Origin of the sequence: Pseudomonas sp. SWRI50, assembly GCF_014269095.1 — a bacterium.
Taxonomy (GTDB): Bacteria; Pseudomonadota; Gammaproteobacteria; order Pseudomonadales; family Pseudomonadaceae; genus Aquipseudomonas; species Aquipseudomonas kermanshahensis.
Genome location: NZ_JABWRW010000007.1, coordinates 112,237 through 225,165 on the forward strand (window position 1 = coordinate 112,237; position 112,929 = coordinate 225,165).

Consider the following 112,929-nt stretch of genomic DNA (forward strand, 5'->3'; position numbering starts at 1 on the left):
GGCCATGGAAGTACTGCTCCACCCGCAAGCGGCTCTTCGCCGCCGGGCGACCGCCGGGGTTGCACGAGGTGGAAATCAGCGGCCCGACCAGCGCGCACAGCTCACGCACCTGCGGGTGGTCACTGACCCGCAGCGCCACCGTGTCGTGCTGGCCGGTCACCCACTCCGGCAACAGGTCCTGGTGCGGCACCAGCCAGGTGTTCGGGCCTGGCCAGGTGCTGCCCATGCGGTCAATCCAGTCCTCGGGAAAATCTTCGAACAAAAAGTCGAACTGGCGGATATTGTCGGCGATCAGGATCAAGCCTTTATCCACAGGCCGCGACTTGAGCGCCAGCAGGCGATACACCGCGTCCTCGTTCCACGGGTCACAGCCCAGGCCCCAGACCGCTTCCGTCGGGTAGGCGATAACCGCGCCCGCCCGGATCTCACGTGCGGCTTGTTGCACACGAAAACTGCTCACCATTGCTGTCTCTCCGCCTATATACCTTGCTTGTGAGCAGTGTACTTAGCCAACGCGGGCAAACCAACGCCCGGCTTCATTGCTGACCCGCCCTTCAAGCTCCAGTTCGGTGAGCTGCGCCATCACCTGAGCCAACGTCAGTTCGCTGCAGTGGGCCAGGCTCTCGGTAGTCTGTGGCGCGGCATGCAGCAAGGTGAGCAGGGGGTGATCACGCTGTTCAACAATGGCCGGGGGCAAGTTCTGCCAGCCCTGCAGGCTTTCCAGAATCTGTTCCACGCTCTCCACCAGCAGGGCACCGTCGCGAATCAGTTGGTGGCAGCCTTTGGCACCTGGGTGGTGGATGGAGCCTGGGATGGCATACACCTCGCGGCCCTGCTCAGCCGCCAGGCGCGCCGTGATCAACGAGCCACTGGCCAAGCTCGCCTCCACAACCAATACGCCCAGCGACAAGCCACTGATGATGCGATTACGCCGCGGAAAATTGCCCGGCAGCGGGCCGGCATCCAGCGGGTACTCGGAAACCAGCGCACTGCCGCTGTCGATCATCGCCTGGGCAAGCTCGCGATGGCGCTGTGGATAAAGTTTTTGCAGCCCCGTCCCGAGTACCCCAATTGTGCCGCCCCCGGCCTGCAACGCTGCCCGATGAGCGGCACCATCGATACCCAGTGCCAGGCCGCTGGTAATGGTGAAACCCGTCTGCGCCAAGTAGCGAGAAAATGCCCGGGCAGTGTCGAGCGCGGGCGGTGAAGCACGCCTGCTGCCCACAATTGCCAACTGTGGCCTTTCCAGTAATGCGGGGTCGCCAGCGACGAAAAGCAACGGCGGCGGGTCGTCGGTTTCGGCCAGCAGAGCAGGGTAGCCAGGGCAGTCCCACATCAGTAAATGCTGGCCCGGGCGCTCTAACCAGGCCATTGCAGCCAGTGCACCGTCACGCACTTCGGCGCTTCTTCGGGCTTCGATGCTGGCTTGCGGAATGCCCAGTGCGCGCCAGGCTGCGGCCGGCGCACTCAGCGCCGAAGACGCGCTGCCAAAAGCTTTCAGCAGGCTGTGAAAGCGGCGTAACCCTGTGTCCGGCAAGCGGTGCAGGCGCAACCTCGCCTCCAGTTCGGCAGGCGCGCAAGGCGACGAATGGTGGGTCAACATGAGGATCATCCTTGATCGAAACGGGGCCATCGACGTGGCACAACCTGTGGATAACTGTGTTGATAACGCTTTGACAACCTGTCCATCAAATGGGTGATAAGCCGTCCGTTTAAACCCTAGCCGAGCTTTGCCAGGTGCCGAATGCCCCGATTACCTTTATTATGTGTGCTCAGTTTTCAACCGAACGCACAGTGACTGCCCGACCTTATGGCCATCTTGAACATTCTCGAATTCCCGGACCCGCGCCTGCGCACCCTCGCCAAACCGGTGACGGTGTTCGACGACGCCCTGAGCCAGCTGATCGACGACATGTTTGAAACCATGTATGAAGCGCCTGGCATCGGCCTGGCGGCGACCCAGGTCAACGTCCACAAGCAGGTGGTGGTGATGGACCTGAGCGAAGACCGCAGCGAGCCGCGGGTCTTCATCAACCCCGTCGTCGAAGAACAGACCCACGACATGGGCCAGTACCAGGAAGGTTGCCTGTCGGTGCCTGGCTTCTACGAAAACGTCGACCGCCCCCTGCGGGTGCGCGTCAAAGCCCAGGACCGCGACGGCAAGCCGTTCGAGCTCGAGGCCGAAGGCCTGCTGGCCGTGTGCGTGCAGCACGAGTTCGATCACCTCAACGGCAAGCTGTTCGTCGACTACCTGTCCACGCTCAAACGCGACCGGATCAAGAAGAAGCTGGAAAAGCAGCACCGCCAGCAAGCCTGATCCCCACCTTCCAGAAGGCTTGCTCCGGCAAGCCTTTTTCTTTTTTGCAGCGAGAACTCCATGCGCATCGTCTTCGCAGGCACTCCAGAGTTTGCCGCCGAACACCTCAAGGCACTGCTCGACAGCCCCTATGAGATCGTGGCCGTCTACACCCAGCCGGACCGCCCAGCCGGGCGTGGCCAGAAGCTCATGCCGAGCGCGGTCAAAGCACTGGCCGTGGCCCACGACATCCCGGTGCTGCAGCCGCCAACCCTGCGCAATGCCGATGCCCAGGCGGAACTCGCCGCGCTCAAGCCCGACCTGATGGTGGTGGTCGCCTACGGCCTTATCCTGCCCCAGGCCGTGCTGGATATTCCGCGCCTTGGTTGCATCAACAGCCACGCCTCCTTGCTGCCACGCTGGCGCGGTGCAGCGCCGATCCAGCGCGCCGTGGAAGCCGGCGATGCTGAGAGCGGCGTGACCGTGATGCGCATGGAAGCGGGCCTGGACACCGGCCCGATGCTGCTCAAGGTGGTCACCCCGATCAGCGCTGAAGACACCGGCGGCACCCTGCATGACCGCCTCGCCGAAATGGGCCCGCCTGCGGTGATTCAGGCCATTGCTGGCCTTGCCGACGGCTCGCTGCAGGGTGAAGCCCAGGATGACGCCCTGGCCACCTATGCCCACAAGCTGAACAAAGACGAAGCACGCATCGACTGGAGCCGCCCGGCCGTGGAGCTGGAGCGCCTGGTGCGTGCCTTCAACCCGTGGCCGGTGTGCCACAGCACCCTGGACGGCGAAAGCGTGAAGGTGCTCGCTGCCACGTTGTCCACAGGCAACGGCGCCCCTGGCGAGATCCTGTCTGCCAGCAAGGACGGCCTGGTAGTCGCCTGCGGTGACCAGGCACTGAGCCTGACCCGTCTGCAACTGCCCGGCGGCAAGGCACTGAACTTCAGCGACTTGTTCAACAGCCGCCGCGAGAAATTCGCCAACGGCAAGGTGCTCGGCCAATGAACCCACGCCTGGCCGCCGCCCGTGCCTTGGCCGCTGTGCTCAGCGGCAAGGCTTCGCTGAACAGCTCATTGCCGGCACAACTGGACAAGGTCGACGAACGCGACCGGGGCCTGACCCAAGACCTGGCCTTCGGTACCGCCCGCTGGCAGCCGCGCCTCGACCTGCTCGCGGCGCAGTTGCTGCAGAAGCCGTTCAAAGCGGCCGATGCCGATGTGCAGGCCTTGATGCTGGTCGGCCTGTACCAGCTGTTCTACACGCGCATTCCGGCGCACGCCGCCATCGGCGAAACCGTGGGTTGCGCCGACAAGCTGAAAAAGCCGTGGGCCAAAGGCCTGCTCAACGCTGTGCTGCGCCGCGCGCAGCGTGAAGGCGAAGCGCTGCTCGCTGGCATGGAGCGCGACCCGGTGGTGCGCACTGCCCACCCGCGCTGGCTGCAGAAATCGCTGAAGGCCTTCTGGCCCGAGCAATGGGAAGCCATCTGCGCCGCCAACAACGCCCACCCGCCGATGATTTTGCGGGTCAACCGCCGCCACCACAGCCGCGATGCCTACCTGGCCTTGCTGGCTGAGGCCGGCGTGGGCGCCAGCGCCTGCCAGTACAGCCGTGACGGCATCGTGCTGAATGAGCCCTGCGATGTGCGCAGCCTGCCTGGCTTTGCCGAAGGCTGGGTGAGCGTGCAGGACGAAGCCGCGCAGCTGTCCGCCGACCTGCTCGAACTGGCCCCCGGCCAACGCGTGCTCGACGCCTGCTGTGCCCCGGGCGGCAAGACTTGCCACTTGCTCGAAGCCGAAGCTGGCCTGGCGCAGGTGGTGGCCATCGACCTGGAAGCCAAGCGCCTGACCCGCGTGCGCGAGAACCTCGATCGCCTGCAACTGGACGCCGAGCTGATCGCCTGCGATGCCCGCGACACCGCCAGCTGGTGGGACGGCAAAACGTTCCAGCGCATCCTGCTCGACGCCCCGTGCTCGGCCACCGGTGTAATCCGCCGCCACCCGGACATCAAACTGACCCGTCAGGCCGACGACATTCCGGCCCTGGCCATGTTGCAGGGCGAGCTGCTCGATGCCCTGTGGCCAACCCTGGAAGTGGGCGGCATGCTGCTTTACGCCACCTGCTCGAGCTTGCCGACCGAGAACACCGAGGTGATCGACGCCTTCCTCGCCCGCACCCCGGGCGCCCGTGAGTTGGACCTGGCCACCGAGGCCGGCCTGCGCCAGCCACATGGCCGCCAGTTGCTGGCCCAGGAAGGCGGCCACGACGGGTTCTACTATGCCAAGCTGATCAAGATCGCCGCGTCACGCGGATAAGCACAACGGTTAGGGAGTAGCGGATGAAGATCATCATCCTCGGCGCGGGGCAGGTGGGCGGTACGCTGGCAGAACACCTGGCCAGCGAGGCCAACGACATTACCGTGGTCGACACCGACGGCGAGCGCCTGCGCGACCTCGGCGACCGCCTGGACATCCGCACGGTGCAAGGCCGCGGCTCGCTGCCGACGGTGCTGCGCCAGGCCGGTGCCGACGACGCCGACATGCTGGTGGCGGTGACCAACAGCGACGAGACCAACATGGTGGCCTGCCAGGTCGCCTACTCGTTGTTCCACACCCCGACCAAGATCGCCCGGGTACGGGAGTCGGCCTACCTCACCCGCGAAGAGCTGTTCCACAACGACCACATCCCGGTCGATGTGCTGATCAGCCCCGAGCAGGTGGTGACCAACTACATCAAGCGCCTGATCGAGCACCCAGGTTCACTGCAGGTAATCGACTTCGCCGAAGGCAAGGCGCAACTGGTGGCGGTCAAGGCGTACTACGGCGGCCCGCTGGTGGGCCAGCAGTTGCGCCAGATCCGTGCGCACATGCCCAACGTCGACACCCGTGTGGCGGCGATCTTCCGCCGTGACCGGCCGATCACCCCACGCGGCGACACCGTGATCGAGGCCGATGACGAAGTGTTCTTCATCGCTGCGAAAAAAGACATCCGCGCCGTGATGGGCGAGCTGCGACGCATCGACGAGACCAACAAGCGCGTGGTCATCGCCGGTGGCGGGCAGATTGGCGAGCGCTTGGCCGAGGCCATCGAAAGTCGCTATCAGGTGAAGATCATCGAGATGAACCCGGCCCGCTGCCGCCACCTCTCCGACACCCTGGAAAGCACCGTGGTGCTGCAGGGCAGTGCGTCGGACAAAGACCTGATGCTCGAAGAGAACATCGCCGACGCCGACATCTTCCTGGCCCTGACCAACGACGACGAGGCCAACATCATGTCGTCGCTGCTGGCCAAGCGCCTGGGTGCGCGCAAGGTGATGACCATCATCAACAACCCGGCCTATGTGGACCTGGTGCAGGGCGGTGAGATCGACATCGCCATCAGCCCACAGTTGGCCACCATTGGTACCTTGCTGGCCCACGTGCGGCGTGGCGATATCGTCAGCGTGCACTCCCTGCGCCGCGGCGCGGCCGAGGCCATCGAAGCCGTGGCGCATGGCGATTCGAAGTCGAGCAAAGTGGTCGGCAAGGCCATCGAAGACATCGCCCTGCCGCCAGGCACCACCATTGGCGCGATCATTCGTGACGAAGAGGTGATGATTGCCCACGACGACACAGTGATCGAATCGGGTGACCATGTGATTCTGTTCGTTGTGGATAAAAAGCACATTCGGGATGTGGAGAAGCTGTTCCACGTCGGCTTGAGTTTCTTCTAGGAGAAGAGGGCATGCGCGAATCGCTGGAAAAGATGCTGGCCAAGGGTGTGGATAACCCGCTGTTGAGGTTCGGCCTTGGCAAGGCCTGGCTGGACGAGGGCAATGGCGCTGAGGCGGCGGTGCACCTGGCGCGTTGCGTGGAACAGGACCCGAAGTATTCGGCAGCGTGGAAGTTGCTGGGTAAGGCGTATCAGTTGCAGGGGGATTTGGCGGCGGCGCGCAAGGCCTGGGAGGACGGGATCGTGGCGGCGCAGGCCCATGGGGATAAGCAGGCCGAGAAAGAGATGACTATATTTCTCAAGAAGTTGAATAAAGTCTGAGATTGCCGGGGCTGCTTTGCAGCCCATTCGCGGGGCAAGCCCGCTCCCACAAGTCCTGCGCAACCTGAGTGTCACCCTGTACTTGTGGGAGCGGGCTTGCCCCGCGAATGGGCTGGCCATCTCCCACAAGTCCTGCACAACCTGAGGGTCACTCTGTACCTTGTGGGAGCGGGCTTGCCCCGCGAATGGGCTGGCCATCTCCCACAAGTCCTGCGCAGCCTGGGTCACTCTATACCTTGTGGGAGCGGGCTTGCCCCGCGAATGGGCTGGCCATCTCCCACAAGTCCTGCACAACCTGAGGGTCACTCTGTACCTTGTGGGAGCGGGCTTGCCCCGCGAATGGGGCGCAAAGCGCCCCCAACTATCTCAATACCAACGCGGCTCACCCGCCGGGCGCTTCTTGAAGCGCTTCATGCTCCACATGTACTGGCTCGGATACTCACGCACATACCGCTCGACCACCTTGCTCATGGCCGCCGCCGACTCGGTCACATCCGTGCTGTACATCGCCTCCGGCGCCGCTTCCAGAATCACCCGGAACCCAGACCCATCCGGCAGCCGCAACGCATGCAGGAACACACCCACCGCCTTGCCACCGGCCAGCATGTTCGGCACGAACTTGCTGGTCAGCGCCTGGGTGCCCAGGAACGGCACGAACACACCCGCCGACTCAGCAGGTTCCGGGTCCGCCGGAATGCCCACCTGGCCCCCGCGGCGCACTTCCTTGATCACGCTGAGGATGCCTTCCTTGGTCGAAGGCGCCACGCGGTTACCCATCTGCACTCGCTGTTCACGCAACAAATCATCCACAGCTTTGAGCTTCGGCGGGCGGTAGAAGATGATCGGTTTGCACTGGTTGCAATAGAAGTGGTTCAACACTTCCCAGTTACCCAGGTGGCTGGTGATGCCCACCACGCCCTTGCCCGAGGCCAGGGCCTGCTCCAGCACTTCCAGGCCGTGCACTTCCTTGACCAGTTCCAGCGAACGCTGCGGTGGCCAGATCCAGGCACAAGCGCTTTCGACAAAGGATTTGCCGATGTCTCTCAGCGCACGGCCGACCAGTTGCTCACGTTCGGCCGGGTCCATCTCCGGGAAACACTTGGCGAGGTTGATACGCACCACGTTGCGCGACCCGTTCGGGACCTTCCACATCAGCCAGCCGATACCGGCGCCGACGCGCTGCACAGCGCCCCAGGGCAACTTGGCGAACAGTCGAAGCACCCCGACCATCAGGGCGCCCTTGAACTTTTCCACAGGCGAATTCCTTATTTCAGCAAGGCGCGCATTGTACCCCGTCAGCGCGCCAAGGCGGCGTAGCGATCACAATCGGTGGTGTGGTCCATGACCATACCGGTGGCCTGCATGAAGGCATAACAGATGGTTGGGCCGACAAACGTGAAGCCGGCTTTTTGCAGGGCCTTGCTCATTGCCTTCGCTTCATCGGTAACGGCAGGCATTTCGCTTCGGTCCTTGAAATGGTTGACTTTGGGCGTGCCGCCCACAAACGACCAGAGCCACTCGGCTGGGTTATCCACAGCCAGCCAGGCCTGGGCGTTGCGCCGGGCCGCCTTGAGCTTGAGGCGGTTGCGGATGATGCCGGCGTCGAGCATCAGTGCTTCGATGCGTTCATCGCTCATCTGCGCCAACTTCACCGGGTCGAAGCCATGCATCACCTCGCGATAACGCTCGCGTTTACGTAAAACCGTGATCCATGACAGCCCCGCCTGGAACCCTTCGAGCAAAAGCATCTCGAACAGCAACGCCGGATCACGCTGCGGTGTTCCCCATTCCTGGTCGTGGTAGGCCTGGTACAACGGATCGTCGGTACACCAAAAGCAGCGTGGCATAAGGCTCCAATGAGTAGAGGGCGAGGCGAATCAGGTTATACTCCCGCTCTTTACATCCGCATCCCCAGATACAGGTGAATTTCGTGAGCCAGCCTACGCCAGCCGTGCGTACCTTCCAAGACCTGATCCTCGCCCTGCAGAACTACTGGGCAGCTCAAGGTTGTGTGGTGCTTCAGCCCTACGATATGGAAGTAGGCGCCGGCACTTTCCATACCGCCACGTTCCTGCGCGCCGTCGGCCCAGAGACCTGGAACGCCGCCTACGTGCAGCCTAGCCGTCGCCCTGCCGACGGGCGGTATGGCGAAAACCCAAACCGCCTGCAGCACTACTACCAGTTCCAGGTGGTGCTCAAGCCGAACCCGGCCAACTTCCAGGAGCTGTACCTCGGCTCGCTTAAAGCCATTGGCCTGGATCCGCTGGTCCACGATATCCGTTTCGTCGAAGACAACTGGGAATCGCCAACCCTCGGCGCCTGGGGCCTGGGCTGGGAAATCTGGCTCAACGGCATGGAGGTGACCCAGTTCACCTACTTCCAGCAAGTGGGCGGCATCGAGTGCTACCCGGTCACCGGTGAAATCACCTACGGCCTCGAACGCCTGGCCATGTACATCCAGGGTGTCGACTCGGTCTACGACCTGGTATGGGCCGATGGCCCGTTCGGCAAGGTTACCTACGGCGACGTGTTCCACCAGAACGAAGTCGAGCAGTCGACCTACAACTTCGAACACGCCAACGTCGAAAAACTGTTCGAACTGTTCGACTTCTACGAAAGCGAAGCCAACCGCCTGATCAAGCTGGAGCTGCCGCTGCCGACCTACGAAATGGTCCTGAAGGCTTCGCACACCTTCAACCTGCTTGACGCCCGCCGCGCCATCTCGGTGACCGAGCGCCAGCGTTACATCCTGCGCGTACGTACCCTGGCCCGGGACGTGGCGCAAAGCTATCTGCAAGCCCGCGCACGCCTGGGCTTCCCGATGGCCACCCCTGAATTGCGTGACGAAGTGTTGGCTAAGCTGGAGGCTGCACAATGAGTGCTCAAGATTTCCTGGTAGAACTGGGCACCGAAGAGCTGCCACCCAAGGCCCTCGCCAGCCTGGGCGACGCCTTCCTGGCCGGTATCGAGAAAGGCCTGCAGGCCGCTGGCCTGAACTACGCCAGCAAATCGGTATACGCCGCGCCGCGCCGCCTGGCCGTACTGATCCGCCAGCTTGACGTGCAGCAGCCTGACCGCAGCATCAACATCGACGGCCCGCCCCTGCAGGCTGCTTTCAAAGACGGCGAGCCGACCCAAGCGGCCCTGGGCTTTGCCAAGAAGTGCGGTGTAGAGCTGTCGGAAATCGACCAGAGCGGCGCCAAGCTGCGTTTCTCCCAGCACATCCCGGGCAAGGCCACTACCAGCCTGCTGCCGACCATCGTCGAAGACTCGCTCAACGACCTGCCGATCCCCAAGCGCATGCGCTGGGGCGCCAGCCGCGAAGAGTTCGTGCGCCCAACCCAGTGGCTGGTGATGCTGCTTGGCGACCAGGTCGTCGACTGCACCATCCTCGCCCAGCAGGCCGGCCGTGAGTCCCGTGGCCACCGCTTCCACCACCCGGAAAACGTGGTTATCACCACCCCGGCCAACTACGTCGAAGACCTGCGCAAAGCCTACGTGCTGGCCGACTTCGCCGAGCGCCGCGAGCTGATTGCCAAGCGCACCGCCGAACTGGCCCTGCAGCAGGAAGGCAGCGCCATCGTGCCGCCGGCGCTGCTGGACGAAGTGACCGCGCTGGTCGAGTGGCCAGTGCCGCTGGTGTGCTCGTTCGAGGAGCGTTTCCTCGACGTGCCGCAAGAAGCCCTGATCACCACCATGCAGGACAACCAGAAGTACTTCTGCCTGCTGGACAGCGAAGGCAAGCTGCTGCCGCGCTTCATCACCGTGGCCAACGTCGAAAGCCGTGACCCGAAGCAGATCATCGAAGGCAACGAAAAGGTCGTGCGCCCACGCCTGACCGATGCCGAGTTCTTCTTCAAGCAAGACAAGAAGCAGCCGCTGGAAACCTTCAACGAGCGCCTCAAGAACGTGGTGTTCCAGGCTCAACTGGGCACCGTGTACGACAAGGCCGAGCGTGTTTCCAAGCTGGCCGCGTTCATTGCCCCGCTGATTGGCGGCGACGCCCAGCGCGCCGCGCGTGCCGGCCTGCTGTCCAAGTGCGACCTGGCCACCGAGATGGTCGGCGAGTTCCCTGAGATGCAGGGCGTTGCCGGTTACTACTACGCGCTCAACGATGGCGAGCCGCAAGACGTCGCCATGGCGCTGAACGAGCAGTACATGCCGCGCGGTGCTGGCGCCGAGCTGCCAGAGACCGTCACCGGTGCTGCCGTGGCGATCGCTGACAAGCTCGACACCCTGGTCGGTATCTTCGGCATCGGCATGCTGCCAACCGGCAGCAAAGACCCGTACGCACTGCGCCGCGCCGCGCTGGGCGTGCTGCGCATCCTGATCGAGAAGCAGCTGGACCTGGACCTGACCGGTGCGGCCGAGTTCGCGGTCAAGCAGTTCGGTGCCAAGGTCAAGGCTGCCGGCCTGGCTGAGCAAGTGCTGGAGTTCATCTTCGATCGCCTGCGTGCACGCTACGAAGACGAAGGCATCGACGTGGCCACCTACCTGTCGGTACGCGCCCTGAAGCCGGGTTCTGCCCTGGACTTCGACCAGCGTGTGCAGGCCGTGCAGGCGTTCCGCAAACTGCCGGAAGCCGAAGCCCTGGCCGCGGTGAACAAGCGCGTATCGAACCTGCTGAGCAAGGCCGAAGGCGCCATCGCCGAACAGGTCGAGCCGAAGTACTTCGACAACGCCAACGAGTTCTCCCTGTACTCGGCCATTCAGCAGGCCGACCAGGCCGTGCAACCGATGGCCGCTGCGCGCCAGTACAGCGAGTCGCTGGCCCGCCTGGCAGCCCTGCGTGACCCGGTCGACGCCTTCTTCGAGGCGGTGATGGTCAACGCCGAGGACGCCAAGGTCCGCGCCAACCGTTATGCCCTGCTCAGCCGCCTGCGCGGTCTGTTCCTGGGTGTGGCCGACATCTCGCTGCTGGGGTAAGCCTTGAAACTGCTGATTCTCGATCGAGACGGGGTGATCAACTATGACTCCGACGCTTACATCAAGTCGCTGGAGGAGTGGATCCCCATCCCCGGCTCGGTCGAGGCCATCGCGCAGTTGAGCAAAGCGGGCTGGACGGTGGCCGTGGCCACTAACCAGTCCGGCATTGCCCGCGGCTATTACCCGGTGCAAACCCTCGAGGCCATGCACGCGCGCCTGCGTGCGTTGGTGGCCGAGCAGGGCGGCGAAGTGGGCCATATCGTCTATTGCCCACATGGCCCGGATGAAGGCTGCGATTGCCGCAAGCCCAAGCCGGGCATGCTGCGGGCGATAGCCGAGCACTACCAGGCCGACCTTGGCGGCGTGTGGTTTGTCGGCGACAGCCAAGGTGACCTTCAGGCCGCCCTGGCCGTCGGTGCACAACCCGTGTTGGTGAAAACCGGCAAGGGCGAGCGGACCCTGGAAAAAGGTGTCCCTGAAACTACACTGATTTTCGACGATCTGGCAGCTATCGCCAGAGAACTAATTTAAACAGTGCGCCTTAGGGCGCATTTTCTCAGGCGGGCACGCCCCGCAACGGTACATGCCACTATGTCGATCCTGCAGGCGATCAGAATCTTTCTTTTTTACCTGCTGCTGGGCACCAGCTCGTTGCTGTGGTGCTCCCTGAGCTTTTTTGTCGCGCCCTTCTTGTCGTTCCCCAAGCGATACACGTTCATCAACGTGTACTGGTGCCGTTGCGCGTTATTTTTGACCCGCACCATCCTTGGCATCGATTACAAGATCACCGGCGCCGAGAATGTGCCGAATGAGCCGTGTGTGATCCTGTCCAACCATCAGAGCACCTGGGAGACCTTCTTCCTTTCCCAGTACTTCTCGCCGCTCAGCCAAGTGCTCAAGCGCGAGCTGCTGTACGTGCCGTTCTTCGGCTGGGCCATGGCGATGCTGCGGCCCATCGCGATCAACCGCGACAACCCCAAAGAAGCCCTGCGTCAGGTCGCCAGCCAAGGTGATGAACTGCTCAAGCAGGGTGTGTGGGTGCTGATCTTCCCAGAGGGCACCCGCGTGCCGTTTGGCACCGTCGGCAAGTTCTCCCGTGGCGGTACCGCGCTGGCGGTCAATGCCGGCCTGCCGGTGCTGCCCATTGCGCACAACGCGGGCAAGTTCTGGCCCAAGGCTGGCTGGGGCAAGCGTGCCGGCACCATCGAGGTGGTGATCGGTGAGCCGATGTACGCCAACGGCACCGGCCCTCGTGCAATTGCCGAGCTCAATGACCGCGCCGCCGCCTGGAACGAGGCCACGCAAAGGGCCCTGGGTTCGCTGCCACCCGCGGCTGAAAAGCCACAGGAGCAGACTGCTTGAGTTTCTGTGGATAACTTGTGAGCAGTTTTTCTGCGATCTGTTCTATGTATGCAGTAAGTGATTGAATTAGCTGTTTATTTCTTCACATGACAGATTTGCGAAAAACGTGCATAAGTTTTTTCGCGGCATAAAAAAACCGGCTTTTAAAGCCGGTTTTTTTATGGGTGAACCTGAGCCGCGTCAGACCTTGTCGATGTCCACGTCCTTGGTTTCTTTCAGGCAGAAAATCCCCACCACCAGGCTGATGCCGGTCACCAGCACCGGGTACCACAGCCCGTAGAAGATATCCCCGGTATACACCACCAGCGCGAACGACACCGTCGGCAGGAAGCCACCGAACCAGCCGTTGCCGATGTGGTAGGGCAGGGACATCGAGGTATAGCGGATACGGGTCGGGAACAGCTCGACCATCACCGCCGCCAGTGGGCCATAGGTCATGGTCGCAATCAGGATCATCGCCACGATCAGCACCACCACCATCACCTGGTTGACCTGCCCCGGATCAGCCTTGGCTGGGTACCCCGCCTGCTCGATCGCCGAGCGCATGGCGGTCTCGTCGAAACCATTGATGGTCTTGTCGCCAATGTTGACCACCACCTCGCTGCCAGCCACGCTCACCGAGCTGTACGGCAGGCCCTGCTTGACCAGGAACGTCTTGACCTTGTCGCATGGGCTGTCGAAGCGCGCCTTGCCAACCGGGTCGAACTGGAAGGTGCAGCCCTGCGGGTCGGCGGTCACGACGATCGGTGCCTGGCGGCTGGCGGCATCGATCTGCGGGTTGGCGTAATGGCTGAGCGCCTTGAACAGCGGGAAGTACAGCACCGTGGCCAGCAGCAGGCCGAGCATCAGAATCGGCTTACGCCCGATACGATCCGACAGCCAACCGAAGAACACGAAGAACGGCGCGCCGATCACCACACTGATGATCAGCAGCGTGTTGGCCTGGGCGGGGTCCATCTTGAGCATCTGGGTCATGAAGAACAGCACGTAGAACTGCGCGGTGTAGAAGGTCACCGCCTGGCCAGCATTGATGCTGAACAGGGCAGTGAGCACCACCTTGAGGTTCGGCCAGGAGGTGAACGACTCGCGGATCGGCGATTTGCTGATCTTGCCCTGGGCCTTCATTTTCACGAAGGCAGGCGACTCATGCATGCTCATGCGAATCCAGGTGGAAATCGCCAGCAGGAAAATCGACAGCAGGAACGGCAGGCGCCAGCCCCAGGTTTCGAACTGGTCACCACTGATGTAACGGCTGCCCAGTACGACCAGCAACGACAGCAGCAGGCCCAGGGTGGCGGTGGATTGAATGAAACCGGTATGGAAGCCGCGTTTACCCGGCGGGGCATGCTCGGCCACGTAGGTGGCCGCGCCACCGTACTCGCCCCCAAGCGCCAGGCCCTGCAGCATGCGCAGGATTACCAGGATGATCGGTGCCGCAATACCAATGCTGGCATAGGTGGGCAGCAGGCCGACGGCAAAGGTCGACAGGCCCATCAGCACGATGGTCACCAGGAAGGTGTACTTGCGCCCGATCATGTCGCCCAGCCGGCCAAACACCAGCGCACCGAAGGGGCGAACCAGGAAGCCGGCGGCGAAGGCCATCAAGGCAAAGATGAAGGCCGTGGTGTCGTTGACCCCAGCAAAGAACTGCTTGCTGATGACCGCCGCCAGCGCGCCATAGAGAAAAAAGTCATACCACTCGAAAACCGTCCCGAGGGATGACGCGAAAATGATCTTTCTTTCTTCACGACGGCTGGCGCTGCTGGCCGTCGCACCCTGCTCTTGGATGTAATCCGACATCGTTGCTGTCCTCGGCCCACAGGCCACAGTGATTATTCTTTTTGTTCCACTGTCGGCAGCCTCCGACCGCAAGCTGCCGGTGTTGCACGCACCCGGGTCAGGGCGTCGGTATTGCGTCTTCGTTTAGGTAGGTCTGGGTCGCAGCTCCTTTGAGGATAAGTTGCGCCGCCTTTTCGGCGATCATCAGCGTGGGTGAACAGGTATTGCCGGAGGTGATCTGCGGCATGATCGAGGCATCCGCCACCCGCAAGCCGGGGATGCCATGCACCCGCAGCTGGTTATCCACAACATCCTCTGGGCCACTGCCCATGCGGCAGGTGCCCACGGGATGGAAGATGGTGGTGCCAATCTTGCCAGCGGCCTCAAACAACTCGTCTTCGCTTTGCAGGGCCGGGCCCGGCAGGTATTCCTGGGGGGCGAAGGCCGCGAGGGCAGGGGCCTGGACGATGCGCCGCGTCATGCGGATGGCGTCTGCGGCGACCCGCAAGTCCTGTGGGTCACTGAGGTAGTTAGGGTCGATCAGTGGCGCGCTGTGCATATCAGCGGCGCGGATGTCGATGCGCCCGCGGCTGAGCGGGCGCAGGTTGCACACCGAAGCGGTGAAGGCCGGGAAGCGGTGCAATGGCTCGCCGAACCGCTCCAGCGACAAGGGCTGCACGTGGTACTGCAAGTTGGCCGTGGCCTGTTCGGGGCTGGAGCGCACAAACGCACCCAGCTGGCTAGGCGCCATGGCCAGCGGGCCGCTGCGGTCATAGAGATAACGCAGGCCCATGCCCATCTTGCCCCACAGGCTGTTGGCCATCTGGTTCAGGGTACGGGTGTTGCGGATCTGGTAGATCAGGCGCAATTGCAGGTGGTCCTGCAGGTTGCCGCCGACACCGGGCATGTCATGCCGCACGCCAATGCCCAAGTCTTCGAGCAGCTTGCGCGGGCCGATGCCAGACCGTTGCAGGATCCCCGGCGAGCCGACGGCGCCGGCGCACAGAATGATCTCGCGACGGGCAGCGAACTCGTGCCAGGCACCTTGCCAGCGGGCTTTTACCGCACGGGCACGGGTGTTGTTGAGCAGTACCTGATCGACCTCTACACCGGTCAGCACCGTCAGGTTGGACCGGCTGAGCACGGGCCGAAGAAACGCCTTTGACGCGTTCCAGCGCACGCCACTGCGCTGGTTGACCTGAAAGTATCCACAGCCCTGGTTGTCACCGGTGTTGAAGTCGTCGACCTTGGCGATGCCACTTTGCTCGGCCGCCTCGCGGAACGCATCGAGGATCGGCCAGCTGTAACGCTGACGCTCGACCCGCCATTCGCCGGCAGCGCCATGGTGCTCGCTGTTACCGGCAAAGTGGTTTTCACTGGCCTTGAACAGTGGCAGTACGTCCTTCCAGGCCCAGCCTGGGTTGCCTTGCTCGGCCCAGTGGTCATAGTCAGCCGCCTGGCCGCGCATGTAGATCATGCCGTTGATCGATGAACAACCGCCCAGCACCTTGCCCCGTGGATAACCCAGGCTGCGACCACCCAGGCCGCTTTGTGCTTCGGTCTTGAAGCACCAGTCAGTGCGGGGGTTGCCGATGCAATAGAGGTAGCCGACGGGGATGTGGATCCAGGGGTAGTTGTCACGGCCACCCGCTTCCAGCAGCAGCACGCGGCAGGAAGGGTCGGCGGACAATCGATTGGCCAGCAGGCACCCGGCTGAACCGGCGCCCACGACCACGTAGTCGAAGACAGAATCGGCTGATGGCATGTGCAACCTCGCGCCTGATTATTGTTCTTGTCCCGAACCATCTTATTGATTAATTTCGCTGTGGAAACACGAGATTTCGCGCAGCCGCTGTGCGTTTTAGCACAGTGACATGTCTGCTTTGGCCATCGCCGGCCAGAGTGAACAGCCCAAAAGGATCAGCATGTTCGACTGGAACGATCTGCGGTTTTTCCTCGAGTTGCAGCGCAGCGGCCGTTTGCTCACTGCCGCCAAACGCCTCAATACCACCCACAGCACCGTCGCCCGGCATATCGAGAGCATCGAGAAAAGCCTGGGCACGCCACTGTTCGTGCAGCACGCCCAAGGTTACGACCTGACCCCGTCCGGGCAGGCCCTGCTCAAGCACGCCGAAGCCATGGAAAACGTCGCCTTGCTGGCGCAGGAAGAAATCACCCAAGCCATCACCCCGCTGGGCAAGATCCGCCTGGGGGTGACCGAAGGCATTGGCATCATGTTCTTCACCCCGCGCATGAACGCGCTGTTCGAGCGCTACCCAGGCCTTGAGGTGGAACTGGTGGCGGTGCCGCGCTTCGTCAGCATCCTCAACCGCGAGGCGGAAATCAGCATCCACCTGGAGCGGCCCAACGCCGACCTGCTGATCACCCGCAAGCTCACCGACTACCGCCTGGCGCTCTACGCCAGCCAAGCGTACCTCGACCGCGCACCGCCGCTGCGCAACCGCGAAGACTTGGCTCGGCACAGCTGGATCGGCTACGTCGATGACCTGCTGTTCAGCCAGGAGCTGCTGTTTCTCAACAGTTTCTGCCGCGCGCCCAACGTAGCATTTCGCAGCACCAGCGTGATCGCCCAGCAACACGCGGCGCGCGCGGGCCTTGGCATTGCCGTGCTGCCCAACTTCATGGCGCGCCATGACCCGACGCTGGTCCGGGTGCTGCCCAGCGAAACCATCCAGCGCAGCTATTGGATCTGCACCCGTCGCGAGCTGCACAAATCGGTGCGCCTGCGGGTAGTGTGGGACTACCTGCTGGCGCTGTGTGCCGCCGAACAGGGCGAGCTGCTAGCCCAGTAGCGCCTTGCCGGCCAACAGCAGGGCGGCCGCCCAACCGGCCACGGCAAACATCTGCTGCAAGCGCGGCCCGGCGAGTTTGGCTGCCAATGGCCGCGCCAGCAGCAAACCGACCACCGCACCGAGCGCAAACGGTGCGCCGACCTGCCAGTGCATCACCCCCGCCAGGCTGGCGCTGACCACGCTCCCCGTGGACACCAGTGCAATCACCGCCAGCGAGGTCGAGACAATGCTGGCCATGCGCAAATTGGTGTAGCGGTTCAAGGCGGGGATGATCACAAACCCACCGCCCACGCCCAGCAACCCGGACAGCAACCCCGACAGCGCGCCGGTAAAGGCCAGGGCGCGTGCGCAGGGCAACGTCCAGCGTAAACGGCCCTGCAGCGGGTTGAGCACGCAGGGTTCGATGTAGCGGTGAGCATCGTTGGCTTCACCGCGCAGCTCCCTGGCCGCCTTGCGCCAAATGCGCAGGCAGGCGTAGACCAGCACGCCGGCGAATACCAATGCCAGCGGCGTGTTGGGCACACGGTGCGCCAGCATGAGGCCCAAGGGCGCGACCGCGATGCCGATCAGGGCGATGAACAACGCCGCTCGGTAGCGCACCAACCCCTGACGCAAACCCAGCACTGCCCCCACGGCGGCAGCAAGGCCCACCGCCAACAGGCCGACTGGCGCCGCCTCGGCCATCGACAGGCCAAGGCCAAACACCAGCAATGGCACCGCAAGAATACCGCCCCCCGCACCGGTCAAGGCCAGCACGGCACCGATGCCCGCCCCCAAGCCTGCGCCCAACAGTTGGTGTTCGATCACTGTTTGGCCTCAGCTACCAATGGCTGCGGCCGCGCCAACCATTCACGCCCCTTGAGCATGCCTTTCCAGTACAACGGCGGCAGTACCCGCGCCTTGAGCAACCAGGCCAGGCGCGTCGGCCGTCGGCCATCGAGTAGCCAACGGGGGAAGCTCGGCGCCACTTTGCCGCCGTAGGTGAACTCGGCCAGCACGATCTTGCCGCGCTCGACAGTCAGCGGGCACGAACCATAGCCGTCGTACATGGCAAGGGTAGGGAGCCTGCCCAACGCCACCAGCACGTTATTGGCCACTACCGGCGCCTGCTTGCGCGCTGCCGCAGCAGTCTTGGCATTACTGGTGTTGGCCACGTCGCCCAGGGCATGGATAGTGGTGAACTTTCGATGGCGCAAGGTCTGCGGGTCGACGTCGACCCAGCCCGCGCTGTCTGCTAACGGGCTCTCGCGAATGAAGTCTGGCGCCACCTGCGGCGGCACCACGTGCAGCATGTCGAAGGCCTCGACTCGGGTTTCAGTGCTGCCGTCGGCCAAGGTACGCACGAACGTCGCGCGCTTGCCGGGGCCATCGACCGCCACCAGGCGATGGGCGTAGTTAAGGTCCACGGCGTACTTGTCGATGTAAGCCATCAGTGCGGGCACGTAGTCGGCCACGCCAAACAGCACGGCCCCGGCGTTGAAGTAACTGGCTTTCACATCCCCCAAGTGCCCGTGGCGCAGCCAGTGGTCGCAAGACAGGTACAGCGCCTTCTGCGGCGCACCAGCGCACTTGATCGGCATCGGCGGTTGGGTGAACAAGGCGCGGCCCTGCTTGAGCTGCTGCACCAGTTGCCAGGTGTACGAGGCCAGGTCGTAGCGGTAGTTGGAGGTCACGCCGTTACGGCCCAGTGTCTCGCTCAGGCCGTCGATGGCCTGCCAATCGAGTTTCAGGCCTGGGCAAACCACCAACTGTTCATAGCTGATAGCGCGGCCATCCTCGAGTACGACCAACTGGCCCAAGGGGTCGAAGCCCTGCACGCGCGCCTTGATCCAATGCACGCCACGGGGAAGGGTCGAGGCCATGGTGCGCGCCGTGTCTGGCGCCTTGAACACACCGGCGCCGACCAGGGTCCAGCCGGGCTGGTAGTAATGCACGTCGGCGGGGTCGATCAGGGCGATATCCAGTGACGGATCACGGCTGATCAGGCTGGACGCGGTGGCGATACCGGCAGCGCCGGCACCGACGATCACCACTTTGTGGTGGTCGGTATTGAGCGTGTTGGCAGGGTGGAGCAAGGCAGGCATGGCGGTATTTCCTGGAAATCTCGTTATGGGTAAAAGCGGTTAAAGCATGTTCAAAGGAATCTTCAGGTAGCTCACGCCATTGGCCTCGGGCTCAGGGAAGTGGCCGCTGCGCATGTTGACCTGCACCGATGGCAGGATCAGCACGGGCATGTCGAGGGTCTTGTCGCGGGCTTCGCGCATGGCCACGAAGCTGTCTTCGTCGATGCCGTGGTGAATGTGGACGTTGCTGCCTCGTTGCTCGGCCACGGTCGTGACGTATTGCATGTCGCGCCCGCCCGGCAAGTAGTCGTGGCACATGAACAACCGGGTCTGGTCGGGGAAGGCCAGCAGGCGGCGGATCGAGCGATACAGGGTGCGGGCATCGGCGCCGGGGAAGTCGCAACGGGCCGTGCCATAGTCGGGCATGAACAGCGTGTCACCGACGAACACCGCCGTTTCACCGCCATCGACCACCACATAGCTCATGCAGGCGGGGGTGTGCCCCGGCGTGTGCAAAGCACGGGCATGCAGGTTGCCGATACGGAAACCTTCCTCATCCTCCAGCAGGACATCGAACTGGCTGCCATCCCGGGCAAAGCCGGGTTCGGCATTGAACAGCGCGCCAAACACTTTCTGCACCTGGGTGATCTGCGCACCGATGGCGGTGTGGCCGCCGAGCTTGTCCTTCAGATAGGCCGCGGCCGACAGGTGGTCTGCATGCACATGGGTTTCCAGTATCCACTGCACCTCGGCATCGAGCGCCTTTACCCGGGTGATCAACCGGTCTGCCGAGGCGGTGCAGGTGCGCCCCGACTTGGGGTCGTAATCCAAAACGCTGTCGATCAACGCGCATTTGCGCGTCTCGCCGTCCATGAGCAAGTAGCTGATGGTCGAGGTCGCCTCGTCGAAGAAGGCTTCCACGTGAAGGTTGTTACCGATGATCATCAAGTTCTCCAAAGTTTCCTACGCCCCTATAGAGGCGTAGGCAGTGACCGGAGGTTTATCAAGATGCATGCCAGGGTTTTTCACAGGCCTTGGCCAATGAATACGGGCCAGGCTGGCGCTTGCCTGGCAACATGGCAGCCACGTTGGCAGTCGACTGTCAGCCAATGGCAGTGTTTGGCAGTCCTTGCTACCCTCCGCCGGGTTATCACATCGGTGCCGTCATGCCTGAGCCTCATCACATCATCCTAGCGTTGGTTTCCTACCTCGAACACGATGCCCTGCCCACCATCGTGCTGGACACGGACTACAACATCCTCGCAGCCAACGCGGCCTACCGCCGCCAGTTCGGCCGAGACCAGCAGGCGCCGCTGGGTGAAAAATGCCACAAGGTCTCGCACCACTATGCCGTGCCGTGCGACCAGGCCGGCGAGCATTGCCCCATGCGCAAGGCATGGGACAGCAAGGTGCCGGAACGTGTGCTGCACATTCATCACACGCCACGCGGCCCTGAGCATGTGGACGTCGAGCTGCGGCCAATCCTGGATGAGCAGGGCAGGGTGGTGGCCTTTGTCGAGCGGCTCACCACCATCACGCTCGCCGCAGCGCAACCTCAGCAGCAGGGCTTGGTAGGGCGGGCGCCAGCGTTCAAGGCAGCATTGGCCAGCCTGCAGCGCGCGGCGCCCGCGCAAATCCCGGTGTTGCTCCAGGGCGAATCGGGTACCGGCAAAGAGCTGTTCGCCCGCGCCCTGCACATGGGCAGCCCGCGCGCAAACGGGCCGTTGGTCGTGGTCGACTGCACCGGCTTGACCGAGTCGCTGTTCGAGAGCGAGCTGTTCGGCTACGAGAAAGGGGCGTTCACCGGCGCCAACCAACGCAAGATCGGCCTGGCCGAAGCCGCACATGGCGGCACGTTGTTCCTCGACGAAATCGGCGAAGTGCCGATGGCCATGCAGGTCAAGCTGCTGCGCCTGATCGAGTCCGGCAGCTTCCGCCCGGTGGGCAGCCTGCGGACCGTGCACTCGGATTTCCGTTTGGTCTCGGCCACGCACAAGCCGCTCAAGAAAATGGTCGCCGAAGGTACGTTCCGTGAGGATCTGTATTACCGCATCAGTGGCTTTCCTATACGGCTGCCTGCCCTGCGTGAGCGCGTGGAGGACCTGCCATTGCTGGTCGAGAGCCTGCTTCAGCGTATGGCTGGGCAGCCCGCGCCCAGGTTGGCCGATGCCGCATTGAAGCACCTCGGGCTGCATCCGTTCCCGGGCAATATCCGCGAGTTGCGTAACATCCTTGAACGGGCACGGCTGTTTGCCGATGACGGGCTGATTCGTCCCGAGCACCTGCCTGACGACATCGGCCCACCGATTGCACCCGGCGTGACCAGGGGCCGAGGCCATAGCGACCTGAGTGAGCTGGCGCAGGCGCTGGAGCAGTTTCAGGGCCCACGCAGTGAGCTGGCGCGCCACTTGGGCATGAGTGAGCGCACCCTCTATCGACGCCTGAAGGCACTGGGCCTGGGCACGTAGGCAGTCTAGGCCTTGCCCACCTTTACCTGACCTTTACCTCGAGCCAAGGAGTAGCTTGGCAAAACCGCTGTCTGATCCGTTAACCGCACCAGGCGAACCGAACTTGCGCTGGGCATTAACATGCAGAGGATCAGCAACACATGAAGAAAACCCTGACCGTGCTGTGCGCCGCGCTGATGTTCAGCGCGCCGCTGGCCAGCTTTGCTCAACCGGGCCCACCCCCGGGGCATGACAACGGCCCCTCCCATCAGGGCAACACACCGCATGGCAACGGCCAGCACGGCAAACAGCCGCAGGGTCGGCCGGGTAACGGCCATGCGCCAGCCCCTTACCAAAACCCGAACTTCCGTCCACAGCCGGGTATGCCGATACCTCATCAGCAATGGCAACGCGGGCATGCCGTTGACCCCCATTACCGCGGCGATCGCTACTGGGTAACCGACTGGCGTGCACGTCACCTCTATGCGCCACCGCGTGACCACCGTTGGTTGGCTGTGAATGGCGACTATGTGCTGGTGGCGATTGCCAGTGGGGTGATCGTGAACATTCTCAGCGGCTACTGACCCGCCGTATCGCACGCATGAAAAAGCCCGCTTTCGCGGGCTTTTTTTGTCGTTCAACCTACACCTGATCAGAAGTCCAGGTTCGATACCGACAGCGCGTTGCTTTCGATGAACTCGCGGCGAGGTTCCACTGCGTCGCCCATCAAGGTGTTGAAGATCTGATCGGCAGCGATCGCGTCTTCGATGGTGACCTTGAGCATGCGGCGCACGGTTGGGTCCATGGTGGTTTCCCACAGCTGGTCCGGGTTCATCTCACCCAGCCCTTTGTATCGCTGGATGGTGTGGCGCTTGGTGCTTTCGTTCATCAGCCAGTCCAGGCCTTCCTTGAACTCGACGATTGCCTTGCGGCGCTCGCCACGCTGCACATAAGCACCTTCGCCCAGCAGGCTTGCCAGCTTGGAACCGATGTTGACCACGGTACGGTAGTCGTTGCTGCCGAAGAAATCGCGGTTGAAGGTGATGTAGCTGGCCAGGCCGTGCGAGGTGATTTCCACTTCCGGCAGCCAGACATTGCGCTCCTTGTCTTCGCGCAGGCTGGCTTGATACGCCAGGCCCGACTTCTGGGTGCTGCTCAGACGCTCCTGGAACTTGGCCAGCCAGGCCTGCATCACAGCGTGGTCGCCCAGTTGCTCCAGGGTAACTTCCGGCAGGTAGATGAAGTGCTCGGTCAGCTCCTGTGGGTACAGGCGCGACAAACGCTTGAGGGTCTTCATCACGCCACGGAACTCGTTCACCAGGCTTTCCAGCTGAACGCCGGAAACCGCTGGCGCCGACTCGTCCAGGTGCAGGCTGGCATCTTCCAGGGCCGATTGGGTCATGTATTCTTCCATGGCCTCGTCGTCCTTGATGTACTGCTCCTGCTTGCCTTTCTTCACCTTGTACAACGGTGGCTGGGCAATGTAGATGTAGCCACGCTCGACCAGCTCCGGCAGCTGACGGAAGAAGAAGGTCAGCAGCAGGGTACGGATGTGCGAACCGTCAACGTCAGCATCGGTCATGATGATGATGTTGTGATAACGCAGTTTGTCGATGTTGTACTCTTCGCGACCGATACCACAGCCCAGTGCGGTGATCAGCGTACCGACCTCCTGGGACGAGATCATCTTGTCGAAGCGAGCCTTCTCGACGTTGAGGATCTTACCCTTCAACGGCAGGATCGCCTGAGTGCGACGGTTACGACCTTGCTTGGCCGAACCACCGGCGGAGTCACCCTCCACCAGGTACAGTTCGGAAAGGGCAGGGTCCTTCTCCTGGCAGTCGGCCAACTTGCCTGGCAAGCCCGCGATGTCCAGTGCACCTTTGCGGCGAGTCATTTCACGCGCCTTGCGCGCGGCTTCGCGGGCACGGGCGGCGTCGATCATCTTGCCGACAACAGCTTTGGCTTCGTTCGGGTTCTCGAGCAGGAAGTCCGAGAAGTACTTGTTCATCTCCTGTTCCACGGCGGTTTTCACCTCCGAGGAAACCAGCTTGTCTTTGGTCTGGGAGCTGAACTTGGGGTCAGGGACCTTGACCGAGATGATCGCGGTCAGGCCTTCACGGGCGTCATCGCCCGTGGTCGCCACCTTGTTCTTCTTGGCCAGGCCTTCCTGCTCGATGTAGCTGTTCAGGCTGCGGGTCAGCGAAGAACGGAAGCCCACCAAGTGAGTACCGCCATCGCGCTGCGGAATGTTGTTGGTGAAGCACAGCAGGTTTTCGTTGAAGCTGTCGTTCCACTGCAGGGCCACTTCAACACCCACACCATCGTCACGCTGGACGTTGAAGTGGAACACCTGGTTGTTCACCGGCGTCTTGTTGGTGTTCAGGTACTCGACGAACGCACGCAGGCCGCCTTCGTATTTGAAGAACTCTTCCTTACCGCTGCGTTCATCCTTGAGCAGAATGCCGACGCCCGAGTTGAGGAACGACAGTTCACGGATCCGCTTGGCCAGGATGTCCCAGCTGAAGTGGATGTTCTTGAACGTCTCAGCCGAAGGCTTGAAGTGGATGTGGGTACCGGTCGTTTCGCTGTCACCCACAATCGCCATCGGCGCTTGAGGGACACCATGAACGTAGGTTTGCTCCCAGATCTTGCCGCTGCGACGCACGGTCAGCACCAGCTTCTCGGACAGGGCGTTAACAACGGAAACACCCACACCGTGCAGGCCGCCCGAAACTTTGTACGAGTTGTCGTCGAACTTACCGCCGGCGTGCAGCACGGTCATGATGACCTCGGCTGCCGATACGCCTTCTTCTTTATGCACGTCAACCGGAATGCCGCGACCGTTGTCGCGCACGCTGATGGATTCATCCGTGTGGATGATGACAGTGATGTCATCGCAATGACCGGCGAGGGCTTCGTCGATCGAGTTGTCGACCACTTCGAAGACCATGTGGTGCAGGCCGCTACCATCATCGGTGTCGCCAATGTACATGCCGGGACGCTTGCGTACGGCATCCAAACCTTTCAGCACTTTAATGCTGGAGGAGTCGTACGTTTGATTTTCGCTCATGCCTTCACTCCCGATGGTCGTGGGTCTGGGTGATACGGCCCTGTTCCACGTGGAACAAAGCAACTGGCGTTTCCGTCTGCCAGCCTTCCCTCAGTAATTCGTGATCTACACAGGTGATGAACACCTGGCAGCGTAATTCTTCTAGCAAGCGGCACAATGCGCGGCGGTGTTGCTCGTCCAGTTCTGACGGCAAGTCATCCACGAGATAAATACAGTGACCGCGGCGAGCCTGGCTGACGAGGTGCCCTTGGGCAATGCGTAGCGCACACACCACAAGTTTCTGCTGCCCTCGCGACAGAATGTCGGCTGCGTTATTGGCAGCCAAACGAAGACGCAGATCAGCACGCTGCGGACCGGCCTGGGTGTGGCCCATTTGCTGGTCACGAAGAAGAGAGGAGGCGAGTACTTCGTTGAGTTCCCGGTCCTTGTCCCAGCCTCGGTAATAGCTCAGGGTCAACCCGTCAAGCTCGACCAGTTCGCTCAGGGTTCGCTCGAAGACGGGCTTCAAGGCCTTGATGTAGTTGCGACGGTATTCATCTATTTCCGCGCTGGCCAGGCACAATTCCCGATCCCAGGCGGCTTGCGAAGCTGGGTCAAGTGTACCATGCCGCAACCACGAGTTCCGCTGCCGGAGCGCCTTCTGCAGACGTTGCCAGGCAGGCAGAAAACGAGGTTCCACGTGGAACACTCCCCAATCCAGGAATTGGCGGCGAATTTTCGGGGCGCCTTCCAACAGCCTGAAACTGTCTGGGTTAATCAGCTGCAGGGGCAGCAACTCGGCCAACTGCGCCGCGCTTTTGGCATTCTGCCCGTCGATACGGATGGTGAAATCACCTTGCCGCTCGCGAGATACGCCCAGGTTGCTGGTGCCCCCCGACGTCAACTCAACCTCGCCAAACACGGTGCAAGCTGGCTGCTCGTACTGGATGACCGGGTTCAGACGGGTACTGCGGAACGAGCGCGCCAGCCCCAGCAAGTGCACAGCTTCGAGCACACTGGTTTTGCCGCTGCCGTTAGCACCGTAGAGGATGTTGATGCGGGGAGAGGGTGAGAGGGTCACCGGGTGCAGGTTGCGCACCGCGGTGACCATGATACGTCGAAGGGACATTCAGTCTGCTACAGGTTACAGACGCATCGGCATGACAACGTAGGAAGAGTCATCATTGCCAGCCTCCTGCAGCAGCGCACTGCTGTTGGAGTCGGACAGAATCAGACGCACTTGCTCGGTCGTCATCACGCCCAGCACATCCAGCAAGTAGCTGACGTTGAAGCCGATCTCCAGCGCGCTGCCGTTGTAGTCGACGCTGATCTCTTCTTCCGCTTCTTCTTGCTCAGGGTTGTTGGCCTGAATCTTCAGTTGGCCAGCGGCCAGTTGCAGGCGAATGCCGCGGTACTTTTCGTTGGACAGGATCGCGGTACGGCTGAATGCCTCACGCAGCGCCTGACGATCACCGACCACCAGCTTATCGCCACCCTTAGGCAGTACACGCTCGTAGTCCGGGAACTTGCCGTCCACCAGCTTGGAGGTGAAGGTGAACTCGCCGGTGGTTGCGCGAATGTGGTGTTGCCCCAGGACGATGCTGACCATGCCTTCCGGATCAGTCAGCAGGCGCGCGAGCTCCAGGATACCTTTGCGCGGCACGATCACCTGGTGGCGATCATCCTGCTCGATGGGCGCGCTCATGGAGCACAGCGCCAGGCGGTGGCCATCGGTAGAAACAGCGCGCAGGGTGTTACGCGACACCTCCAGCAGCATGCCGTTGAGGTAGTAGCGCACATCCTGTTGAGCCATGGCAAAGCTGGTGCGCTCGATCAGGCGGCGCAGCTTGCTCTGTTCCAAGTTGCAGGTCAGCGAGCCTGGGCCTTCTTCCACCGTCGGGAAGTCATTGGCGGGCAGGGTCGACAGGGTGAAGCGGCTGCGGCCGGCCTTGACCAACAGTTTTTGCTCGTCGACCTTGATATCGATCAGGACGTCGTTTGGCAGGCTTTTGCAGATGTCCATCAGCTTACGGGCCGGGACAGTGATTTCGCCAGGCTCGGCTGGCTCTTCCAGTTGCACGCGGCCTACCAGTTCGACTTCCAGGTCGGTACCGGTCAACGACAGCTGCTGGCCTTGCACAACCAGCAATACGTTAGACAGGACCGGCAAGGTCTGACGGCGCTCGACGACACCGGCGACCAGTTGCAGGGGTTTCAACAGGGCTTCGCGTTGAATGGTGAAATGCATGGTCTAGTCCCTTGCCTTCAATTAGCTGCGCAGACGGCCATCAGGTCGTCAGCGTCCGCAGCAGGTTCTTGTAGTCCTCGCGGATGTCCGCGTCGGATTCCTTCAGTTCGTTGATTTTGCGGCAGGCGTGCAGCACGGTCGTGTGGTCGCGACCACCAAACATGTCGCCGATCTCCGGCAGACTGTGGTTGGTCAGCTCCTTCGACAGGGCCATGGCTACCTGGCGCGGGCGCGCGACAGAACGCGAGCGACGCTTGGACAACAGATCGGAGATCTTGATCTTGTAGTACTCGGCCACTGTGCGCTGAATGTTATCCACACTGACCAGCTTGTCTTGCAGCGCCAGCAAGTCTTTGAGCGATTCGCGAATCAGTTCGATGGTGATGTCGCGGCCCATGAAGTGCGAGTGAGCGATCACCCGCTTCAGGGCACCTTCCAGTTCGCGGACGTTAGAGCGGATGCGCTGGGCAATAAAGAAGGCAGCGTCATGCGGCAGCTCGACTTTAGCCTGGTCCGCCTTCTTCATCAGAATCGCGACACGCGTTTCCAGCTCGGGAGGCTCTACCGCAACGGTGAGGCCCCAGCCGAAGCGGGATTTCAGACGTTCTTCCAGGCCTTCAATTTCCTTCGGGTAGCGGTCGGAGGTGAGGATCACCTGCTGGCCGCCCTCGAGCAGGGCGTTGAAGGTGTGGAAAAACTCTTCCTGGGAACGCTCTTTGCGGGCGAAGAACTGGATGTCGTCGATCAGCAACGCATCGACCGAGCGGTAGAAGCGCTTGAATTCGTTGATGGCATTGAGCTGCAGCGCCTTGACCATGTCCGCGACGAAACGCTCCGAATGCAAGTAGACCACCTTGGCATTCGGATTTTTCTTCAGCAGGTGGTTACCCACAGCATGCATCAAGTGGGTTTTACCCAAGCCCACACCCCCATAAAGGAAGAGCGGGTTGTAGCCATGCTTCGGGTTGTCGGCGACCTGCCAGGCAGCGGCCCGCGCCAGCTGGTTCGACTTACCTTCGACGAAGGTGTCGAACGTGAACGTGCGGTTCAGGTAACTGGTGTGCTTGAGGGCACCTTCAACCTGAACAGTGCGCTGTTCGGTGCGGGTGTTGGTAGCCGGTGCCGGCGCAGGCTCGGCCATGGCATCAAAGCTGTCACGCGACGAAGGCTCGGCAACCTCATTGACCTGCGCAGCTTCCACAGGCGCAGCGGCAGGCTCTACCGACATCGCAGCAGGCGCGGCTTTTTGTACCTGGGTCTGCGCCAGCGAAGCGGCCACAGCGGCACTGACCGGCGCATTGGGCGCGGCCCGCGGCGCCGAGCTGCGACGGCTGCCTATTAATAAGGAAAGGGCAGGCGCAATGCCGCTGCCGTTCTCACCCAACAGCTCGAGCAGACGACCCAGGTACTTTTCATTGACCCAATCGAGAACGAAACGGTTAGGCGCATAGACGCGCAACTCGTCGCCTTCGGCTTCGACCTGTAGCGGACGGATCCAGGTGTTGAATTGCTGGGCAGGCAGTTCATCGCGCAGAAGCTCCACGCACTGCTGCCAAAGTTCCACTGACACGGATATCCCCTGAGTTTGAAAGCCGGATGAGGCAAAAACAAACCGCCATTGTACCGGTCGAGCGATCAGTTATCCACATGTGGATACGTTAGGAGCCATGACAAAACAGCCATTTATCGACCAAAACGGCTTTATTGCGCTGTGCATAAGCTCTGTGGATAACCGCACCTGAGGGCTATGCACAACCCTGGGTTGAGATCTGTGGATAATTCACCTGTGGATAATGAGCACTTTAATCCACAGCTTCTGCGCATGCGGAGCACAAGCGCAGCACCGGATACCGACAGGGTTTCAAAACTCTGTACAGCCCGCTATTTCTGGGCTGCAGAACGTTATCCACAGAAAGTTATCCACTTAAGATTTATAAGTTCTTTAAGAAAGCTTTTTAAATGTCTCTTCTTTTTTTTCATGTTATCCCCCGATGTGCGTTCACGCTAAGGCCGTGTCTGGGCAGCGTCTGATCGACCGAGCCCGTCACGCCTTCTATAAGGAATGACTGGTTGGAAATTGACCTATTGGCTTGCTTTCTCTAGAATCGCCGGTCTCTTAAAAAGGGGGCCATCCCGGCCGTCGTCGACAAACCCAGGTAACACGCCATGAAACGTACTTTCCAACCAAGCACCATCAAGCGCGCGCGCACTCACGGTTTCCGTGCTCGTATGGCTACCAAGAACGGCCGCGCTGTTCTGTCGCGTCGTCGTGCCAAAGGCCGTAAGCGTCTGGCCATTTGATTTTTCGGCACAGGTGGTGAGTCAGGACTTCAGTCGGGAAAAGCGACTGCTTACACCCCGACATTTCAAAGCGGTCTTCGACTCCCCAACCGGCAAGGTTCCAGGGAAAAACCTGCTGATCCTTGCTCGCGAGAACGGCCTCGATCATCCGCGCCTTGGCCTGGTGATCGGCAAGAAGAGCGTCAAGCTCGCCGTTCAACGCAATCGCCTCAAGCGCTTGATGCGCGATTCCTTTCGTCTGAACCAGCAGATACTCGCTGGCCTGGACATCGTGATCGTCGCGCGCAAGGGATTGGGTGAGGTAGAAAACCCGGAATTGCATCAACACTTTGGCAAGCTCTGGAAACGCCTGGCGCGCAGCCGGCCTTCTCCAGCGGTTAGCGCCGATTCCGCAGGGGTAGACAGCCAAGATGCGTAAACTGGCACTCGTTCCGATCCAGTTTTACCGTTATGCCATCAGTCCTCTGATGGCCAGTCACTGTCGTTTCTTCCCCAGCTGCTCCTGTTACGCTTACGAAGCCATCGAAAACCATGGCTTATGGCGTGGTGGGTGGCTGGCCGTTCGTCGCCTGGGGCGTTGTCATCCGTGGAACGACGGCGGTTTCGATCCCGTTCCACCCGCTCCTTCCTCCCGAACTTCTTCGATAGCCGAGTAATCATGGATATTAAACGCACGATCCTGATCGCCGCGCTGGCAGTCGTGTCCTACGTCATGGTCCTGAAGTGGAACGATGACTACGGCCAAGCTGCCCTGCCGACTCAGAATACTGCTGCCAGCACTGTTGCTCCGGGCTTGCCCGATGGCGTGCCGGCCGGTAACAACGGTGCCAGCGCCGATGTACCGAGCGCCAACGCCGAATCGAGCCCTGCCGAACTGGCACCGGTCGCACTCAGCAAGGATCTGGTCCGCGTCAAGACCGATGTTCTGGAACTGGCTATCGACCCGGTGGGTGGTGACATCGTCCAGCTGAACCTGCCGAAGTACCCACGCCGTCAGGACCACCCGAACATTCCGTTCCAGTTGTTCGACAACGGTGGCGAGCGTGTTTACCTGGCCCAGAGCGGCCTGACCGGCGCCAATGGCCCGGACGCCCGTTCCACGGGTCGCCCGCTGTACGCGGCTGAACAGCGCAACTACCAGCTGGCCGATGGCCAGGAACAACTGGTGGTGGACCTGAAGTTCAGCGACAACGGTGTGAACTACATCAAGCGCTTCAGCTTCAAGCGCGGTGAGTACGACCTGACCGTCAGCTACCTGATCGACAACCAGAGCAGCCAGGCTTGGAGCGGCAACATGTTTGCCCAGCTCAAGCGTGACGCCAGTGGCGATCCGTCTTCGAGCACGGCGACCGGCACCGCTACCTACCTGGGCGCCGCCCTGTGGACAGCTGCCGAGCCGTACAAGAAAGTGTCGATGAAGGACATCGACAAAGGTAGTTTGAAAGAAAATGTGTCCGGCGGCTGGGTCGCCTGGCTGCAGCACTACTTCGTCACTGCCTGGATCCCGGCCAAGTCGGACAACAACGTTGTCCAGACCCGCAAGGACAGCCAAGGCAACTACATCATCGGCTACACCGGCCCAGCCATCAGCGTTCCTGCTGGCGGCAAGGTCGAAACCAGCGCCATGCTGTACGCCGGTCCGAAGATCCAGTCCAAGCTCAAAGAGTTGTCCCCAGGCCTGGAACTGACCGTCGACTACGGCTTCCTGTGGTTCATTGCCCAACCGATCTTCTGGCTGCTGCAACATATCCACAGCCTGCTGGGTAACTGGGGCTGGTCGATCATCGTCCTGACCATGCTGATCAAAGGCCTGTTCTTCCCGCTGTCGGCTGCCAGCTACCGCTCGATGGCGCGCATGCGTGCCGTGGCGCCGAAGCTCGCTGCGCTGAAGGAACGCTTCGGTGATGATCGCCAGAAGATGTCCCAGGCGATGATGGAGCTGTACAAGAAAGAGAAGATCAACCCGCTGGGTGGCTGCCTGCCGATCCTGGTTCAGATGCCGGTATTCCTGGCCCTGTACTGGGTACTGCTGGAAAGCGTAGAAATGCGCCAGGCCCCATGGATGCTGTGGATCACTGACCTGTCGATCAAGGATCCGTTCTTCATCCTGCCGATCATCATGGGCGCCACCATGTTCATTCAGCAGCGTCTGAACCCGACGCCGCCGGATCCGATGCAGGCCAAGGTAATGAAAATGATGCCAATCATCTTCACCTTCTTCTTCCTGTGGTTCCCGGCTGGCCTGGTGCTGTACTGGGTTGTGAACAACTGCCTGTCGATTTCGCAGCAGTGGTACATCACCCGCAATATCGAAGCAGCGACTAAAAAAGCTGCTGCTTGACGGGCTGCTAGTCTGTGAATAAAAACGCCCCCTAGTGGGGCGTTTTTGCTATCTGTCGTTTTTGTCGTAGAGGCTTTCGAGCATGAACACTGTGCGTGAGACCATCGCTGCCATCGCTACCGCCCAAGGCCGCGGTGGCGTGGGCATTGTCCGCTTGTCTGGCCCTCTGGCGGCCAAGGCAGGCCAGCTCATCACCGGCCGCACCCTGACGCCTCGCCATGCGCATTACGGGCCCTTCCGTGATGACCAGGGCCTGGTCCTGGACGAAGGCATCGCGTTGTACTTCCCGGGGCCGAACTCGTTCACCGGTGAGGATGTGCTCGAGCTGCAGGGGCATGGTGGGCCGGTGGTCCTCGACATGCTGCTGCAACGCTGTGTACAACTTGGTTGCCGCCTGGCCCGGCCCGGTGAGTTCAGCGAGCGTGCGTTTCTCAACGACAAGCTCGACCTGGCGCAAGCCGAGGCGATCGCCGACCTTATCGAGGCCAGCTCCAGCCAGGCCGCGCGCAATGCCTTGCGTTCGCTACAAGGTGAGTTCTCCAAGCGTGTGCACAGCCTTACCGAGGCGCTGATCGCCTTGCGGATCTATGTCGAAGCGGCGATCGACTTTCCTGAGGAGGAGATCGACTTCCTCGCCGATGGCCACGTGCTGTCGATGCTGGACGCGGTGCGTGGCGAGTTGTCCACAGTGCAACGCGAAGCCGGGCAGGGCGCTTTGCTGCGCGATGGCATGACCGTAGTTATTGCCGGCCGTCCGAATGCGGGTAAATCCAGCCTGCTGAACCGCCTTGCGGGCCGCGAAGCCGCCATCGTCACCGACATCGCCGGCACCACCCGCGACATCCTGCGTGAACATATCCACATCGATGGCATGCCGTTGCATGTGGTCGACACTGCAGGCCTGCGTGATACCGATGACCATGTGGAAAGAATCGGCGTCGAGCGGGCGCTCAAGGCCATTGGCGAAGCGGATCGTGTGTTGCTGGTGGTGGATTCCACAGCCCCGGAAGCCGCAGACCCGTTTGCCCTCTGGCCGGAGTTCCTCGATCAGCGGCCAGACCCTGGCAAAGTCACCCTGATCCGCAACAAGGCTGACCTCAGTGGTGAGGCCGTGGGCCTGGAACAGTGTGACGACGGCCATGTGACCATCACCCTCAGCGCCAAGGACGACGACAGTGGCTTGCAGTTGCTGCGCGACCACCTCAAGGCCTGCATGGGTTATGAACAGACCGCTGAGAGCGGCTTCAGCGCCCGCCGGCGCCACCTCGATGCCCTGCGCCAGGCCTGCGATCACCTGGAGCATGGCCGCGCGCAATTGACCCTCGCGGGGGCCGGTGAGCTGCTGGCTGAGGACTTGCGACAGGCTCAGCAGGCCCTGGGAGAGATCACAGGGGCGTTCAGCTCGGATGACCTGTTGGGGCGCATCTTCTCCAGTTTCTGCATCGGTAAGTAATCCACAGGCCTTCAAAAGGCACTCGCACCACCAGGCCGCTCCTTCGGGAGCGGCTTTTTTTTGCCCGGCGATTGGTTAGCAAGGGGCTGTGGAGAGCAAAAGCACGGCTCGACTTCCGGTTTTATTTCATCCACAGCAGCCAAAACACTCGCCTGTACCCTGTGGAAAACCCTCCATCAGCTCTCTTGATAACCCCCTCTTTTTCTTGAGGAAAAAACCGCTTGTGCATAAGTAGCACTTTAATCCACAGGCTAAAGGACGTTATCCAGAGGCCTTATGGCACTTGGATAACAGGGTTTAATTTCTCTGTACACAGCGGAGTGTAAGGGCTGTGTAACCTTATCCACAGAAAGGTGTGTGCATAAGAATAAACATAAAAACAAAGCTTTTTTAAATCTCTCTTCGTTGTTTTTGTTGTCTGCCACTCATCCACAGCCTGATCAAATTTTGCGCAAGCGGTTCCTTTGCAAGGGGGTAAGTCCCTATACTTGTCCGCTTACCTTCTCTATTCGCAAAAACAGGCACGAGGTGCGTGGTGGATTTCCCTTCCCGTTTTGAAGTGATCGTCATCGGCGGCGGCCATGCCGGTACCGAGGCTGCGCTTGCGTCTGCACGCATGGGTGTGAAAACCCTGCTGCTGACCCATAACGTGGAAACCCTCGGTCACATGAGCTGCAACCCCGCGATTGGCGGTATTGGCAAAAGCCATCTGGTCAAAGAGATCGATGCGCTCGGCGGTGCCATGGCATTGGCCACCGACATGAGCGGCATCCAGTTCCGCGTTTTGAACAACCGCAAAGGCCCGGCCGTACGCGCCACCCGAGCGCAAGCTGACCGCGCCATTTACAAGGCTGTGGTTCGCGAAATCCTGGAAAACCAGCCAAACCTGTGGATATTCCAGCAGTCCTGCGACGACCTGATCGTCGAACAGGACCAAGTCAAAGGCGTGGTGACCCAGATGGGTCTGCGCTTCTTTGCCGACTCCGTGGTGCTGACGACCGGGACCTTCCTCGGTGGCCTTATCCACATCGGTTTGCAAAACCATTCCGGCGGTCGCGCCGGCGATCCGCCTTCGATTGCCCTGGCGCACCGCATGCGTGAACTGCCGCTGCGCGTAGGCCGTTTGAAAACCGGTACCCCGCCGCGTATCGATGGCCGGTCGGTAGACTTCTCGGTCATGACCGAGCAACCGGGCGATACGCCGATCCCGGTCATGTCGTTCATGGGCAACGCGCAGATGCATCCGCGCCAGGTGAGCTGCTGGATTACCCACACCAACGCCCGCACCCACGAAATCATCGCGTCGAACCTCGACCGTTCGCCGATGTACTCGGGTGTGATCGAAGGTGTTGGCCCGCGCTACTGCCCATCGATCGAAGACAAGATCCACCGTTTTGCCGACAAGGAAAGCCACCAGGTATTCATCGAGCCGGAAGGCCTGAACACCCATGAGCTGTACCCCAACGGCATCTCGACGTCGCTGCCGTTCGACGTGCAGCTGGAGCTGGTGCGCTCGATTCGCGGCATGGAAAACGCCCACATCGTGCGCCCGGGCTACGCCATCGAGTACGACTACTTCGACCCGCGTGACCTGAAGTACAGCCTCGAGACCAAGGTCATCGGCGGCCTGTTCTTCGCTGGCCAGATCAACGGCACCACCGGTTACGAAGAAGCCGGTGCACAAGGCCTGTTGGCCGGTACCAACGCTGCACTGCGTGCGCAAGGCCGCGAAAGCTGGTGCCCGCGCCGCGACGAGGCGTACATCGGCGTACTGGTCGACGACCTGATCACCCTGGGTACCCAGGAGCCGTACCGCATGTTCACCTCGCGTGCCGAGTACCGGCTGATCCTGCGCGAAGACAACGCCGACCTGCGCCTGACCGAAAAAGGCCGCGAACTGGGCCTGATCGATGACCAGCGTTGGGCCGCGTTCTGCGCCAAGCGTGACGGCATCGAGCGTGAGGAACAGCGCCTGAAGTCGACCTGGGTTCGCCCGAATACCCCGCAGGGCCAGGCAGTTGTGGATAAGTTCGGCACGCCGTTGAGCCACGAATACAGCCTGCTCAACCTGCTGGCGCGGCCGGAAATCGACTACGCCGGCCTGATCGAGGCCACCGGTGGTGATGAAATTGATCCACAGGTTGCCGAGCAGGTCGAGATCAAGACCAAGTACGCGGGCTACATCGACCGCCAGCAGGACGAAATCGCTCGGCTGCGCGCCAGCGAAGACACCCGCCTGCCTGTGGATATCGACTACACCACGATTTCTGGCCTGTCGAAGGAAATCCAGGGCAAGCTTGGCCAGACCCGTCCCGAGACGTTGGGTCAGGCTTCGCGTATCCCTGGTGTGACACCAGCGGCCATTTCGCTGCTGCTGATTCATCTGAAAAAACGCGGCGCAGGCCGCGAATTGGAGCAAAGCGCTTGAGTTCCCTGGTCACCCCGCAACACGCCGAAGAATTGTCCACAGGCGCGCGCCAGCTCGGCATCGAGCTGAGCGCGCAGCAGCACGAGATGCTGCTGGGCTACCTGGCCCTGTTGATCAAATGGAACAAGGCCTACAACCTGACTGCCGTGCGTGATCCGGACGAGATGGTTTCGCGGCATCTGCTCGACAGCCTCAGCGTCATGTCGTTTATCCACAGCGAGCGCGATAACTGGCTGGATGTCGGCAGTGGGGGTGGCATGCCAGGCATACCCTTGGCTATCCTGCACCCGCACAAGCAAGTGACGGTTCTGGACAGCAATGGCAAGAAGACCCGCTTCCTGACCCAGGTCAAAATGGAACTCAAGCTGGACAACCTGCAGGTTATCCACAGCCGGGTCGAAGCATTCAAACCGGCGCAACCGTTCAGCGGAATCATCTCTCGTGCCTTCAGCAGCATGGAGAACTTCACCAACTGGACCCGCCATCTGGGCGACACCGGGACGCAATGGCTTGCAATGAAGGGGCTGCATCCTGCCGATGAACTGGTAGCATTGCCCGCAGACTTCACAGTGGAAAGCGAGCAGGCCCTGACCGTTCCGGGTTGCCAGGGCCAGCGCCATCTGCTGATACTGCGCCGCAAGGCATGACTGGGAACACGCGCATCAATGGCTAAGGTATTCGCAATCGCGAACCAGAAAGGTGGTGTGGGCAAGACCACCACCTGTATCAATCTCGCCGCTTCGCTGGCCGCGACCAAACGTCGTGTGCTGCTGATCGACCTCGATCCGCAAGGCAATGCCACCATGGGCAGCGGTGTCGACAAGCACGAGCTCGAGCACTCGGTATACGACCTGCTGATCGGGGAATGCGACCTGGCTCAGGCCATGCATTACTCCGAGCACGGTGGTTTCCAGCTGTTGCCGGCCAACCGTGACCTGACCGCCGCCGAAGTGGTGCTGCTGGAAATGCAGGTCAAGGAAAGCCGCCTGCGCAACGCCCTGGCGCCGATCCGCGAGAACTACGACTTCATTCTCATCGACTGTCCGCCGTCGTTGTCGATGCTGACGCTGAACGCGTTGGTGGCCTCCGATGGCGTCATCATCCCCATGCAGTGCGAGTACTACGCACTGGAAGGTCTCAGTGACCTTGTGGATAACATCAAGCGCATCGCCGCCCGGTTGAACCCGGAGCTGAAGATCGAAGGCCTGTTGCGGACCATGTTCGACCCGCGCCTGAGCCTGAACAACGATGTTTCGGCCCAGCTCAAGGAACACTTCGGCGAGCAGCTGTACGACACGGTCATCCCGCGCAACATTCGCCTGGCCGAGGCCCCAAGCTTCGGCATGCCGGCCCTGGCCTACGACAAGCAATCGCGTGGCGCGCTGGCTTATCTGGCCCTGGCTGGGGAACTGGTACGCCGTCAGCGCCGTCCATCCCGCACTGCACAAACAACTTAAGGAATCCGTATGGCCGTTAAGAAACGGGGTCTCGGACGTGGGTTGGATGCACTGCTCAGTGGTCCTTCCGTCAGCGCGCTCGAAGAGCAGGCTGTCAAGATCGACCAGAAAGAACTGCAACACCTGCCGGTCGAGCTGATTCAACGTGGCAAGTACCAGCCGCGTCGCGACATGGACCCGGTGGCGCTGGAAGAACTCGCGCACTCGATTCGCACCCATGGCGTGATGCAGCCGATCGTGGTTCGCCCGATTGCCGACAACCGCTACGAGATCATCGCCGGTGAGCGCCGTTGGCGCGCCACCCAGCAGGCTGGCCTGGACACCGTGCCGGCCATGGTCCGCGAAGTGCCGGACGAAACGGCCATTGCCATGGCGCTGATCGAGAACATCCAGCGCGAAGACCTCAACCCCCTGGAAGAGGCCCTCGCGCTGCAGCGCCTGCAGCAGGAGTTCGAACTGACCCAGCAGCAAGTAGCGGATGCCGTGGGCAAGTCGCGGGTTACCGTGGCCAACCTGCTGCGCCTGATCACCCTGCCTGAAGCGATCAAGACCATGCTCGCCCATGGTGACCTGGAGATGGGTCATGCGCGCGCTTTGCTCGGTCTTGAAGAGCATCGTCAGGAAGAGGGGGCGCGTCATGTTGTCGCACGTGGCCTCACCGTGCGCCAAACCGAGGCACTGGTGCGTCAATGGCTCAGCGATAAGCCTGATCCGGTCGAACCGAGCAAACCTGATCCGGATATCGCACGCCTTGAACAGCGGCTCGCAGAGCGCCTGGGCTCTGCCGTACAGATCCGTCATGGCAACAAGGGCAAGGGCCAGTTGGTTATTCGCTATAACTCGCTTGACGAGTTGCAAGGCGTCCTTGCTCACATCCGCTGAAACAATTCCTGTTGTAGCGCGCAGTCGGAAATCACTACGAAGAGTTGAATAGGGGTTAATCCACCCCTATACTCTGCGCGCATTTTGTCGGCACAAATTATGCCAAGTCATAGCTGACTTGTTGGTCGACTTCCGAGGAGCAGTTGTGATGGAAATACGCACGCCAAACCGCTTGCCTTTCCATCGCTGGGCGGTTTTTCCGGTACTGCTGACTCAATGTGTTGTACTGCTGTTGGCAACGTTGGTGTTGTGGCAGTGGAAAGGGGCGGTCAGTGGATATTCAGGTCTCTGCGGAGGTTTGATTGCCTGGCTACCCAATGTGTATTTCGCCTGGAAGGCATTTCGCTTCAGCGGAGCCCGGGCAGCGCAGGCCATCGTCAAGTCGTTCTACGCTGGCGAGGCAGGCAAAATGATTTTGACGGCAGTGCTGTTTGCACTGACCTTCGCAGGAGTGAAGCCATTGGCGCCGTTAGCAGTATTCGGCGTCTTCCTGCTGACCCTAATGGTCAGCTGGTTCGCGCCACTGCTAATGAATAAAAGACTTTCGAGACCTTAGGGCGTTTGAGGCAACCATGGCAGCAGAAACCGCTTCGGGCTATATCCAGCACCACTTGCAGAACCTGACCTACGGTCAACTACCAGACGGCAGCTGGGGCTTCGCCCATTCGGCTGCAGAAGCCAAGGCAATGGGCTTCTGGGCGTTCCACCTGGACACCCTGGGCTGGTCCGTTGCGCTGGGTCTGATCTTCCTGTTCATCTTCCGCATGGCGGCGAAGAAGGCGACCTCCGGCCAACCTGGCGGTCTGCAGAACTTCGTCGAAGTGATGGTCGACTTCGTCAACGGCAGCGTGAAGGACTCCTTCCACGGCCGTAGCCCGGTGATCGCACCGCTGGCGCTGACCATCTTCGTCTGGGTATTCCTGATGAACGCCGTCGACCTGGTACCGGTCGACTGGATTCCTCAGCTGGCCATCCTGATCTCCGGTGATCCGCACATTCCGTTCCGCGCCGTGTCGACCACCGACCCGAACGCGACCCTGGCCATGGCCTTCAGCGTGTTCGCCCTGATCATCTTCTACAGCATCAAGGTCAAGGGCCTGGGCGGCTTCATCGGTGAGCTGACCCTGCACCCGTTCGGCAGCAAGAACATCTTTGTACAGATCCTGCTGATCCCGGTGAACTTCCTGCTCGAATTCGTCACCCTGATCGCCAAGCCGATCTCGCTGGCACTGCGTCTGTTCGGCAACATGTACGCCGGTGAGCTGGTGTTCATCCTGATCGCCGTCATGTTCGGCTCCGGCCTGCTCTGGCTGAGCGGCCTGGGTGTGGTGCTGCAATGGGCGTGGGCTGTGTTCCACATCCTGATCATCACCCTGCAAGCTTTCATCTTCATGATGCTGACCATCGTCTACCTGTCGATGGCGCACGAAGATAACCATTAAGACCGCCTGGCGTGTCTGATAGCCTTCCTCGCCGGTACGGGGGGAGGGCTTAAAAAGTCCGCAAGGGCAGCTGTACTCACGATTTGTTTTACCGCTTCAAACTAAAAACCTAACCAATACGACGTAAAAGTCGGGAGGAAAGATGGAAACTGTAGTTGGTCTGACCGCTATCGCTGTTGCTCTGCTGATCGGCCTGGGTGCTCTGGGTACCGCCATTGGTTTCGGCCTGCTGGGCGGCAAATTCCTGGAAGGCGCTGCTCGTCAACCAGAAATGGTTCCGATGCTGCAGGTTAAAATGTTCATCGTTGCCGGTCTGCTCGACGCCGTAACCATGATCGGTGTTGGTATCGCTCTGTTCTTCACCTTCGCGAATCCGTTCGTTGGTCAGATCGCCGGCTAATCACTCGTCACCACGAGTTGATTTGCTGTATGAATTAAGACCGAGCGAGGTGTTGGCGTGAACATTAATGCAACCCTGATTGGCCAATCCGTTGCTTTCCTGATTTTTGTACTCTTCTGCATGAAGTACGTATGGCCTCCGGTCATCACTGCTCTGCAAGAGCGCCAAAAGAAGATTGCCGATGGCTTGGACGCTGCCAACCGCGCAGCTCGCGACCTGGAGCTGGCCCAAGAGAAAGCGGGTCAGCAACTGCGTGAAGCTAAAGCACAGGCAGCCGAAATCATTGAGCAAAGCAAGAAACGCGCTGCTCAGCTTGTCGAGGAAGCCCGTGAACAGGCCCGCGTCGAAGCTGACCGTGTGAAGGCTCAGGCTCTGGCCGAGATCGAACAGGAACTGAACAGCGCTAAAGACGCCCTGCGTGCCCAAGTGGGTGCTCTGGCCGTTGGCGGTGCTGAAAAGATCCTTGGCGCCACAATCGATCAAAACGCGCATGCGGAGCTGGTTAACAAACTGGCCGCTGAAATTTAAGCGAGGGCGATCATGGCAGAACTGACCACGTTGGCCCGACCTTACGCTAAGGCTGCCTTTGAGCATGCCCAGGCCCATCAGCAACTGGCCAATTGGTCAGCCATGCTCGGCCTGGCTGCTGCGGTGTCGCAAGACGACACCATGCAGCGCCTGCTCAAGGCCCCGCGACTGACGAGCGCAGAAAAGGCCGCCACGTTCATTGACGTGTGCGGTGACAAGTTCAATGCACAGGCACAGAATTTCATTCATGTTGCCGCGGAAAACGACCGTCTCCTGCTTCTGCCGGAGATTGCCGCTCTGTTCGACCTGTACAAGGCCGAGCAAGAGAAATCCGTGGACGTGGAAGTCACCAGTGCCTTCGCGTTGAACCAAGAACAGCAAGACAAACTCGCCAAGGTTCTCAGTGCACGGTTAGGCCAGGAAGTGCGCCTGCACGCGTCGGAGGATGCCAGCCTGATTGGCGGCGTCGTCATCCGCGCTGGTGACCTGGTAATCGATGGCTCTGTTCGCGGCAAAATCGCGAAACTGGCCGAAGCATTGAAATCTTGAGTTTGAAGGGGCAGCAGAGCAATGCAGCAACTCAATCCTTCCGAAATTAGTGAAATCATCAAGGGCCGCATCGACAACCTCGATGTGAGCTCCCAAGCCCGTAACGAAGGTACCGTCGTTTCGGTTTCCGACGGTATCGTGCGGATCCACGGTCTGGCCGACGTCATGTACGGCGAAATGATCGAGTTCCCTGGCGGCGTCTACGGCATGGCCCTGAACCTGGAGCAAGACTCCGTAGGTGCAGTGATCCTGGGTGCATACGACACCCTCGCCGAAGGCATGAGCGCCAAGTGCACCGGCCGCATCCTGGAAGTTCCGGTTGGTAAGGAACTGCTGGGTCGCGTCGTTGACGCACTGGGCAACCCGATCGACGGCAAAGGCCCGCTGGGCAACACTCAGACCGACGCGGTCGAGAAAGTTGCTCCAGGCGTGATCTGGCGTAAGTCGGTAGACCAGCCTGTACAGACTGGCTACAAGTCCGTTGACGCCATGATCCCTGTCGGCCGTGGCCAGCGTGAGCTGATCATCGGTGACCGTCAGATCGGCAAGACCGCCATGGCCATCGACGCCATCATCAACCAGAAAGACTCCGGTATTTTCTGTGTGTATGTTGCTGTCGGCCAGAAGCGTTCCACCGTTGCCAACATCGTTCGCAAGCTGGAAGAAAACGACGCACTGAAAAACACCATCGTGGTGGTTGCCAGTGCTTCGGAATCCGCCGCACTGCAATTCCTGGCGCCATACGCCGGTTGCACCATGGGCGAGTTCTTCCGTGACCGCGGTGAAGACGCACTGATCGTTTACGATGACCTGTCCAAGCAGGCCGTTGCCTACCGTCAGATCTCCCTGCTGCTGCGCCGTCCACCAGGACGTGAAGCGTACCCAGGCGACGTGTTCTATCTCCACTCCCGTCTGCTGGAGCGTGCATCGCGCGTTTCGGAAGAGTACGTCGAGAAGTTCACCAACGGTGCTGTGACTGGCAAAACCGGTTCCCTGACCGCGCTGCCGATCATCGAAACCCAGGCTGGCGACGTTTCCGCGTTCGTTCCGACCAACGTGATCTCGATCACCGACGGTCAGATCTTCCTGGAATCGGCCATGTTCAACTCGGGCATCCGCCCTGCAGTGAACGCCGGTGTTTCGGTATCCCGCGTAGGTGGTGCCGCTCAGACCAAGATCATCAAGAAGCTGTCCGGTGGTATTCGTACCGCTCTGGCTCAGTACCGTGAACTGGCTGCATTCGCCCAGTTCGCTTCCGATCTGGACGAAGCGACCCGCAAGCAGCTGGAGCATGGTCAGCGCGTTACCGAGCTGATGAAGCAGAAGCAGTACGCGCCAATGTCCATCGCGGACATGGCCCTGTCGCTGTACGCCGCTGAGCGTGGTTTCCTGACTGACGTAGAAGTCTCCAAGATCGGTAGCTTCGAGCAAGCACTGATCGCCTTCTTCAACCGTGATCACGCTGAACTGATGGCGAAGATCAACGTGAAGGGTGACTTCAACGACGAAATCGACGCTGGCCTGAAAGCCGGTATCGAGAAGTTCAAGGCCACCCAGACCTGGTAAGCCGCAGCGGGGGCCCAGGCCCCCGCTTGCTAACCTGATAGGTGATACATGGCAGGCGCAAAAGAGATTCGCAGTAAGATTGCGAGCATCAAAAGCACGCAAAAAATTACCAGCGCCATGGAGAAAGTGGCGGTCAGCAAAATGCGCAAGGCACAAATGCGCATGGCTGCTAGCCGTCCTTACGCGGAGCGTATCCGCCAGGTGATCGGTCATCTGGCCAACGCCAACCCGGAATACCGCCACCCTTTCATGATCGAGCGCCCTGTTAAGCGCACCGGTTATATCGTGGTGAGCAGTGACCGTGGTCTGTGCGGTGGCTTGAACACCAACCTGTTCAAGGCCCTGGTCAAGGACATGAACGCAAACCGCGAACAGGGCGTGGAAATCGACCTGTGCGTGATCGGCAGCAAGGGTGCGACTTTCTTCCGCATCTTTGGCGGCAACGTCGTAGCCGCGATCAGCCACCTGGGCGAAGAGCCATCGATCAACGATCTGATCGGCTCCGTCAAAGTGATGCTGGACGCCTACCTGGACGGCCGTATCGATCGCCTCTCCGTGGTTTCGAACAAGTTCATCAATACCATGACCCAGAAGCCAACGGTCGAGCAATTGGTACCGTTGGTGGCAACCCCGGATCAGGATCTCAAGCATCACTGGGATTACCTGTACGAACCCGACGCAAAAGAGCTGCTGGACGGCTTGATGGTGCGTTATGTGGAGTCGCAGGTATACCAGGCGGTGGTCGAGAACAACGCTGCTGAACAAGCGGCCCGGATGATCGCCATGAAGAACGCCACAGACAACGCCGGTGATTTGATCAAAGAGCTTCAGTTGATCTACAACAAGGCGCGTCAGGCTGCGATCACCCAGGAGATCTCGGAAATCGTCGGCGGCGCTGCCGCGGTTTAACGGTTCACATATTCAGAGGATCCAGCTATGAGTAGCGGACGTATCGTTCAAATCATCGGCGCCGTCATCGACGTGGAATTCCCACGTGACGTCGTGCCGAGTGTATACAACGCGCTGAAAGTACAAGGCGCGGAAACCACCCTCGAAGTTCAGCAGCAGCTGGGCGACGGCGTGGTTCGTACTATTGCGATGGGCTCGACCGAAGGCTTGAAGCGCGGTCTGGATGTCGTCGACACCGGCGCTGCCATTTCCGTTCCTGTTGGTAAGGCCACCCTGGGCCGTATCATGGACGTACTGGGCAACCCGATCGACGAAGCCGGCCCGATCGGTGAAGAAGAGCGTCGCGGTATCCACCAGCCAGCGCCTTCGTTCGCTGACCAGGCAGGCGGCAACGACCTGCTGGAAACCGGCATCAAGGTTATCGACCTGGTTTGCCCGTTCGCCAAGGGTGGTAAAGTTGGTCTGTTTGGTGGTGCCGGTGTCGGCAAGACCGTAAACATGATGGAACTGATCCGTAACATCGCCATGGAACACAGCGGTTACTCCGTGTTCGCTGGTGTGGGTGAGCGTACTCGTGAGGGTAACGACTTCTACCACGAGATGAAGGACTCCAACGTTCTCGACAAAGTAGCGCTGGTCTACGGTCAGATGAACGAGCCACCAGGAAACCGTCTGCGCGTAGCGCTGACCGGCCTGACCATGGCTGAGAAGTTCCGTGACGAAGGTAACGACGTTCTGCTGTTTGTCGACAACATCTATCGTTACACCCTGGCCGGTACTGAAGTATCCGCACTGCTGGGCCGTATGCCTTCGGCAGTAGGTTACCAGCCGACCCTGGCTGAAGAGATGGGCGTTCTGCAAGAGCGCATCACCTCCACCAAGGAAGGTTCGATCACCTCCGTCCAGGCCGTATACGTACCTGCGGACGACTTGACCGACCCGTCGCCAGCGACCACCTTCGCCCACTTGGACGCCACCGTCGTTCTGTCCCGTGACATCGCCTCCCTGGGTATCTACCCAGCGGTCGACCCACTGGACTCGACTTCGCGCCAGCTGGACCCGAACGTGATCGGCAACGAGCACTACGACACCGCGCGTGGCGTTCAGTATGTTCTGCAGCGCTACAAAGAGCTGAAAGACATCATCGCCATCCTGGGTATGGACGAACTGTCCGAGACCGACAAGCAACTGGTAGCCCGCGCTCGTAAGATCCAGCGCTTCCTGTCGCAGCCGTTCTTCGTGGCCGAAGTCTTCACCGGTTCGCCAGGCAAGTACGTTTCCCTGAAAGACACCATCGCTGGCTTCAGCGGCATCCTCAAAGGTGACTACGACCACCTGCCAGAACAAGCGTTCTACATGGTCGGCAGCATCGACGAAGCGATCGAGAAAGCCAAGAAACTGTAATTCCTGCGCCCCGCAAGGGGCGCTATCAGGTTGAGGCAAGCAGATGGCTATGACAGTCCATTGCGATATCGTCAGCGCGGAAGGAGAGATTTTCTCCGGTCTGGTCGAGATGGTGGTTGCGCACGGTAACCTGGGTGATCTTGGTATCGCTCCGGGCCACGCGCCGCTGATCACCAATCTGAAGCCAGGTCCGATCACGCTGACCAAGCAGGGTGGCGCCCAAGAGGTGTTCTACATCTCTGGTGGTTTCCTCGAGGTTCAGCCGAACATGGTCAAGGTGCTTGCCGATACCGTGCAACGTGCTGCAGACCTGGATGAAGCTCAGGCTCAGGAAGCCCTCAAGGCTGCCGAGAACGCCCTGAATCTGAAAGGCGCGGACTTCGACTACGGCGCCGCCGCCGCACGTCTGGCCGAGGCCGCAGCTCAGCTGCGTACCGTCCAGCAAATGCGCAAAGGCAAGTAATCGGCCCTGGGCTGATCACTTCTGTTGCGATTGAGTAAAAGGGTAGCCTCGGCTACCCTTTTTCTTTTTCCGAATTTCTCCCCCCGGTCATTTCACTGACCGCCCAGGATTGGTAGCCAGTAATGTCACTCGATATCGTTATTCTCGCCGCCGGCCAAGGTACCCGCATGCGCTCGGCGCTGCCCAAGGTGCTGCACCCGGTTGCCGGCAACTCCATGCTTGGCCATGTTATCCACAGCGCGCGTCAACTCCAGCCGCAAGGTATCCACGTGGTCATTGGCCATGGTGCCGAGCAGGTGCGTGAGCGCCTGGCAGCTGACGATCTGAACTTTGTCATGCAGGACAAGCAGCTGGGCACAGGCCATGCCGTGGCCCAGGCGCTGCCAGCATTGTCCGCTGACACCGTTCTGGTGCTGTACGGTGATGTGCCGTTGATCGAGGTGGAGACCTTGCAGCGCCTGTTGGCCAAGGCCAATGATCAACAGCTGGGCTTGCTCACGGTCACCCTCGAAGACCCGACCGGCTATGGCCGTATCGTGCGTGACGAGCAGGGCAAGGTGACGGCCATCGTTGAGCACAAGGATGCCAGCGACGCGCAGAAAGCGATCAAGGAAGGCAACACCGGCATTCTGGCTCTGCCTGCGGCGCGCCTGGCGGACTGGATGAGCCGCTTGTCGAATAACAATGCCCAAGGCGAGTACTACCTGACCGACGTCATCGCCATGGCGGTGTCCGATGGCCTGGTGGTTGCCACCGAGCAACCCGAAGACCCGATGGAAGTGCAGGGCGCCAACGACCGTCGCCAGCTGTCCGAGCTCGAGCGCCACTATCAGCTGCGCGCAGGCCGCCGCCTGATGGCCCAGGGCGTCACCCTGCGTGACCCGGCGCGGTTCGATGTACGGGGTGAAGTGACCGTTGGTCGCGATGTGCTGATCGACATCAACGTGATCCTCGAAGGCCAGGTGGTCATCGAAGACGGCGTAGAGATCGGCCCCAACTGCGTGATCAAGAACAGCACCCTGCGCAAGGGTGTGGTGGTCAAGGCTAACAGCCACATCGAAGGTGCGGTGATGGGCGAGGGCAGCGATGCCGGCCCGTTCGCTCGCCTGCGCCCCGGCAGCGTGCTGGATGCCAAGGCCCATGTGGGTAACTTCGTCGAGCTGAAAAACGCTCACTTGGGCGAAGGCGCCAAGGCAGGCCACCTGAGCTACCTGGGCGACGCCGAAATCGGCGCGCGCACCAACATCGGCGCTGGCACCATCACCTGCAACTATGATGGCGCCAACAAGTTCAAGACCGTGATGGGTGAGGACGTGTTCATCGGTTCCAACAATTCGTTGGTGGCGCCTGTGGATATCCAATCCGGCGCTACGACGGCCGCCGGTTCCACCATCACCCAGACGGTAGAAGCGGGCCAGCTCGCCGTGGGCCGTGCGCGCCAGCGCAACATCGATGGCTGGAAGCGGCCGGAGAAGATCAAGAAGAGCTGAGTTATACACAGCTGTTTCGATCGAAGCCGACTTATGTGCATAAGTCGGCTTTTTTTTGGGCGTGAGTTGCGGTCCCTGTAGGAGCGGCCTTGTGTCGCGATGGGCTGCAACGCAGCCCCAAAATGGAACTTTACCTCGAAATCACTGGGGACGCGTTGCGGCCCATCGCGACACAAGGCCGCTCCTACAAGGGGGAAACTATCCACAGGGCAGCAACTGCTTGACGAAACGTGCGTCTTAGGTTTTGATTGCAACCATTATCTTTCGAAACGAAACTTAAGCGCTCATGTCGAAACGTAACACGCCTCAACGCCGCCACAACATCCTGGCCATGCTCAGTGAGCAAGGGGAGGTGAGTGTGGATGCATTGGCCAAGCGCTTCGAAACCTCGGAAGTGACCATTCGCAAAGACCTCGCTGCCCTAGAAACCAACGGCCTGTTGCTACGCCGCTATGGCGGTGCGGTACCGGTGCCGCAAGAGCTGCTCGGTGAGCCGGCCCAGCCCGTGTCTGCCTACAAGAAGGCCATTGCCCGTGCGGCGGTAGGGCGTATCCGCGAACATGCGCGGATCATCATCGACAGTGGCAGCACCACTGCGGCGATGATTCCCGAGCTGGGCCGACAGCCTGGCCTGGTGGTGATGACCAATTCCTTGAACGTGGCCCGTGCCATCAGCGATCTCGAGCATGAGCCTGTACTGCTCATGACCGGTGGTACCTGGGACCCGCACTCCGAGTCGTTCCAGGGGCAGGTTGCCGAGCAGGTGTTGCGCTCCTACGATTTCGATCAGCTGTTCATCGGTGCCGATGGCATCGACCTCAACCGGGGTACCACCACCTTCAATGAGCTGCTGGGCCTGAGCCGAGTCATGGCCGAGGTCGCCCGTGAGGTGATCGTGATGGTCGAGTCCGACAAGGTGGGGCGCAAGATCCCCAACCTTGAGCTGCCGTGGGGCAGCGTGAATACCCTCATTACTGACGAACGCCTGCCCGCAGCGGCACGCGAACAAATTCAAGCCCGCGGCATCAACCTGATTTGCGCCGCGATCAGCCAGGAGCAATGAACATGTGTGGAATCGTTGGTGCCGTAGCCGAACGTAATATCACCGCCATCCTGATCGAAGGCCTCAAGCGCCTTGAGTACCGCGGGTACGACAGTGCCGGCCTGGCGGTCTACAGCCAGCAGGGTGGGCTGGAGCGTCGCCGCCGGATTGGCAAGGTCAGCGAGCTGGAAGCTGCCGTGGCCGCCGAGCCGCTCGTCGGCCAGCTGGGTATCGCACACACGCGTTGGGCTACCCACGGCGCGCCAACCGAAGGCAATGCCCACCCACACTTCTCGGGCAGTGAATTGGCGGTCGTGCACAACGGCATCATCGAGAACCACGAAGAACTGCGTGAAGAGCTCAAAGGCCTCGGCTACGTGTTCACCTCGCAGACCGATACCGAAGTCATCGTCCACCTGATCCACCACACGCTCAAGACCGTTGCAGACCTGACCGACGCGCTGAAGGCTGCAGTGAAGCGCCTGCACGGTGCTTATGGCCTGGCCCTGATCAGCGCTAAACAGCCAGACCGCCTGGTAGCTGCCCGCAGCGGCAGCCCGCTGGTGATCGGCCTGGGCCTTGGCGAGAACTTCCTGGCCTCGGACCAGCTGGCCCTGCGCCAGGTCACCGACCGTTTCATGTACCTGGAAGAAGGCGATATCGCTGAAATCCGCCGTGACCAGGTCAGCATCTGGGACCAGGCTGGCAACAAGGTCCAACGTGAAACCGTGCAATATCACGAAGGTGCAGAAGCGGCGGACAAGGGCAACTACCGTCACTTCATGCTCAAAGAAATCCACGAGCAGCCAAGCGTGGTCCAGCGCACCCTGGAAGGCCGTCTGGGCAAAGACCACGTGCTGGTACAGGCCTTTGGCCCGAAAGCCGCCGACCTGTTCGCCAAAGTGCGCAACGTACAGATCGTTGCCTGCGGCACCAGCTACCACGCCGGCATGGTCGCCCGTTACTGGCTGGAAAGCCTGGCCGGCATCCCTTGCCAGGTCGAAGTCGCCAGCGAGTTCCGCTACCGCAAGGTGGTGGTGCAGCCCGACACCCTGTTCGTCTCGATCTCGCAATCCGGTGAGACTGCCGACACCCTGGCTGCCCTGCGCAACGCCAAGGAGCTGGGCTTCCTCGGCAGCCTGGCGATCTGCAACGTCGGCATCAGCTCGCTGGTGCGTGAATCCGACCTGACCCTGCTGACCCTGGCTGGCCCGGAAATCGGTGTTGCTTCGACCAAGGCGTTCACCACCCAGCTGGTCTCGCTGATGATGCTGACCCTGGCCTTGGGCCAAGTACGCGGCACCCTCGAAGCCGGTGTCGAAGCCGAGCTGGTTGAAGAATTGCGTCGCCTGCCGGCCCGCCTGGGCGAGGCACTGGCCATGGACGCAACTGTCGAGAAGATCGCCGAGCTGTTCGCCGACAAGCACCACACCCTGTTCCTGGGCCGCGGCGCCCAGTACCCGGTAGCGATGGAAGGCGCGCTCAAGCTCAAGGAAATCTCCTACATCCACGCCGAAGCCTACCCGGCAGGCGAGCTGAAGCACGGCCCGCTGGCACTTGTGGATAACGATATGCCAGTCGTGACTGTGGCGCCGAACAACGAACTGCTGGAGAAGCTCAAGTCCAACCTGCAGGAAGTGCGTGCCCGTGGCGGTGAGTTGGTGGTGTTTGCCGACGAGCACGCTGGCATGACCAACGGTGAAGGCACCCACGTGATCAAGGTGCCGCACATCGCTGACGCCCTGGCGCCAATCCTGTACACCATCCCGCTGCAGTTGCTGTCGTACTACGTGGCGGTGCTCAAGGGCACCGACGTTGACCAGCCGCGCAACTTGGCAAAATCGGTGACGGTGGAATAAACCTACGGGCAACCGTTAAAAAGCACCGGCCCCGCTGTGATCAACAGCAGGTGCTGGTGCTTTTTTGCGCAATAAAACCGATTTTGGTATAACTTTCGGCCGGTTCAAGGGATTGAACACATTCAAACGCGCCTCAAAGGAATGACTGATGCCTGCTGTCCCCCCTTCTTACTTCGCTGCCGCCGTCGTCCTGACCGGTAGTGCCCGATTTTCCGCAAGTCAGCCCAACGCCTAGCCATCGCCTATCGGCCACGCCTGCATTAGCCCGCGAGGTTCGTATGGAACTGTCTGAAATTTCTCCAGTCAGGGTGTGCTCAAGGCCAAAGCACTTCTTCAATCATCTGTAAGGTTGTCCACATGAAAGCTCTTCGTAATTGCCTCTTCGCCGCGCTGCCTTTCGTAGCCCTTTCGGGTTGCGCGAATTTAGAGCAAACAATGCAGGAAATTCAGAAGGCGACCGCGCCAGTTGCTATCGATCAAAGCCTTGCAGAAATCTGCCGTGTCACGAAAGAAAACAAGGTGCGTGCAAACAGCCTGTACCGCGGCAAGACCTTCTCCACCAACGGTGAAGTCGCCATGATCAATCAAGGGCTCGAGGCGTATCGGGTAATGCTGAGCGTTGGCGACGTGGATATCCACGCTGAATCGACCAATACCAGCATGGTCAATGCGCTTTCCGTTGGGAAAAAATCGAATGTTTCCGGTGTCGTGACACTGGTCGACTACGACTACAAGAACTGCCACATCTCGCTCAAGAACGCGACGTTCTGAAGGTAATGCCAGGCTGCGGCGCTCTTGTTTGCAGAGCGCTGCGGCACAGCCAGCGGAGCATCCAGGCGTCCCTGTCACCATCAGTCGGCGTACCGGCGAGCCTTAGCAACCTGCTCTATAGTCACTAGCGCGGCACAGGCAATGAGCCAGGCCGTCTAGCCGATGACAGGGAGGTCGTCTGATGGCGCGCCAGGCTAATGCGCCCCTGCCAGCATGGGTGCGCGACACCTGCAGTGATCCGCTCAAATGCGCGTTATGGGCTGCCAGCCTCGTTGCTTTTGTCTGGATGGCGCTCAATAACGACAGCCACCACGATCTTGAATCGTTCTGTATTTCCGGCTCGCCCTCGATGTTGACCGAGGGATGGCTGAACCTGCGCCTCTATTATTCCAGCATGGACTTCGCCGTCTTCACCGGTGCGGTGGGGTTGATGCTGGTCGCGATGATGCTGCCCGCGCTGCAGGGGCCATTGGCGCATCTGTGGCATCAATCAAGGCCCTACCACCGAGCGCCCGCTGTCGCGGCATTTCTGCTGGGGTATTTTGGCGTGTGGCTGGCGGGCAGTGCACTGCTGTTGATGATTGCGCTGTTGCTGGTTTCTTTCACCGGCTCGCCACTCGCAGCAGGGTTGCTGGCGCTGATAGGGGCAGGGGGGTGGCAGTTGTGCGCGTTCAGGGCGCGTTGCCTAGCGCACTGCCATCGGCCCGCCCGCGTCGCCAACCCATTGGCCAAGGGGGCGCTGCATGGGGTGTGGTGCTACGCCACCTGTTGGCCGTTGATGCTGATCGCATTTTGCCTACCGTCTGTTCACCTGCCCGTGATGATCGCCGGTGCAATCATCATTGCCTATGAGCGTAGGGACCGACAGCGTTCAAGCGCCTGAGCGCAGCACCCGAAGCCAGGCTTAGGATGCTGCGCCGGCGGTGGCTCAGTAGGTTTCCAGTTTGAATGGCACGTCAGCGGCTACAGCGTTGCTGCTATTGAGCAGATTGGCCCCCTCTGGCCGTTTGAGCACCGTGTCACGGGTCTGTACTTCCACTTCGATTGTGCCTTCATCAATCGCCGAGTTGTCGGCGTTGAGTGGCAGCTTGAAGGTAGCGGTGGCTTCCAGGTGGGTCTGGCAGTTCATGCAGCCTTCTACATGCCAGCGGCTGAGTATCGGCCGGGTCCCCAGGTATTCGCGCTTGCCATCGACCTTGGCGTAGGCGCTGATCAGGAACGAACCGCGGATCTTGCCCCGGTTGATGCGGCTGACGCGCAAGGTCTTGCCAGCGGGTTGCACGGCCTCGGCCTTGAACAGCAACGGCTTGTTGGGTTGGGTGTAGGCGTCCAGCGAGCCTTTGCCGTAGCCATAGCCCAGCTGGGTTTCGATGTTGAAGCAGTCACGGGTGGTGAAAGGGCTGCCGTCGGCCTTTACGAACGGGTCAAGCGTAGTGTCCAGGCTCAGGATGGCATTCGGGTCCAGGCCTGCTGCCCCTGCTGGCGGTTGCACGCCATCGGGCTTGTAGTAGCTGGCGCCGGGATCGGTGGCATCGATGCTGAATTCATCAGTCGCGCCTTGCCGACGCTGCCAGGTCCAGAACACATAGTCGATGAAGCAGTGGTGGAAGAAGAAGATCGGGTCCAGGCCGGCGGTCTCGTTCTCGCCCATGTCGCCGTTGGCACCCGGGATCGCCGAATTGTTGCCTTGCCCCGGGTAGTCGAAGCCGCCGACGGCCAGGTGCATGAAGTTATGCGGCTCTTCCAGGGAGACATGGTGAGTGCCCGCTGGGTCAGCCTTGCTTTTCGCGGCGGCCGACGTGGTATTGGAGAACAGGGTGTAGGTGGGCGCGTCCAGGCAGTTTTCGAAGCGGGTGAACACCTCGCCACGCCACCTGCCACCGATCTTGATCTTGCCGCTCAGCCAGGTACTGATGTTGTTATTGAGGTAGCCGATGTTCTGCTCTGGGTCTGGGAATTGCGCGTTATGGGCGTCGGTCTTTGCGCGGTCCTCATCAGTGCCCACCAAACCGGACAGCGGGTAACGCACTGTCTCGTAGCCTTCCGGCTTGCTGTAGATGATCGGCGTGTCCTCCACCTCGTCGGTGATGGCTTTCGGGAACACGAAGGAGCGCAGAGGGTTGTCGATTTTCTGGCCGTCGAGCTCGAAATATTCTTGGGTCAGGGCCGACGGGATACCGTTTTCCCGTGATGCATCGCTGCATTCATCCCAGAACGGCAAGGTCACGTCTTTGCAGCCGGGGATGCTGCGCAACGCCTCTTCCAGGCGCCAGAGGTAGGCGCGGTGCCAGCTTGGGAACAGCACCGTCCCGTGCTGGCAGTAGCCGCCCCACCAGTTGGGGTCTGTCTTGCCCTTGTCACGGAATGGCTCGCCATGCAGGCCGCCGAGGGTGAAGAAGGAGTTTGGGTCGTTAGCGGGAAGATCCTTGATGCCCTTCCAGGCGCGGATCAGGTTCTCAAGTTCTGCTTTTTTGCCTTGGTCGTAGTCGGCCTGGATATCGCTGAGCGAACGACGTACACGCGGGGTGGATGACATGGTGAACCTCCTTGTTGCCACTGGTCCCGAAAACTCGGGGGTTTACTGCTCCATCGTCCAGCATATCCGGGTTGTAAAAATCTGCCTGGGAGGGCGCCAGACGGTTGATCTCCGTATCAACCGTGCCAGCACCGGCCCCTGTGGCCGAGGTTTTGTCAGATCTGCATCGCCATCCCTTCCACATTCATCGCCGCCTGGCGCAACGCCTCGGAGCGGGTCGGGTGCGGGTGGCAGGTGAGGGCGATGTCCTCTGCCGACGCCGAGAACTCCATGGCCACGCAGAATTCACCGATCATCTCACTGACACTCGGGCCCACCAGGTGCACGCCCAGTACCTCGTCGGTGTTGGCATCGGCGAGCACCTTGGCGAACCCTTCGGTCTCATGGTTGATCTTGGCGCGGCTGTTGGCGGTGAAGGGGAACTTGCCCACCTTGTAGGCGCGGCCTTCGGCCTTGAGCTGTTCTTCGGTCTTGCCGACGCTGGCCAGCTCGGGGCGGGTATAAATGACACCGGGGATCAGGTTGTAGTTGACCTCATGGGCCTTGCCGGCGATGCGCTCGATGCACGACACCGCTTCATCTTCAGCCTTGTGCGCCAGCATCGGGCCTGAGGTGACATCGCCGATCACCCAGATGCCAGGCACCGAGCTGCGGTGATGATCGTTGCTGAGCATGCCGCGCTTGTCGGTCGCCAGGCCTACGCTTTCCAGGTTCAGGCCCTGGGTGTAGGGGCGGCGACCGATGGCCACCAGCACGTAGTCGGCCTGCAAGGTTTGTGCGTCGCCACCGGCGGCGGGCTCCAACGTCAGGCTGACGCCATCAGCCGACGAGGTGGCCTGGGTGACTTTGCTGCCGAGCTTGAAGCTCATGCCTTGCTTGGCCAAGGCCTTCTGCAAGGTCTTGGCGGTTTCTTCATCGGTGCCCGGGCAGATGCGGTCGAGGTATTCGATGACAGTCACTTCGCTGCCCAGGCGGCGCCATACCGAACCCAGCTCGAGGCCGATGACGCCGGCGCCGATGACGATCAGGTGCTTGGGCACCTGGGGCAGGGACAGGGCACCGGTCGAATCGATGATGCGCTGATTGTCGATGGTCACGCCTGGCAGGGGCGTGGGCTCGGAGCCGGTGGCAATGACGATGTCCTTGGCGTGAAGGGTGCTTTCGCTGCCGTCCTCGGCCTTGACCACGACTTTGCCAACGCCATCCAGACGCCCCCAACCCTTGACCCAGTCGACCTTGTTCTTGCGGAACAGGTACTCGATGCCCTTGGTCAGGCCGGTAACGCTCTCGTCCTTCTGCTTCATCATCTGGGCGAGGTTCAAGGTGGGCTTCACTTCGATACCGAGGTGGGCGAACTCCTCGCCGCTGGCGGCCTCGTACAGCTCGGATGCATGCAGCAGCGCCTTGGACGGCATGCAGCCGACATTGAGGCAGGTGCCGCCCAAGGTCGAGCGGCCTTCCACACAGGCAACGGTCAGGCCCAGCTGGCCTGCACGGATTGCCGCGTTATAGCCGCCAGGGCCACCGCCAATGATCACCACGTCATAGGATTTCATGGGTTCAACTCCAGGATGAAGAAGCGCGAGAGGGGCACAAGGTTAGTCTGTGCGTTTAAAGTTGTATACAATCTGCGTGTCTTTCATGTCTGTTTGTTCTAGACCATCGTCGTGTAAAACCCAAAATCGGCACCAATGAACTACCCTGATCCGGAGGCGTCCGAAATTATGAGGCGTGACGCCCCGTTACCTGAAGGGAGGGTCATTGATGCTTGCGCAACTTCCACCTGCGTTGCAGAGCCTGCACTTACCTTTGCGTCTGAAGTTGTGGGACGGCAACCAGTTCGATCTTGGGCCCAGCCCGCAAGTCACGATCCTGATCAAGGAGCCTCAACTGATCAGCCAGCTGACCCACCCGAGCTTGAACGAGCTGGGTGAGGCTTTCGTTGAAGGCAAGCTGGAGCTTGAAGGCGATATCGGCGAGGTCATTCGGGTATGCGACGAACTCAGCGAGGCGCTGCTGAGTGACGACGAGGACGCTGTTCCACAGCGTACCGCCCATGACAAACACACCGATGCCGAAGCCATTTCCTACCACTACGACCTGTCCAACGCGTTCTACCAGCTGTGGCTGGACCCGGACATGGCTTATTCCTGTGGCTACTTCCGTGAGCCAGACAACACCCTGGCCCAGGCCCAGCAGGACAAGTTCGATCACCTGTGCCGCAAGTTGCGCCTGCAGGCCGGCGACTACCTGCTGGACGTCGGCTGTGGCTGGGGCGGCCTGTCACGCTTCGCCGCGCGCGAATACGGTGCCAAGGTATTCGGCATTACCTTGAGCAAGGAGCAACTCAAGCTGGGCCGTCAGCGGGTGAAGGAGGAGGGGCTGGCCGATCAGGTCGACCTGCAGATCCTCGATTACCGTGACCTTCCCCAGGATGGGCGTTTCGACAAGGTGGTCAGTGTCGGCATGTTCGAACACGTGGGGCATGCCAACCTGCCGTTGTATTGCCAGAAGCTGTTCGGTGCCGTGCGCGAAGGTGGCTTGGTGATGAACCATGGCATCACCGCCAAGCATGTGGATGGCCGGCCGGTAGGGCGGGGGGCAGGGGAGTTCATCGACCGTTATGTGTTCCCCCATGGCGAGCTACCCCACCTGTCGATGATCAGTGCGAGCATCTGTGAAACAGGGCTCGAGGTGGTCGATGTAGAAAGCCTTCGCCTGCATTATGCCAAGACCTTGCACCACTGGAGCGAGAACCTGGAGAACCAGCTGCACCGCGCCGCGGCGATGGTGCCGGAAAAGACCTTGCGTATCTGGCGGCTGTACCTCGCCGGTTGTGCCTATGCCTTTGAGAAGGGCTGGATCAACCTGCACCAGATTTTGGCTGTGAAGCCCTATGCCGATGGTCACCATGACCTGCCTTGGACCCGCGAGGATCTTTACCGCTGAACGTCCACCCTTTGTAGGAGCAGCCTTGTGCTGCGAAGAGGCCGGGGCAAACACCCTCGATTGCGGGTGCTGCACCGGCCTCTTCGCAGCACAAGGCTGCTCCTACAGAGATTGAGTAAGCTTGAATCTCAACTCAAAGAATCGGCGAGATCAACCGGGCTATTCGCATCCCAAGCTGTTGCAGCCGATGGGTATCGAGACTGTCTTCTGGGGTGATTTCCCGGGCTTGATCAAAGTCACGCAGCAGCATCTGTTCGACCTGGTCGGCGAAAACGCGATCGACGGTCAGCAAGGTGATTTCGAAGTTCAGGCGGAACGAACGGTTATCCAGGTTCGCACTGCCGATCGCGCTGACCTCGTCATCTACCAGCACCACCTTCTGGTGCAGAAAGCCCGGCAAGTAACGGAACATGCGCACACCGGCACGTACGGCTTCGAAGGCAAACAGGCTGGAGGCCGCGTAGACAATCCGGTGGTCGGGCCGTGACGGAATGAGGATGCGCACATCCACACCGCGCAGAACCGCCAGGCGCAACGCGGCAAAAACGGCCTCGTCCGGGATGAAGTAGGGGCTGGTGATCCACACCCGGCGTGTCGCCGAATGGATCGCTTCGAGGAAGAACAGCGAGCAGGTTTCCTGCGGGTCTGCCGGCCCGCTGGCGAGGGCTTGGCACAGTACGCCGTTCTCCGGGTAGGTATCGGGTAGGATCAACGGCGGCAGCTGGCGCGTCGCCCAGTACCAGTCTTCGGCGAACGACTCCTGCAAACAGGCCAGTACCGGCCCGCCGATCTGCACATGGGTATCACGCCAGGGCGACAGTTGCGGGTGCTCACCCAGGTACTCATCACCCACGTTGTGCCCGCCGATGAAACCCGTCAGGCCATCCACCACCACGATCTTGCGGTGGTTGCGGAAGTTGACCTGAAAGCGGTTGAACCAACCACGGCGTGTAGCGAAGGCATGAATCTCCACGCCACCGTCACGCAGTACCTGGCTGTAGCTGGCCGGCAAGGCATGGCTGCCGACACGGTCATAAAGCACGAAAACCTTCACGCCTTCAGCCGCTTTGCGCAACAGCAACTGCTGCAGTGCCTTGCCCAACGTGTCGTCGTGGATGATGAAGAACTGTACCAGCACCACTTCGCGGGCTTGATGGATGGCGGCGAAGATGGCATCGAAAGTCGCCTTGCCGTCGATCAACAGCTTTACCTGGTTGTTCGCCAGGCAAGGCATGCGCCCAAGTTTGGGCATGGCGCGCAGGGCGGCATAGCTTTCCGACTCGCGGGCGGTGAGGGCCTCTTCTACCCAGGGGCGCCAGTTCAGGTTGGCCATGGCCACGTGCATTTCCTGGTTGGCCTGGCGCCGTGCCTTGATGTAGGCATAGAAGGAGCGGGCACCGAAGATCAGGTAGGGGATGAGCGTCAGGTAGGGAATGAAGACCAGGGGCATGGCCCAGGCAATCGCACCTTGAGCGGTGCGCACGGTGAACACTGCATGCAGTGCGGCGACGATGCCCAACAGGTGAATCAGGCCGAGCACATAACCGAAGAAGTAGGGGCTGTGGTAATCCATATGCATCCTGCTTGCCGAGTACACTGTGGGTAACAGAACACGTTCCAGGTGCGGCTTGCAACCTGCAGCTGGATTTGGCGTCTAAGCCTCAGCCCGGCCCGTTGGCCGGTTTTTTCCAGGAGCGTTCGTCCATGAAGATTCGTCTGCCACTGTTGGCGTTGGCCCTTGGCCTGAGCAGCCCATTGGTGCATGCACAGATGTTGCAGCCCGGCTTGTGGGAGCTGACCACCAGCAACATGCAGGTCGATGGCAAGCCGTTACCCGACATGGAGTTCATGCTCGGCCAGTTGAAAAACCTACCGCCAGAGCAGCGCGCCATGATGGAAGGGGTACTGGCCAAACAGGGTGTGACAGTGGGGGGCAAGGGCGTGCGCTCGTGCCTGACGCAAGAGCAGGTGGCAACCAACGATATCCCGCTGCAAGACCCGAAGTCGGGTTGCACGCAGAAGATTACCGACCGCACCGGTAATGTCTGGAAGTTCCAGTTCAGCTGCCCCAAGGCTCAGGGCACTGGGCAGGCTACCTTCCTCAGTGATAAGGAATTCACCACCCAGGTCAGTGGTACGTTCAACGCATCGGGGGTGCAGCAGCAAGGCAGCATGAACACCCGAGCCGTCTGGTTGGGCAATGATTGTGGCGCCGTCAAACCGCGCACTTGACGTTCCATTGCCATTGGCTGGTGGCGACTGCGTCGTGGGCATGCAGGCTCTCTGCATGTTCCACGCGGAGCTTGAAGGCCGTGGCCCATTCTATTTGTCGCAACGATTGATGCAGTCGTCGTGCGGCGTCTTCGCAGAACATGAGGTTCTGCCCGTTGGCCAATGCGAACGCTTGTTCGTCCGCGCGCTTAACCGCCGTTTGCACGGCCGTTCCCAAGCTGGCCTCGACACGGTCGATCAACTCGGTAATCGGCAGCGCTAGCAAATTACGTTTCAGGCGCACGTGAATTTTCGCGCTACTGCGTTGGCTATGGGGCGTCGCAACAATGCCCTGGCTGCTGCCCAGCCACTCCAACACACTGTCTTTATCCAAGCGCTCCTCTGCAAAGTCCGCCTGAAACTGCTGCTGAATCAGCTGCCTTGCGAGTGCTGCAGAGCACGGGCACGTCGATGAGTAAGGCACAGAAACAAATAGTTCCACGTGGAACACTTCACTTTCGATGCGGGCATCGAGGGTAATCGGATAGCTTTTCCAACCTGCCAATGGGCTGATCAGAGCTGGCCGTTTCAGCAGGTGCTCGAAGGTGAGGCGCAGATAAGCAGCGGAAGAGAGCCCTTCATGGCTGCTCAGAAAATCTGCCAGTAGCTGACGAATCGCGAGGGGGGTGAGCGGTTGATGTTCCAGTGATTCCAATGCCAGGTACAGGCGCGACATGTGGATACCGCGTGAGCTACCGTCCACCAGGCTCACGCCCGCGTCGACAGTGGCAGCGGCTGTGCGACCTTCGAATTGCACAGGCACAGCGATCCCGCACATACCTACCCAGTCGAGGGGTAAGGCGCTCTGTTGAGCTTGTGCGGCGATGTCGGGAAGCGTGAGTTGGGTCATGTGTCATTCCAAACGAAAAGGTTTCAGCGGCAACCGCCGATCAAGCTGCAGTGCAGGTTGAAGCGCTGCCCACTGGAGCTGGACACCCGGTTCAACGTAGTCCAGCCGATACGGCGGCTATAGCCCACCCAAGCCTCACCGTCGCTGGCCAGGCCGGTGTAGAAGGTCAACCCACCATAGCGGCTGTTGGTTTGCGCCCATGAACGGCGGCTCACGTGCTCATAGCCACGCAGATAGAACGTGCTGCCTTCAGTGCGCACACTGTAGTAACTGCCCTTGCCATCCTGGCAGGCCAACAAGGTCGCGCTGCGGGTACACAGTGCCAACGGGTTGCTCTGTGGCATGGCTAGCAGCGTTGCGGGCATGGCCAGCAACAGCATCAGCACAGCGCGTGGAGGCTTCATTTTCATCTCCGGCGATCACTCTTCCGACGAGAACAGCTTGGCGAAATTGTATTGTTACTTTATAACATTATGCAATGCATCGTTTCGAATGCGTCTGCCTGAAGAGGTTTCGCCATGCCCAACCGTCTCCCCGTTACCGTGCTGTCTGGCTTTCTTGGTGCCGGCAAGAGCACCTTGCTCAACCATGTACTGCGTAACCGCGACAACCTGCGCGTCGCGGTCATCGTCAATGACATGAGTGAAATCAACATCGATGCCAGCGAGGTGCAACGCAACGTCAGCCTGAACCGCGCAGAAGAAAAACTCGTTGAGATGAGCAACGGCTGCATCTGCTGCACGCTGCGCGAAGACCTGCTCGAGGAAGTGGCGCGGTTAGCCGAAGAGGGGCGCTTCGACTATTTGCTGATCGAGTCCACCGGCATATCCGAGCCGCTACCGGTGGCCGAGACGTTCACCTTTCGCGATGAGCAGGGCCGCAGCCTGTCCGACATGGCCCGGCTGGACACCATGGTCACGGTGGTCGATGGCCTCAACTTCATGCGCGACTACCAGGCAGCGGATAGCCTGGCCAGCCGTGGCGAGACCTTGGGTGAAGACGATGAGCGTTCAATCAGCGACCTGCTGATCGAGCAGGTCGAGTTCGCCGACGTGTTGCTGTTGAGCAAGATCGACTTGATCAGCCAGCACGAACGTGAAGAGCTCACGGCCATTTTGCGCAGCCTCAACGCCAGGGCGCAGATTGTGCCCATGGTGATGGGGGAGGTACCGCTGGCGCGCATCCTCGACACGGGCCTGTTCGACTTCGACCAGGCCGCACAAGCCCCGGGCTGGCTGCAGGAACTGCGTGGCGAGCATGTGCCGGAAACCGAAGAGTACGGCATCGCCGCCAGCACCTGGCAAGCGAGGCGCCCACTTCATCCACAACGCTTTTTCGACTTTATCCACAAGCCCTGGAGCAACGGCAGGCTGCTGCGCTCGAAGGGTTTTTTCTGGCTGGCCAGCAAGTATCAGGAGGCCGGTAGCTGGTCTCAGGCAGGGGGCATGATGCGCCATGGCATGGCCGGTCGCTGGTGGCGATTTGTACCGCGTGAACAGTGGCCGCAGGATGTGGATAACGCCGAGGCGATACTGAAATACTGGACTGTGGAGGCGGGTGACTGCCGCCAGGAATTGGTGTTCATCGGGCAAAATATCGACTTCGAAAAGTTATCCACAGAGCTTGAAAGCTGCCTGTTGACGGATTCAGAAATGGAATTAGGGCCGATGGGTTGGTTACGTCTGCCCGATCCATTCGGCCCTTGGCATGAAGAGGCGGCAGCATGAACCTCGCGCGTAGCCCTGTGGATATCTTTCAGGTGTTCGGTGATTCGCCTCAGGTGCTAACCGATGTTCTGCAGGACGGGGTGAACCTGGCGGTATGGCGTCGGCGCTTGCCGGCCCAGCTGGAGGATTTTGCACAGCTGGTCATCAGCCTCGGCCAACCCTTGGCTGACCAGCGCGTAATCGATGTGGACGAGCAGCAGATGCCGGCGTTGACCGGCCTGTTGCGCGAAGCTGCCGACCTGCAAGGCTATGAGAGCTTCGTCGCCGATGTCAGCTGGCTGGTGGCTGCCTATACCTGCCTGCTCGGTGCGCGCCGAGTGGGCCTGCGCCTGCGTGTGCTGCAAGGGCCGATGTGCCCGCGTTTCCATGTGGACCACGTGCCGGTGCGCTTGCTTACCAGCTATGCAGGCCCCGGTAGCGAGTGGCTGAAAGAAGGTGCAGTGAACCGGCGCGGGTTGCAGGAGGACATGCCACCTGTGGATAACATTCAGTGCCTACAGGCAGGCGAAGTGGCCCTGCTCAAAGGCGAAAAGTGGCAGGGCAACGAGGGTGCTGGGTTGGTTCATCGCTCCCCCTCCGGGCGTCAAGGGCGCTTGTTGCTCAGCCTTGACTGGCTGGCGTGACGGCGCATAGTGAGGCGAACCCCCAGCCTGAAGCCATGCCATGTTGCAGAACATCCCTACCCACGTGATTGCCGGCCCACTGGGCGCCGGCAAGACCACGCTCATCCGTCATTTGCTGGCCCAACGCCCCGCCGGTGAGCGTTGGGCCGTGTTGATCAATGAGTTCGGCCTGGTGGGGCTCGATGCCGCCTTGCTTAGCCGCGACGAGGACGGCATCGCCATCGGTGAAGTCGCTGGGGGCTGCCTGTGCTGCGTCAATGGCATGCCGTTCCAGGTGGGTTTGGGCCGGCTGTTGCGCAAGGCCCGACCTGATCGATTGTTCATCGAGCCCTCCGGCCTAGGCCATCCGTTGCAGTTGCTCGCTCAACTTCAGCAAGCGCCTTGGGTTGGAGTGCTGACAATCCAGCCATTTCTCATGGTTGTGGATGCTCAGAAAATGCTCCGCGACGAGCCGCTTCCACAGGCTCAACTGCGCGCTTTCGAGGCCTGCACGACGGTGGTTTTCAACAAATCTGAGGCTGTGGATGAATATCATAGGTTGTTGATAACTAAGAAATTTCCACAAAAAGATATGCTTTGGACAAGCCAGGGAATGCTGCCCATTTCGCGGCTTCCGATTTCATCCACAGGAGCTATTTCGCCGCAAGATGTGGATAACAGGATTGTCGACAATCTGGTAAATACGCCTGCAACCCTATGGAATAAGCCCAATGAGCCGATCTGCAGTGCGCAGCAAGGGGAGGGAGGTTGGAGTATTGGCTGGCGCTGGCATCCCAGCCAGCAATTTTATCCACAACGCGTATTAGCGTTTTTGCACGCCTGGCCGTGGCGCCGCGCCAAGGGAGTTATCCACACAGGGCAAGGTTGGCAGTCTTTCAATGGGCTGGATGGGTTGCTACCGGACTGGCAGCCGAGCGACTGGCGCAGGGATACGCGCATCGAGCTGATTTTTGATCACGCTCAACCGCAGCCGGCCCTGGAGGCCGGCTTGAAGGAATGCCTTATGCGTTGATCAGCGCCAGCGGTTGTGCTCTTGGCGCCACTGCTGCATCTCTATCACATTGTCAGTGCGCGGTGGCGTCTTGATCTCGAACGGGTAGGGCGCCAATTCGATCTGCACGCTGTGGGCGCCGAACTGGGTGACGGTGCCGGGGTGACGCTGCTCACCCGTCACGGTGAACTCGAAGGCATAGATGCGCGCCAGGCGCTTTTTGCCGTTGGCGTCACGGACAAAAGCGATGCGCTTGAGGGCAACGGCATCGTCGAGCAGTTCGAGGTCTAGCTTGGCGCAATGCTGCTTGACCCGCTCCAAGGCTTTCTCGCGCAACCCATGGTTGTGCCACAACCAAGCGCCTGCCGTGGCGACCAGCATCAGGACGAAGAGATTCTCCAGGGTCAACATTTGCGTATGCTCCAAACAGGTCGAACCAGCTTAACTGCGTCCCTGGCCTGTCGTACAGGTGGCAATCGAGTTCATACTGCGCTGCGCACAATCCTTGAAACAGCTTTGGAAATCTCCCGCATGAAACGTACCCCGCACCTGCTCGCCATCCAGTCACATGTGGTGTTCGGCCACGCCGGCAACAGCGCCGCGGTGTTTCCCATGCAGCGTATTGGGGTCAATGTCTGGCCGCTCAATACCGTGCAGTTTTCCAATCATACTCAGTATGGCCAGTGGGCAGGCGACGTGCTTGCTCCAGCGCAAATTCCTGCGTTGGTGGAAGGCATTTCCAACATCGGCGAGCTGGGCCACTGCGATGCGGTGCTTTCTGGCTACCTGGGCAGTGCCGAACAGGGGCGGGCGATCCTGGCGGGGGTCGAGCGCATCAAGGGCGTGAACCCCAAAGCGCTGTACCTGTGCGACCCGGTCATGGGCCACCCCGAGAAAGGCTGCATCGTGCCGCAGGAAGTGAGCGAGTTTCTGCTTGAAGAAGCGGCCGCCCGGGCCGACATCCTTTGCCCTAATCAGCTGGAGCTGGACAGTTTTTGTGGCCGCCGTGCGCAGTCGCTGGAAGATTGCGTGCAGATGGCGCGCAGCCTGCTCGCGCGCGGGCCGAGAGTGGTGCTGGTCAAGCACCTGGCGTATCCCGGGCGCGCCGAGGACCAGTTCGAGATGCTGTTGGTGACCGCCGAAGACAGCTGGCACCTGCGCCGCCCGCTGCTGGCTTTTCCGCGTCAGCCGGTGGGCGTGGGCGACCTGACGTCCGGCCTGTTCCTGGCCCGTGTGCTACTTGGCGACACGTGGCTGCAGGCGTTCGAGTTCACGGCCTCGGCAGTGCATGAAGTGCTGCTCGAAACCCAGGCCTGTGCCAGCTACGAGCTGCAGCTGGTGCGGGCCCAGGATCGTATCGCCCACCCGCGCGTGCGCTTCGAAGCGCAGCGCCTGGCGCTTTAAACGGCGTCGGTCTTGAGGTCCTGATAGCGCTTTTCCAGCTCCTGGCGGATTTGCCGGCGTTGCTGGCCCTGCAGGAACCGGCGCTTCTCCTCGCTGCTGTGCGGTTGGCGCGGCGGCACCGCTACCGGGCGGCGGTTGTCATCGACCGCCACCATGGTGAAGAAGCAGCTGTTGGAATGGCGCACCGAGCGTTCCCGGATGTTTTCGGTCACCACCTTGATGCCCACCTCCATCGAGGTGTTGCCGGTGTAGTTGACCGATGCGAGGAACGTCACCAGTTCACCCACGTGCACGGGTTCACGGAAGATCACCTGGTCGACCGACAGGGTCACCACGTAGCTGCCGGCGTAGCGGCTTGCACAGGCATAGGCGACTTCGTCCAGGTATTTGAGCAAGGTGCCGCCATGCACGTTGCCGGAGAAGTTGGCCATGTCCGGGGTCATCAGGACGGTCATGCTCAGCTGGGCGTTTCCAGGTTCCATAGTGTGCTCACGGTGAGGTTGCGCTGAATCGGGGCGGGTATCTTCTGACACGTTCTGTTTCCCCTCTTTGAGTTTGCCTGCCTGGTACGGGACGTTGGCTGATGCGCCATGGTCACGCTGATCACGCCATCGGCGGCGGTTAACCTGCCGATCTGTTTCTACATATTGCACCGGCGTTATGCGGCGGGGTGCGATGTTAACCTGAGTACGCCCATGCAACATGGGCTTTCCTGCATTCAATACAGTATGTACTTGCTGCTCGCTCGGTTTGCCTTGGCAGAGGAGCGGTCTGCCCGGGCATTCGATAAAAGGAGTATCGCGCCATGCATGCCATCAGCTTCATCCAGGACCTGGCAGTGATCATGCTGGTTGCCGGGGTGGTCACGATTCTCTTCCACCGCCTCAAGCAACCCGTCGTGTTGGGCTATATCGTCGCCGGCTTCATCATCGGCCCCCACACACCGCCGTTTGGCCTGATCCACGATGAAGACACCATCAAGACCCTCGCCGAGCTCGGGGTAATCTTCCTGATGTTCTGCTTGGGGCTCGAGTTCAGCCTGCGCAAGCTGTTCAAGGTCGGCGCCACAGCGTTTATCGCGGCGTTCCTGGAAATCGTGCTGATGATCTGGATCGGGTTCGAGATCGGTCGCTGGTTCGGTTGGAACACCATGGATTCGTTGTTCCTCGGCGCAATCCTGGCGATCTCCTCGACCACCATCATCGTCAAGGCGCTCAACGACCTGAAGATGAAGAACGAGCGCTTCGCTCAACTGATATTCGGCGTGCTGATCGTCGAGGATATCCTCGGTATCGGCATCATCGCCTTGCTCTCGGGCATCGCCGTCAGCGGCACGGTCAGTTCTGGCGAGGTGTTTTCCACGGTCGGCAAGCTGTCGCTGTTCATGATTGTCGCGCTGGTCATCGGCATCTTGCTGGTGCCGCGGCTGTTGGCCTATGTGGCGAAATTCGAAAGCAACGAGATGTTGCTGATTACCGTGTTGGGCCTGTGTTTCGGGTTCTGCCTGCTGGTGGTGAAGCTGGAGTACAGCATGGTCCTGGGCGCCTTCCTGATTGGCGCGATCATGGCCGAGTCGCGCCAACTGCTGAAGATCGAGCAACTGATCGAGCCGGTACGTGACCTGTTCAGCGCCATTTTCTTTGTCGCCATCGGCCTGATGATCGACCCTCAGGTACTGATCGACTACGCCTGGCCGATCGTGGTCATCACCTTGGCGGTAGTACTCGGCAAGATGCTGTCCTGTGGCATGGGGGCGTTTATCGCGGGCAATGATGGCCGCACTTCGTTGCGTGTCGGCATGGGGCTTTCGCAGATCGGCGAGTTCTCGTTCATCATCGCCGCGCTGGGCATGACCCTGCAGGTCACCAGCGATTTTCTTTATCCGGTGGCGGTTGCTGTTTCGGCCATTACCACACTGCTGACGCCTTATCTGATCCGTGCGGCCGACCCCCTGTCATTGAAGCTGGGTAAGGTGGTGCCGAGCCGTCTGGCGCGTGTGCTGTCGCTGTATGGCGAATGGCTGCGCAACATTCAGCCGCAAGGTGAGGGTGCCATGCTGGCAGCCATGATCCGCCGCATCCTGTTGCAGGTTGGCGTTAACTTGGCACTGGTGATTGCCATCTTCTTCACCGGTGGTTACTTCGCTGGGCGCATTGGCAATTGGCTCAGTGAGTGGTTCACCGATGTCAGCCAGCAAAAGGCGGTGATCTGGGGGGCGGCATTGCTGCTGTCGCTGCCGTTCCTGATTGCGGCCTATCGCAAGCTCAAGGCGCTGTCGATGCTGCTGGCGGAAATGGGCGTTAAGCCTGAAATGGCGGGGCGTCACACCCAGCGTGTGCGTCGTGTGATTGCCGAGGTGATCCCGCTGCTGTCGCTGCTGGTGATCTTCCTGCTGTTGTCGGCGCTGTCGGCGAGCATCCTGCCCACCAGTGAACTGCTATTGGTCATTGCGGTGGTGGCGGCAGTGGTGGTGGCTTTACTGTGGCGTTGGTTTATCCGCGTGCACACGCGCATGCAGATTGCCTTGCTGGAGACGCTGGAGAACAGCCGCGAGAATTCGCACTGAGGGAGGTAATGCTCCCTGCGCAAGATTTCACCGTCGTCCGAGGGGATGGAGCGGTAGCGATGTCGCCAGGCGCAGAAAGCCTGGCGATTTTAGTCGCATCAATGGCTATGAGCCATTGTTTTTCCTAGCGATATTTCTGATGCTTTTGTAGGAATAATCAGCTTTCCAGCCAGACGTCCCGCGCCCAGTGCCAGACCGACTCCCAGCTGTCTTCAAGGACGATTTCTTCTTCGGCGTCCCACAGCACGACAGTGCCGTCTTCTTCCACGCAGTAATAGTTATCACCGTCCTGGCAGATCGGGATCAGTTCGCGCGGCACGCCGGCATCCCAGGCATTGGATGCAACATCTGGCAGGTAGGTATGCGACTGTGGGTCGGTAACCGTGACCGGTTCCAGGGAGCCGTAGACCACATCACTGACGGTCAGCAGAAACTCCTTGAACACGAAGGGAATGTTGATGAACAGCTGCTCTTCGATTTCTACCAGCTGATCTTCATCGGGAAGCTCCAAAGGTACCGGTACCGGTTCATTGGCTTCACGGAGTTGTTCGATCACTTCTTCCACGGTTCACTTCCTCTTACCTGATGACAACGCTGCGCGTTATACCCTAGTAGCCCAGTGTGGCAAAAGCAAAAACCCCGGGACAAGGCCCGGGGTTTTTGTAGTGCGCCTGTCGGTTAGCCGTTTTGACGGATACCGGCGACCAGCCAAGGCTGGTTCTCGCCCTGGGCGCGAACCATGTGCCAGCTTTCGCTGAACACTTCGCCCTGGTCGAAGCGCGAGGTCTTCGACACGCCACGGAAGGTCAGGGTGGCGTCGGTACGGTCGGCGCGGTCGTCTACACCGTCCAGCTGCACTTCGAGGTTGTCGATGTAGGTGGCCTGGAAGCCATCACCCAACTCGGCACGTTCGCGCTTGAGGAACTCGAGCATCTGCGGCGTGACGAACTCGGCGATCTTGTCCATCTCGTTGGCATCCCAGTGCTGCTGCAGCGACTGGAAGTGGCTTTGCGCGGCAGCCAGGAAGCTCTGCTCGTTGAACCAGGCCGGTGCGTTGATCACCGGAGCGGCTGCAGCGGCAGGTGCGGCCGAGCCACCGAAGACCGACGGCTGGGCAGGCTGTGCGTGGGCTTCACGCTGGAACGGCGCATGGCCCGGTGCGGCCATTTGCGGCTGCTGCTGGCGGCGACGCGCGGCAATGAAGCGGAACACCAGGAAGGCGATCAGGCCCATGATCAGGAAGTCCATGATCTGCATGCCCTGGAAGCCGTCACCCATGAACATGGAGGCCAGCAGGCCACCGGCGGCGAGGCCGGCCAGTGGGCCCAGCCAGCGCGAAGCACCGCTGGCGGCAGCCGGTGCACGGCCTGGCGCGGTCGGCGCGGCGGCAGGCGTGGTTGGCGTGGCCTGACGGGTCTGGTGAATAGGCGCGGAGCCCGAGCTCTTGCCGCCGCCGAACCGCTTGGCGTTGGCGTCCAGGCTCAGCGTCAAGCCGACGCAGAGCGCCAGAGCGATGCTAAGAAAACGTTGCATAAGTGGGATATCCCCTGTTGTGGATTGCACGCGCGTCATGGTGCACAGGTTCCCGGGCACATGACCAGCGACATAATGTTTCGAGCTTTTGCCTGAATGTTACAAGGCGCTGCCTACACCGCCTCGAGCTTGGCGTACCCCAGCATCAGCCACTTGCTGCCTTCGGCAAAATTCACCTGCACACGGGCCTGGGCGCCAGAGCCTTCGAAGTTGAGGATAACCCCTTCGCCGAACACCGCATGCTGCACCCGCTGCCCGAGATTGAAGGCGGTTTGCGGAATGTTGGCATTGGCGAACAGGTTGCTGGTGGTGGCCTTCGCCCCGCCGAACGGGCGGCTGACACTGTTGGACAGGCGCACTTCCTGGACCAGGCCTGCCGGAATTTCGCGTACGAAACGCGACACCTTGTTGTAGGTCTCGCTGCCATACAGGCGACGTGTCTCGGCGTAGGTCATGACCAGCTGGCGCATGGCGCGGGTAATGCCCACGTAGGCCAGGCGGCGTTCCTCTTCAAGGCGGCCAGGCTCTTCTAGGCTCATCTTGTGCGGGAACAGGCCTTCTTCCATGCCCACCAGGAACACGTAGGGGAATTCCAGGCCTTTGGCGCTGTGCAAGGTCATCAGCTGAATGCTGTCTTCATGCTCGTCGGCCTGGGTATCGCCCGCTTCGAGCGATGCATGGCCAAGGAAGGCGGAGAGCGGCGAGAGGTCGGCGTCTTCGTCGCTGGACTCGAAGTTGCGCGCAGCGCTGACCAGTTCCTCAAGGTTTTCTACCCGTGCCTGGCCCTTTTCACCCTTTTCTTCCTGGTGATAGAGGATCAGGCCGGACTGTTCGATGGTGACCTGGGTCATGGTATGCAGTGGCATGTCCACAACCTTGGCGGCCAAGCCCTCGATCAACTCGATGAACGCCCCCAGGGCGCTGGCGGCGCGGCCCTTGAGGGCTTTGGCGGCGATCAATTGGCACATTGCCTCCCACATCGACAGCTGGCTGTGGCGGGCGTGGTCGCGGATGGCTTCGACGGTTTTTTCGCCGATACCGCGCGGTGGCACGTTGATGACCCGCTCCAGCGCTGCATCGTTGCCACGGCCTTCGAGCAGGCGCAGGTAGGCCATGGCGTTCTTGATTTCGGCACGTTCGAAGAAGCGCTGGCCGCCGTAGATGCGGTACGGAATGCGTTCGCGCAGCAGGGCTTCTTCCAGTACCCGCGACTGGGCGTTGGAGCGGTACAGAATGGCGATTTCGTTGCGCGCATTGCCTTGCTTGATCAGGCTCTCGATGGTTTCCACCACGTAGCGCGCTTCATCGTGTTCGTTGTAGGCCGCGTACAGGGTCAGCGGTTCGCCTTCGCCCATGTCGGTCCACAGCTCTTTGCCCAGGCGCCCGCTGTTGTTGGCGATCAAGGCGTTGGCGGCCTTGAGGATGCCGCCGGTGGAGCGGTAGTTCTGCTCCAGGCGGATCATCTCGGCGTCGGGGAAGTCGGCTGTGTACTGGTGGATGTTTTCGATCTTGGCGCCGCGCCAGCCGTAGATTGACTGGTCGTCGTCACCCACCGCCATCAGGCTGTCGCCACCGCGCGCGAGCAGGCGCAACCAGGCGTACTGCACGGCGTTGGTGTCCTGGAACTCGTCCACCAGCACATGGCGGAAGCGCCGCTGGTAATGCTCCAGCAGGCCAGGGTGATCGCGCCACAGGTCCAGGGCACGCAACAGCAGCTCGGAGAAGTCGATGACACCGGCGCGCTCACAGGCCTGTTCGTAGGCGGTGTAGACGTCGCGCATGGTCGACAGGAACAGGTCACCGCCGGGCTGGATATGCTGGGGGCGCAGGCCTTCGTCTTTCTGCCCGTTGATGAACCACTGCGCCTGGCGTGCTGGCCACTTCTGCTCATCGAGGCCAAGCTCGCGCATCACCCGCTTGACCAGGCGCTGCTGGTCATCGCTGTCGAGAATCTGGAAGTTCTGCACCAGCCGGGCTTCCTGCCAGTGCGCGCGCAGCAGGCGATGGGCCAGGCCGTGGAACGTGCCCACCCACATGCCCGCCGGGTTTATCCCCAGCAACTGCTCGATCCGCTGGCGCATTTCTGCCGCGGCCTTGTTGGTGAAGGTCACCGACAAGATCGAGTGCGGCGAGGCCTGCTCGACCTGGATCAGCCAGGCGATGCGGTGCACCAGCACGCGGGTTTTACCGGAACCGGCGCCGGCAAGCACCAGTTGACGCCCGAGCGAGGCGGCTACGGCCTGGCGTTGGGCGTCATTGAGGGAGTTCAGCAGGAGGGAGAGGTCATCTGTGCGCATCGGGCCATTCTAGGGCGAGGCAAGGGATGGGGCAAACGTCTACTGTATAAATGTTCACCCTGCAGGCCCACCGTTCATCCGAGTGCCCGAGCAAGGGCCTGCCTTAAAGGCAGGCCGGGTGCTCAGTAGGTCACCATGATCTCGCTGATGCTGGTGATCAGGGCGCCATCGTGAAAGATGTCTACCTTGGGGATGTTGCTGTGGTCGCCTGGCATGTTGAAGCTCACTGGCTTTTGCGTGACCACCTGTGGATAAATGCCTTGGTCGGTTTCGAGCGTCAATTCAAGTGCCAGCGCGAAGGACTTGTCTTGCATCTTGCGCAGGCTCAGGGTCGGGTGGATACCGGGGTGGCCAACCATGACGCTGCCGGATACGCGAAATGCGGTAGCGCCAGGCATGTTGTCCATTTGGGCAACCCAGCCTTTAGTGTCGAGGGTCATGTTTCTGTTCTCCGAAGTTGCGCGACGAAGTGCCGCGTGAGCACAGGGTCATGCACCCACGAACATCATCGCAGCCAGAAACAGTTCAGCTGTGCCAATGCCTGCCCTGGTGCGCCAGCAGGCTGTTGGCCTGCTCAGGCCCGTTACTGCCAGCCGCGTAGGGGCGTGGGGCCTGGAAGTGCTCCTCCCAACCCTTGATGATCGGGTCGATCCAGGCCCAGGCCGCTTCGACCTCATCGCGGCGCATGAATAGCGTCGAATCACCCTCCAAAATGTCCAGCAACAGGCGTTCATAGGCGTCCCAGCGGCGCGTCTGGCCAAATACCTGAGCCAAGTTCAGGTCCAGGTCGACCGGCTCCAGGCGCATGCCCTTGCCAGGGCTCTTGGTCATCATGCGCAAGCTGATACGTTCTTCAGGCTGCAGCTGGATCAGCAGCTGGTTGACCTGGCCGCCGTTGAACAGCTCGTGGGGCACTGGCTTGAACTGGATGACGATCTGCGACGAGCGCCGCGCCATGCGTTTGCCGGTGCGCAGGTAAAAGGGCACGCCGGCCCAGCGCCAGTTATCGATGTGGGCCTGCACGGCAACGAAGGTCTCGGTGTCGCTGTCGTTGTCCACGTCTTTTTCGAAGTAGTACGCCGGCACTTCCTGCCCGCCGATGCGCCCGGCGCCATATTGGCCGCGTACGGTGGTGTCCTGTACGTCCTGGCCGGTGATCGGCTTCAGGGCACGTAGAATCTTCACTTTCTCGTCCCGCACCGCCTCGGCCTCGAACTGCGCCGGCGGCTCCATGGCCACCAGGCACAGCAACTGCAGCAGGTGGTTTTGCAGCATGTCGCGGGTTGCGCCAGCGCGGTCGTAGTAGCCGCCGCGGTTCTCCACACCCAGGGTTTCGCAGACGCTGATCTGCACATGGTCGACCTGGCTGTTGCGCCAGACCGGCTCCAGCAGGGCGTTGGCGAAACGCAGGGCCATCAGGTTCTGCACGGTCTCCTTGCCCAGGTAGTGGTCGATGCGGAACACCTGGGTTTCCTCGAACACCGCGCCAATCGCTTCATTGATGGCTGTGGCGGACGCGTGTGAATGGCCAATCGGTTTTTCCAGCACGATACGGGCCTCGGGGTCGGCCAGGCCGGCGATGCGCAGGTGGTTGGCGATGGGCACGAACAGGTTGGGGGCGGTGGCCAGGTAGAAGATCCGCGTCAGCCCGCCGGGCTCGCCGAGGTAGCGTGCCAGGCGGCCGAAGTCGGCGCTTTGCGCAGCGTCCATGGCGAAGTAGTCGAGCCGGGCGGAGAACCGCTGCCAGACCTCTTCGTCGAAGTCATTACGGGCAATCTGCGCCCGGCAGTGGCGCTCGGCGAGTTTCAGGTAGTCGTTACGTGGCAGGTTGCGCCGCGCCAGGGCGATGATTCGCACGGCGTTGTTCAGGCGAGCCTCGCGAAACAGGTGATAGAGCGCTGGAAGCAGTTTGTGCAGGGCCAGATCGCCGGTGCCACCGAAGACCAGAATGTCGCAAGGAATAGTCAAACCACCACTCTCCACGTTCGTTTAACTGGGCGGGTTGGCGCCCATGTAGTATAACTACAAGAAAGCTACATCCCGGCCAGCCGATCATAACCGAGTCCAGCCCGTGAATCTGTTGCAACATATCGCCCAATCGCGCCACCTGCTGCGCAAATCGGAACTGAAAGTGGCCGACCACGTGCTGCTAGACCCGGCTGCCGTCATGCACAGCTCGATGGCCGACTTGGCGCACAACGTGGGTATCAGTGAACCGACCATCGTGCGTTTCTGCCGGGCGATAGGTTGTTCAGGTTTCCAGGACCTCAAGTTGAAGCTGGCGCAGAGCCTGGCCGCCGGGGCCAGTTTTGGCCAGTTCGCGATCCATGAAGATGATTCGGTCGCCGATTACAGCCTGAAGATCTTCGACACTACCTTGCACACGCTGATGGAAGTGCGCGAGCACCTCGACCCGCAGGCGCTGCAGCAGGCCGTGAGCGCGATGGCGCAGGCGCAGCGTGTGGAGTTCTACGGTTTTGGCGCGTCCGGCGCGGTGGCTGCCGATGCCCAGCACAAATTCTTCCGCCTGCTGCTCAGTGCCGCCGCCTATTCCGACCCGCACATGCAGGCCATGTCGGCGGTCACCTTGAAGCCAGGCGATGTAGCGGTGTGCATTTCCCAGTCGGGCCGTTCCAAAGACCTGCTGATCACCGCCAACCTGGTGCGTGAAAGTGGCGCCAACCTGATCACTCTGTGCCCGAGCGCAACCCCGTTGGCGGAGCTTTCCACCGTCAACTTGGCGATCGACGTGCATGAAGACACCGAGATCTATACCCCGCTGACCTCCCGCATTGCGCACCTGGTGGTGATCGATGTGCTGGCCATGGGCGTTGCCATGGCGCGTGGGCCGAGCCTGGTCAACCACCTCAAGAGCGTGAAGCGCAGTTTGCGCAGCCTGCGGTTGTCGCCCAAGTCGATCAAGGCTACCGACGACTGACCCTCGCGATCATCTGCACGGCCCTTTGTAGGAGCAGCCTGGCGCTGCGAAGAGGCCGGTGAAAACGCCATGAATCTTCGCTGCTATCAATGGCCTCTTCGCAGCACAAGGCTGCTCCTACAGCGGGGGCAATGTCCGAGCATGAAGCCAGCGAAAATTCATGGTTTTGTAACCTCCCCACCGCAAAACCGTAAACCGCCAGCGCCAGTCTGAAACTCCCGCATCCTAACTGGGAGACAGGCAATGGCTCGTGACTTCGACGGTACGTACCAACCCAACGCCAAGGCTCGCAAGCAGCAGGAAAAGGATCAGCGCCGCATGGAGTATCGCCGCGCGATCGAAAGCTACTGCGACCAGCGTCAATTGCTTCGTGACTTGGCCGACTACCCTGAGCTACAAGCACTTACGGTGTGGCAGGCGTCGGCAGCGACTTCCCCGAAAAACGCTCCACAATTGCGCTGATAAGCACGCGTTCGCTGCGGATGAACGCTAAAAATGCCAGGGCCACCGGTGACTGCCGCTTGGCCTTGGCCTGTACCACGCACCAGCTTCGGTACAGCGGCAGTTCCTCCACCGGCAACTCTTTCAGCACCCCCGTGGCCAGCTCCATGTTCAACGCATGGCGGGTCAGCAGGGCGATGCCCAAGCCTGCGATCACACACTCGCGCTGGGCATCGGCCGAGGCCACTTCGAGGGTCTGGGTGAAGTGCACGCGCTTGTCCTTGAAGTACTCCTCGCACGCCTTGCGGGTGCCCGAGCCTTGTTCGCGGACCAGCAGGGTATGAGGCTCAAGGTCTTGCAGGCGCAGGTGCTCGAGTTTGCACAGCGGATGGTCCGGCGGGGCCACGGCGACGATCGGGTTGTTCAGGAACGGCAGGAATTCCAGGCCCATGTCCTGCGGCACCATGGACATGATGATCAGGTCGTCACGGTTGTCCGAAAGGCGCCGGATCGCCTGGGCGCGGTTGACCACCGTGAGCGTCAGGTTGACCTCCGGGTGTCGTTGCTTGAAGGCGGCGAACAGGTGTGGCACGAAGTACTTGGCACTGGACTCGACCGCCAGCTTCAGCTGCCCTTGCAGTGAGCCCTGCATGTCCGACAGTTGCATGTCGAGGCTTTCTAGCCGGCCGAAGATGTCGCGGCTGGCGCGCTGCAGCGCTTCGGCCGCTTCGGTCAGGTAGAGCTTCTTGCCGACGTACTCGAACAGCGGCTGGCCGATCAGTTCTTCAAGCTGGCGGATCTGTAGACTAACGGCGGGTTGCGTGAGCGCCATCTCCTCGGCCGCGCGGCTGTACGAGCGCAAATCGCACACTTCGTTGAAGATCTGTAACTGACGTAAAGTCATACGCATCAAGGACTTACGCATTTTAATCCAGGCTCCGGCAAAACCTTGTTACGGCACTATAAGCTTTTGCTAATACTGCCCCTAACAAATATTGATTTTTGTTTATCGACCTACAGCGCTAGGGTGAATGTGCGACTGGCCAGCAACGTCTGGTCACGCGCCGACCGGTAGAACCGGCTCGACTGTTCCTACGGCTTTGGGAAGACTCCAGTGATAAAAAAAATCCTGATCGCCAACCGAGGTGAAATCGCAGTTCGGATCGTGCGTGCCTGCGCCGAGATGGGCATTCGCTCGGTAGCGATCTATTCCGACGCCGACCGTCATGCGCTGCATGTGAAGCGCGCTGACGAGGCCCACAGCATCGGTGCCGAGCCGCTGGCCGGGTACCTGAACCCGCGCAAGCTGGTGAACCTCGCTGTCGAAACCGGTTGTGATGCCCTGCACCCGGGTTACGGTTTCCTGTCGGAAAACGCTGAACTGGCAGAGATCTGCGCCGAGCGCGGGATCAAGTTCATCGGCCCGGCTGCCGAAGTCATTCGCCGCATGGGCGACAAGACCGAAGCGCGCCGCACCATGATCAAGGCCGGCGTCCCGGTCACACCGGGCACCGAAGGTAACGTTGCCGATATCCATGAAGCCCTGAGCGAAGGTGACCGCATCGGTTACCCGGTGATGCTCAAGGCCACCTCCGGCGGTGGCGGCCGCGGTATTCGCCGTTGCAACAGCCGTGAAGAGCTGGAGCAGAACTTCCCCCGGGTGATTTCCGAGGCTACCAAGGCCTTCGGTTCGGCGGAAGTGTTCCTGGAAAAGTGCATCGTCAACCCCAAGCACATCGAGGCGCAGATTCTCGGTGACAGCTTCGGCAACGTGGTGCACCTGTTCGAGCGCGACTGCTCGATCCAGCGCCGCAACCAGAAGCTCATCGAGATCGCCCCAAGCCCACAGCTCACCCCCGAGCAGCGCGCCTACATCGGCGACCTGGCGGTGCGTGCAGCCAAGGCTGTGAATTACGAAAACGCCGGTACCGTGGAGTTCTTGCTCGCCGATGGCGAGGTGTACTTCATGGAAATGAACACCCGGGTGCAGGTGGAGCACACCATCACCGAGGAAATCACCGGCATCGACATCGTGCGTGAGCAGATCCGCATCGCATCGGGCCTGCCGCTGTCGGTCAAGCAGGAAGACATCCAGCACCGCGGCTACGCGCTGCAGTTCCGGATCAACGCCGAAGACCCGAAAAACAACTTCCTGCCCAGCTTTGGCAAGATCACCCGTTACTACGCACCCGGCGGCCCAGGCGTGCGCACCGACACGGCCATCTACACCGGCTACACCATTCCGCCGTTCTACGACTCCATGTGCCTGAAACTGGTGGTCTGGGCATTGACCTGGGAAGAAGCCATGGACCGCGGCCTGCGGGCCCTGGACGACATGCGCGTGCAAGGGGTGAAGACCACTGCAGCGTATTACCAGGAAATCCTGCGCAACCCGGAATTCCGTAGCGGCCAGTTCAACACCAGCTTCGTCGAAAGCCACCCTGAACTGACCAACTACTCGATCAAGCGCAAACCCGAAGAGCTGGCCCTGGCCATCGCCGCCGCCATCGCCGCCCACGCAGGCCTGTGAGGAACCTAATAATGTCCAAGAAAATCCACGTAACCGACACGATCCTGCGCGACGCCCACCAGTCCCTGCTGGCCACCCGCATGCGTACCGAAGACATGCTGCCGATCTGCGAAAAGCTCGACAAAGTCGGCTACTGGTCGCTGGAAGTCTGGGGCGGTGCCACCTTCGACGCCTGTGTGCGCTTCCTCAAGGAAGACCCGTGGGAGCGCCTGCGCAAGCTGCGCGCCGCGCTGCCCAATACCCGCCTGCAAATGCTGCTGCGCGGCCAGAACCTGCTGGGCTACCGCCACTACAGCGATGACGTGGTCAAAGCCTTTGTCGCCAAGGCCGCCGTCAACGGCATCGATGTGTTCCGCATCTTCGACGCCATGAACGATGTGCGTAACCTGCGCGTGGCCATCGAAGCGGTAAAGGCCGCCGGCAAGCACGCCCAGGGCACCATCGCCTACACCACCAGCCCGGTGCACACCATCGAAGCCTTCGTGAACCAGGCCAAGCAGATGGAAGCCATGGGTTGCGACTCGGTGGCGATCAAGGACATGGCCGGCCTGCTGACCCCGTTTGCCACGGGCGAGCTGGTCAAGGCACTGAAGGCCGAGCAGTCGCTGCCGGTGTTCATCCACTCCCACGACACCGCTGGCCTGGCTGCCATGTGCCAGCTCAAGGCTGTGGAAAACGGTGCCGACCACATCGACACCGCAATCTCCAGCTTCGCCTGGGGCACCAGCCACCCGGGTACCGAGTCGATGGTCGCGGCGCTCAAGGGCAGCGAGTTCGACACCGGCCTGGACCTGGAGCTGCTGCAGGAAATCGGTCTGTACTTCTACGCCGTGCGCAAGAAGTACCACCAGTTCGAAAGCGAGTTCACTGCGGTGGACACCCGCGTGCAGGTCAACCAGGTGCCGGGCGGCATGATTTCCAACCTGGCCAACCAGCTCAAGGAGCAGGGCGCCCTCAACCGCATGAACGAAGTGCTGGCGGAAATCCCGCGGGTGCGTGAAGACCTCGGCTTCCCTCCGCTGGTCACCCCGACTTCGCAGATCGTCGGTACCCAGGCGTTCTTCAACGTGCTGGCCGGCGAGCGCTACAAGACCATCACCAACGAGGTGAAGCTGTACCTGCAAGGCGGTTACGGCAAGGCCCCGGGCGTGGTCAACGAGCAACTGCGCCGCCAGGCCATTGGCAGCGAAGAAGTGATCGACGTGCGCCCGGCCGACCTGCTCAAGCCAGAAATGACCAAGCTGCGTAACGACATCGGCGCCCTGGCGCGTTGCGAAGAAGACGTGCTGACCTTCGCCATGTTCCCGGACATCGGCCGCAAGTTCCTCGAAGAGCGTGAAGCCGGCACCCTGACCCCCGAAGCCCTGTTGCCGATCCCGGAAGCCGGCGCTATTGCCGCACCTGGCGGCGAAGGCGTGCCGACCGAGTTCGTCATCGACGTGCACGGCGAAACCTACCGTGTGGACATCACCGGTGTGGGCGTCAAGGCAGAGGGCAAGCGTCACTTCTACCTGTCGATCGACGGCATGCCGGAAGAAGTGGTGTTCGAGCCGCTCAACGAGTTCGTCGGCGGCGGCGGCAGCAAGCGTAAGCAGGCCACCGACCCTGGCCATGTCAGCACCACCATGCCTGGCAACATCGTCGATGTACTGGTCAAGGAAGGCGACATGGTCAAGGCCGGCCAAGCCGTGCTGATCACCGAAGCCATGAAGATGGAGACCGAAGTGCAGGCAGCGATCGCCGGCAAAGTCGTGGCCATCCACGTGGCCAAGGGCGACCGCGTGACCCCGGGCGAGATCCTGATCGAGATTGAAGGTTGATAAAAACCTTTAGCTAAGAACGGTTTACCTCTGGGGAGCGGATGCTCCCCTTTTTTATGCATTAAATTGCATATTTTTAGCGATGCATGGCGAAGATATGCAATTTAATGCATATCTGTACGATGCCGGCTTTCAGTGCTGATAGCCCTTGCCAAAATGCCGCTCCAGCTTGGCCTGCACCAGTTCCAGCAAAATCGACAGTACCCAGTAGATCACCGCTGCGGTCGTCAGCATCTCCAGGTAGCGGTAGCTGGAACGGCCATAGGACTGGGCCAGGAACATCACTTCCCACACGCCCATCACCGAAATCAGCGACGAGTCCTTGAGCATCGAGATGAACTGGTTGGCGCTTGGCGGGATGATGGTGCGCATGGCCTGGGGCAGGGTGACGTGCCAGAAGATCTGCGCAGGGCCGAGGCCTAGCGCCATCGCCGCCTGGCGTTGCCCGGGTGCCACGCCAAGAATGCCGGCTCGGAAGATTTCGCTGAGGTAGGCGCCATAGTTCAGCGAGAGGGCGATGATGCCGGCACTGATGGCCCCAGGCACCACACCGAGCTGCGGCAAGCCCAGGTAGATCAGCAGGATCTGGATCAGCAGCGGTGTGCCACGGAAGAACGACGTGTAGAAGCTGGCGATGCCCAGTAGCACTGCGCTGCTCGACAGGCGTGCCAGCGCTGCAGCGAAGCCCAGTGCCACGGAAACGACGATGGAGCACACGCACAGGAACAGGGTCAGTGCCGCGCCTTGCAAGAACCCGTTCGGCCCCAGCTTGAACCCCGCCAGATACGGGAATTTCTCGACAATGATCGAAAACTTGAGATCAAAGCTCAGGAAAAACGCGGCAAACAGCACAAACAGCCCAACCCAGGTCAGGTATAGGCGTGTGCGGAATCCGAACAGTCCAGCGCCCGAGGTTTTGGCAGTCGGGCGAGGGGCAGGTTGATGAGCACTCATTTACTGATATCGGCGCCGATCCATTTCTGGGACAGCTTGGCCAAGGTACCGTCGGCCTTGAGCTCGGCGAAAACTTGGCGCAGCTTGGCATCCCACTCCGGGTCGCCTTTTTCGATGGCCACCGAGTTGGGTTCTTCATAAAGCGGCGCGCCGGCCAGTTTGAAGCGTTTGTCCTGGTCGAGGCGGGGCTGGGCGGTGACCAGGTTGGTCAGGATCGCGTCCAGGCGCACGCCGGCACCCAGGCCCAGGTCCTGGAAGGCGACGTTGTCGGTGTCGTAGGGGGCGATTTGCACCATTTCGAAGGGGTAATCGATTTTTTTGTCTTCGTTGCCTTCGATGACCAGGTTCTTGTTCAGGTAGCTCTCGTAGCTGGATGCGCTGGTCAAGCCGACCTTGCGGCCATCCAGGTCCTTGGCCGAATGAATGCGATCGTCCTTGGCGTTGACCACGATCACGGCGGGTGAGGCGTAGTACTCGACCGGGAAATCAAACACCTCGGCGCGCGCCTTACTTGGCGTCATGGAGCAGATGCAAAGGTCGTAGCGGCCACTCCAGCGGCCCGCGGCAATCACATCCCAGGACGGCGTTTCCAGGCGCAGCTTGACGCCCAGTTTTTCGGCGACGGCCTTGGCCACATCCACGTCAAAACCATCGAGCTGGTTCTGCGCGTTCAGGAACGAGAACGGCGGATAGCTTTCCATCAGCACGTTGACCATTTCCTTGCGCGATTCCACTCGGTCCAACGTGGCGCCTGCGAAGGCTTGAGTGGTGGCACACAGGGCGATGAGGCCGGTGCCGAGCAAGGTAAGCAAGCGCATGGAAGTACCTGAAAAAGTTGTTGGACAATCGGTGCTGGGTATTTAATAGTTATAACAAGTTACACACTAATGAATTTTATTCATAAACATATAAGTGATAGTCATATGGGCGAACGATCGCTGGTAATTCTGGATGGCGGTATGGGGCGAGAGCTGCAGCGTCGTGGTGCGCCGTTTCGGCAGCCCGAGTGGTCAGCGCTGGCCTTGAGCGAAGCACCTGAGGCGGTGCTGGCGGTGCATACGGCGTATATCGAGGCCGGGGCTCAGGTCATCACCAGCAACAGCTATGCGGTAGTGCCCTTCCATATTGGTGAAGAGCGGTTCGCCCAGGAAGGGCGCACCTTGGCTGCAACGGCGGGGCAATTGGCCCGTGCGGCAGCCGATGCGGCTGCCGCGCCGGTACGCGTGGCCGGTTCGCTGCCGCCGTTGTTCGGCTCTTATCGCCCGGACCTGTATCAGCCCGAGCGCGTCGCCGAAGTGCTGACCCCCCTGCTGGCAGGTCTGTCCCCCTACGTGGACCTGTGGCTGGCAGAAACCCAGAGCTCGATCGAAGAAGTTCGGGCCATCGGCGCGCAACTGCCCCAGGACGGCAGGCCGTTCTGGGTATCGTTCACGCTGCAGGACGAAGGTGACATCGACGTGCCGCGCCTGCGTTCCGGACAAACGGTCGCCGACGCGGCCGAAGCGATTGCCGGGCTGGGTGTCAGTACGCTGTTGTTCAACTGCAGCCAGCCTGAGGTGATTGGCGCGGCGCTGGATGTAGCGCGCGAGACGTTCGAGCGCCTGGGCGTGGACATCGCCATCGGCGCCTACGCCAATGCCTTCCCGCCACAGCCCAAGGACGCCACCGCCAACGATGGCCTCGATGAGCTGCGTGAAGACCTTGACCCACCGGGCTACCTGAGCTGGGCCAGCAACTGGCGGCAACGCGGCGCGAGCCTGCTCGGCGGTTGCTGTGGGATTGGCCCAGAGCACATTTCGGCGCTCAAGGCCAACCTGGCCTGATCACCCGTTGCGGCAGGCTTCCAGCGTCCTGGCTTGCCCCTCAGGGCGCTGGTTGTCGGCACTCAACCAGCGCTCGAACCCTGCCGCTACCTGTGGCCATTCATCATCGGTAATCGAGTACCACGCGGTGTCGCGGTTGTGGTCCTTGACCACCAGGTGCTTGCGGAAAACCCCTTCGTAGACAAATCCAAACCGTTCTGCCGCGCGCTTGGAGCGGGCATTGGCGTTGTTGCACTTCCACTCGAGCCTGCGGTTGCCCAGCTCGAACGCCCGCTTGCCCAGCAGGTACACCGCTTCGGTGCCCTTGGGCGTGCGCTGCATGGCGGCGCCGAAGGCGATGTGGCCGATCTCGATGCGGCCATGGTCGGGCACGATCGACATCAGGCTGAGAATGCCCTGGGCCTGGCCGGTGGGGCGGTCGATGACGGTATAGAACAACGGGTCGGTGCTGGCGGCATGGCCCTGCAGCCAGCGGTCGAAGGCGCTGCGTTCCGGGAATGGGCCATAGGGCAGGTAATCCCACAGGACTGGGTCGGCATTCGGGCCTTGCAGTACGTCCCAGAGGTCGTCGCCGTGGCGCGCCGGGTCGAGTTTTTCCAGGCGGATGAAGTGGCCCTCGATGGGCGCTGCCGTGGGCGCGGTGGCGGGTTTCCAGTTCAGTGCGTCAGTCATGTCGTGCCTACAGCCCTTTGCGGAATTGAATGAAGCCCGGCCGCTCGGCGACCTGTTGGTACAGGCTGATGGCGGTGGCGTTGGTCTCGTGGGTCAGCCAGTGCACCTTAGCGCAGCCGGCAGCCTTGGCAGTGGCATAGACATGCTCGATCAGTTGGCGGCCGATGCCCAGGCCACGTTGCGTGTTATCCACATAAAGGTCCTGCAGGTAGCACGAATTTTCGATGCTCCAGTTGGAACGATGATAGATCCAGTTGACCATTCCTACGGCCTTGCCATCGACCCAGGCCAGGGCCGAGTGGGTGGGCTCGTTGGGGTCGAGCAGGCGCTGCCAGGTGTTGGCGCTGACCGCTTCGGCCAATTCGGTCTCATAGAAGCGCAAGTAAGCCTGCCACAGGGCAAGCCAGGCTGCATGGTCGTTGGCGCTGACGGGGCGCAGGGTGACGCTGGGCATGGGCTTTTCCTTCAGAGTTGGCGCATGTGCGCCGCCAGTTGGTTGTCAGGGTAGTCGGCACTGCCGCTCAGGCCTTCACGCACGCCTGCGATGTCCTCGGCCGAACGGTTTTGGCTGAGCTTGCGGGCGCCTTGCAGGCGGGCGATCGGCAGGCGTATGCCGACAATGGCGCGCAGCATGCCGTCGATGTAGTCGCTGGGGGCGTCGGAGACCTTCCAGGGTTCACTGCGGCCCTGCTCGTGACGGTCGGTCAGGCGGCTGACGATCTGCAGCAGGGGCGCGGCTTCGTGGATCACTTCAACCGGGCCGTAGGCGTGCACCGCCAGGTAGTTCCAGGTCGGTACCACCTTGGGGTTCTCGGCCTTGCTGGGGTAGTAGCTGGGGCTGACATAAGCGTCAGCGCCGGGGAACACCAGCAGCGCTTCAGTGCCTTGCGCCAGGTCTTTCCACTGAGCATTGGCCCGCGCCAGGTGCGCGTAGACCGTGCCGAACTCGCCTTGCTCGGGGTCGATCAACACCGGCAGGTGGGTGGCCAGCAGCCCGTGTTCGCCGTGGCTGATAAGCACGGCAAGGCGAGTAGCGGCCATATGCTGGTGCAGGCGATCGAGGTCGTGTTCCTGGTGGGGCTTGCTGTTGTACATGGTGGGTTCCTTGTCGAATGGCTCCATCCTAGGCAGGCTATTGGTTCTGTGTAAGATCCATTTATGACTGATTTGACAGGTCCAATACGGTGAACAAGCGCCCCCTCATCTTGCCCTTCGACCCCGCTGGCATCGTGCTGGACCGCCAGCGAGGGCTCAGCCAGCAGCTTTACCAGGCCTTGCGTGCACGGGTGCTGGATGGGCGCTTGAGCAGCGGTACGCGGTTACCGGCCAGCCGTGACCTGGCAGCCATCCTCGCGCTGTCGCGCAACACTGTGGTGCGTGCCTACGACCAGTTGTATGCCGAAGGGTATATCGAGAGCCGGGTGGGGGACGGCACCTATGTCACCCAGCTCGATAAACTATCCACACAACTGTCCACAGGGTTATCCCTAGGGTTATCAACAGGTTTATCCACATTTTCCTCAGAAAAGACTGAGGATTTATCCAGCTGTGAGCGCACCAGCGAGCCTTTGGAGCGTCTGAAAAGTAACCATTTGCCGCCTCCCAGAAGTGGCGCGCCGCGCGCATTCCGGGTGGGCATTCCTGCCTTCGATCTGTTCCCGTTTGACGTCTGGGCCAAGCTGCAAGCGGGTTTCTGGCGTAACCCGGACCCTGCGCAGCTGGGCTACGGTGAACCGGCAGGTGAGCTGCAGCTGCGCGAGCTGATTGCCACCTATTTACGCCGTTCGCGGGGCTTATCGTGCACGGCTGAACAAATTGTGATCACCAGTGGTGCACAGCAGGCCATCAGCCTTTGTGCACAGTTGCTGTTGCAGCCTGGCGAGGGGGTGGCTGTGGAAAACCCGGGCTACCGGGCCGCCGGGCATACCTTCGCCGTGGCGGGTGGCAGGGTGATGGGCGTGCCAGTGGATGACGAGGGTATGGATTGCCAGCGGCTGATGCAGCTGGCGGACTGCCGCTTGGCCTATGTGACGCCGGCCCACCAGTACCCGACCGGGGTAACCATGAGCCTGGCACGGCGCCTGGCATTGCTGGCCTGGGCCGAGCGTAGCGATGGTTGGATCATCGAAGACGATTACGACGGCGAGTACCGCTACCGCGGTGCGCCATTGGCACCGCTGGCGGCATTGGACCGGCAGGGGCGGGTGCTGTACATCGGCACGTTCGGCAAGATTGCCTTCCCCGCGTTACGCCTGGGCTACCTGGTGCTGCCTGGGCGCCTGGTGCAGGCCTTCAGCCAGGGGCGGGCGTTGGCCATGCGGCATTCGGAGGTCAGTAGCCAGTGTGTGATGGCCGAGTTCATGGCCCAAGGGCATTTCCAGCGGCACATACGGCGTATGCGCCGGGCGGCGTTGAGCCGGCGCAACGTGCTCAAGGCGGGCTGGCCTGTGGATGTTCCAGGCTTGGGCGCCATGCCGGAAGTGGCGGCAGGACTACACGTGAAGGTGGATGTGGATAACTTTGCGCGGGAACAAGCCTTGGTCGCCAAGGCTGAAGCGGTTGGCGTTGAGGTGAATCCACTGAGTAGTTACTGGTTGGATGACAGCGAGGTGCCTGTGGATAAGCGGGCAGGGTTGGTGCTGGGGTTTGCGGCCGTGCCGGAAGGCGACATCGCCAATGCACTGATGCGATTGCGCAGTGCCTGGCGAATGTGAGCTGTGGCCTACATACATTTAGGTGCCGGACTTGATGCGCGTCCAGGCCCTGGTGCGCGCGCGCTCGGCATCGCGTGGCAACGGCTTGAGGGTGTACAGCTTGGCCATCGCTTCCGCCGTCGGGTAAAGGTTGGGGTTATTGCGAATCGCCGGGTTCACCTTCTCGGTGGCGTCCTTGTTCGGGTTCGGATAGCCGACAAAATCACTGATCGGCGCAATCACCTCCGGGCGCAGCAGGTAGTTGATGAAGGTGTGGGCGTCTTCGGCGTTGGCGGCGTTTTTCGGAATGGCCAGCATATCGAACCAGATCGGCGCACCTTCCTTGGGCAGGCGCATGTCGACCACCACGCCATTCTTCGCATCGCGGGCCCGGTTGGCGGCCTGCGAGAAGCTACCGCTGTAGCCCACCGCCACACAGATGTCGCCGTTGGCGATGTCGGCCATGTACTTGGAGGAATGGAAATACGTCACGTGCGGGCGAATCTTCAGCAGCAGCTCCTCGGCCTTCTTGTAGTCGGCCGGCTTGTCGCTGTTGGGCGGCAAGCCCAGGTATTGCAGGGCCAGTGGCAAGATCTCCGAGGGCGAATCGAGCAAGGCAACGCCGCACTGCTTGAGCTTGGCGATGTTCTCTTCCTTGAAGATCAGGTCCCAGCTGTCAACAGGCGCGTTCTCACCCAGCGCAGCCTTGACCTTGGCCGGGTTGAAGCCGATCAGCACGGTGCCGTACATGTAGGGCACGGCAAACGTGTTGCCGGGGTCGTTGGCCTCGATCAGCTTCATCAGTGCCGGGTCCAGGTGTTGCCAGTTCGGCAGCTTGCTGCGGTCCAGTGGCTGGAACACGCCAGCCTCGATCTGCTTGGCAAGGAACACGTTGGACGGCACCACCACGTCATACCCGGAGTTGCCGGTCAGCAGCTTGGCTTCCAGTGCCTCATTGGTGTCGAAAATGTCGTAGATCAGCTTTACGCCGCTGTCTTTCTGGAAGTCGACCAAGGTCTGCGGGGTGATGTAGTCGAACCAGTTGTAGACCCGCAGGGTGCGCTGTTCGGCCTGGGCCTGCAGGGCGCCGGTGAACAGGGTGGCAGCGATGATCGGGGCGAGCAGACGCTTGAGTCGGGCCATTATCGGGCTCCTGGCTGGGCGCGCTGGAAACCTTCCAGCACATTGACCGCATTGATGCCGATTTCTTCCACAGCGTAGCCGCCTTCCATCACGAACAGGGTCGGCTTGCCGAGCTGGGCGATGCGTTTGCCCATTTCCAGGTAGTCAGGGCTGTCTAGCTTGAACTGGGAGATTGGGTCGTCCTTGAAGGTGTCCACCCCGAGCGAGATCACCAGCACATCGGCGTCGTAGGCAGCGATGCGCTGGCACGCGTCTTCCAGCGCTGCGCTCCAGGCGGCCCAGTCACTGCCGGCCGGCAACGGGTAGTTGATGTTGCAGCCTTCACCTGCGCCTTCGCCCGTTTCGTCGGCATAGCCAAGGAAGAACGGGAATTCGTCCTGCGGGTCGCCGTGGATCGAGGCGAAGAACACATCGCTGCGGCTGTAGAAGATGTCTTGGGTGCCGTTGCCGTGGTGATAGTCGACGTCGAGGATGGCGACTTTGGCGCGGCCTTGGTCCAGGAAGGCCTGGGCAGCGATGGCAGCGTTGTTCAGGTAGCAGTAACCGCCCATGACTTCGCCGGCGGCATGGTGCCCCGGTGGGCGGCACAGGGCGAACGCCGCATGGGCGCCTTGCTGGATGGCGGCCTGGGCCGTGAGCGCGACCTGGGCGGCGCTGTAGGCGGCTTGCCAGGTACCGGCAGTAATCGGTGCACCGGCGTCGAAGCTGTAGTAGCCAAGCTCGCCATGCAGGCCGGTGGGTTTAACCTGGCGCAGGGTGCGGGCTGGCCAGGTGAAAGGCAGCAGGTCGCCTTCGTGGCCCAACGCGGCCCAGCGCGCCCAAGCGCCTTCAAAGAAGTCCAGGTAGTCGGCGCTGTGGACGCGCAGCAGCGGCGCGCGGCCGAAGTCGTCCGGCGCCTTCACGTCGCCCAGCTGGCGCTTGTTCACTTGATCGAGCACATGGTCGGCGCGCGAAGGCATTTCGAAGCAGGGCATCAGCTTGCCGTCGATCAGCTCGCAGCGGCCGTGGTGCAGGCGGTGGTCATCGGAATAGATCGTCAGCATTGTTGTTCTCCGGTTGGACTGGCGTGGGCCCATTTTCAGGGGCAGCCCGGTAGCGGAGAACGACGCAAACGGCCAAAAGGGGATCGATGTGGCCAAGGTCGCTGGCCGGGTTTAATGTGCCGGCCTTTTCGCGGGCAAGCCCGCTCCCACAGGTACACCACAATATCCCAGAGTTGTGGAGATCCTGTGGGAGCGGGCTTGCCCGCGAAGAGGCCCGCCCAGGTCAACCGCGAAAGTGGCTGGGCGCCACGCCACTCCAGCGCTGGAACGCATGGCGGAAGCTGGCCGTTTCGCTGAACCCCAAGGTTTCGGCAATCCGGTAGATCGGCATCTGCTCATCGGCCAACAACTGCTTGGCCCGCTCAAAACGCAGCTCATCGAGCAGCTGTTGATAACTGCTGCCCAGCGCCTGCAGGTGCCGGCGCAAGGTCCGCGATGAGCAGTTCATCTGCCGCGCCAAACCCTCAAGCCCCGGCGCTGCGTCCAGTTGCTGGGCCAGCAGCTGGCGTATCTTGCCCAGCCAGGCCTGACGCCCTGTGAACTCGAGGTTCAGGCGTCGGCAGCGCTCGCTCATGGCTTTGTGGGTAATGGGGTCGGCCAACGGTAGCGGGGTATCCAGCCAGCGCCGCTCGAAGGCAAACGCGTTGTCCTCGGCCTCGAAGCCGATTGGGCATTGGAAGGCACGGGTATAGAGGCTGTGGTAGCCCGGCCGGGCATGCTCGAAGCGGCTGCCGAGCAGTGGCAGGGGCCGGCCCAGCAAGTCGTCGCAAATCACTTTAAGCGAGACCAGGCAGAACTCTGCATTGAAAGCAGTCAGCGCCGGGCTGTCGCGGTAATCGCTGGCGCTGAGCCAGACACGCTGGCCGTCGTCGATCAGGCGCAGTTGGAAGACTGTTCCCAGCAGTGCCGGAAAGCGCAGCGCCAGGCGCAAGGCGTCACCCAAAGTGGCACTGGAGAGCAGGGCGTAACCGAGCATGCCATAGCACGACACGTGCATGCGCTGGCCCAGCTCCAGGCCGATGTCTTCGCGCCGGGCGACGGCATTGGCACACACCTGCAGCTCTTGCTGGGTGGTGATGCGCGCGTCTGCATGCCCCAGGTCCGCCGGGCCGATGCCACTGCCGGCGAGCAAGGCCGAAGCCTCGCAACCCTCTGCCTGAAAGACGTTGAGGATCAGCGAAACCGCGTTGAGGGTGGTCAGGTGGCTGTGCAGCATGCTCGGTATCCCGTTGGTTGGGATGCATTATGGAGCAAGTTGTGTGCCGCAAACCTGGGGCAGCGCAACCGCGCTAGATCATGCAGGCAAAAAAAAGGCCCGATGCATGCGCTCGGGCCTTTGAAAGGTTGAGAGGTGTCTAGTCCCTCGACCTGGTGAGACAGTTGAAGCGGTCGGTTACGCCTTCAGCGGAACCAGACGCGGTGCAATCATGTTTTCTGGGCGCAGGATGTCGTTGAGCATCTCTTCGTCCAGCAGCTTCTCTTCGCGTACCAGTTCCAGCACACCGCGGCCTGTTTCCAGAGCAACACGGGCGATACGGGTGGCGTTTTCGTAGCCGATGTAAGGGTTCAGGGCGGTGACCAGGCCGATCGAGTGCTCGACCAGTTCACGGCAGCGCTGTTCGTTGGCAGTGATGCCGACGATGCAGTGCTCGCGCAGCATGTCCATGGCGCGCTGGAGCAGGCGGATCGAGTCGAAGATCTTGTAGGCGATCAGCGGCTCCATCACGTTCAGCTGCAGCTGGCCACCTTCGGCGGCGACGGTCAGGGCCAGGTCGTTGCCCATGATGGCGAAGGCCACTTGGTTGACGGCTTCCGGGATAACCGGGTTGACCTTGCCTGGCATGATCGAGCTGCCTGGCTGACGCGCTGGCAGGTTGATCTCGTTGATGCCGGTACGCGGGCCGCTGGACAGCAGGCGCAGGTCGTTGCAGATCTTCGACAGCTTGACCGCGGTACGCTTGAGCATGCCGGAGAACAGCACGAAGGCGCCCATGTCGGAGGTGGCTTCGATCAGGTCGGCAGCCGGGACCAGCGGCTGGCCGCTGATGGTTGCCAGGCGCTGTACGGCGAGCATCTGGTAGCCCGGGTCGGCATTGATGCCGGTACCGATGGCAGTACCACCCAGGTTGATTTCGGTCAGCAGCTCCGGCGCCAGCGAACGCAGACGGTTGAGGTCTTCGGTCATGGTGGTGGCGAAGGCGCGGAATTCCTGGCCCAGGGTCATCGGCACGGCGTCCTGCAGCTGGGTACGGCCCATCTTCAGTACGTGGTCGAACTCTTTACCTTTGGCGGCGAAGGCCTGGATCAGGCTGTCGAGGCTGGCGAGCAGGGCGTCATGACCCAGCAGCAGACCCAGACGGATCGCAGTCGGGTAGGCGTCGTTGGTCGACTGCGCCATGTTCACGTCGTTGTTCGGGTGCAGGTACTGGTACTCACCCTTCTGGTGGCCCATGGCCTCCAGCGCGATGTTGGCGATGACTTCGTTGGCGTTCATGTTGGTAGAAGTACCAGCACCGCCTTGAATCATGTCCACCACGAACTGCTCGTGGTAGTCGCCTTTGATCAGCCGGCCGCAGGCGGCGCTGATGGCGGCGTGCTTGGCATCGCTCAGGTGCCCCAGCTCTCGGTTGGCGTCAGCAGCAGCCTGCTTGACCATCGCCAGGCCCACTACCAGTTTCGGGTAGTGCGACAGCGGAACACCGGAGAGGTGGAAGTTGTTGGCAGCGCGCAGGGTCTGGATGCCGTAGTAGGCATCAGCAGGAACTTCAAGGGTACCCAGCAGATCTTTTTCGACGCGGAACGATGCAGCGGCAGACATGATGTATATCATCTCGAATTTGACCCGGCACATGCCGGAATGGCGCTAATCCTAGGCCCGAAGAGGATTTTGCGGCCAATGCTGTTGCACGCTAACCTATGCACAAACGGCATAGTGTTTCATGTGACGCCAATTGACATTCGAGCGTGTTCCATTTTGGTGCATGCCGGGAGATGTGCTTCGTGAACCTGGAAAGCAAATGGCTGGAAGACTTCAGCGCCCTGGCTGCCACGCGCAGTTTTTCGCAAGCGGCAGAGCGGCGCTTCGTCACTCAACCGGCCTTCAGTCGACGTATTCGCAGCCTCGAAGCAGCCTTGGGCCTGCAGCTGGTGAATCGTTCCCGCACGCCGATTGAACTGACCGAGGCCGGGCAGCTGTTTCTGGTCACGGCGCGCACCGTTGTCGACCAGTTGAGCGAAATTCTGCGCCACTTGCACCACCTCGAAGGTGGCCAAGGCGAGGTTATCCAAGTGGCGGCGGCGCACTCCCTGGCGTCGGGGTTTTTCCCACGTTGGGTGGCCCAGTTGCGCAACGACGGGTTGAACATTGCCACCCGTCTGGTGGCGACCAACGTGGGTGATGCGGTGCATGCCCTGCGCGAAGGCGGTTGCGACCTGATGCTGGCCTTCTATGACCCCGATGCCGCGCTGCAGATGGATGCCGAGATCTTCCCGTCGCTGCACATGGGCACCACCGAAATGTTGCCGGTGTGTGCTGTGGATGCCGACGGCCAGCCCTTGTTCGATCTGGAAGGCGAGGGCAGCGTGCCACTTTTGGCCTACACCGCCGGTGCCTTCCTCGGCCGTTCGGTGAACCTGTTGCTGCGCCAGCGCAACCTGCGCTACACCACTGTTTATGAAACCGCCATGGCCGACAGCCTCAAGAGCATGGCGCTGGAGGGCATGGGCATTGCCTGGGTGCCACGCCTGTCGATGCGCGGCGAGCTGGAGCGGGGTGAGCTGGCCATCTGCGGTGGCAGCCAATGGCACGTGCCCCTGGAAATCCGCCTGTACCGCTGCGCCCTGGTGCGTAAGGCCAACGTGCGCTTGTTGTGGCGCAAGCTGGAGGGGGCGGCGGCGGTTGACCCAAAAGTCAGCCAAAGCCCCGAAAAATAAGGCCGACAGTTGGTCGCCGGGGGTGCCAGCATCGCCCAGGGTTACGGTATACTGCGCGGCCTTTAGACCGGATAGCTCCGGTCCTGATCAGCAAACAAGCCACGCCGGTCGTCCCGCGTGGCTTGTTGTTTTTTGACGCGCCCAAGGGCGCACAAGCGAAGAGGCTCGACGATGAGTGCACTGGTTGGCGTGATCATGGGCTCCAAGTCCGATTGGTCCACCCTTAGCCACACCGCCGATATGCTGGAAAAACTCGGCATTCCCTACGAAGTGAAGGTGGTTTCCGCCCACCGCACCCCGGATCTGCTGTTCCAGTATGCCGAAGAGGCCGAAGGCCGTGGCATCGAGGTGATCATCGCCGGTGCCGGTGGCGCAGCCCACCTGCCAGGCATGTGCGCCGCCAAGACCCACCTGCCGGTGCTGGGCGTGCCGGTGCAGTCGTCGATGCTGTCGGGTGTCGATTCGCTGCTGTCGATCGTGCAGATGCCGGCGGGCGTTCCGGTCGCGACCCTGGCCATCGGCCGGGCGGGCGCGATCAACGCTGCATTGCTGTCGGCGAGCATCCTGGGCGCCAAGTACCCGCAGTACCACGCGGCGCTCAAGCAGTTCCGCACGGAACAGACCGACACCGTGCTGGACAATCCAGACCCGCGCCAGGCTTGAGGCTGACCCCATGAAGATCGGTGTAATCGGTGGCGGCCAGCTCGGCCGCATGCTGGCCCTGGCGGGTACTCCGCTGGGCATGAACTTCGCGTTCCTCGACCCGGCTGCAGATGCCTGCGCCGCCCCTCTGGGCGAGCACCTGCGCGCCGACTACGGTGACCAGGACCATCTGCGCCAGCTGGCCGACGAAGTCGACCTGGTGACCTTCGAGTTCGAAAGCGTCCCGGCCGAAACCGTGGCCTTCCTCTCGCAGTTCGTCCCGGTCTACCCAAGCGCCGAAGCGCTGCGTATTGCCCGCGACCGCCTGTTCGAGAAGAGCATGTTCCGCGACCTGGGTATTCCGACCCCGGCCTTCGCCGACATCCTCTCCCAGGCAGACCTGGATGCCGCGGTCGCCAGCATCGGCCTGCCAGCCGTGCTCAAGACCCGCACCCTGGGCTACGACGGCAAGGGCCAGAAGGTCCTGCGCAGTGCTGAAGACGTGGTCGACACCTTCGCCGAGCTGGGCAGCGTGCCGTGCCTGCTGGAAGGCTTCGTGCCGTTCACTGGCGAAGTCTCGCTGGTGGCCGTCCGTGCCCGCGATGGCGAAACCCGCTTCTATCCGTTGGTGCACAACACCCACGAGAGCGGCATCCTGCGTCTGTCGGTGGCCAGCGAAGCGCACCCGCTGCAAGGCCTGGCCGAAGACTACGTCGGCCGTGTGCTGAAGCAGCTGGACTATGTCGGCGTGATGGCGTTCGAGTTCTTCGAAGTCGACGGTGGCCTCAAGGCCAACGAAATCGCCCCGCGTGTGCACAACTCCGGGCACTGGACCATCGAAGGCGCCGAGTGCAGCCAGTTCGAGAACCACCTGCGCGCTGTCGCCGGCCTGCCGCTGGGCTCGACCGCCAAGGTCGGTGAAAGCGCCATGCTCAACTTCATCGGTGAAGTACCTGCGGTGGATAAAGTGGTCGCTATCGAAGACTGCCACCTGCACCACTATGGCAAGGCCTTCAAGGTCGGGCGCAAGGTTGGCCATGCCACCCTGCGTTGCCAGGACATGGCCATCCTCAAGCGCAAGATTGCCGAAGTAGAGGCGCTGATCAGCAACTGATCGGGCTGTAAATCGAACTTCTGCAAGCGGCTTGCCCTCTGAACATGGCAACAGGCCAAAGCCCGTCTAGGCTTTGGCTTGTTCCATCTTCACTGCAGAGGGATTGCCATGGGCATCATTGGAACCATCTTCATCGGCCTCATCGTTGGCCTGCTGGCCCGCTTCATCAAGCCGGGCGACGACAGCATGGGCTGGATCATGACCATCCTGCTGGGTATTGCCGGCTCCTTGATCGCCACCTACGGCGGTCAGGCACTGGGCATTTATCAGGCTGGGCAGGCCGCAGGGTTCTTCGGCGCGCTGGTCGGTGCCGTCGTCCTTCTGGTGATCTACGGATTAATCAAGAAACGCTGAATACCGTTTAGAATGCTCGGCAATTCATCCGAGTTGCCGAGCATTTTCATGCGTGCCTTATTTCTCATCCCCTTGCTTCTGGCCAGCACCCTGGCCCGTGCCGAGCTGCCCGAAACCGACTGGCTGGAGCTGATGCCCAAGTCGGACCAGAAGGCCCTTGAGCAAATGCCCGAAATCGACCACAACTCGCCGGAGGCCATGGGCACCTTCACCGACAAGGGCGGCCTCAAGCAGAGCAAAGGGTTGCCGGCGGTGATGTATTCGACCAAGACCGTGCCCGCCATGAACGGCAAGCAGATTCGCTTGGGCGGTTACCCGGTACCGCTGGAGAGCGATGCCAAGGGCAACAGCACACTATTTTTCCTGGTGCCATACCCGGGCGCCTGCATCCACGTGCCGCCACCGCCACCGAACCAGTTGGTGCTGGTGCGCTACCCGAAGGGGCTGAAAATCGACGACATCTACACGCCGCTGTGGGTTAGCGGGGCGTTGAAGGTGGAGAAGGTCAGCAACGACCTGGCGGATGCGGCCTATGCGCTGGATGCGCAGAAGGTGAGGGTGGTGGAGGACGCCGACCTCTGAGTGGGGCTGTGCTGGCCTCTTCGCGGGGCAAGCCCGCTCCCATCCTGTGGGAGCGGGCTTGCCCCGCGAAGAGGCCGGTAAAATCAACGCAAGGCTCAGATCGCTTCACTGCCGATACTGACGCTCAGCGAGCAACTCGTCCCAGGCCTCAGCGTCACCACGTCATCCCACACATTCGCTGTCTCGATGCAAAGCATCCGCTGCCAGCCATCTTCCGCCATGTCCGGCAGCTCCCGCGCCCGCTCGGTCCAAGGGTTCCAAATCACCGCCGAGCGCGAGCCACTGCTGGTCAGGGTAATCCGCCGCGCCCAGTGCGGGTCGACAATGCTCAGGGTTTGCGGGGTAGCCAGGTAGATCCGGTCAGTCTCCCCGGCAAATGCCAGCGCACCTTGCTGCTGGCGCTGCTCCCAGTCGGCCAAGGTCTCGATGTAGCTCAACCCGTCCACACCCTCGACCCGCGCCTGGCGCACGTCGCTGACGGCAAAGTAGCTGTGCAGGGCCTGGCTGATGGTAACGGGGGTATTGCCCATGTTGCGGCTGGTCAGGTTCAGCTTCAACGCCTCATCCAGCTCCACCACCAGCTTCAGCTCGACGTCTTGAGGCCAGCCGGGCAGGTCGCCCCGCGCTTCAGGCAATGCGAATTCGATGCGCAGGCCGTTGCCCGCTTTCTCAATACCCAGCAGCTGCCAGTCTCGCGAGCGCGCCAGCCCGTGGGCAGGCGCCTGCTCGTCGTGGTACATGGCCTGAACAGCCTGGGGGTTGCGCTGCAGGTTGCCAAACCACGGCCAGCACACCGGTACCCCGGCGCGCACGGATTTGCCCTGGCGGAAAATGGCCTGGTCGCTCAGCCACAGCAGCGGCGGTTCGCCCACACGCTGGTAGCTGAGGATCTGCGCGCCCTGCTGGGCGATCAGTAGTTCGGCATGCTCGCTGGTGATGCGCCAGCAATTGAGTTCGCCGTGTTGCTCGGTGTCGACCTTGAAAGTAGCCATTGCACTCGTCTCATTGATTGCCCTGTGGGCCTTGGACCCGGGCACGTGCAATGAGTTTACCGCCGGCGTGGCTCAGCGACGAGGCACAGAGCGGGTGCGGCCACTGCCGTCGATGGCGACGAAGACGAATACCGCTTCGGTCACCTTGCGCCACTCACTGGACAGCGGGTCGTCGCTCCACACTTCGACCATCATCTGGATCGAGCTGCGGCCGATTTCCAGGGTCTGGGTATAGAACGACAGCTGGGCACCCACGGCGACCGGCACCAGGAAGGCCATGCGATCGATGGCCACCGTGGCCACACGGCCACCCGCGACACGGCTGGCCATAGCAGTGCCGGCCAAATCCATCTGGGCGACCAGCCAGCCGCCAAAGATGTCACCAAAGCCGTTGGTCTCACGAGGGAGTGCGGTGATTTGCAAGGCCAGGTCGCCTTGCGGGATTGGATCTTCTTGTTCGAGCTCAATCATGCGATGGGGCCTCTGACCCGTGACGCTTTCGTTGGTGTGGCGCAAAGGCCGGGTAAACGATTCAGCTGGAAACATACTACGCCGATTTCGTTTCACTGGGCGGCCGTAGGGAAACTCTGCGAAACCGCCTGACATGCAGACCGGCGTTTTCGCACAACATCCCACGCTAGGAGCAACCTTTTCCTACGAACTGCCAGTATATAGAGCATAACGGCCAGCGACGACCGCGCATTCATGAATATCTGTATGGTTTTTGTATCGCTTTCGGCGCGCCTCGGCAATTTGCTATCTTCGCTCGTCTACCAATCCAGAAGTCGCGCGCCAAGCGACCTGCATGACCTACAAGAGAAAGATCGATGACCTCCGTGCCGAGCAGTATCGAGCAGCCTTCACGGCCGCTGACCCGCAGCGACTACAAGACCCTTTCACTGTCCGCCCTGGGCGGTGCACTGGAGTTCTACGACTTCATCATCTTCGTGTTCTTCGCTACGGTGGTCGGCAAGCTGTTCTTCCCTGCCGACATGCCGGAATGGCTGCGCTTGATGCAGACTTTCGGCATCTTTGCCGCCGGCTACCTGGCGCGGCCGCTGGGCGGCATCGTCATGGCGCACTTCGGTGACCTGCTCGGGCGCAAGAAGATGTTCACCCTGAGCATCTTCATGATGGCGCTGCCCACCCTGATCATGGGCCTGCTGCCGACCTACGCGCAGATTGGCCTGTGGGCACCTGTTTTGCTGCTGCTGATGCGCGTCATTCAGGGCGCGGCGATTGGTGGCGAAGTGCCTGGCGCCTGGGTGTTCGTCTCTGAGCACGTACCAGCGCGCAATACCGGCTACGCCTGCGGCACGCTGACCGCCGGCCTGACCTCGGGCATTTTGCTCGGCTCGCTGGTCGCGACCCTGATCAACAGCATTTATACCCCAGGTGAAGTTGCCGATTACGCCTGGCGTATACCGTTCTTGCTGGGGGGTGTGTTCGGCCTGTTCTCGGTGTACCTGCGCCGCTGGCTGCACGAAACCCCAGTGTTCGCCGAGATGCAGCAGCGCAAGGCCCTGGCCGAAGAGCTGCCGCTGCGTGCCGTGCTGCGTGATCACCGTGGCGCGATCATTTTGTCGATGCTGCTGACCTGGCTGCTGTCGGCTGGCATCGTGGTGGTGATCCTGATGACCCCGGCGCTGCTGCAGAGCTTCTACCAAATCAGCCCGACCGACTCGCTCAAGGCCAACAGCCTGGCCATTGTGCTGCTCAGCCTCGGCTGCATCGGTGCCGGTAGCCTGGCCGACCGCATCGGCGCTGGGCGTGTGTTCATCGTCGGCAGCCTGCTGTTGCTGGCCAGCTCCTGGACCTTCTACCACAGCCTGCCGACCCGCCCCGACCTGCTGTTCCCGTTGTATGCGCTGACCGGCCTGTGCGTCGGTATCGTCGGCGCCGTGCCCTATGTGATGGTCAAGGCCTTCCCACCGGTGGTGCGTTTCAGCGGCTTGTCGTTCTCTTACAACGTCGCCTACGCCATCTTCGGCGGGCTGACGCCGATGGTGGTGACCGCGCTGTTGAAGGTCAGCCCAATGGCGCCGGCCTATTATGTGGCGGGGCTGTGTGCTGTCGGGCTGGCCGTAGGCGTTTATCTGTTCGCCAATAAGCGCTGATCGGCTTGCATCAATTGCCTCCCTCATTGGGGTAGGCGAAGAGCCTGAGCGGTTACCCCGCGCCTCTGCAACATCTTGAAAAGGCCATCCCCGGCACCGGGTGATGGCCTTTCATCCAATTGTCACATTGAAGTCATATCGTATTCATGCGGCCTGCAGATACTTGGGCCCGATCCATCCAACACCCCCAATATTCCTGCTAGGAGCAAGGCATGAAACTGAAGCGTTTGATGGCGGCCCTTACCTTCGCCGCCGCTGGCGTTGCAACCGCCAATGCGGTAGCCGCTGTCGACCCAGCAATCCCGACCTACACCAAGACCACCGGTGTTTCGGGCAACCTCTCCAGCGTCGGTTCGGACACCCTCGCCAACCTGATGACCCTGTGGGCCGAGGCCTACAAGAAGGAATATCCGAACGTAAACATCCAGATCCAGGCCGCCGGCTCCTCCACCGCGCCACCCGCGCTGACCGAAGGCACCGCCAACCTGGGCCCGATGAGCCGCAAGATGAAGGACGTCGAGCTGCAGGCCTTCGAGCAGAAGTACGGCTACAAGCCGACCGCCATCCCGGTCGCCGTTGACGCCCTGGCTGTATTCGTCCACAAGGACAACCCGATCAAGGGCCTGACCATGGCTCAGGTCGATGCAATCTTCTCGTCCACCCGCCTGTGCGGCGCCAAGGCCGATGTCAAAACCTGGGGCGACCTGGGCGTGACCGGCGACCTGGCCAACAAGCCAGTGCAGCTGTTCGGCCGTAACTCGGTATCGGGCACCTACGGCTACTTCAAGGAAGAAGCCCTGTGCAAAGGCGACTTCAAGCCTAACGTCAACGAACAGCCTGGCTCGGCTTCGGTCGTGCAGTCGATCAGCTCCTCGCTGAACGGCATTGGCTACTCGGGCATCGGCTACAAGACCGCTAGCGTCAAGACCGTAGCCCTGGCCAAGAAAGAAGGCGGCGAGTTCATCGAAGACAACGAAGAAAACGCCCTGAACGGCAAGTACCCGCTGTCCCGCTTCCTGTACGTCTACGTCAACAAGGCCCCGAACAAGCCTCTGGCCCCGCTGGACGCCGAGTTCATCAAGCTGGTGCTGTCGCAAGCTGGCCAGCAGGTCGTGGTGAAGGATGGCTACATCCCGCTGCCGGCCAAAGTGGTCGACAAGACCCTGGCTGACCTGGGCCTGTCCCACGCTGGTAACGTCGCAAAGAAGTAAGTAACTGAGGAATCGGCCGGTGCCTAAGCCCGGCCGCTTCCACGAATTCTCAGTCCGAAGCCAGAACCCCTGAGCGTCGGGCTTTCTTGCGTCACTGCATTGTCATGTTTTTGTCATACGGGACCGCTAGGGTGTGCGCATGAATGATCTGGCCAACTCCACCATGACCCAAAATTCCCAACCCGTGCGGATTGACTTCAATACGCCCGAGTTGCAACGCAAGCGCCGCATGCGTGCGCTCAAGGACCGCCTGACTCGCTGGTATGTACTGGTGGGCGGGCTTGCCGTATTGGCGGCAATTACCCTGATTTTCTTCTACCTGGCCTACGTGGTGCTGCCGCTGTTCCAGGGCGCTGAGCTGACCAGCAAGAAGGCCCTGGAGCCGACCTGGCTGCAACAGGATGTCGGCAAGCCGCTGATGATCGCGCTTGAAGAGCAGAACCTGGTGGGCATGCGGGTTTCCGACAAGGGGCAGGCACTGTTCTTCGACACCAAGACCGGTGCCGAGCTGCAGCGCGTCGACCTGCCGCTGCCGGCCGGTACCCAGGTGAGCTCCATCAGCACCGATCAGCCGGGTAGCCCGCTGGTTGTGCTGGGTCTGTCCAATGGTCAGGCGTTGGTGTTCCACCACACCTACAAGATCACCTACCCGGACAACAAAAAGACCATCACCCCAGGCATCGACTACCCCTACGGCAAGGACGCGTTCGTGCTTGACGACCAGGGCCGCCCTCTGGAGCACGTGAGCGTCAACGTCAACGGCGAAACCCTGCTGCTGGCAGGTTCCACCGGTTCGCACCTGCAGGTCACCCAACTGACCCGCGAAGAGAACATGATGACCGGCGAGGTCACCAGCGAGCAGAACCGTATCGACCTGCCGCAGATGACCGAGCCGGTCAAGGCCATTTACGTCGACCCGCGCCAGCAATGGCTGTACGTGGTCAACGGCCGTGCCACCGCCGACGTCTTCAGCCTGCGTGACAAGAGCCTCAACGGCCGCTACAAGCTGCTGGAAGATGGCAATGCCGAGATCACGGCCAGTGGCCAGTTGGTGGGCGGTATCTCGCTGATCTTCGGTGACTCCAAAGGTGGCTTGAACCAGTGGTTCATGGCCCGCGATCCCGATGGCGAGTCGCGCTTCAAGTTGATCCGCAGCTTCCAGATGGGCAACGCGCCGATCGTCCAGATCGATGCCGAAGAGCGCCGCAAGGGCTTCATCGCCCTGGACGCCGAAGGCAAGCTTGGTGTATTCCACAGCACCGCGCACCGCACCCTGCTGGTCGAGCCGGCTGCAGAAGGCGCGGGTATCCTGGCCCTGTCGCCGCGTGCCAACCGCATCATCATCGAGGAAGGCGGCAAGCTGCTGCCGCTGAGCCTGAAGAACCCGCACCCGGAAGTCTCCTTCAGCGCGCTGTGGGGCAAGGTCTGGTACGAGAACTATGACGAGCCCAAGTACGTCTGGCAGTCGACTGCGTCGAACACCGACTTCGAGCCCAAGCTGAGCCTGTCGCCGCTGACCTTCGGTACCCTGAAGGCTGCGTTCTACGCGATGATCCTGGCCGCCCCGCTGGCCATTGCCGCCGCCATCTACACCGCCTACTTCATGGCCCCTGGCATGCGCCGCAAGGTCAAGCCGGTGATCGAGCTGATGGAAGCGATGCCGACGGTGATCCTCGGCTTCTTCGCCGGCCTGTTCCTCGCGCCGTACCTCGAAGGCCACTTGCCGGGTGTGTTCAGCCTGTTCGTACTGATGCCGTTCGGCATCCTGCTGGCCGGTTTCGTCTGGAGCCGCCTGCCGGAGTCGATCCGCCTGCGCGTGCCGGATGGCTGGGAAGCGGCGATCCTGATCCCCGTGATCCTGTTCACCGGCTGGTTCGCCCTGACCATGAGCCCTTACCTGGAGACCTGGTTCTTCGGCGGCGACATGCGCCTGTGGATCACCAACGACCTGGGCATCACCTACGACCAGCGCAACGCCCTGGTAGTTGGTATCGCCATGGGCTTCGCGGTTATCCCGAACATCTACTCGATTGCCGAAGACGCCGTGTTCAGCGTGCCGCGCAGCCTGACCCTGGGCTCCCTGGCCCTGGGTGCGACGCCGTGGCAGACCCTGACCCGCGTGGTCATCCTCACCGCCAGCCCGGGTATCTTCTCGGCGCTGATGATCGGCATGGGCCGTGCGGTGGGCGAGACCATGATCGTGCTCATGGCCACCGGCAACACCCCGGTGATGGAGATGAACCTGTTCGAAGGCATGCGCACCCTGGCCGCCAACGTGGCGGTAGAAATGCCGGAGTCGGAAGTCGGTGGCAGCCACTATCGCGTGCTGTTCCTGGCGGCCCTCGTGCTGCTGATGTTCACCTTCATCATGAACACCTTGGCCGAGCTGATTCGCCAGCGTCTGCGCAAGAAATACTCGTCGCTTTGATAGAAAGGTAGAGATCCGTGAAAAAGGATTCCCTCAAAGGCTGGTTCAAGAGCGGCGCCCCAGGCGTCTGGATCAGCGGTGGCGCGGTTGCCATGGCGGTGATCATGACCATCGGCCTGCTGTCGGTCATCGCCGTGCGAGGCCTGGGCCACTTCTGGCCGGCCGACCTGGTCCAGGCCACCTACAAGGTGCCTGGCCAGGCTGATCACATCGTCGTCGGCGAAGTGGTGCAAAAAGAAGAAGTGCCCCGTGCACGCCTGAAGGGTGCCGGCTTGCCGGTACCTGAGCAGGGCCCGGAATTCATGACCCGTGAGCTGATCAAGGTCGGTAACCGCGACCTCAACGGCAGCGACTTCACTTGGGTGGTGGGCGACTGGCTGGTCGATGAGCAACGCCCGGTCGACCTGATGGCGCTGGAACGCCGCGAGTGGGGCAACTTCTACGGCTACCTGGTCAGCGTCAAGGAAGAAGGCCGCGTGGTCGCCGAAGGCCCTGCTGCCTGGAACGAACTGCAGGCCCGCCTCAAGCGCGCCAACCAGCTCAATGGCGAATTGCAGCAACTCGAGAAAAAAGACATCGGTGCCATCAACCATGGCCTCGAACGCCTGCGCCTGCATAGCCGCAAGCTGGAGCTGGAGGGCAAGCTCGACGCCGCTGCCCAGGCCGACATGGACGCCGAGCGTGCCGAGCTGAACAGCCGCTACAAGGCCATCGAAGACCGCCTCAGCGGCCTGCACCAGGCCTTCTCCCGCGACAGCCTGGTGGCACGTGATGCCAACGGCCGCGAAGTGGAGATCAACCTGAGCAAGGTGGTGCACGCTATCCAGCCGAACGGCATGTCCGGGCTGACCAAGATGGGCACTTACTTCGCCAAGGTCTGGGAGTTCCTCAGCGACGACCCGCGTGAAGCCAACACCGAGGGCGGCATCTTCCCGGCCATCTTCGGTACCGTGATGATGACCCTGATCATGGCCGTGATCGTGACCCCGTTCGGCGTGCTGGCTGCAGTCTACCTGCGCGAATACGCCAAGCAGGGCCCGGTGACGCGCCTGATCCGCATCGCGGTGAACAACCTGGCGGGTGTACCGGCGATCGTCTACGGCGTGTTCGGCCTGGGCTTCTTCGTCTATGTACTGGGTGGCTCGATCGACCGGCTGTTCTTCCCCGAGTCGCTGCCGGCACCCACCCTGGGTACCCCGGGCCTGCTGTGGGCCTCGCTGACCCTGGCGCTGCTGGCGGTACCGGTGGTGATCGTGGCCACCGAAGAAGGCCTGGCGCGGATTCCACGCACCGTGCGCGAGGGCTCGCTGGCCCTGGGCGCGACCAAGGCCGAGACCCTGTGGAAAATCGTCCTGCCGATGGCCAGCCCGGCCATGATGACCGGCATGATCCTCGCCGTGGCCCGCGCCGCCGGTGAAGTGGCGCCGCTGATGCTGGTGGGTGTGGTGAAGCTGGCGCCGTCGTTGCCACTGGATGGCAACTACCCGTACCTGCACCTGGACCAGAAGATCATGCACCTGGGCTTCCACATCTATGACGTCGGCTTCCAGAGCCCTAACGTCGAGGCCGCGCGCCCGCTGGTGTACGCCACCGCGCTGCTGCTGGTGCTGGTGATCGCCACCCTCAACCTCTCGGCGGTGTGGATCCGTAACCACCTGCGCGAGAAGTACAAGGCGCTGGACCACTGATCCTGATTACAAGCGTGCCGCCTGCAAGCCGGGCGGCCCTTTGAAACGAATTGATAGCGTATGGAGTTGACCATGCAGCACGAATCCCATACCCACGGCATCGACATGTCTGCCCTGGGCCGCGACAAGCAGAGCCTGCGCCTGGCCGAAGAGACCGTGGCCATCGAAGTACCGGGCCTGAGCCTGTTCTACGGCGACAAGCAAGCCTTGTTCGACGTCAGCATGAATATCCCCAAGCAGCGCGTGACCGCCTTCATCGGCCCGTCCGGCTGCGGCAAGTCGACCCTCCTGCGTACCTTCAACCGCATGAACGACCTGGTTGACGGTTGCCGCGTGGAGGGCGCCATCAACCTGTATGGCACCAATATCTACCGCAAGGGCGAAGACGTGGCCGAGCTGCGCCGCCGTGTGGGCATGGTGTTCCAGAAGCCGAACCCGTTCCCCAAGACCATCTATGAGAACGTCGTCTACGGCCTGCGCATCCAGGGCATCAACAAGAAGCGCACCCTCGACGAAGCCGTCGAATGGGCACTGAAGGGCGCCGCCCTGTGGGATGAGGTCAAAGACCGCCTGCACGATTCGGCCCTGGGCCTGTCGGGTGGCCAGCAGCAACGTCTGGTCATTGCCCGCACCATCGCCGTGGAGCCAGAAGTATTGCTGCTCGACGAACCGTGCTCGGCACTGGACCCGATCTCGACGCTGAAGGTCGAAGAGCTGATCTACGAATTGAAATCCAAGTACACCATCGTCATCGTGACCCACAACATGCAACAGGCGGCGCGCGTCTCGGACTACACCGCCTTCATGTACATGGGCAAACTGGTCGAATTCGGGGACACCGATACCCTGTTCACCAACCCGGCGAAGAAGCAGACCGAAGACTACATCACCGGTCGCTATGGCTAGTCGGTCTGCCAGCCGCAGGCCTGGGGCCAAGGGATAACACGAACGACTTGAAGCTTGCGGCTTGAGGCTTGCAGCTTTTTCGCGGAGCGAAACGATGATCAACAAAGAAAGCCTTACGCATCACATCTCCCAGCAGTTCAACGCCGAGCTTGAAGAGGTGCGCAGCCACCTCCTGGCCATGGGCGGCCTGGTCGAGAAACAGGTCAACGACGCGGTAACCGCGCTGATCGAGGCCGATTCGGGCCTGGCCCAGCAGGTGCGCGAGGTCGATGAGCAGATCAACCAGATGGAGCGCAACATCGACGAGGAGTGCGTCCGCATCCTCGCCCGCCGCCAGCCAGCGGCGTCCGACCTGCGCCTGATCATCAGCATCTCCAAGTCGGTGATCGACCTGGAACGCATCGGTGACGAGTCGACCAAGATCGCCCGTCGCGCCATCCAGCTGTGCGAAGAAGGCGAGTCGCCACGCGGCTACGTCGAGGTGCGCCACATCGGCGACCAGGTGCGCAACATGGTGCGCGACGCGCTGGACGCCTTTGCCCGCTTCGATGCCGACCTGGCGTTGTCGGTGGCGCAGTACGACAAGACCATCGACCGCGAGTACAAGACCGCACTGCGCGAGCTGGTGACCTACATGATGGAAGACCCGCGTTCGATTTCGCGGGTGCTGAGCGTCATCTGGGCCTTGCGTTCGCTGGAGCGTATCGGCGACCACGCCCGCAACATTTCCGAGCTGGTGATTTACCTGGTGCGCGGCACCGACGTCCGCCACATGGGCCTCAAGCGCATGAAGGCGGAAGTGCAGGGCACCAGCGACGATGAGGCCGAAAGCGCTAATGTTCCGGGCCAAGCGGACGATAAATAGTATTGCTCCCGAGCCTCAACGCCCGGCTTAGGCCGGGCGTTTTCGTTTGCGGTCGAGCAGCCATCAGGCACCCGCGAACGGTGTGAAGAAGTCCCGCTCCACGCGCAGTTGTGGCAAGTAGCCATCACTTGCCGGTAGGCTAGTCGGGATTCAAGAGGAGTATCGATGAGTAAAGTCAATGTGCTGGTCGTGGATGACGCCCCGTTCATCCGCGATCTGGTCAGGAAGTGCCTGCGCAATGCCTTTCCGGGCATGGTCATCGACGATGCGGTCAACGGTCGCAAGGCCATGGCCATGTTGGGCAAGGAGCCGTTCGACCTGGTCCTGTGTGACTGGGAAATGCCTGAGATGTCGGGCCTGGAGCTGCTCAGCTGGTGCCGTCAGCAGCCCGCGTTGAAGAGCCTGCAGTTCATCATGGTGACCAGCCGTGGTGACAAGGAGAACGTGATCCAGGCCATTCAGGCCGGTGTGTCCGATTTTGTCGGCAAGCCGTTCACCAACGAGCAGTTGCTGACCAAGGTAAAGAAAGCCCTGACCAAGATCGGCAAACTCGACAGCCTGATGGCCACTGGGCCTGCGCGGGCGAATTCGGCGTTTGCCAACGATTCGCTGAGCGCGCTGACGGGCGGCAAGCCTGAAGCCGTCAAGGTCGCGGCGCCTGCTGCCGCGCCGGCCAAGCCGTTGATCAATGCACCGGCACCGCCTACGGCTGCACCCAGTGGCCGTGGCCAAGGCCAGCTGCGCCTGTCTAGCGGCACACAGCCGTGCGTGATCAAGGCGTTGAGCCTGAAAGAGGCGCTGCTGGTGGTGCGCCGTAGCGAAGCGCTGCCGCAGGTGCTGGAGGGCGCGGTACTGGACCTGGAGCAAGGCGAAAACGCCGAAGTCGCGCGCCTGAACGGTTACCTGCATGCCGTTGCGGCGCTGGAGCCCAAGCCAGACAGTGACTGGCTGCAGCTGACCTTCAAGTTCGTCGATCAGGATGCGCAGAAGCTCGACTACCTGTCGCGGCTGATTGCCCGCGGCACGGCGCAGAAGCACTTCACGCCCGGCGCCTGATCCACGCTGCCCCTTTGTAGGAGCGGCCTTGCGTCGCGAAAGGGCTGCGCAGCAGCCCCACGATTTCGACGTTGACGCAGATATTGCTGGGGCCGCTTTGCGGCCCTTTCGCGACGCAAGGCCGCTCCTACAAGGGATCGTATTTGGCGCGGAATAACCATCCGACCAACTGTCATATCCCCCGCCAAACCGGCTGCTAGGCTTCGACAGATCACAACTGTCAAAAAGCCACTATCATGCCCGCCCGCCTGCTGCTGTTCTGTGCATTGCTCATGGCCTCGGCGTCGAGCCTGGGCGTGACCCTCTACCCGATTACCGATGCCAACGGTGTGGGTACCTATACCGACCGGCCAGGCCCCGGGGCCAAGCCGATCGAGCTGCATGAATCCATGGTCGAGCGGCAGGAAAGCCAGGTGCGGCTCAACGCGATCGTGTTCCAGGGCGGCGTGAGCTTTTCTGCGCGCAATGAATCGCATGTGCCGGTGCAGGTCGAATTGCACCTGGACAAGCTGATCAACGCCCAAGGCGGCAATGCGCCGCGGATCGTGCGCAGGGTGCTGCCAGGGCGTTCAACCCAGATGCTCAGCGTGCTGCGAGGCCGCCCTGGGACGTTGCTGGGCTATCGCTCGACGCTGCTGCAGGCAATGGGCGACCCGGGGCTGCGGCCTCAGGGTTATCGGTACGCCTTCCCCTGGCTGGGCGGGCCGTTTCGGGTGACGCAGGGGCCCAACGGGCGCTTCAGCCATTTTGGCCCCAAGGGGCGCTATGCCATGGATATCGCCATGCCTGAGGGCACGACCATCATTGCGGCCCGGGAAGGGGTGGTGGTGAATGTCGAGAACAGCCAGACCGGGCGTGGCAGCAACCCGTCGGGCAATTTTGTCAGGGTCCTGCACGCCGACGGCACCATGGGCGTGTACCTGCACCTGATGCGCGGTTCGGTTGTAGTGGCTGAGGGGCAGCGGGTGAAGCAGGGGCAGATGCTGGCCAAGTCCGGCAACACCGGCAACAGCACTGGCCCGCACCTGCATTTTGTGGTGCAGCGCAACGTAGGGTTGGCGCTGGAGTCGATACCCTATCAGTTCGACAGGCCGATCAGTGGGCTGCCCGACTTTACGGCGGGCAACCCCTGAACGAGGGGCCGTAAGGTCAATCCAGCTTCAGCACCTTGGCCAGCACGATCTTCGGCCCTTTCATCTTCTTGATGATGATGCGCAGGCCTTCAACCTCAAGCACTTCTTCCTCTTCGGGGACGCGTTTGAGCGTTTCATACACCAGCCCAGCCAGGGTCTCCGCCTCGATGTGGTCCAGGTCGATGCCCAGCAGGCGCTCGACCTTGAACAGCGGCGTGTCACCGCGCACCAGCAGCTTGCCCGGCTGGTAGGCGAGGATGCCGCGCTCGGTCTTGCGGTGTTCATCCTGGATATCGCCGACCAGTACTTCCAGCACGTCTTCCATGGTCAGGTAGCCGATTACCTTGCCATCGGCTTCCTCGACCAGCACGAAATGCGCGCCGCCCTTGCGGAACTGCTCCAGCAACTGCGACAGCGGCATATGCCGGGAAACCCGCTCCAGCGGCCGGGCCAGGTCTTCGAGGTCGATGGTTTCGGGCAGGTGGTCGAGTTCGGCCAACTCCAGCAACAGGTCCTTGATGTGCAGCAACCCGGTGAACTCTTCGCGCTCGGCGTCGTAGACCGGGTAACGGCTGAACTTGTGGCGGCGCAGCAGGGCCAGGATCTGCTTGAGCGGCGCGTGCGCGTCGATGCTGACCATGTCCTCGCGGGAGTTAGCCCAGTCGACCACTTCCAGCTCGCCCATTTCCACTGCCGAGGCCAGCACGCGCATGCCCTGGTCGCTCGGGTCTTGGCCACGGCTGGAGTGCAGGATCAGCTTGAGCTCTTCGCGGCTGTAGTGATGCTCATGGTGCGGGCCAGGCTCACCTTGGCCAGCAATGCGCAGGATGGTGTTGGCGCTGGCATTGAGCAGGTAGATGGCCGGGTACATCGCCCAGTAGAACAGATACAGCGGCACCGCGGTCCACAGCGACAGCAGCTCGGGCTTGCGGATCGCCCAGGACTTGGGCGCCAGCTCACCGACCACGATGTGCAGGTAAGAGATGACGAAGAAGGCGACGAAGAACGAAATGCCCTTGATCAGCTCTGGCGTGTCCACGCCCATGTAGGCCAGTAGCGGCTCCAGCAGGTGGGCGAACGCCGGCTCGCCGACCCAGCCCAGGCCCAGGGAGGCGAGGGTGATGCCCAGCTGGCAGGCGGACAGGTAGGCGTCGAGCTGGTTGTGCACCTTGCGCAGGATGCTGCCACGCCAGCCGTGCAGTTCGGCGATGGAATCGACGCGGGTTGAGCGCAGCTTGACCATGGCGAACTCGGCGGCAACGAAAAAGCCGTTGAGCAGCACCAGGAGCAAGGCAAAGATGATCATGCCGAAATCGGCGAATAACGAGGTGAGGCTGATACCAGGGGAAGGGTCCATGATGGAGTTTTTACGGGGTCCGTCTTTGGGGAATGGAGAAAAAAAGTGCCAGCACAGGCTGGCACAGGGGGTCCAATGTAGCGGTTGAAACCGCAAAAGCAAAGGGTGATGGTCTTGATGGGGTTGCGGTGCAGCCTTCTCAACCCTTGCCGTTGGCCAATTGTGCCGGCGCAAAGTGACAGGTAAAGGTGCTGCCATGCCCCGGCACGCTGCTGATCTCCAGGCGCCCGCGATGGCGCAGCAGCACATGCTTGACGATCGCCAGGCCCAACCCGGTGCCCCCGGTATTGGACGCCCGGCTGGAGTCGACGCGGTAGAAGCGCTCGGTCAGCCGTGGCAAATGCTTGGCATCGATGCCGATACCCGAATCCTGCACGCTGAGGTGCGCACCCTGGTCATCGGCCCACCAGCGGATGCGAATGCTGCCCTCGTCCGGGGTGTACTTGACCGCGTTGAACACCAGGTTGGAGAACGCACTGCGTAGCTCTGCCTCGCTGCCCTTGAGGCTGACGCCGGGTGCGGCTTCCAGGCTGATGCGCTGGTTACGTGGGCCGGACAGCGCCTGGGCATCGCCCTTGATCGACTGCAGCAGGGCATCGACGGGCACGGGCAAGTTGTCGGAGGGGTAGTCGGTGGCCTCCAGCTTGGCCAGCAACAGCAAGTCATTGAGCAGGGTCTGCATGCGTGAGCCTTGCTGGCTCATCTGCTGCAGGGCCCGGGTCCAGCGCGGGTTCACGTCCTCGACGTTGTCGAGCAAGGTTTCCAGGTAGCCGGTAATCACCGTCAGCGGCGTACGCAACTCATGGGAAACGTTGGCGACGAAGTCTTTGCGCATCTGTTCGAGCTGATGGATGCGGGTGACATCGCGCACCAGCATCAGGTGCTCATTATTGCCGTAGCGGGTGATGTGCAGTTGCACACGCATCCGGTCATTGATCGGCGAAGGGATTTCCAACGGTTCGACGTAGTTCTCCGCCTCGAAATATTCCTTGAAGCGAGGGTGGCGCACCAGGTTGGTCACCTGCTGGCCGCCGTCCTGCGGGGTCTTGAAGCCCAGCAGGGTTTCGGCGGCGCGGTTCCACCATTCCAGGTTGCCGTCGCTGTCGAGCATGATCACCGCGTCGCGCAGCGCGGCAGTGGACTCCTGCACCCGGTCGATCACCGCCTGCAGGCGGCCGCGTACGCGTTGGTCGCGACGTTGCAGGTGGTAGATGCTGTCGAACACTTCGCCCCACAGGCCGTAGCCGTCTGGCGGGGCCTCGTCGGGTTGATGGTTGCGCAGCCAGTCATGCAGGCGCAGCAGCTGCTTGAGGGTCCAACCCAGGTAAAGGGCCAGGCCGATGGCCAGGCTCCAGCCGTAATAACCGCTGACCAGCCCACCGAGCAGGCAGACAGAGATCAGCAGCAGCAGGTGGCGAATCAGGGTCGCGTGCCAGTTCTGGTTCAATTGCCGGTCCTTGTACAACGTCGTGCAGCCAGGCGTGCAGGCGTGTCAGCTCTTGGTCGAGAAACGGTAGCCAGTGCCGCGGACGGTTTGTACCAGATTTTCGTAGGCTTCACCCAGCGCCTTGCGCAAGCGGCGGATGTGCACGTCGACAGTACGCTCCTCGACATAGACGTTGCCGCCCCAAACCTGGTCCAGCAACTGGCCACGGGTGTAGGCGCGCTCTTGGTGGGTCATGAAGAACTGCAGCAGGCGGTATTCGGTGGGGCCCATCTCGGCCGGTTTGCCGTCGATGGTCACGCGGTGGCTGATCGGGTCAAGCAGCAGGCCACCGACTTCGATCGGCGCCTCGCTGTCGCTCGGGCCGGTGCGACGCAGCACGGCTTTCAGGCGGGCGACCAGCTCGCGGGGCGAGAAGGGTTTGGTGATGTAGTCATCGGCGCCCACTTCCAGGCCTTGGATCTTGTTGTCCTCTTCACCTTTGGCGGTGAGCATGATGATCGGGATGTCCCCGGTCAGCTCGTCACGCTTCAGGCGGCGGGCCAGTTCGATGCCCGAGGTGCCCGGCAGCATCCAGTCGAGCAGGATCAGGTCAGGCTTGCGGTCGACGATGATCGCGTGTGCCTGTTGCGAGTTCTCCGCTTCCAGGCAGTCGTAGCCGGCCATTTCCAATGCAACGGCGATCATCTCGCGAATAGGCGCTTCGTCGTCGACGATCAGAATGTTCCTGCCAACCATGCTCAAAACCTCTCCTGGAAAATCGTGTCTGGCCCGCATTAGATAACGGAATTATTGCAGCTGTGTGACAGAGCATTGGCTGTTCTGGCGACATTCCATGACTGAACTAGGCTTGAAAGGGCCGCTGCGGCGGCTATCAGAACTCATTTCCCCGGAAACAATGGTGAATCCAATGACACGACATACGCTGAGCTGGATGGCCCTTCTTGCTGCGCTGGCACTCCCGGGGGTGGCCTCGGCCGACCATGAGATGGTGAAGAACGGCATGCTGGTCGACCATGCCGGCATGACGTTGTACACCTTTGACAAAGACGCTGGGGGCAAGTCGATGTGCAATGGCGATTGCGCAAAGAATTGGCCGCCGTTGACGGCTAAAGCGAGTGAAAAGGCAGAGGGCAAGTGGACGCAGATCAAGCGTGACGATGGCACGATGCAATGGGCCTATGACGGCAAGCCGCTGTACACCTTCGTCAAGGACAAGAAGGCTGGCGATACCACCGGTGACGGCATGAAAGACGTCTGGCACGTGGCCAAGCCGTGAGATAGCCGGGGCCGCTGTGCGGCCCTATCGCCGGCAAGCCGGCTCCCACAGGGGCAGCAGCTATGCAAACTCTGTGGCGGCTTGCCGGCGATAGGGCCGGAAAAGTCAGCGCAGTGCGTAATCCAGCACGACCCCAATGAACACCAGCAACCCCGCCCAGTGATTGTGCAGAAACGCCTTGAAGCACGACTCGCGGTCCAGCTTGCGCGTCGACCAGAACTCCCAGGCAAAGCACAACGCCGCCCCCAGCAGCCCCAGGTGGAACCAGCCGCCCAGCTCGAAGCGGCTGCCGGCCAACAGCAGGCAAGCCAACGACAGCAACTGCAAGGTCAGGATGATCACCCGATCGGCTTCGCCAAACAGAATGGCCGTCGATTTCACGCCGATCTTCAGGTCATCGTCGCGGTCGACCATGGCGTAGTAAGTGTCGTAGCCCACGGTCCACAGCAGGTTGGCGATGTACAGCAGCCAGGCACTGGCCGGCAGCTCGCCCCCGGCAGCGGTGAAGGCCATGGGGATACCCCAGGAATACGCGGCGCCCAGCACCACCTGCGGGTAATAGGTATAGCGCTTCATGAACGGGTAGCAGAACGCCAAGGCCACGGCGCCGAACGACAGCCAGACGGTCCGGCTGTTGGTGCACAGCACCAGCAGGAAACTCACCCCGACCAGGATCGCGAACAGTGCCAGCGCCTCGCGCGGCTCGACCCGGCCGCTGGCCAAGGGGCGGTCGGCGGTGCGTTTGACGTGGCCATCGACCTTGCGGTCGGCAAAGTCATTGATGCAGCAGCCTGCAGCGCGCATCAGCACCACGCCGAGGCCGAAGATCAGCACGTTGGCCAGGGTCGGTGAACCTTGCCCTGCAATCCACACGGCCGACAGGGTCGGCCACAGCAGCAGGTAGATGCCGATGGGGCGGTCCATGCGGCTGAGCTGGACAAAGTCCCAGGCGCGCGGGTGCACGCGGTTGAGCGACTTGAGCAGTTGCAGGTACATCAGCGGTTTTCCTCCTTGGCCGCTTGCCACAGGGCTGGCAGGAACACCTCGGCTACCAGCAGGTCCAGGCCGTCCCGTTCAAAGCGTGAGCGTCGGCCCCAAAGCGCATCATGGCGGGCCTCGGTCGGTAACCAGGCTTGTGGATAACTGCACACTTGCAGGGGGTGGCGAATGAACGCCTGGTCACAGAACAGCAACTCGCCCAGCGAGCGGCTGCCCAGGGTCTCGAGGTCCAGGCCACCGCGCTCCAGGGCACTGCGGCTGGCCACGCTGCGGGCGAACACCCAGGGCTGGCCGTGGCCACGCAGGTACACCTCGCGCACCCAGCCTTGCGCCCCCGGCGCGATGCCCAGGGCCAGGCATTCGTCATCACGCAGTGGCTGCCAGCCTTCCAGCAGCGGGGTGACGGAGAAATGATCGTGGGACAGGCGGGTCAGGCGGCGGGTCAGCGAGCCCTCGTCGAACAGCCAGTCCAGGGTCGGCTGGTCGATCTCGGTCGCCAGCTGTGAATACGGCAGCCACGCGACAGCGGCTGCTTGCGGGGATTCGTACGACACGTCGGTATGCTTGTTACAGCCAGAGAGGCGGCGAGCTTAGCATGATTGCCTCGACTGCTTGCATACTGCTGGCAGGGCCAGTAAAAAGCCCCCAAAGATTGCGCGGCGGCCCCCTGGCGGGCCATCAGCAGCGACACAAGCCCGAGCCTGAAACGAGGAATCCGTACCGATGAAAAAATGGCAATGTATTGTCTGTGGCCTGATCTATGACGAAGCCGAAGGCTGGCCCGACGACGGCATCGCCCCCGGCACCCGTTGGGAAGACGTGCCTGCAGACTGGCTGTGCCCCGACTGCGGCGTCGGCAAGAGCGACTTCGAAATGATCGCCATCGGCTGATCATCCCCTGTTCCCACCCTGAGGTAAGCACGACATGACGTCCCCCGTAGTCATCATCGGTACTGGCCTGGCCGGCTACAACCTGGCCCGTGAATTTCGCAAGCTCGATGGCGAGACGCCGCTGCTGTTGATTACCGCCGACGATGGTCGTTCCTACTCCAAGCCCATGCTCTCCACGGGTTTTGCCAAGCTCAAGGATGCCGATGGGCTGTGCATGGCCGAGCCTGGCGCGATGGCCGAGCAGCTCAAGGCCGAAATCCGTACCCACACCCGTATCAGCGGCATCGACCCCGGCCACAAGCGCCTGTGGATCGGTGAAGAGGCCGTGGCCTATCGTGACTTGGTGTTGGCCTGGGGCGCCCAGACTGTGCAGGTGCCGATCGAGGGTGACGCTGGCGGGCAGGTCTTCCCGATCAACGACCTGGAGGATTACGCACGCTTTCGCGCCGCCGCTGCCGGTAAGCAGCGCGTGCTGATTCTGGGCGCAGGCCTGATTGGCTGCGAATTCGCCAATGACATGAGCCTGGGCGGGTTCCAGGTCGAGGTGGTGGCCCCGTGCGAGCAGGTGATGCCGACCCTGTTGCACCCAGCCGCCGCCGCTGCCGTGCAGGCCGGGCTAGAAGGCCTTGGCGTGCGCTTCCACCTGGGCCCGGTGCTGACGCGCCTGCAGCAGGTTGCGCAGGGCCTTGAGGCGCACCTGTCCGACGGTAGCGTGATCGCCTGCGACCTGGTGGTTTCAGCCATCGGCTTGCGCCCCCGTACTGATCTTGCCGCCGCTGCTGGCCTGCAGACTAATCGCGGCGTGGTGGTGGACCGGCAGTTGCGCACGTCCCACGCCAATATCTTCGCCCTGGGCGACTGCGCCGAGGTGGACGGCATCAATCTGCTCTATGTGATGCCGCTGATGAGCTGTGCCCGCGCCTTGGCGCAAACCTTGGTCGGTAACCCAACGGCCGTCAGTTACGGGGCGATGCCGATCACCGTGAAGACCCCAGCGTGCCCGCTGGTGGTCTCGCCGCCCCCGCAAGGGCACGACGGCAACTGGCAGGTGGAGGGGCAGGGCAGCGACCTCAAGGTGCTCTGCCACGATGCCGACGGCAAGCTGCTGGGCTATGCCCTGACCGGTGCGGCCGTGATGGAAAAGCTGGCCCTGAATCGTCAGTTACCGCCGGTTATGGCGTAAATAGCGGGCGTTCTGTCGGGTTTATCCTGTTATTGCTCACACAATGGCCGCCCAGATACTGGCGCGGCCTCGGTGGGCGTGCCATTCTCACTCCCGTCTGCCGCAGATTAGAGCCTGCGGTGCCTTGAGCGCTGCTCCCAGAGGCAGCACGGCATAACAACAAAAAATCCCGTCAAAGAGGCTTCACTATGCGCAAACCAGAACTCGCCGCTGTCATCGCCGAAAAGGCCGATCTGACCAAGGAAAAGGCCAACGTGGTGCTGAATGCGATCCTCGACAGCATTACCGGTGCGCTGGACAAGGACACCGTGACCCTGGTCGGTTTCGGCACCTTTGAAAAACGTCACCGTGGTGCGCGTACCGGCAAGAACCCCCAGACCGGCGAGCCGGTGAAGATCAAGGCCAGCAACACCGTAGCCTTCAAGCCTGGCAAGAATCTGCGTGACAGCGTCAACGTGCCGGCCAAGCCAGCCAAGAAAGGCAAGTGATCGAATCCTGACATCCCCAGTGTCGGTTCAGCGGGCGCCCCAGGGCGCCCGTTGTGCTTTCTGTAGGGATATGTTGCGAACTTGCATAAATAGTTCTGGAAGAGGATAAACTGCGCGACTCAGTCATTTTTTATTCGAGGCGCGTTGATGAAGT

General features: G+C 61.4%; 108 protein-coding genes (2 of these 108 cut by a window edge). 66 read left to right on the plus strand and 42 right to left on the minus strand.

Annotated elements, in window-relative coordinates:
• A protein-coding gene (gene tsaC, locus HU750_RS10270) for an L-threonylcarbamoyladenylate synthase type 1 TsaC (protein ID WP_027592045.1) crosses the window boundary here: on the minus strand, positions 1-463 show its 5' portion. Its footprint begins 95 nt before the window's first position; only the first 463 of its 558 coding nucleotides appear in the window; it begins with the start codon at positions 461-463; its stop codon lies beyond the left edge, outside the window.
• Between the two features lie 42 nt (positions 464-505).
• On the minus strand, positions 506-1,603 hold the full coding sequence (gene dprA, locus HU750_RS10275; protein WP_186679263.1) for a DNA-processing protein DprA: 1,098 nt from the start codon (positions 1,601-1,603) through the stop codon (positions 506-508).
• Between the two features lie 207 nt (positions 1,604-1,810).
• On the opposite strand from dprA, the gene def reads away from it, so the two are divergent.
• The 5 genes from def to HU750_RS10300 are packed head-to-tail and all read left to right on the plus strand — an operon-like array spanning position 1,811 to position 6,334.
• Positions 1,811-2,317 carry a peptide deformylase gene (gene def, locus HU750_RS10280; protein WP_186679265.1) on the plus strand — a complete coding sequence of 169 codons (507 nt, stop codon included), beginning with the start codon at positions 1,811-1,813 and terminating at the stop codon, positions 2,315-2,317.
• A gap of 60 nt (positions 2,318-2,377) precedes the next feature.
• A complete protein-coding gene (fmt, locus tag HU750_RS10285) occupies positions 2,378-3,310 on the plus strand; it encodes a methionyl-tRNA formyltransferase (protein WP_186679267.1) in 933 nt (310 codons plus the stop codon).
• A complete protein-coding gene (gene rsmB / locus HU750_RS10290; RefSeq protein ID WP_186679269.1) occupies positions 3,307-4,617 on the plus strand; it encodes a 16S rRNA (cytosine(967)-C(5))-methyltransferase RsmB in 1,311 nt (436 codons plus the stop codon). Before fmt ends, rsmB begins: the two co-directional genes overlap by 4 nt.
• Positions 4,618-4,640: 23 nt before the next feature.
• On the plus strand, positions 4,641-6,014 hold the full coding sequence (gene trkA / locus HU750_RS10295; RefSeq protein WP_027592050.1) for a Trk system potassium transporter TrkA: 1,374 nt from the start codon (positions 4,641-4,643) through the stop codon (positions 6,012-6,014).
• An 11-nt stretch (positions 6,015-6,025) separates the two neighbouring features.
• Positions 6,026-6,334 (plus strand): tetratricopeptide repeat protein, encoded by a 309-nt coding sequence (locus tag HU750_RS10300; RefSeq protein ID WP_186679271.1) that lies wholly within the window; start codon positions 6,026-6,028, stop codon positions 6,332-6,334.
• A gap of 366 nt (positions 6,335-6,700) precedes the next feature.
• Here the strand turns inward: HU750_RS10300 and HU750_RS10305 are convergent, their stop codons facing one another.
• Positions 6,701-7,588, minus strand: a complete 888-nt coding sequence (locus tag HU750_RS10305) for a lysophospholipid acyltransferase (protein ID WP_027592052.1) — start codon at positions 7,586-7,588, stop codon at positions 6,701-6,703.
• Between the two features lie 41 nt (positions 7,589-7,629).
• Positions 7,630-8,181 (minus strand): DNA-3-methyladenine glycosylase I, encoded by a 552-nt coding sequence (locus HU750_RS10310; RefSeq protein ID WP_027592053.1) that lies wholly within the window; start codon positions 8,179-8,181, stop codon positions 7,630-7,632.
• Between the two features lie 83 nt (positions 8,182-8,264).
• On the opposite strand from HU750_RS10310, the gene glyQ reads away from it, so the two are divergent.
• From glyQ to HU750_RS10330, 4 genes are read left to right on the plus strand one after another with little or no spacing between them, the layout of a single operon-like run.
• Positions 8,265-9,212 carry a glycine--tRNA ligase subunit alpha gene (gene glyQ / locus HU750_RS10315; RefSeq protein ID WP_027592054.1) on the plus strand — a complete coding sequence of 316 codons (948 nt, stop codon included), beginning with the start codon at positions 8,265-8,267 and terminating at the stop codon, positions 9,210-9,212.
• A complete protein-coding gene (gene glyS, locus HU750_RS10320) occupies positions 9,209-11,260 on the plus strand; it encodes a glycine--tRNA ligase subunit beta (protein ID WP_027592055.1) in 2,052 nt (683 codons plus the stop codon). Before glyQ ends, glyS begins: the two co-directional genes overlap by 4 nt.
• 3 nt (positions 11,261-11,263) lie before the next feature.
• Entirely contained in the window at positions 11,264-11,791 is a 528-nt protein-coding gene (gene gmhB, locus HU750_RS10325) for a D-glycero-beta-D-manno-heptose 1,7-bisphosphate 7-phosphatase (protein ID WP_027592056.1), read from the plus strand.
• A 60-nt stretch (positions 11,792-11,851) separates the two neighbouring features.
• Complete coding sequence (locus HU750_RS10330; protein ID WP_027592057.1) at positions 11,852-12,622, plus strand: lysophospholipid acyltransferase family protein; 771 nt, start codon at positions 11,852-11,854, stop codon at positions 12,620-12,622.
• Positions 12,623-12,802: 180 nt separating this feature from the next.
• Here the strand turns inward: HU750_RS10330 and HU750_RS10335 are convergent, their stop codons facing one another.
• Positions 12,803-14,422 carry an MFS transporter gene (locus HU750_RS10335; protein ID WP_186679273.1) on the minus strand — a complete coding sequence of 540 codons (1,620 nt, stop codon included), beginning with the start codon at positions 14,420-14,422 and terminating at the stop codon, positions 12,803-12,805.
• A gap of 97 nt (positions 14,423-14,519) precedes the next feature.
• Positions 14,520-16,166 (minus strand): GMC family oxidoreductase, encoded by a 1,647-nt coding sequence (locus HU750_RS10340; protein WP_186679276.1) that lies wholly within the window; start codon positions 16,164-16,166, stop codon positions 14,520-14,522.
• Positions 16,167-16,326: 160 nt separating this feature from the next.
• Between HU750_RS10340 and HU750_RS10345 the strand changes: the two genes are divergently transcribed.
• Positions 16,327-17,214, plus strand: coding sequence for a LysR family transcriptional regulator (locus HU750_RS10345; RefSeq protein ID WP_027592060.1), 888 nt, complete (start codon positions 16,327-16,329; stop codon positions 17,212-17,214).
• On the opposite strand, the gene HU750_RS10350 is transcribed toward HU750_RS10345, so the two are convergent.
• Genes HU750_RS10350 through HU750_RS10360 form a run of 3 tightly spaced genes read right to left on the minus strand, consistent with a single transcriptional unit; the run spans position 17,203 to position 20,222 of the window.
• Complete coding sequence (locus HU750_RS10350) at positions 17,203-18,021, minus strand: TSUP family transporter (protein WP_186679277.1); 819 nt, start codon at positions 18,019-18,021, stop codon at positions 17,203-17,205. The two genes, HU750_RS10345 and HU750_RS10350, sit on opposite strands and share 12 nt — an antisense overlap.
• The gene (locus HU750_RS10355; RefSeq protein WP_186679278.1) at positions 18,018-19,298 is read right to left on the minus strand and encodes an NAD(P)/FAD-dependent oxidoreductase; all 1,281 of its coding nucleotides are present in this window, start codon (positions 19,296-19,298) and stop codon (positions 18,018-18,020) included. Before HU750_RS10355 ends, HU750_RS10350 begins: the two co-directional genes overlap by 4 nt.
• Positions 19,299-19,337: 39 nt before the next feature.
• Complete coding sequence (locus HU750_RS10360) at positions 19,338-20,222, minus strand: MBL fold metallo-hydrolase (protein ID WP_186679279.1); 885 nt, start codon at positions 20,220-20,222, stop codon at positions 19,338-19,340.
• A 221-nt stretch (positions 20,223-20,443) separates the two neighbouring features.
• On the opposite strand from HU750_RS10360, the gene HU750_RS10365 reads away from it, so the two are divergent.
• Entirely contained in the window at positions 20,444-21,745 is a 1,302-nt protein-coding gene (locus tag HU750_RS10365; protein ID WP_186679290.1) for a sigma-54 interaction domain-containing protein, read from the plus strand.
• A gap of 140 nt (positions 21,746-21,885) precedes the next feature.
• Positions 21,886-22,308, plus strand: coding sequence for an RcnB family protein (locus tag HU750_RS10370; RefSeq protein WP_186679306.1), 423 nt, complete (start codon positions 21,886-21,888; stop codon positions 22,306-22,308).
• A 68-nt stretch (positions 22,309-22,376) separates the two neighbouring features.
• On the opposite strand, the gene gyrB is transcribed toward HU750_RS10370, so the two are convergent.
• From gyrB to dnaA, 4 genes are read right to left on the minus strand one after another with little or no spacing between them, the layout of a single operon-like run.
• Positions 22,377-24,797, minus strand: coding sequence for a DNA topoisomerase (ATP-hydrolyzing) subunit B (gyrB, locus tag HU750_RS10375; RefSeq protein ID WP_027592066.1), 2,421 nt, complete (start codon positions 24,795-24,797; stop codon positions 22,377-22,379).
• 4 nt (positions 24,798-24,801) lie between these two features.
• Positions 24,802-25,905, minus strand: coding sequence for a DNA replication/repair protein RecF (gene recF / locus HU750_RS10380; protein ID WP_027592067.1), 1,104 nt, complete (start codon positions 25,903-25,905; stop codon positions 24,802-24,804).
• 15 nt (positions 25,906-25,920) lie between these two features.
• Positions 25,921-27,024 carry a DNA polymerase III subunit beta gene (gene dnaN, locus HU750_RS10385; RefSeq protein WP_027592068.1) on the minus strand — a complete coding sequence of 368 codons (1,104 nt, stop codon included), beginning with the start codon at positions 27,022-27,024 and terminating at the stop codon, positions 25,921-25,923.
• Positions 27,025-27,064: 40 nt separating this feature from the next.
• A complete protein-coding gene (gene dnaA / locus HU750_RS10390; RefSeq protein WP_027592069.1) occupies positions 27,065-28,594 on the minus strand; it encodes a chromosomal replication initiator protein DnaA in 1,530 nt (509 codons plus the stop codon).
• Positions 28,595-29,190: 596 nt separating this feature from the next.
• Between dnaA and rpmH the strand changes: the two genes are divergently transcribed.
• The 23 genes from rpmH to HU750_RS10505 all read left to right on the plus strand — a co-directional run bounded on the left by rpmH (position 29,191) and on the right by HU750_RS10505 (position 51,192).
• Positions 29,191-29,325, plus strand: coding sequence for a 50S ribosomal protein L34 (rpmH, locus tag HU750_RS10395; protein ID WP_003253163.1), 135 nt, complete (start codon positions 29,191-29,193; stop codon positions 29,323-29,325).
• Positions 29,326-29,338: 13 nt separating this feature from the next.
• Complete coding sequence (gene rnpA / locus HU750_RS10400; RefSeq protein WP_077068714.1) at positions 29,339-29,743, plus strand: ribonuclease P protein component; 405 nt, start codon at positions 29,339-29,341, stop codon at positions 29,741-29,743.
• Positions 29,736-29,981, plus strand: a complete 246-nt coding sequence (gene yidD, locus HU750_RS10405) for a membrane protein insertion efficiency factor YidD (RefSeq protein WP_075046823.1) — start codon at positions 29,736-29,738, stop codon at positions 29,979-29,981. The genes rnpA and yidD overlap by 8 nt, the downstream gene beginning before the upstream one ends.
• 2 nt (positions 29,982-29,983) lie before the next feature.
• Positions 29,984-31,666, plus strand: coding sequence for a membrane protein insertase YidC (yidC, locus tag HU750_RS10410; RefSeq protein WP_186679308.1), 1,683 nt, complete (start codon positions 29,984-29,986; stop codon positions 31,664-31,666).
• A gap of 82 nt (positions 31,667-31,748) precedes the next feature.
• Positions 31,749-33,119: a tRNA uridine-5-carboxymethylaminomethyl(34) synthesis GTPase MnmE gene (gene mnmE / locus HU750_RS10415; protein ID WP_186679310.1), complete on the plus strand. Its 1,371-nt coding sequence runs from the start codon at positions 31,749-31,751 to the stop codon at positions 33,117-33,119.
• A 535-nt stretch (positions 33,120-33,654) separates the two neighbouring features.
• Complete coding sequence (gene mnmG, locus HU750_RS10420) at positions 33,655-35,547, plus strand: tRNA uridine-5-carboxymethylaminomethyl(34) synthesis enzyme MnmG (protein WP_186679312.1); 1,893 nt, start codon at positions 33,655-33,657, stop codon at positions 35,545-35,547.
• Entirely contained in the window at positions 35,544-36,194 is a 651-nt protein-coding gene (gene rsmG, locus HU750_RS10425) for a 16S rRNA (guanine(527)-N(7))-methyltransferase RsmG (protein ID WP_186679315.1), read from the plus strand. Before mnmG ends, rsmG begins: the two co-directional genes overlap by 4 nt.
• Positions 36,195-36,212: 18 nt before the next feature.
• Complete coding sequence (locus tag HU750_RS10430) at positions 36,213-37,004, plus strand: ParA family protein (RefSeq protein ID WP_027592075.1); 792 nt, start codon at positions 36,213-36,215, stop codon at positions 37,002-37,004.
• Between the two features lie 9 nt (positions 37,005-37,013).
• Entirely contained in the window at positions 37,014-37,886 is an 873-nt protein-coding gene (locus HU750_RS10435) for a ParB/RepB/Spo0J family partition protein (protein ID WP_027592076.1), read from the plus strand.
• Positions 37,887-38,034: 148 nt separating this feature from the next.
• A complete protein-coding gene (locus HU750_RS10440; protein WP_027592077.1) occupies positions 38,035-38,442 on the plus strand; it encodes a F0F1 ATP synthase subunit I in 408 nt (135 codons plus the stop codon).
• A 16-nt stretch (positions 38,443-38,458) separates the two neighbouring features.
• A complete protein-coding gene (gene atpB, locus HU750_RS10445) occupies positions 38,459-39,328 on the plus strand; it encodes a F0F1 ATP synthase subunit A (RefSeq protein ID WP_016489912.1) in 870 nt (289 codons plus the stop codon).
• Between the two features lie 142 nt (positions 39,329-39,470).
• The gene (gene atpE, locus HU750_RS10450) at positions 39,471-39,728 is read left to right on the plus strand and encodes a F0F1 ATP synthase subunit C (RefSeq protein WP_003097235.1); all 258 of its coding nucleotides are present in this window, start codon (positions 39,471-39,473) and stop codon (positions 39,726-39,728) included.
• A gap of 57 nt (positions 39,729-39,785) precedes the next feature.
• The gene (locus tag HU750_RS10455) at positions 39,786-40,256 is read left to right on the plus strand and encodes a F0F1 ATP synthase subunit B (protein ID WP_003253189.1); all 471 of its coding nucleotides are present in this window, start codon (positions 39,786-39,788) and stop codon (positions 40,254-40,256) included.
• A gap of 12 nt (positions 40,257-40,268) precedes the next feature.
• On the plus strand, positions 40,269-40,805 hold the full coding sequence (locus tag HU750_RS10460) for a F0F1 ATP synthase subunit delta (RefSeq protein ID WP_003253191.1): 537 nt from the start codon (positions 40,269-40,271) through the stop codon (positions 40,803-40,805).
• 21 nt (positions 40,806-40,826) lie between these two features.
• Complete coding sequence (atpA, locus tag HU750_RS10465; RefSeq protein WP_027592078.1) at positions 40,827-42,371, plus strand: F0F1 ATP synthase subunit alpha; 1,545 nt, start codon at positions 40,827-40,829, stop codon at positions 42,369-42,371.
• Positions 42,372-42,419: 48 nt separating this feature from the next.
• A complete protein-coding gene (gene atpG / locus HU750_RS10470) occupies positions 42,420-43,280 on the plus strand; it encodes a F0F1 ATP synthase subunit gamma (protein WP_016489911.1) in 861 nt (286 codons plus the stop codon).
• Between the two features lie 27 nt (positions 43,281-43,307).
• A complete protein-coding gene (gene atpD, locus HU750_RS10475) occupies positions 43,308-44,684 on the plus strand; it encodes a F0F1 ATP synthase subunit beta (RefSeq protein WP_016489910.1) in 1,377 nt (458 codons plus the stop codon).
• A 43-nt stretch (positions 44,685-44,727) separates the two neighbouring features.
• Positions 44,728-45,147, plus strand: a complete 420-nt coding sequence (locus tag HU750_RS10480; protein WP_016489909.1) for a F0F1 ATP synthase subunit epsilon — start codon at positions 44,728-44,730, stop codon at positions 45,145-45,147.
• A gap of 122 nt (positions 45,148-45,269) precedes the next feature.
• The gene (glmU, locus tag HU750_RS10485) at positions 45,270-46,637 is read left to right on the plus strand and encodes a bifunctional UDP-N-acetylglucosamine diphosphorylase/glucosamine-1-phosphate N-acetyltransferase GlmU (protein WP_186679316.1); all 1,368 of its coding nucleotides are present in this window, start codon (positions 45,270-45,272) and stop codon (positions 46,635-46,637) included.
• A 286-nt stretch (positions 46,638-46,923) separates the two neighbouring features.
• Positions 46,924-47,700 carry a DeoR/GlpR family DNA-binding transcription regulator gene (locus HU750_RS10490; protein WP_027592080.1) on the plus strand — a complete coding sequence of 259 codons (777 nt, stop codon included), beginning with the start codon at positions 46,924-46,926 and terminating at the stop codon, positions 47,698-47,700.
• A gap of 2 nt (positions 47,701-47,702) precedes the next feature.
• Positions 47,703-49,538, plus strand: a complete 1,836-nt coding sequence (glmS, locus tag HU750_RS10495) for a glutamine--fructose-6-phosphate transaminase (isomerizing) (RefSeq protein WP_085272141.1) — start codon at positions 47,703-47,705, stop codon at positions 49,536-49,538.
• Positions 49,539-49,895: 357 nt separating this feature from the next.
• Entirely contained in the window at positions 49,896-50,309 is a 414-nt protein-coding gene (locus tag HU750_RS10500) for a hypothetical protein (RefSeq protein ID WP_186679317.1), read from the plus strand.
• A 217-nt stretch (positions 50,310-50,526) separates the two neighbouring features.
• Complete coding sequence (locus HU750_RS10505) at positions 50,527-51,192, plus strand: copper chaperone (protein ID WP_186679318.1); 666 nt, start codon at positions 50,527-50,529, stop codon at positions 51,190-51,192.
• Between the two features lie 45 nt (positions 51,193-51,237).
• Here the strand turns inward: HU750_RS10505 and HU750_RS10510 are convergent, their stop codons facing one another.
• Complete coding sequence (locus HU750_RS10510) at positions 51,238-52,845, minus strand: tyrosinase family protein (protein WP_186679320.1); 1,608 nt, start codon at positions 52,843-52,845, stop codon at positions 51,238-51,240.
• 155 nt (positions 52,846-53,000) lie between these two features.
• Positions 53,001-54,401, minus strand: coding sequence for a dihydrolipoyl dehydrogenase (lpdA, locus tag HU750_RS10515; protein WP_085272144.1), 1,401 nt, complete (start codon positions 54,399-54,401; stop codon positions 53,001-53,003).
• A 208-nt stretch (positions 54,402-54,609) separates the two neighbouring features.
• Between lpdA and cfaB the strand changes: the two genes are divergently transcribed.
• Positions 54,610-55,794, plus strand: a complete 1,185-nt coding sequence (gene cfaB / locus HU750_RS10520; RefSeq protein ID WP_099455757.1) for a C17 cyclopropane fatty acid synthase CfaB — start codon at positions 54,610-54,612, stop codon at positions 55,792-55,794.
• A gap of 133 nt (positions 55,795-55,927) precedes the next feature.
• On the opposite strand, the gene cls is transcribed toward cfaB, so the two are convergent.
• The gene (cls, locus tag HU750_RS10525) at positions 55,928-57,367 is read right to left on the minus strand and encodes a cardiolipin synthase (RefSeq protein ID WP_186679322.1); all 1,440 of its coding nucleotides are present in this window, start codon (positions 57,365-57,367) and stop codon (positions 55,928-55,930) included.
• A gap of 131 nt (positions 57,368-57,498) precedes the next feature.
• Here cls and HU750_RS10530 point away from each other — a divergent pair, with 131 nt between their 5' ends.
• Positions 57,499-58,026 (plus strand): DUF3617 domain-containing protein, encoded by a 528-nt coding sequence (locus HU750_RS10530; RefSeq protein WP_099430837.1) that lies wholly within the window; start codon positions 57,499-57,501, stop codon positions 58,024-58,026.
• Here the strand turns inward: HU750_RS10530 and folE2 are convergent.
• Entirely contained in the window at positions 58,010-58,915 is a 906-nt protein-coding gene (gene folE2, locus HU750_RS10535) for a GTP cyclohydrolase FolE2 (protein WP_186679326.1), read from the minus strand. The two genes, HU750_RS10530 and folE2, sit on opposite strands and share 17 nt — an antisense overlap.
• 23 nt (positions 58,916-58,938) lie before the next feature.
• Positions 58,939-59,325, minus strand: a complete 387-nt coding sequence (locus tag HU750_RS10540; protein ID WP_422631633.1) for a glutamine synthetase — start codon at positions 59,323-59,325, stop codon at positions 58,939-58,941.
• A 108-nt stretch (positions 59,326-59,433) separates the two neighbouring features.
• On the opposite strand from HU750_RS10540, the gene zigA reads away from it, so the two are divergent.
• Genes zigA through HU750_RS10555 form a run of 3 tightly spaced genes read left to right on the plus strand, consistent with a single transcriptional unit; the run spans position 59,434 to position 62,277 of the window.
• Complete coding sequence (gene zigA / locus HU750_RS10545; RefSeq protein ID WP_186679330.1) at positions 59,434-60,642, plus strand: zinc metallochaperone GTPase ZigA; 1,209 nt, start codon at positions 59,434-59,436, stop codon at positions 60,640-60,642.
• Positions 60,639-61,265 carry a DUF1826 domain-containing protein gene (locus HU750_RS10550; RefSeq protein WP_186679333.1) on the plus strand — a complete coding sequence of 209 codons (627 nt, stop codon included), beginning with the start codon at positions 60,639-60,641 and terminating at the stop codon, positions 61,263-61,265. The genes zigA and HU750_RS10550 overlap by 4 nt, the downstream gene beginning before the upstream one ends.
• Positions 61,266-61,305: 40 nt before the next feature.
• Positions 61,306-62,277, plus strand: a complete 972-nt coding sequence (locus HU750_RS10555; protein WP_186679335.1) for a CobW family GTP-binding protein — start codon at positions 61,306-61,308, stop codon at positions 62,275-62,277.
• On the opposite strand, the gene HU750_RS10560 is transcribed toward HU750_RS10555, so the two are convergent.
• Positions 62,278-62,667, minus strand: a complete 390-nt coding sequence (locus HU750_RS10560) for a DUF3301 domain-containing protein (protein WP_027592093.1) — start codon at positions 62,665-62,667, stop codon at positions 62,278-62,280. It lies immediately after the preceding gene.
• A gap of 120 nt (positions 62,668-62,787) precedes the next feature.
• Here HU750_RS10560 and pdxY point away from each other — a divergent pair, with 120 nt between their 5' ends.
• On the plus strand, positions 62,788-63,660 hold the full coding sequence (gene pdxY / locus HU750_RS10565; protein WP_085272148.1) for a pyridoxal kinase PdxY: 873 nt from the start codon (positions 62,788-62,790) through the stop codon (positions 63,658-63,660).
• Here pdxY and HU750_RS10570 read toward each other — a convergent pair.
• Positions 63,657-64,142, minus strand: coding sequence for an acyl-CoA thioesterase (locus HU750_RS10570; RefSeq protein WP_027592095.1), 486 nt, complete (start codon positions 64,140-64,142; stop codon positions 63,657-63,659). The genes pdxY and HU750_RS10570 overlap by 4 nt on opposite strands.
• 323 nt (positions 64,143-64,465) lie before the next feature.
• Here HU750_RS10570 and HU750_RS10575 point away from each other — a divergent pair, with 323 nt between their 5' ends.
• The gene (locus tag HU750_RS10575; RefSeq protein WP_027592096.1) at positions 64,466-66,226 is read left to right on the plus strand and encodes a cation:proton antiporter; all 1,761 of its coding nucleotides are present in this window, start codon (positions 64,466-64,468) and stop codon (positions 66,224-66,226) included.
• A gap of 157 nt (positions 66,227-66,383) precedes the next feature.
• Here the strand turns inward: HU750_RS10575 and HU750_RS10580 are convergent, their stop codons facing one another.
• The 5 genes from HU750_RS10580 to zwf form a co-directional block, all read right to left on the minus strand.
• Entirely contained in the window at positions 66,384-66,791 is a 408-nt protein-coding gene (locus HU750_RS10580; protein ID WP_099455749.1) for an SMI1/KNR4 family protein, read from the minus strand.
• A gap of 113 nt (positions 66,792-66,904) precedes the next feature.
• Positions 66,905-67,759 carry a Tim44 domain-containing protein gene (locus tag HU750_RS10585; RefSeq protein WP_027592098.1) on the minus strand — a complete coding sequence of 285 codons (855 nt, stop codon included), beginning with the start codon at positions 67,757-67,759 and terminating at the stop codon, positions 66,905-66,907.
• Between the two features lie 113 nt (positions 67,760-67,872).
• Positions 67,873-70,056: a DNA helicase II gene (gene uvrD, locus HU750_RS10590; RefSeq protein ID WP_099430829.1), complete on the minus strand. Its 2,184-nt coding sequence runs from the start codon at positions 70,054-70,056 to the stop codon at positions 67,873-67,875.
• Between the two features lie 122 nt (positions 70,057-70,178).
• A complete protein-coding gene (locus HU750_RS10595; protein ID WP_186679338.1) occupies positions 70,179-70,496 on the minus strand; it encodes a hypothetical protein in 318 nt (105 codons plus the stop codon).
• A gap of 85 nt (positions 70,497-70,581) precedes the next feature.
• Positions 70,582-72,024, minus strand: a complete 1,443-nt coding sequence (gene zwf / locus HU750_RS10600) for a glucose-6-phosphate dehydrogenase (protein WP_186679342.1) — start codon at positions 72,022-72,024, stop codon at positions 70,582-70,584.
• 103 nt (positions 72,025-72,127) lie between these two features.
• Between zwf and hexR the strand changes: the two genes are divergently transcribed.
• Positions 72,128-72,994 (plus strand): transcriptional regulator HexR, encoded by an 867-nt coding sequence (gene hexR, locus HU750_RS10605; protein WP_027592102.1) that lies wholly within the window; start codon positions 72,128-72,130, stop codon positions 72,992-72,994.
• Between the two features lie 243 nt (positions 72,995-73,237).
• The gene (locus HU750_RS27160; protein WP_081717438.1) at positions 73,238-73,456 is read left to right on the plus strand and encodes a PA3496 family putative envelope integrity protein; all 219 of its coding nucleotides are present in this window, start codon (positions 73,238-73,240) and stop codon (positions 73,454-73,456) included.
• On the opposite strand, the gene HU750_RS10610 is transcribed toward HU750_RS27160, so the two are convergent.
• Positions 73,398-74,360: a LysR family transcriptional regulator gene (locus HU750_RS10610; protein ID WP_186679347.1), complete on the minus strand. Its 963-nt coding sequence runs from the start codon at positions 74,358-74,360 to the stop codon at positions 73,398-73,400. The two genes, HU750_RS27160 and HU750_RS10610, sit on opposite strands and share 59 nt — an antisense overlap.
• A gap of 189 nt (positions 74,361-74,549) precedes the next feature.
• On the opposite strand from HU750_RS10610, the gene HU750_RS10615 reads away from it, so the two are divergent.
• Entirely contained in the window at positions 74,550-75,965 is a 1,416-nt protein-coding gene (locus HU750_RS10615) for an acetyl-CoA carboxylase biotin carboxylase subunit (protein ID WP_027592104.1), read from the plus strand.
• Positions 75,966-75,976: 11 nt separating this feature from the next.
• Positions 75,977-77,785: a sodium-extruding oxaloacetate decarboxylase subunit alpha gene (gene oadA / locus HU750_RS10620; RefSeq protein ID WP_027592105.1), complete on the plus strand. Its 1,809-nt coding sequence runs from the start codon at positions 75,977-75,979 to the stop codon at positions 77,783-77,785.
• Between the two features lie 132 nt (positions 77,786-77,917).
• Here oadA and HU750_RS10625 read toward each other — a convergent pair whose 3' ends face one another.
• Both HU750_RS10625 and HU750_RS10630 read right to left on the minus strand, forming a co-directional pair.
• Positions 77,918-78,739 (minus strand): amino acid ABC transporter permease, encoded by an 822-nt coding sequence (locus tag HU750_RS10625; RefSeq protein ID WP_085272153.1) that lies wholly within the window; start codon positions 78,737-78,739, stop codon positions 77,918-77,920.
• Positions 78,736-79,557, minus strand: coding sequence for an ABC transporter substrate-binding protein (locus HU750_RS10630; RefSeq protein ID WP_027592109.1), 822 nt, complete (start codon positions 79,555-79,557; stop codon positions 78,736-78,738). The genes HU750_RS10625 and HU750_RS10630 overlap by 4 nt, the downstream gene beginning before the upstream one ends.
• A 105-nt stretch (positions 79,558-79,662) precedes the next feature.
• Between HU750_RS10630 and HU750_RS10635 the strand changes: the two genes are divergently transcribed.
• Positions 79,663-80,562 carry a homocysteine S-methyltransferase family protein gene (locus HU750_RS10635; RefSeq protein WP_033693890.1) on the plus strand — a complete coding sequence of 300 codons (900 nt, stop codon included), beginning with the start codon at positions 79,663-79,665 and terminating at the stop codon, positions 80,560-80,562.
• Here the strand turns inward: HU750_RS10635 and HU750_RS10640 are convergent, their stop codons facing one another.
• From HU750_RS10640 to HU750_RS10650, 3 genes are read right to left on the minus strand one after another with little or no spacing between them, the layout of a single operon-like run.
• Positions 80,563-81,234: a GNAT family N-acetyltransferase gene (locus tag HU750_RS10640; protein ID WP_186679350.1), complete on the minus strand. Its 672-nt coding sequence runs from the start codon at positions 81,232-81,234 to the stop codon at positions 80,563-80,565.
• Positions 81,235-81,241: 7 nt separating this feature from the next.
• Entirely contained in the window at positions 81,242-81,688 is a 447-nt protein-coding gene (locus HU750_RS10645; protein WP_186679352.1) for a GNAT family N-acetyltransferase, read from the minus strand.
• Positions 81,689-81,699: 11 nt separating this feature from the next.
• Positions 81,700-82,329, minus strand: a complete 630-nt coding sequence (locus HU750_RS10650; protein ID WP_186679355.1) for an FMN-binding negative transcriptional regulator — start codon at positions 82,327-82,329, stop codon at positions 81,700-81,702.
• Between the two features lie 89 nt (positions 82,330-82,418).
• On the opposite strand from HU750_RS10650, the gene pdxR reads away from it, so the two are divergent.
• Positions 82,419-83,948 (plus strand): MocR-like pyridoxine biosynthesis transcription factor PdxR, encoded by a 1,530-nt coding sequence (gene pdxR, locus HU750_RS10655; protein WP_186679358.1) that lies wholly within the window; start codon positions 82,419-82,421, stop codon positions 83,946-83,948.
• Between the two features lie 18 nt (positions 83,949-83,966).
• On the opposite strand, the gene HU750_RS10660 is transcribed toward pdxR, so the two are convergent.
• The 4 genes from HU750_RS10660 to aspA all read right to left on the minus strand — a co-directional run bounded on the left by HU750_RS10660 (position 83,967) and on the right by aspA (position 88,931).
• Complete coding sequence (locus HU750_RS10660) at positions 83,967-85,070, minus strand: polyamine ABC transporter substrate-binding protein (RefSeq protein ID WP_186679361.1); 1,104 nt, start codon at positions 85,068-85,070, stop codon at positions 83,967-83,969.
• Positions 85,070-86,113, minus strand: a complete 1,044-nt coding sequence (locus tag HU750_RS10665) for a histone deacetylase family protein (protein ID WP_186679364.1) — start codon at positions 86,111-86,113, stop codon at positions 85,070-85,072. Before HU750_RS10665 ends, HU750_RS10660 begins: the two co-directional genes overlap by 1 nt.
• Positions 86,114-86,336: 223 nt before the next feature.
• Positions 86,337-87,329, minus strand: a complete 993-nt coding sequence (locus HU750_RS10670; RefSeq protein ID WP_027592117.1) for an AraC family transcriptional regulator — start codon at positions 87,327-87,329, stop codon at positions 86,337-86,339.
• A 177-nt stretch (positions 87,330-87,506) separates the two neighbouring features.
• Positions 87,507-88,931 carry an aspartate ammonia-lyase gene (aspA, locus tag HU750_RS10675; protein WP_027592118.1) on the minus strand — a complete coding sequence of 475 codons (1,425 nt, stop codon included), beginning with the start codon at positions 88,929-88,931 and terminating at the stop codon, positions 87,507-87,509.
• A gap of 182 nt (positions 88,932-89,113) precedes the next feature.
• On the opposite strand from aspA, the gene HU750_RS10680 reads away from it, so the two are divergent.
• The 5 genes from HU750_RS10680 to HU750_RS10700 all read left to right on the plus strand — a co-directional run bounded on the left by HU750_RS10680 (position 89,114) and on the right by HU750_RS10700 (position 92,738).
• Entirely contained in the window at positions 89,114-90,046 is a 933-nt protein-coding gene (locus HU750_RS10680) for a LysR substrate-binding domain-containing protein (RefSeq protein ID WP_172960396.1), read from the plus strand.
• A gap of 171 nt (positions 90,047-90,217) precedes the next feature.
• Positions 90,218-90,709 carry a 5-(carboxyamino)imidazole ribonucleotide mutase gene (gene purE / locus HU750_RS10685; protein ID WP_016489856.1) on the plus strand — a complete coding sequence of 164 codons (492 nt, stop codon included), beginning with the start codon at positions 90,218-90,220 and terminating at the stop codon, positions 90,707-90,709.
• A 10-nt stretch (positions 90,710-90,719) separates the two neighbouring features.
• The gene (locus HU750_RS10690; protein ID WP_186679366.1) at positions 90,720-91,802 is read left to right on the plus strand and encodes a 5-(carboxyamino)imidazole ribonucleotide synthase; all 1,083 of its coding nucleotides are present in this window, start codon (positions 90,720-90,722) and stop codon (positions 91,800-91,802) included.
• Between the two features lie 108 nt (positions 91,803-91,910).
• On the plus strand, positions 91,911-92,156 hold the full coding sequence (locus tag HU750_RS10695) for a GlsB/YeaQ/YmgE family stress response membrane protein (RefSeq protein WP_186679369.1): 246 nt from the start codon (positions 91,911-91,913) through the stop codon (positions 92,154-92,156).
• 48 nt (positions 92,157-92,204) lie between these two features.
• On the plus strand, positions 92,205-92,738 hold the full coding sequence (locus HU750_RS10700; RefSeq protein ID WP_412765760.1) for a DUF3299 domain-containing protein: 534 nt from the start codon (positions 92,205-92,207) through the stop codon (positions 92,736-92,738).
• Between the two features lie 95 nt (positions 92,739-92,833).
• Here the strand turns inward: HU750_RS10700 and HU750_RS10705 are convergent, their stop codons facing one another.
• Positions 92,834-93,730, minus strand: a complete 897-nt coding sequence (locus tag HU750_RS10705) for a D-hexose-6-phosphate mutarotase (RefSeq protein WP_186679377.1) — start codon at positions 93,728-93,730, stop codon at positions 92,834-92,836.
• Between the two features lie 72 nt (positions 93,731-93,802).
• The gene (locus tag HU750_RS10710; protein WP_003253317.1) at positions 93,803-94,201 is read right to left on the minus strand and encodes an acyl-CoA thioesterase; all 399 of its coding nucleotides are present in this window, start codon (positions 94,199-94,201) and stop codon (positions 93,803-93,805) included.
• Positions 94,202-94,557: 356 nt separating this feature from the next.
• Between HU750_RS10710 and HU750_RS10715 the strand changes: the two genes are divergently transcribed.
• The 8 genes from HU750_RS10715 to HU750_RS10750 all read left to right on the plus strand — a co-directional run bounded on the left by HU750_RS10715 (position 94,558) and on the right by HU750_RS10750 (position 105,134).
• Complete coding sequence (locus HU750_RS10715; protein WP_027592124.1) at positions 94,558-95,847, plus strand: MFS transporter; 1,290 nt, start codon at positions 94,558-94,560, stop codon at positions 95,845-95,847.
• Positions 95,848-96,059: 212 nt separating this feature from the next.
• Positions 96,060-97,058, plus strand: a complete 999-nt coding sequence (locus HU750_RS10720; RefSeq protein WP_027592125.1) for a phosphate ABC transporter substrate-binding protein PstS — start codon at positions 96,060-96,062, stop codon at positions 97,056-97,058.
• Between the two features lie 139 nt (positions 97,059-97,197).
• Entirely contained in the window at positions 97,198-99,486 is a 2,289-nt protein-coding gene (locus HU750_RS10725; protein ID WP_085272157.1) for an ABC transporter permease family protein, read from the plus strand.
• Positions 99,487-99,503: 17 nt separating this feature from the next.
• On the plus strand, positions 99,504-101,174 hold the full coding sequence (pstA, locus tag HU750_RS10730) for a phosphate ABC transporter permease PstA (RefSeq protein ID WP_027592127.1): 1,671 nt from the start codon (positions 99,504-99,506) through the stop codon (positions 101,172-101,174).
• Positions 101,175-101,246: 72 nt separating this feature from the next.
• On the plus strand, positions 101,247-102,080 hold the full coding sequence (gene pstB, locus HU750_RS10735) for a phosphate ABC transporter ATP-binding protein PstB (protein WP_027592128.1): 834 nt from the start codon (positions 101,247-101,249) through the stop codon (positions 102,078-102,080).
• 94 nt (positions 102,081-102,174) lie between these two features.
• On the plus strand, positions 102,175-102,945 hold the full coding sequence (gene phoU, locus HU750_RS10740; RefSeq protein ID WP_186679380.1) for a phosphate signaling complex protein PhoU: 771 nt from the start codon (positions 102,175-102,177) through the stop codon (positions 102,943-102,945).
• Positions 102,946-103,110: 165 nt separating this feature from the next.
• Entirely contained in the window at positions 103,111-104,001 is an 891-nt protein-coding gene (locus HU750_RS10745) for a response regulator (RefSeq protein ID WP_186679382.1), read from the plus strand.
• Positions 104,002-104,237: 236 nt separating this feature from the next.
• The gene (locus tag HU750_RS10750; protein WP_186679386.1) at positions 104,238-105,134 is read left to right on the plus strand and encodes a M23 family metallopeptidase; all 897 of its coding nucleotides are present in this window, start codon (positions 104,238-104,240) and stop codon (positions 105,132-105,134) included.
• Between the two features lie 16 nt (positions 105,135-105,150).
• Here the strand turns inward: HU750_RS10750 and HU750_RS10755 are convergent, their stop codons facing one another.
• The 3 genes from HU750_RS10755 to phoB all read right to left on the minus strand — a co-directional run bounded on the left by HU750_RS10755 (position 105,151) and on the right by phoB (position 108,673).
• Positions 105,151-106,491: a hemolysin family protein gene (locus HU750_RS10755; protein WP_027592132.1), complete on the minus strand. Its 1,341-nt coding sequence runs from the start codon at positions 106,489-106,491 to the stop codon at positions 105,151-105,153.
• Positions 106,492-106,630: 139 nt separating this feature from the next.
• Positions 106,631-107,938, minus strand: coding sequence for a phosphate regulon sensor histidine kinase PhoR (gene phoR / locus HU750_RS10760; protein WP_186679390.1), 1,308 nt, complete (start codon positions 107,936-107,938; stop codon positions 106,631-106,633).
• Positions 107,939-107,983: 45 nt separating this feature from the next.
• On the minus strand, positions 107,984-108,673 hold the full coding sequence (gene phoB / locus HU750_RS10765) for a phosphate regulon transcriptional regulator PhoB (protein ID WP_003253341.1): 690 nt from the start codon (positions 108,671-108,673) through the stop codon (positions 107,984-107,986).
• Positions 108,674-108,845: 172 nt separating this feature from the next.
• Here phoB and HU750_RS10770 point away from each other — a divergent pair, with 172 nt between their 5' ends.
• Positions 108,846-109,214: a COG4315 family predicted lipoprotein gene (locus HU750_RS10770; RefSeq protein WP_186679393.1), complete on the plus strand. Its 369-nt coding sequence runs from the start codon at positions 108,846-108,848 to the stop codon at positions 109,212-109,214.
• A gap of 105 nt (positions 109,215-109,319) precedes the next feature.
• Here HU750_RS10770 and ubiA read toward each other — a convergent pair whose 3' ends face one another.
• Positions 109,320-110,210 (minus strand): 4-hydroxybenzoate octaprenyltransferase, encoded by an 891-nt coding sequence (ubiA, locus tag HU750_RS10775; RefSeq protein WP_186679396.1) that lies wholly within the window; start codon positions 110,208-110,210, stop codon positions 109,320-109,322.
• Complete coding sequence (locus HU750_RS10780; protein WP_027592136.1) at positions 110,210-110,767, minus strand: chorismate--pyruvate lyase family protein; 558 nt, start codon at positions 110,765-110,767, stop codon at positions 110,210-110,212. The genes ubiA and HU750_RS10780 overlap by 1 nt, the downstream gene beginning before the upstream one ends.
• A 169-nt stretch (positions 110,768-110,936) precedes the next feature.
• Here HU750_RS10780 and HU750_RS10785 point away from each other — a divergent pair, with 169 nt between their 5' ends.
• The 4 genes from HU750_RS10785 to HU750_RS10800 form a co-directional block, all read left to right on the plus strand.
• The gene (locus HU750_RS10785; protein ID WP_027592137.1) at positions 110,937-111,104 is read left to right on the plus strand and encodes a rubredoxin; all 168 of its coding nucleotides are present in this window, start codon (positions 110,937-110,939) and stop codon (positions 111,102-111,104) included.
• A gap of 34 nt (positions 111,105-111,138) precedes the next feature.
• A complete protein-coding gene (locus tag HU750_RS10790) occupies positions 111,139-112,287 on the plus strand; it encodes an NAD(P)/FAD-dependent oxidoreductase (RefSeq protein ID WP_186679399.1) in 1,149 nt (382 codons plus the stop codon).
• Between the two features lie 188 nt (positions 112,288-112,475).
• Complete coding sequence (locus HU750_RS10795) at positions 112,476-112,775, plus strand: HU family DNA-binding protein (protein ID WP_027592139.1); 300 nt, start codon at positions 112,476-112,478, stop codon at positions 112,773-112,775.
• A 147-nt stretch (positions 112,776-112,922) separates the two neighbouring features.
• Positions 112,923-112,929 carry the 5' end (the start) of a helicase gene (locus HU750_RS10800; protein ID WP_027592140.1) on the plus strand. It continues 368 nt past the right edge of the window, so 7 of the gene's 375 nt are visible here — the first part of the coding sequence; it begins with the start codon at positions 112,923-112,925; the stop codon falls past the right edge of the window.

Bases quoted from the DNA above. Each gene is read 5' to 3' on its own strand.
- HU750_RS10360 (WP_186679279.1), bottom strand. From the start codon at position 20,222: ATGATCATCGGTAACAACCTTCACGTGGAAGCCTTCTTCGACGAGGCG.
- HU750_RS10570 (WP_027592095.1), bottom strand. From the start codon at position 64,142: ATGGAACCTGGAAACGCCCAGCTGAGCATGACCGTCCTGATGACCCCG.
- HU750_RS10770 (WP_186679393.1), top strand. From the start codon at position 108,846: ATGACACGACATACGCTGAGCTGGATGGCCCTTCTTGCTGCGCTGGCA.
- atpB (WP_016489912.1), top strand. From the start codon at position 38,459: ATGGCAGCAGAAACCGCTTCGGGCTATATCCAGCACCACTTGCAGAAC.
- aspA (WP_027592118.1), bottom strand. From the start codon at position 88,931: ATGTCTGCCGCTGCATCGTTCCGCGTCGAAAAAGATCTGCTGGGTACC.
- glyS (WP_027592055.1), top strand. From the start codon at position 9,209: ATGAGTGCTCAAGATTTCCTGGTAGAACTGGGCACCGAAGAGCTGCCA.
- HU750_RS10750 (WP_186679386.1), top strand. From the start codon at position 104,238: ATGCCCGCCCGCCTGCTGCTGTTCTGTGCATTGCTCATGGCCTCGGCG.
- HU750_RS10710 (WP_003253317.1), bottom strand. From the start codon at position 94,201: ATGATTGAGCTCGAACAAGAAGATCCAATCCCGCAAGGCGACCTGGCC.
- HU750_RS10725 (WP_085272157.1), top strand. From the start codon at position 97,198: ATGAATGATCTGGCCAACTCCACCATGACCCAAAATTCCCAACCCGTG.
- HU750_RS10345 (WP_027592060.1), top strand. From the start codon at position 16,327: ATGTTCGACTGGAACGATCTGCGGTTTTTCCTCGAGTTGCAGCGCAGC.
- HU750_RS10660 (WP_186679361.1), bottom strand. From the start codon at position 85,070: ATGGCCCGACTCAAGCGTCTGCTCGCCCCGATCATCGCTGCCACCCTG.
- HU750_RS10585 (WP_027592098.1), bottom strand. From the start codon at position 67,759: ATGCAACGTTTTCTTAGCATCGCTCTGGCGCTCTGCGTCGGCTTGACG.
- HU750_RS10300 (WP_186679271.1), top strand. From the start codon at position 6,026: ATGCGCGAATCGCTGGAAAAGATGCTGGCCAAGGGTGTGGATAACCCG.
- yidC (WP_186679308.1), top strand. From the start codon at position 29,984: ATGGATATTAAACGCACGATCCTGATCGCCGCGCTGGCAGTCGTGTCC.
- HU750_RS10635 (WP_033693890.1), top strand. From the start codon at position 79,663: ATGGGCGAACGATCGCTGGTAATTCTGGATGGCGGTATGGGGCGAGAG.
- HU750_RS10490 (WP_027592080.1), top strand. From the start codon at position 46,924: ATGTCGAAACGTAACACGCCTCAACGCCGCCACAACATCCTGGCCATG.
- HU750_RS10795 (WP_027592139.1), top strand. From the start codon at position 112,476: ATGCGCAAACCAGAACTCGCCGCTGTCATCGCCGAAAAGGCCGATCTG.
- HU750_RS10720 (WP_027592125.1), top strand. From the start codon at position 96,060: ATGAAACTGAAGCGTTTGATGGCGGCCCTTACCTTCGCCGCCGCTGGC.
- ubiA (WP_186679396.1), bottom strand. From the start codon at position 110,210: ATGTACCTGCAACTGCTCAAGTCGCTCAACCGCGTGCACCCGCGCGCC.
- pdxY (WP_085272148.1), top strand. From the start codon at position 62,788: ATGAAACGTACCCCGCACCTGCTCGCCATCCAGTCACATGTGGTGTTC.
- uvrD (WP_099430829.1), bottom strand. From the start codon at position 70,056: ATGCGCACAGATGACCTCTCCCTCCTGCTGAACTCCCTCAATGACGCC.
- phoU (WP_186679380.1), top strand. From the start codon at position 102,175: ATGATCAACAAAGAAAGCCTTACGCATCACATCTCCCAGCAGTTCAAC.
- rsmB (WP_186679269.1), top strand. From the start codon at position 3,307: ATGAACCCACGCCTGGCCGCCGCCCGTGCCTTGGCCGCTGTGCTCAGC.
- HU750_RS10500 (WP_186679317.1), top strand. From the start codon at position 49,896: ATGAAAGCTCTTCGTAATTGCCTCTTCGCCGCGCTGCCTTTCGTAGCC.
- HU750_RS10790 (WP_186679399.1), top strand. From the start codon at position 111,139: ATGACGTCCCCCGTAGTCATCATCGGTACTGGCCTGGCCGGCTACAAC.
- HU750_RS10530 (WP_099430837.1), top strand. From the start codon at position 57,499: ATGAAGATTCGTCTGCCACTGTTGGCGTTGGCCCTTGGCCTGAGCAGC.
- HU750_RS10480 (WP_016489909.1), top strand. From the start codon at position 44,728: ATGGCTATGACAGTCCATTGCGATATCGTCAGCGCGGAAGGAGAGATT.
- HU750_RS10310 (WP_027592053.1), bottom strand. From the start codon at position 8,181: ATGCCACGCTGCTTTTGGTGTACCGACGATCCGTTGTACCAGGCCTAC.
- HU750_RS10630 (WP_027592109.1), bottom strand. From the start codon at position 79,557: ATGCGCTTGCTTACCTTGCTCGGCACCGGCCTCATCGCCCTGTGTGCC.
- HU750_RS10365 (WP_186679290.1), top strand. From the start codon at position 20,444: ATGCCTGAGCCTCATCACATCATCCTAGCGTTGGTTTCCTACCTCGAA.
- yidD (WP_075046823.1), top strand. From the start codon at position 29,736: ATGCGTAAACTGGCACTCGTTCCGATCCAGTTTTACCGTTATGCCATC.
- purE (WP_016489856.1), top strand. From the start codon at position 90,218: ATGAGTGCACTGGTTGGCGTGATCATGGGCTCCAAGTCCGATTGGTCC.
- HU750_RS10700 (WP_412765760.1), top strand. From the start codon at position 92,205: ATGCGTGCCTTATTTCTCATCCCCTTGCTTCTGGCCAGCACCCTGGCC.
- HU750_RS10330 (WP_027592057.1), top strand. From the start codon at position 11,852: ATGTCGATCCTGCAGGCGATCAGAATCTTTCTTTTTTACCTGCTGCTG.
- HU750_RS10575 (WP_027592096.1), top strand. From the start codon at position 64,466: ATGCATGCCATCAGCTTCATCCAGGACCTGGCAGTGATCATGCTGGTT.
- HU750_RS10335 (WP_186679273.1), bottom strand. From the start codon at position 14,422: ATGTCGGATTACATCCAAGAGCAGGGTGCGACGGCCAGCAGCGCCAGC.
- HU750_RS10560 (WP_027592093.1), bottom strand. From the start codon at position 62,667: ATGTTGACCCTGGAGAATCTCTTCGTCCTGATGCTGGTCGCCACGGCA.
- HU750_RS10645 (WP_186679352.1), bottom strand. From the start codon at position 81,688: ATGCCCAGCGTCACCCTGCGCCCCGTCAGCGCCAACGACCATGCAGCC.
- lpdA (WP_085272144.1), bottom strand. From the start codon at position 54,401: ATGAAATCCTATGACGTGGTGATCATTGGCGGTGGCCCTGGCGGCTAT.
- recF (WP_027592067.1), bottom strand. From the start codon at position 25,905: ATGTCCCTTCGACGTATCATGGTCACCGCGGTGCGCAACCTGCACCCG.
- HU750_RS10555 (WP_186679335.1), top strand. From the start codon at position 61,306: ATGTTGCAGAACATCCCTACCCACGTGATTGCCGGCCCACTGGGCGCC.
- HU750_RS10690 (WP_186679366.1), top strand. From the start codon at position 90,720: ATGAAGATCGGTGTAATCGGTGGCGGCCAGCTCGGCCGCATGCTGGCC.
- pstB (WP_027592128.1), top strand. From the start codon at position 101,247: ATGCAGCACGAATCCCATACCCACGGCATCGACATGTCTGCCCTGGGC.
- HU750_RS10695 (WP_186679369.1), top strand. From the start codon at position 91,911: ATGGGCATCATTGGAACCATCTTCATCGGCCTCATCGTTGGCCTGCTG.
- HU750_RS10440 (WP_027592077.1), top strand. From the start codon at position 38,035: ATGGAAATACGCACGCCAAACCGCTTGCCTTTCCATCGCTGGGCGGTT.
- phoB (WP_003253341.1), bottom strand. From the start codon at position 108,673: ATGGTTGGCAGGAACATTCTGATCGTCGACGACGAAGCGCCTATTCGC.
- HU750_RS10705 (WP_186679377.1), bottom strand. From the start codon at position 93,730: ATGGCTACTTTCAAGGTCGACACCGAGCAACACGGCGAACTCAATTGC.
- HU750_RS10510 (WP_186679320.1), bottom strand. From the start codon at position 52,845: ATGTCATCCACCCCGCGTGTACGTCGTTCGCTCAGCGATATCCAGGCC.
- atpG (WP_016489911.1), top strand. From the start codon at position 42,420: ATGGCAGGCGCAAAAGAGATTCGCAGTAAGATTGCGAGCATCAAAAGC.
- mnmE (WP_186679310.1), top strand. From the start codon at position 31,749: ATGAACACTGTGCGTGAGACCATCGCTGCCATCGCTACCGCCCAAGGC.
- glmU (WP_186679316.1), top strand. From the start codon at position 45,270: ATGTCACTCGATATCGTTATTCTCGCCGCCGGCCAAGGTACCCGCATG.
- HU750_RS10540 (WP_422631633.1), bottom strand. From the start codon at position 59,325: ATGAAAATGAAGCCTCCACGCGCTGTGCTGATGCTGTTGCTGGCCATG.
- atpA (WP_027592078.1), top strand. From the start codon at position 40,827: ATGCAGCAACTCAATCCTTCCGAAATTAGTGAAATCATCAAGGGCCGC.
- HU750_RS10745 (WP_186679382.1), top strand. From the start codon at position 103,111: ATGAGTAAAGTCAATGTGCTGGTCGTGGATGACGCCCCGTTCATCCGC.
- HU750_RS10640 (WP_186679350.1), bottom strand. From the start codon at position 81,234: ATGACTGACGCACTGAACTGGAAACCCGCCACCGCGCCCACGGCAGCG.
- dprA (WP_186679263.1), bottom strand. From the start codon at position 1,603: ATGTTGACCCACCATTCGTCGCCTTGCGCGCCTGCCGAACTGGAGGCG.
- HU750_RS10370 (WP_186679306.1), top strand. From the start codon at position 21,886: ATGAAGAAAACCCTGACCGTGCTGTGCGCCGCGCTGATGTTCAGCGCG.
- HU750_RS10715 (WP_027592124.1), top strand. From the start codon at position 94,558: ATGACCTCCGTGCCGAGCAGTATCGAGCAGCCTTCACGGCCGCTGACC.
- HU750_RS10755 (WP_027592132.1), bottom strand. From the start codon at position 106,491: ATGGACCCTTCCCCTGGTATCAGCCTCACCTCGTTATTCGCCGATTTC.
- dnaN (WP_027592068.1), bottom strand. From the start codon at position 27,024: ATGCATTTCACCATTCAACGCGAAGCCCTGTTGAAACCCCTGCAACTG.
- atpD (WP_016489910.1), top strand. From the start codon at position 43,308: ATGAGTAGCGGACGTATCGTTCAAATCATCGGCGCCGTCATCGACGTG.
- fmt (WP_186679267.1), top strand. From the start codon at position 2,378: ATGCGCATCGTCTTCGCAGGCACTCCAGAGTTTGCCGCCGAACACCTC.
- HU750_RS10460 (WP_003253191.1), top strand. From the start codon at position 40,269: ATGGCAGAACTGACCACGTTGGCCCGACCTTACGCTAAGGCTGCCTTT.
- HU750_RS10355 (WP_186679278.1), bottom strand. From the start codon at position 19,298: ATGCCTGCCTTGCTCCACCCTGCCAACACGCTCAATACCGACCACCAC.
- HU750_RS10665 (WP_186679364.1), bottom strand. From the start codon at position 86,113: ATGCTGACGATCTATTCCGATGACCACCGCCTGCACCACGGCCGCTGC.
- HU750_RS10550 (WP_186679333.1), top strand. From the start codon at position 60,639: ATGAACCTCGCGCGTAGCCCTGTGGATATCTTTCAGGTGTTCGGTGAT.
- glmS (WP_085272141.1), top strand. From the start codon at position 47,703: ATGTGTGGAATCGTTGGTGCCGTAGCCGAACGTAATATCACCGCCATC.
- HU750_RS10625 (WP_085272153.1), bottom strand. From the start codon at position 78,739: ATGAGTGCTCATCAACCTGCCCCTCGCCCGACTGCCAAAACCTCGGGC.
- cfaB (WP_099455757.1), top strand. From the start codon at position 54,610: ATGCTTGCGCAACTTCCACCTGCGTTGCAGAGCCTGCACTTACCTTTG.
- trkA (WP_027592050.1), top strand. From the start codon at position 4,641: ATGAAGATCATCATCCTCGGCGCGGGGCAGGTGGGCGGTACGCTGGCA.
- HU750_RS10435 (WP_027592076.1), top strand. From the start codon at position 37,014: ATGGCCGTTAAGAAACGGGGTCTCGGACGTGGGTTGGATGCACTGCTC.
- rpmH (WP_003253163.1), top strand. From the start codon at position 29,191: ATGAAACGTACTTTCCAACCAAGCACCATCAAGCGCGCGCGCACTCAC.
- HU750_RS10610 (WP_186679347.1), bottom strand. From the start codon at position 74,360: ATGCGTAAGTCCTTGATGCGTATGACTTTACGTCAGTTACAGATCTTC.
- HU750_RS10430 (WP_027592075.1), top strand. From the start codon at position 36,213: ATGGCTAAGGTATTCGCAATCGCGAACCAGAAAGGTGGTGTGGGCAAG.
- oadA (WP_027592105.1), top strand. From the start codon at position 75,977: ATGTCCAAGAAAATCCACGTAACCGACACGATCCTGCGCGACGCCCAC.
- cls (WP_186679322.1), bottom strand. From the start codon at position 57,367: ATGGATTACCACAGCCCCTACTTCTTCGGTTATGTGCTCGGCCTGATT.
- HU750_RS10670 (WP_027592117.1), bottom strand. From the start codon at position 87,329: ATGCTGCACAGCCACCTGACCACCCTCAACGCGGTTTCGCTGATCCTC.
- HU750_RS10785 (WP_027592137.1), top strand. From the start codon at position 110,937: ATGAAAAAATGGCAATGTATTGTCTGTGGCCTGATCTATGACGAAGCC.
- def (WP_186679265.1), top strand. From the start codon at position 1,811: ATGGCCATCTTGAACATTCTCGAATTCCCGGACCCGCGCCTGCGCACC.
- HU750_RS10650 (WP_186679355.1), bottom strand. From the start codon at position 82,329: ATGTACAACAGCAAGCCCCACCAGGAACACGACCTCGATCGCCTGCAC.
- gyrB (WP_027592066.1), bottom strand. From the start codon at position 24,797: ATGAGCGAAAATCAAACGTACGACTCCTCCAGCATTAAAGTGCTGAAA.
- HU750_RS10340 (WP_186679276.1), bottom strand. From the start codon at position 16,166: ATGCCATCAGCCGATTCTGTCTTCGACTACGTGGTCGTGGGCGCCGGT.
- zigA (WP_186679330.1), top strand. From the start codon at position 59,434: ATGCCCAACCGTCTCCCCGTTACCGTGCTGTCTGGCTTTCTTGGTGCC.
- folE2 (WP_186679326.1), bottom strand. From the start codon at position 58,915: ATGACCCAACTCACGCTTCCCGACATCGCCGCACAAGCTCAACAGAGC.
- HU750_RS10595 (WP_186679338.1), bottom strand. From the start codon at position 70,496: ATGACCCTCGACACTAAAGGCTGGGTTGCCCAAATGGACAACATGCCT.
- HU750_RS27160 (WP_081717438.1), top strand. From the start codon at position 73,238: ATGGCTCGTGACTTCGACGGTACGTACCAACCCAACGCCAAGGCTCGC.
- atpE (WP_003097235.1), top strand. From the start codon at position 39,471: ATGGAAACTGTAGTTGGTCTGACCGCTATCGCTGTTGCTCTGCTGATC.